The sequence below is a fragment of the Enterobacter sp. HSTU-ASh6 genome (assembly GCF_026319105.1).
Classification (GTDB): domain Bacteria; phylum Pseudomonadota; class Gammaproteobacteria; order Enterobacterales; family Enterobacteriaceae; genus Enterobacter; species Enterobacter sichuanensis.
In genome coordinates this window covers 1-115,343 of record NZ_WSPD01000003.1, presented here as the reverse complement: position 1 = coordinate 115,343, position 115,343 = coordinate 1, and the positions used below count along the sequence as shown (strand labels likewise).

Genomic DNA, 115,343 nt, shown 5'->3' with positions numbered 1-115,343 from the left:
TATATTATTTAACTAAAACCGTGAGCCTTACTTAATTAAACCAGACAGCTATTACGCTAAATTATCCTCCCTAAAAAGACATAAGCGACAATCCTTACAGTTTATGCCTCTTACAATACGCCGGGAATTTAATAAAATCCTGCCATTCCCTTATCGAAAAAATTTCAAAAAAAACTTGACCGCGCCGTTCAGAATGTAACGTGCAAGGTCTGCAGAATAAAAATAACCAAACCCGCCAGTGACAACATCGGTCCAAACGGAATAACGCTATTTTCTTTAACAGATTTATAAAAAAGGAAATACAACGCGATGCCGCTCAATGCAGCCGCCAGCAATAAAGAAGGCAATGCCTGCCAGCCGCACCACGCGCCCAGCGCGGCCAGCAGCTTAAAATCACCGTAGCCCAAACCTTCGCGGCCTGTGCTCAGGCGAAACGCCCAGTACATCAGCCACAGCGACAGGTAGCCTGCCGCCGCGCCATACAGGGCATCCGTCAGCGGCAACTGATGAAACAGTGCATGGCTTAACAGCCCCGCCCACAGCAGGGGTTGCGTCAGACAATCCGGCAGCAGCAGGTGTTTCGCGTCAATCACTGCCAGCGGCAGCAGCCCGCACCAGAGCACCCACAGTGAGGCCAATGCGGCCGCAGACGGGGCAAACGCCGCCGTCAGGGCAAAAAACAGGGCGCAGGAAAGCTCAAGCAGCAGCAGACGCAGCGGGATCGCGGTTTTACAGCAGCGGCAGCGCCCGCGCAGACAGCACCAGCTCACCACAGGGATATTTTCCCACCAGGAGAGCCTGTGGGCACACGCGGGGCAGTGGGAGGCCGGAAACAGCAGGTTCCCGGCGCCCTCCTCTTCGTTTATAAGCGGGGGAATGCGCTCGACAACTACGCCCAGAAAGCTGCCGATAATGCCACCAAGCGTACCGCTCAGCAGGCAAAGGGCGGGCATCTGGCTGCTCTGAAGCAGCATCAGCGGGTTCATGCCACTTTCGCCCAGGTGAGTTTTATCTGCGCTTTTACGTCGCTGAGATGATCGACCGGGGTGAGATCCATTTTCTCCAGACGCACCCCGGTGGTTAAATTCACCTCCCGGAGCCAGTTTTTCAGTTCATAGACGTTAACCCGATCAATATTAAATGACAGGGTCTGACCGTCCTGCTGAATATTACTCAGCGCAACGTGGATCTCTTTCGCGCTCTCTTCCACCACGCTACGTGGATTACTGGTTTTTAATATTTTGGCCTGAAGATGGTTCTTATTTATTTCGGCACGCATCCAGTTGAGAGTTTGTTTCTGTTTGGCCAGCGTACTTTCACTATTTTTAATCATACTGTCCAGCGGGGTCATTACGCCGTACCAGATAATGGCGCAGCAGAGCGCCGCGCCGCACAGTTTAAACAGATTTCGCTCGCGCGGACTGTAGCCCTGATAGCGCGCCTTTAATTGTCCAATTTTCTCTTTCATTTATATTTCCCTGTGATAATGGCGGTATACGGCGCTTCACTGGAAATCGGCTGCAGCGTAAAGTCGAAGGTGTCACTGGCCTTATTGACGAACGCCTGCAACGCAGCGGGATCCGTGGCGCTGATGTTGAGCGTGAGCTGATTCTGCGTGTCGTCATACCCGACTTCACTCAGTTCAACCGACGGGAGCGCGGCTTTGATCTGCTCCAGCGCCTCCAGTTGCAGAAAGACGCCTTTTTTCTCTTTCTTAATGTTCTGCCCGAAGTGGTACTTCAGGTTGGTGGTCTGGCGCAGCGTGGGAAAGTAGTGCTGAGCCAGCTCAACCATCTGCTGCTGGGCCAGATTTTCCTGGTGAGTCAGCATCAATGCCATGCCGATGCGAGGGCCGATCAGCAGTCCCAGGCTCAGCAGCGCCACGGCGGCGATAGCCGGTCTGGCGTAACGAAAACCGCCGTCGGCGCCTTTGACAGAAAATTCGCCGTGCAAGAGATTGGCTTTGCAGGTTTTCCACTGCGGCTGGATCAGCACCAGCGGGTGCTGCCAGGCCAGTTGCTCATCCACCTGCACGCCCGCGGGCGCATCGCCGTAGCAGACGATTTCCCCGGCGCGCTGCTGGCTCAGCAGCAGGGGCAGCAGCGCGGCGTCGGTTTCGCAGGCGCCAAACGGCGAGTAGCGCATCCAGTAGCCGTCGTCGGTGGACACCAGCGTGGTCCCGCCTTCGGCCACCGGCAGAAGGATGGCATCGGGCAGCACCTGCACCACCGTCAGTCCGGCCCCGGCACAGCGGTCCAGCCAGTAGCGCAGACGCGCCGCATCAATGGCCACCGCGTCAACGTCCCGCCCTTTTTTGCTGAGCACCGTCCAGTGGAGCGTGTCCACGTCACCTATCAGCGTCTCTTCGGCCAGCCAGGAGAACTCAACGCTCCCTTTTTTCGGCAAGGTGAAATGGCGGAAGATCATTTCGCAGGCCGGGAGTAACAGACATACCCGCGCGGCGAGCGCGTGACCGGCGAGTTCCGCCAGTGACGCCGCCCCCTGGCGTTCTCCCACCTGGTCGCTACCGGACTCGCACCACATTATGTTCCCGTCTTCATGCGTATCGGGACGAATAAAAAGCACCTGTTTCATAGAGATCGTCTTGTGTTATTCAACCATTCGGTAGCGACGTTGCCAGGTAATCACCTTCCCGGCTTCATTATCAACATGAAGCTGGCTGACGACGCGCAGCGTTAAATCATCGGTATTGCCGGTGCTGTTGACCCGGAAATAGTTACTGTTCACCGCAAGCAACGCCTGAACCTGCTTGAGGGCGTCTTTGGTCTGCGGATAATTTGTCTCAAGCGCTTTCAGGAATGCCTCCATCGACTCCCAGCCCTCTTCCGGGCGGGAGGCGATAAGCCGGATGGCTTCATCCTCAGTCAGCGAGCCGATGAACAGCGCGGCCAGTAGCGGCGCCTGTTCTTCGGTCAATGTATTCACATCCACCTTACTGGCCGTGTCCGGTAAGACGCACAGCACCTTACTGACTTTGCCGTAGGCCGCCACCGGAAAGGCGGGCAGCAGCTTTAATTCCCCCGGGGTGCGCATCATCTGATTCGCGGGCTGCCGCGCTGGCTCTACGCCAGCCCAGGCATCCGTCTCCAGCCCCTCTTTAACCGTCGTGGTATCGCCATCGAGATAGTCCATCAGTTGCTGGTAGATCTCTTCGGCATCCCCCGTGGAGATCCCGCTGTCGGCGAGCAGTTGTTCAACGATGCGCTCTTTGACCGGTTTTTCCGGCTGCGCGCCCGCCGTCTGGGTCGCCGGTGTCGGATCAGCGGCCAGCAAATTGTTCACGTTAAAACAGGTCTGGGCGTCCTCAATCTGGCTTACCACGGTGTAATGTTCGCCTTCGGTTTTCACCGGATCCGTCCATTCCCCTTTTGGCGACAGCCCTTTGCTCTCACCGCTGGCGTACGTCTGCAGCCGGTCTTCAATCGCTTTTTGCTGGCTCTGAATGGACCAGCGCAGCTGCTGCTGGCTCACCTGATAGCGGGTCTTCTGCAGATTGCGGCAGAACTGCTGGCTGATTTTGGCCGCCAGCGCTGACATCATGACCAGCAAAATTAGCACCACCAGCAGCGCGACACCGCGCTGTTTTCGAACCGATTTTCCGCTCATTTCTTCTCTCCGGACGGGGCAGGTGCCGGCTGCGGTTGCGCATCCCCAGGGGCTGCTGGCGTAGCTTCTTTTGGCGCCGCAGGCGCGTCCGGCAGATCGCCCGGGGTGGTAAAGACCCAGCGCCAGGTATCGCCATTTTCCATGGTCAGCAGCAGCTCCACGCCGTCCGGCTGATGCGCCGTGTCGGTCCACTTGTCGAGCCAGCTCGCTTTCCAGAAGCGCCAGGAGATCTCTTTCACCTCGCTGAGGATCGCCACCTCTTCCGGCTTCGCATCCGCCGGGCCGTCAATGACCGGCCAGATATCCCGCCACAGCTTTTTATCTTTGAGCCGCCAGCGCACGCGCTCCAGCTGAACCTGACCGCTCACGCCGTTCAGCGTGGTCAGCTCCAGCGCATCGTCATGCTGGACAAAAACCTCAGGCTCGTTGCGCGGGGCGCGGGCCTGAAGCTGGAAGAAATCCCGCTCCAGCAGGTTGTAAGCGCGCTGAAGCTGGTTTAAGCGGGTGGCCGCCGCGTCGGTGGCGTTCGAGGTGCGCATCGCCCCGTCAAGGATTTGCCAGGCAAGCAAGCTGATAACCGCGAAAATGGTCAGCGCAATCATGATCTCCAGCAGCGTAAAGCCCTGCTGACGCTGAATCTGCTTGCTCATTTCACTTCTCCCGGATCCGGCACCTGCAGTGTAATCACCGGCTTGTCTTCGTCGCCCTCGGCGAACACCTGCACCTCATCAGCAAAGCGTTTTTCGGTGACGTTGACCCGCTGCTTGCGCCAGGTCCAGTTGCGCCCGCCCATCATCTCCGAGCCGGTCTGCAGGGCATCCGGGAGCGGCGTGTTGCTCAGTTTCGCTTCCGCCAGCTGGTTTTCCGCCACCCAGCTCGCCTGCAGCGAGTCGCCGAGACCGTGGGTGAAGCGCACGTTCAGCGAGACGGAGTTCATCAGGGCCAGCGCGGCGGTGGAGAAGATGACCAGAGCGACCATCACTTCCAGCAGGGTCATCCCCTGTTCTTTGCGTTTAGTCATCGTTCTCTACCAAAACCGGTGATGCCCCCTGCGACACCACGCGAAAACGTTGCTTTTTGTCAAAACTCTGCAGGGAAAGCGTGAAGCGGCCGATCTCCCCGTCAGGCAAAAAGACAATCTGCGGCGTCGCGTCAGTCGTGGCCGCAAGGCGCTGCGGTGACAGTGATACGTGCATCTCTTCCGGGAACTGACCGTGGGTGACAATGCGCCCGGCGGTTAAGGGTTCCCAGTGACGCTCGCCCTCTTTTTCGGCCCAGGTGACCAGCTGATATTCCGAGGGGGTGATCACCAGCCCGACAATATTTCCGTCCATCACCGCACGGTCCGAACCATATTCAACGAGGGCTTTTAACTGCTGACCGAAAATATCCGCGCCGCTGCGCGACGGAATAGTCGACACCACCATCATGGCGCAGCTGGCAAATATCACCAGCGCCAGAATAATTTCCAGTAAGGTAAACCCGCGCTGCTTATTCATTACTTCTCTTTTTTATCTAAAGACCAGTTGGTAATATCATCCGCGGTATTCGCTTCGGCATCCGGACCGGCAGAGAACACATCCACCGCGCCATGTTCACCCGGGCTTACCAGGATATAATCATTACCCCATGGGTCTTCCGGCAGACGACGAATATAGCCATCGTCACGGTAATTTTTCGGGATCGGGGCGATTTCCGGTTTGGTCACCAGCGCCTGCAGTCCCTGCTCTGTCGTGGGATAACGGTGGTTATCCAGCTTGTACATATCCAGCGAACCTTCCAGCGCCACGATATCGCTGGTCGCTTTCTGGGCATCGGCTTTTTCTTTGTTTCCCATTAAATTTGGCACCACCATACTGGCGAGCACGCCAAGAATAACGATGACCACCATTAATTCGAGCAACGTAAACCCGGCCTGACGTTTCAGGCTATTTCTTTTTAAGGACATATTTAACCCACCATATTATTGAGCTGAAGAAGCGGTTGTAATATTGACAGCACGATAAATAAAACCACTGTCGCCATTGTCACCACCAGTGCCGGTTCAAAGACCGACAGCGTTAACGTAATTCGATGTTGTAAAGCCGATTCCTGATTTTCCGCGGCGCGATCCATTAATGAACCTAACTCCCCGCTCTCTTCGCCGGAGGCAATCATGTACAGCATGGTCGGCGGAAACAGTTTCGCCTGGTCGAGGGCGTTATACAGGGAAGCCCCCTGACGCACGGTATCCGCCGCCTGCTCCAGCACCTGCCGGGCATAGCGGTTTTCGATCCCGTCCATCGCGATATACATCCCCTCCAGCAACGGGACGCTACTGGCCTGCAGGATACTGAGCGTGCGGATATAGCGCGCGCTGTTAATGGCGCAGACCAGCTTTTTGATCGGCGAGCCGTTCACCAGCCAGCTATGCCAGCGAAAACGGTTCGCCGTTTTCTTGACCCAGACCTTAAAGCCGACCATCGCGCCAAAGAAGGCACCCGCAATGAAGATCCCGTATGCCTGCAGGAAATCACTGACGGCAATCAGGGTGCGGGTGGTAATCGGCAGTTGCTGCTTCATGTGCACAAACTGCTCGATCACCTGCGGGACCACCGCCACCAGCAGGATGCTGATCACCGCCACGGCGACCACCGTCAGGGTGATCGGATAGACCATCGCCTGCGTCAGCTTGCTTTTCATCTTCTGACACTGCTCGTTGTACTCCGCCAGCTTCTCCAGCACGTCGCCGAGGTGGCCGGTTTTTTCCCCGGCCATCACCAGCGTGCAGTAGAGCTTGTCGAACGTGCGCGGGAACTGGCTGAAGGCGTCAAAAAGGGTATGGCCTTCCACCACTTTCTCGCGGATTTCGGTCACCATCGCCGCCAGTTTTTTGTCTTCCGTCTGCTTTGAAATCGCCTTCAGGGCGCTTTCCAGCGGCAGCGAGGCATTAACCAGCGTCGACAGCTGACGGGTAAACATCGACAGCACCGGCACAGAGAGTCTGGCGCCGGTTTTGGCTTTGGCGCTGGCCGCATTTTCACGGGTTTCGGTGATGGTCAGCGGCATCAGCTTCTGTTCACGAAGCGACTGACGCACCTGCTTTGGCCCTTCCGCCTGCAGCGTGCCGCGCTGGGTTTTCCCGGCGGCATCGGTGGCGGTCCACGCGTAGAAAGCCATTATTCATCGCCTCCACGCTCGGCGGTCACGCGCATCACCTCTTCCAGCGAGGTGATGCCGCTGATGACCTTCATCAGGCCGTTTTCGCGCAGGCTGTAGGCCTGTTTGAACAGCTCGGTCTCAATGGACATTTCATCTTTGTCTTCGTGAATGGCGCGGCGCATGGCGCTGTCGACCACCAGAAATTCATGAATGCCCGCCCGCCCCTGATACCCGCTCTGACGGCAGTGTTCGCAACCCACGGCGCGATAGATGGCCTTCGGCGGTTTATCCATAAAGCTAAACAGCGCTTTTTCATTGTCGTCCAGCGGACTGGTGGTCCGGCAGTGCGGACACAGCCGCCGCACCAGACGCTGGGCAATGACGCCAAGTAGCGATGAACCAATCAAGAAGGACTCAAGGCCCATATCCCGCAGACGGGTGATCGCCCCCGCCGCACTGTTGGTGTGCAGCGTAGACATGACCAGGTGACCGGTGAGCGACGCCTGCACCGCAATTTGCGCGGTTTCGCCGTCACGAATCTCCCCGATCATCACCACGTCCGGATCCTGGCGCAAAATGGCGCGCAGGCCGCGGGCAAAGGTCATGTCCACGCGCGGGTTCACCTGCGTCTGCCCCACTCCTTCCAGCTCATACTCAATCGGATCTTCGACGGTCAGGATGTTACGTTCATGGCCGTTCAGCGCCGACAGAATGGCGTACAGGGTGGTACTTTTACCGGAGCCTGTCGGCCCGGTGACCAGGATAATGCCGTGCGGGCGAGCAATCAGCCCTTTCAGTTTTTCCAGCTCTTCATCAATCAGCCCGAGCTTGTTGATGTCCGGCTTCAGGTTGCTCTTATCAAGCAGACGCATGACCACGCGCTCGCCGTACTGCGACGGAATAGTCGAGACACGCACGTCGATCGCCTTACGGCCGATGCGCAGGGAGATACGGCCATCCTGCGGCAGTCGTTTTTCGGCGATATCGAGCTTCGACATCACCTTAATACGCGACACCAGCAGCGGCGCCAGCTTACGCGCCGGCTGCAGCACCGGGCGCAGCACGCCGTCAACGCGAAAACGGATGCTCAGCGTGCGCTCGAAGGTTTCGATATGGATATCCGAAGCGCCGTCTTTCACCGCTTCGCCAAGAATGGCGTTGATCAGGCGGATCACCGGCGAGTTTTCGTCGTTATCCAGCAGATCTTCGTTGTCCGGGATCTCCTCGGTTAACGCCATCAGATCGATGTCCGCATCCATGTCGTCCACCAGCTGCTGCGAAACGCCGCTGTTCTGCTGCCAGATTTTGGCCAGCATTTCATCAAACGCTTCGGCGCTCAGCGTCTGGGGCACAAAGGCGCGCCCCAGCACCCGGCGCATCTCCAGCAGCGCAAACGCGGGCACATCTTCACGGATATAGACCGTGTCGTTCCAGAACAGGATGCCGTTGTCTTTCGCAAAGCTGCTGATGCAAAGCTGTTTCGTCAGTTCATCCACGCATCACCTCCGCTTACTCTTTGAAGGGATTGCGGGTCGATGACGGCGCAGTCGTCCCCACCGGCGTCGAACGGCTTTGCGATGGCAGTGCCGGCAGTACCGGGTTATCACTGTTTTCAATAATCCCCAGCTTCTGCTCTTCCATACGCTGCTGCTGACGGGCGCGGATCTGATCGTATTTCTCTTTCGTCGCCGCGCTGTAGTTGTCGTCATCACGCAGCACGGTGGTGTGGATAAACACCATCAGGTTACGTTTCGACGTGTCCTGCGAGGTATAGCGGAACAGCTGTCCCACCAGCGGCAGGTCACCCAGTAGCGGCACTTTTGACACGTTCTGTTTGTTGACATTCTCCATCAACCCGCCGAGCACCACCGTCTGGCCACTGTGAACCATCACTTCGTTATTGATGGTGCGGGTGTTGAAGGTTGGCCCCAGGCTGGCGTCCGTGGTGGCGCTGGCATCGACGCTGGAGACTTCCTGTTCGATCTTCAGGTGGATCATATCCCCGTCGTTGATCTGCGGCACAATCTTCAGCTTGGTACCGACGGTTTTACGTTCAACCGAGTTAAAGACGTTGTCACCGCTGGTGGTCTGGGAGCCGGACAGTACCGGCACATCCTGACCGACGTTGAACGACGCTTCTTTGTTATCCAGCGTGACCACGCTCGGCGTGGAGAGAATGTCGTTCTTACCGGTGGTCGACAGCGCAGTCATCAGCGCACCAAAGTCGCCGTTAAAGAAGCCGGTCGCCAGGCCGGTAAAGCTGGCCGTTTTCAGCGTCTTGTTCTTAATCTGGCTGATCGGCAGACCGGTCGAGCCAAACTGCACGCCGCCGTGTGAGCTGGTCCACTGCACGCCGAGATCCAGGCCGTTGCCGTCCTGTACCTCAGCAATGATCGCTTCCACCAGCACCTGCGGACGGCGAATATCCAGCTTGTCGATCACCTTCTCCAGCGAGTTCATGACGTTTGGCTGGGCGGTGATCACCAGGGAGTTGGTCGCATCATCGGCGGTAATATTCAGATCCCCTGAAGGACTTGCGGTTTTGCTTTTCGGCGTACCCGCTTTGTCTTTCAGCTGCTCACCAATACCGGTCAGCACCGGCACCACTTTTGAGGCGTTGGCGTACTTCAGGTAAAAGACGCGGGTATTGCCCTCGTTATTCTGCTCGCGGTCGAGCTGACCGATCAGCGACCGGGTGCGCGCACGCGCATCTTCCGTCCCACTGATCACTAGGCTGTTGGTTTCGTCATCGGCCACCACTTTGGTTGCCAGCTGCGGCGCGTTCTGCCCTTTCTGCTCTTCATTGTTGAGGTTATTCAACATGTCAGAGAGCTCTTTGGCGGAGGCATAGCGCAGCGGCACGATTTCACGACGCTGCATGCCGGAACGATCCACGCGCTCCACCAGATCCACCAGGCGGTTCACCACCGAGGCTTTTCCGGTTAACAACAGCACGTTTGAAGGTTCAAAATGGACCACGTTACCGATGCCCGAAGCGTCGTTCAGCTGGCGCAGCAACGGCGCCAGCTCGCGCACCGGGACGTTTTCCATACGCACCACGCGGGTGATGATCTCATCCCCTTTGCCAGGGTTTTTGCTGTCGGCCACCGGCACACCGGCAGTACGCGCCACGCTTGAACGCACCACTTTAACCATGCCGTTATCCATCGGAATAACCGACAGACCATACAGGTCCAGCACGCTCAGGAAGAACTGATAATATTCCTCCTCCGACAGCACGTTATAGGTTCTCACCGACACGGTGCCCTGAACGGACGGGTCGACGAGTATGGTTTTATTCAGATTACGACTTACCGTATCGATAAATTCGCGGATATCGGTATTTTTAAAACTGGCGCTAAAGTTGGCTGCAAGCAGCGAACCGGAATATAACGACAATGCGGTCAGCGCTACGCACGCCCACGGAAATTTCTTCATGATGTACACTTGTTAATTGTTGAATACATTAACCCGAATATTTTCAAGGTGAGCGTGCCGTCTGACGACAACATCCGCTTCTTTCATTTTCGACCAGTTGGCGATGATATTTTTCGCCTGCGCTTCTTGCGTCATATCGACGTCATTGACTTTCAATACCACGTCGCCTTTTTCCAGTCCTGCATTATGGTAAAAAGGCGTTGCGTTCCGTGGATTAATAGTAAAGCCTTCCAGTTGGCCTTTATCGATTAACGGTTTTAACACCAGATAATCATCGAGATGCAGGCTGTCGGCGCCGGCATCTTTTTTCGATTTGGTAACCGGGGCGCTGTCAACGCCGCCCTTGAAATACGCCGGTTTATTGAGGGCCAGCGTCTGTTTCGCCCCCTCGTACTGCACAACCACATTATCTTGATTAATTTCACTTACATAGGCATCGTCAAAGCCCACCAGCGGCTCCCCTTCCCGGTAGCTCTGCTGACCGGCGGGCGTCTTGATCACGGCGAACGATAACCAGGATTCATCGCTACGAATAATGCCCTCAATCTCTGCCGACAGTGGCGCTTTTGCCGCGGCCGGCGCGTTGCTTTGACGCACTGCGGCGGTGAAAAGCCCAAAGGATTTTTCAGCGTCAGTTTTTTTTAGTGCTGGCTTATCAGCATTCGCTAACTTATTCGTAACCTTCTTATAATCTTTATAAACGACATATCCCTGCTGGCTGCAGAATATCAGCATGACAAGCATGACGCAGGGTGTCATTAAACGGGAAAGGAATGCGTTCCTCATTATTTATCTGGCCTTTTAGCAAAGCAGTCATTTGCAGCGACGTGCTGCATCACTGAGTGAGCTAATAATAATCAGCCCCCTGAAGGTGGACTATCGGCTTCGCTATTAACTTTAATGAAGAAAATGATTGACCGGAAAAAAGGGGAATGTTAGAGCCCGACAGCAGGTTATTTTTACTCTGGTGTTAAATTGACCAGGGCTGGTGCATCCCGTACTTTTCGCCCATTGCTATTAAAGAGATGAGACGGTTAGTCGCTATGTATCAGAGTCATTTTAAATTCAGTACCCCTCCGTTCAGAAATATCACCCGCAAATCGGGCGATTTTCTGGTGCCTTATCATCAGGATGTGTTCAATCTTCTGAAAGAAAAAAGCCAGCAGGCAGGGATCACCGGGCTCTTTTACCACGACAGCGAACTGCTGGGGCAGTTCAGCGAGGCGTTGAAGCGCAGCAACGCCGTCATCCCGGTTAATGCCTTTCCGAAGCTGAGCGCCAATTCTCTCCTTTATAAGCTCAACCCGTCGGTGAAAGAGAGCAAAAATAAACTGCAGGCTGTGGATGCCGTGCTGCGCCAGTGGCGCGATGCCCGTGCCACGCAGAAGGTGCTGGTCATCACCCATGCTGAGGCGATGAAGCACAACTGTTATGATCTGCTGGCCATGCTGCTCACGCGTGCCCAGGAGCTGGACGTGCGTTTGTCGGTCATCCTGATGGGCAGTGAAGACAGGGAGACGATGCTGACAGACTCCGCGCTGCAGGCGTTTGTTCTGACCCGCCACACGCTGCGTAACCTGACCTGCCGCGAGTTCCTGCGCTATGTCGACGCCCAGTGCGAAGAGCACGGCGCAGCGATCTCCCCGCTGACGCCTGCTCGCGTGAAAAAAATCCACGCCCTGACCAAAGGTAATATCAGCAAGCTGAATGCGCTGGCGCATCTCTCAATGCTGGCCGCCTGGACCGAACGCGCGCCGAACGTCGGGCCTCGCCATCTGCGTCTGGCCATCGGCGAAGTGCTCCCGGCGCCGAAACGCGGTAAAGCGCTGGCTACCGTCGGGCTGTTCGCCTCCGTCCTGTTCGCTGCCTGCGGCTGGATGATGACCTCTTCCATTACGGCAAAACTGCCGGTGGCGCTGCCGGTGCCGGCCAGCTGGAAACAGCCAGTCAAAACGCCAGACGCGCCGGTGGTTCCGGTTATCGAAAACGAGGTGGTGAATCAGCCTGATGCCATGCACCAGCTGTACGCCATGTGGGGGTATGACGCTTCAGCAGACGACGCCCTGTGTCAGAACGCGGCCAAAGTGAACCTGATGTGTAAACAGGGAACGGCCAGTCTGGATACCCTGGCCAGCGAAGGGTACCCGTGGGTCAGTGAAGTCAAAATGGGCAACCACATTAACTACGCCGTAGTGGCGCGCGCCGGAAAAACCTCTCTGGATCTGCTGATGAACAACCGGACCTGGCAGGTGAGCCGCGCCTGGTATAACCAACACGCCACGGGAAGTTACACCCTGCTTCACCGCCTGACGCCTTCCGGCAAAGATGAAATTACCGCGGCCAGCGACAGCAAAGATCTTGAGTGGCTGGATCAGCAGCTCAGCGTCGCGCTCGGTGAAAACGAAACGCACGATAAAAACTGGACGGCGGAGCTGATGAAACGCACCCGCGAATTCCAGGAGAAGATGCACCTTCGCGTCGACGGTATCCCGGGGGAAGAGACCCTGATGCAGCTGATGCGCGAAACGCATACCACCCCGAGCGTTCAGATCCAGGCATCGCAGACCACCCCGAACACGCAAGAGAAGCACGCATAATGTCTACTATCTGTCTCGCTGCCCAGCGCAGCTATACCACCGGGGAACCGGTCTGGTTTTCCTGGCGGTTACCGTCGTTCAGTAAAATGTTCAGCGTGGTCACGCTCTGGTGTCTGGGGATGTGCGCGCTGATCGTCGCCGGGCTTTATGCCCATGTGTACTGGAACTTACGCCATCCGGCGCCGGTGGTGAAAAAGGTCAGCGTCGCGAAGCCGGAAACCAGCCTCTCGGATATGCACTATATCTATGTAACGAAGCCGTTCCCGCACCCGCAGCCCAAACCGCAGTCGGTGAAAATAAAGGACGATTTACCGCCGATGGAGAATATGCCGATCAACAGCGACGAAAATGACTGGCAGCAGGCGCCTGATGGCACCTTACCGGATAGCTCCGTCACGCATGACACCTCGCGAGATACCTTACCCGGCACCGAGGTACACGAACAGGCGACGACATCTGAGGATGACGGTGCGTTAAAAGCGTTATTTATGCAGGCGTTAAAACAGCAGCAGGATGATATGGCGAAGGGAAAAATGCCGGCACCACCGGTCGATGAAACGCAAAATGCGTCTCCTTCGGTGATAAAAGGAGACGCAGGAAGAGACTAATATTTTTCCGGTAACGTGGTCAGGCTTATCAACCGCCCTTTTTCTACCACAATATATTGGCCTTTTTTCAGGTCGGAGAGAATTTTGATAATGGTACTGCGTGCCAGGTTGGTGTATTCCTGAATATAATCGTAAATATTAATATCGCGCTGCTGCTGAACAATCAGCTCGTTAATTTCAATCAGGAATTCACGCACCACGGAATACGCGCTGCGGGCAACTAAACGGTCATCACGTTTGCTGAGCATACAGATATACCATGCCAGCACTTTGGTTAACTCAGGCCACAGCCCCTGCTCGGTCATTAACCGCTGGAAATCATCTTTATGAATGGTGCGTATTACGGTGTTGGTGCGCACAACGCCGTGCATGTGTGCCGAGTTGTAAAAAATGGCGGAGAGGCCAAAAATACATTGTCCCTCCAGCGTGAATAAGCATAAATCATCAGAACTGCGGCGGAACTCAACTTCACCGCTGATGATAATATGAATATTATCCGAGTTTTGTGTGGAAATTCGTTGCCATTTTTTTAACGTTTTTTCTTCGTAACCAGAGGTTGACGCAATAATGGCTGCCATTTCATGATGAGGACGCGTTTTTTTACTGAAAATGCTTAACATTGTTATACCTGATTAAGATGTTTAAAAGGGAAAGTGATCGGCAGCGATAAATGTTGCCGTAAAGTTAATTCTGTATTCTTTTAAAATTAAAAAAACCAAACAAGTTCTGTTTTTTTAATTTGATTCATGCTGTGAATCGATGAATCCATCTTAATTGAGGCCGATTTTAAATCAATTAACTTAAAATGAATTGAGAATGTACTTAAGATTAATCTTAAGCGCATTAATAGCTAATCTTTCTTTCGGGGGCTTTCCGAAGAATTACCCCTGTCCGTATTTCTCCAGAAGCGCTTCGGCGATGGCCAGCGTTTCGACATCCGCGACACCGTTCCACAACTGCGGCCTGAAGTGCATCTGGAACACCATGATGATGCGTTTCTGCTGGGCGGGAGTGCTGTTATCGGGCACTTCGTAACCATAGCGCGCGAGCAGATCCAGCAGCGCGGCGGTGTCCACCGGCTGATAAGGCGGCCGCCCATTCATATAAAACGCCACCCGGTCTGCATCAGGCCAGGCGCCAATCCCCTGCTGCGCCAGCTCACGCCAGGGGAAAAGCGGGCCGGGATCGTCCTTGCGCTGCGGCGCAATATCCGCGTGAGCCACCACGTTCTCAGGCTTGATGTTGTAGCGGGCGATAATGTCTTTAGCAAGCGGGACCAGCGCCGCAATTTGCGCTGGTGCGAACGGCGTAAAATGCTTCACTCCGGCCGTTTTCTGCCAGCCACGGTTCTCCAGCTCTATGCCCACCGAGGTATCATTGATCCGGTTGGTGCCGCGCCAGAAGCTGATACCCGCATGCCACGCCAGTTCGCTTTCAGGCACCAGCTGCCAGATGCGCGGCTTACCGTCGGGGGCTGGCGGTGTGGCAGGGATCAAATAGTGAGAGCTGACGTTTTTATCCGTCAGCGTGGCCAGCGAGCTGTCAAAATCATCCGCGGTGTAGTGAAGAACCAGCACCTTTATGCGCGGATACGCCGCCTGGGCCTGATGGCGCGTATCCAGCTCGTAGGCACCTTTATCGACAATCCCTTTTTCCGAGACACATCCTGCCAGCAACAGCGCCAGCAGGAGTGGGGCAAACGCACGCCTCATCGCAGGGTTTTCACCGCCGTACCGCTTACGCTCACCATCAGCATGCTGCCGTCTTTGCCGACCGTTTCGTAGTCGATGTCGATCCCCACAACCGCATCCGCGCCGAGGGCTTGCGCCTGCTCGCCGAGCTCTTTAAAAGCAATTTCGCGCGCTTTGCGCAGCTCTTTTTCGTACGCGCCAGAGCGGCCACCCACGATATCGCGAATTCCGGCAAAAAAGTCACGGAAGATATTGGCACCGAGAATCGCTTCACCGGTGACCACGCCGCAATACTCGGTAATGGTCTGCCCTTCCAGGGTTGGCGTTGTTGAAAACTGCATGGTTTCTCTCCTTCTTTAGCGTTCAATGCCTTAGGGACAGCATTATCGGTTCGTTACGCTATGATTGAAAGGATAGTTAATAAATAAGGAAATCAACATGCGCTATTCAGCTTTAACACTTTTAGTGCCCTGCGCGCTGGTGCTCAGCGCCTGTACCACCACGGTCACGCCAGCCTTTAAGGATATCGGTACCCGCAGCGGCCCCTGTATCGAGGGCGGCCCGGATACCGTGGCGCAACAGTTCTATGATTATCGCATTCAGCACCGCAGCAACGATCTTACCGGTCTGCGCCCGTACCTGAGCGATGGGCTGGCAAAACTGCTCAACGACGCCACCCGCGATCCGCAGCATAACGCGCTGCTGAAGTCCGACCCGTTCTCTAGCCGCACCACGCTGCCAGACAGCGCCGAGGTGGCCAGCGCGTCCACCATTCCGAACACCGATGCGCGAAATATTCCGCTGCGCGTGAAGCTGACCCAGGGCAGCCAAACCTGGCAGGATGAAGTGCTGATGATCCGTGAAGGCCAGTGCTGGGCGGTGGACGACGTGCGCTACGTTGGCGGCAGCGTTCATGCCCCGGCCGGCACGCTTCGCCAGTCGATTGAGAATCGCTAACTTCTGCGATACCGCGCGGTAACCCCCGTAAAATGTGCGGCATTTCATGCGGAATGCCGACATTTATACTCGCCGACCTTGCCGCTCGCTATTTTGTGCTATGTTTAAGGGGAAACACGGGTTATATTTAACTTTTAACGCAGAAATATTGCATAACTATTCTGTCAACGGTACTATCTGCGGCCTCAATTGCTATAGATTGCCTGGATGAGTAAAGACTGCCCCGATGAGTATTAAACTAAACGGCATTAACTGCTTCTACGGCGCACACCAGGCGCTGTTTGACATCACGCTGAACTGCCCGGAAGGCGAAACGCTGGTTTTGCTGGGTCCTAGCGGCGCAGGCAAAAGCTCCCTTCTGCGTGTCCTTAATCTGCTTGAAATGCCCCGTTCAGGTACGCTGGCTATCGCCGGTAACCATTTTGACTTCGCCAAAACGCCCTCTGATAAGGCGATTCGCGAACTGCGTCAAAACGTCGGCATGGTCTTCCAGCAATACAATCTCTGGCCGCATCTCACCGTACTGCAAAACCTGATTGAAGCGCCATGCCGCGTGCTGGGCTTAAGCAAGGATCAGGCGATCGCGCGGGCGGAAAAGCTGCTGGAGCGTCTGCGTCTTAAACCCTACAGCGACCGCTACCCGCTGCACCTTTCCGGTGGCCAGCAGCAGCGCGTGGCGATTGCCCGTGCGCTGATGATGGAGCCTGCGGTACTGCTGTTTGATGAACCGACGGCGGCACTGGATCCGGAAATCACCGCTCAGATCGTCAGCATCATTCGCGAGCTGGCGGAAACCAACATTACGCAGGTTATCGTCACCCACGAAGTGGAAGTGGCGCGTAAAACCGCCAGCCGTGTGGTCTATATGGAAAACGGGTATATCGTTGAGCAAGGTGATGCGAGCTGCTTCGCGAACCCGCAAACCGATGCCTTCAAAAACTATTTATCTCATTGATTGTGTCAGGGGAAATATAATGAAAAAAGTATTACTTGCCGTGCTGCTTGCTGGCGTTACCCTTTCCGCTACCGCAGCCCAGACCATTCGTTTCGCCACGGAAGCGTCTTATCCTCCGTTTGAGTCTATGGATGCGAACAACAAAATTGTTGGCTTCGACGTAGACCTGGCGAATGCCCTGTGTAAAGAGATCGATGCGACCTGCACCTTCAGCAACCAGGCGTTCGACAGCCTGATCCCAAGCCTGAAGTTCCGCCGTATCGACGCCGTGATGGCCGGTATGGACATCACCCCAGAGCGTGAAAAGCAGGTGCTGTTCACCACCCCGTACTACGACAACTCCGCCCTGTTCATTGGTCAGAAAGGCAAATTCACCTCTGTCGATCAGCTGAAAGGCAAAAAAGTGGGCGTGCAGAACGGCACCACCCACCAGAAATTCATCATGGATAAGCATCCGGAAATCACCACCGTTCCGTATGACAGCTACCAGAACGCGAAGCTGGATCTGCAAAATGGCCGTATCGATGGCGTATTTGGTGACACCGCGGTCGTGACTGAATGGCTGAAAGCCAACGACAAGCTGGCGCCAGTGGGCGACAAAGTGACCGATAAGGACTACTTCGGTACCGGTCTGGGGATTGCCGTTCGTCAGGGCAACACTGAGCTGCAGCAGAAATTCAACGCTGCGCTGGAAAAAGTGAAGAAAGACGGCACCTACGAAACCATCTACAAAAAATGGTTCCAGAAGTAATTCCTGATGAATGAAATTTTTCCTTTAGCAAGCGCCGCCGGGATGACCGTCGGCCTTGCCGTTTGCGCACTGATTATCGGCCTGGTGCTGGCGATGTTCTTTGCGGTGTGGGAATCCGCGAAATGGTTCCCCGTCGCCTGGACAGGCTCCGCGCTGGTCACCGTGCTGCGTGGACTACCGGAAATTCTGGTGGTCCTGTTTATCTATTTCGGCTCCTCACAGCTGCTGCTTACGCTGTCGGACGGCTTTACCCTCAATCTCGGTTTTGCGCAGATCCCGGTGCAGATGCAGATTGAAAACTTCGACGTCAGCCCGTTCCTGTGCGGCGTAATTGCCCTCTCCCTGCTCTACTCCGCGTACGCGTCGCAAACCCTGCGCGGTGCGCTGAAGGCCGTGCCGCAGGGGCAATGGGAGTCGGGTCAGGCGTTAGGGTTGTCGAAATCCGCGATCTTCTTCCGTCTGGTGATGCCGCAGATGTGGCGTCATGCCCTGCCGGGCCTCGGCAACCAGTGGCTGGTGCTGCTGAAAGATACCGCGCTGGTAAGCCTGATAAGCGTTAACGATTTGATGCTGCAAACCAAAAGCATCGCCACCCGTACCCAGGAACCCTTTACCTGGTACATTGTGGCGGCGGCGATCTACCTGGTGATCACGTTGCTCAGCCAGTACATTCTCAAGCGGATTGACCTGCGTGCCACGCGCTTTGAACGGAGACCAGGCTGATGCTTGAATACTTTCCCGAGCTGATGAAAGGGCTGCACACCAGCCTGACGCTGACCGTGGCGTCCATCATCGTGGCGCTGATCCTGGCGCTCATTTTCACCATCATCCTGACGCTGAAAACGCCGGTGCTGGTGTGGATTGTGCGCGCTTATATCACCCTGTTTACCGGTACGCCGCTGCTGGTGCAGATATTCCTGATTTATTACGGCCCGGGCCAGTTCCCGTCGCTGCAGGAGTACCCGGTTATCTGGCACCTGCTTTCTGAGCCGTGGCTGTGTGCCCTGATAGCCCTTTCGCTGAACAGTGCGGCCTATACCACCCAACTGTTCTATGGGGCGATCCGTGCCATTCCGGAAGGACAGTGGCAGTCCTGCGGGGCGCTGGGCATGAGCAAGAAAGACACGCTGGCGATCCTGCTGCCGTACGCCTTTAAGCGCGCCCTCTCCTCTTACTCCAACGAAGTGGTGCTGGTGTTCAAGAGTACCTCTCTGGCCTACACCATCACCCTGATGGAAGTGATGGGGCATGGACAGCTGCTGTACGGACGCACCTATGATGTGATGGTGTTCGGTGCGGCGGGCGTGGTGTATCTGGTGGTGAACGGTCTACTGACGCTGATGATGCGCCTGATCGAGCGTAAAGCGCTGGCGTTTGAGCGCCGGAATTAGTCGGGTGGCGGCTTCGCCTTACCCGACCTACAGAATGCATAAAATATAAACATCAATGCGGGTAACCTTCTGGTTATCCGCTTTTTTTTATATCATAAATAATATTTAATCATTTTTATTGAATATAAATTCATTTACTGGCATTGTTTATTCATAGGACCTACAGACGGGAGTATGATAATGAAAAAGTTAGTTCTGGCCGCCTTACTGGCAACGTTCGCCGCTGGCGCATCCGCTGCGGATAAAATCAATTTTGGCGTTTCCGCCACCTATCCGCCGTTTGAATCGCTGGATGCCAGCAACCAGATCGTCGGTTTCGATATCGACCTGGCGAAAGCGCTGTGCAAACAGATGCAGGCCGACTGCACCTTTACCAACCATGCCTTCGACAGCCTGATCCCGTCGCTGAAATTTAAAAAATACGATGCGGTGATCTCCGGGATGGACATCACGCCTGAGCGCAGCAAGCAGGTGGCCTTCACCGACCCGTACTACGCCAACTCGGCGGTGGTGATTGCGAAGAAAGGGGCGTACAAGTCCTTCGACGAGCTGAAAGGCAAACGCATCGGGATGGAAAACGGCACCACCCACCAGAAGTACCTGCAGGACAAGCATCCTGAAGTGAAAACCGTGGCCTATGACAGCTACCAGAATGCGATTATCGACCTGAAAAACGGCCGTATCGATGGCGTATTCGGTGATACCGCCGTGGTGAACGAATGGCTGAAAACCAACCCGCAGCTGGGCACCGCAACGGAAAAAGTGACCGATCCGCAGTACTTCGGCACGGGCCTCGGCATCGCGGTACGTCCGGATAACAAAGCCCTGCTGGAAAAACTGAACGGCGCGCTGAAAGCGATTAAAGCCGACGGTACGTATCAGAAAATCAGCGAGCAGTGGTTCCCGCAGTAAGATTGTTTTGCCGGGTGGCGGCTACGCCTTACCCGGCCTACGGGGGGAATTCCAGGCCGGATAAGCGTAGCGTCATCCGGCAATTCTACAGCGGAACAAAGAAGCGAAAACGCGCCCCACTCACCGACTCCATCAGCCTGATCCCGCCTCCGTGCAGCTCCAGCATCCTTTTCACAATCAGCAACCCTAACCCGCCGCGATCCTCGCGTGATGCCTGGGTCGTCAACGCCGACGGCCGCTGGAAAAGATCGCCGCGCAGCGCGGCATCGACACCCGTTCCGTTGTCGGCCACTTCAACCTGAAGCTGTTGATTCTCCTGCCAGACCGCCAGACGGATCTCCCCGCCCGCTGGCGTATGCCGCATCGCGTTATCGAGCAGGTTAGTCACCACCCTCTCAATCATCGACACATCGGCGTTAATCAGCGGCAGCGGTCCCGGCACATCAATATGCAGGTTCACCTCCCGCGTGCGGGCGGTTAATTCAAACTTCTGCGCCACGTCGGAAATCAGCTCCGCCATCGCGAAACGCTCGCGCTGCGGTTTAATGCCACCGTGTTCAAGACGCGCCAGCTCAAACAGCTGCTGGGAGAGATGTCGCACCTTCTGCCCCTGACGCAGGGCGGTGGCGAGATACTGCTGGTGCTCCTGCGGCGTCAGGATCGCGGATTTGAGCGACAGGGTTTCGAGATAGCCCAGCAGCGACGTCAGCGGTGTGCGGAGATCGTGCGAGATATTGGCGATAAACTCCCGGCGCTGGCGATCGCTGTCCGCCAGCTGATCCCACTGACGGGTGATTTTACGCGCCAGCTCGATAAAACTGTTGCGCAGGAGCGCCACTTCATCTTTCGCCGCCGCGTCCGGCTGCTGCGCCGCCAGCTGCCTGATGGCGCTGATGCTGTCCTGCTCCAGCCCGGCCACTTCGCGGGTCAGGCGTTTGACCGGACGCGTGACCCAGTACCAGATCAGTAAGCCAGCCAGCAGTCCAAACAGCGCCACCCACAGCAGGGACCAGAGGACGGTACTCCAGAGCGCCTTATGCCAGGCCATTTCCGCCAGCGCGTTCGACTCCTCGCCCTGCAAAATAATATACAGATAGCCTTTAAGCTCGCCGTCCTGACGTAACGGCGTCGCGCTGAAGACTTTTTTACTCTGACTGCGCGGATCGTCGCCATAGATCGGCATGACCTCGCCGCTGAGGAAGCTCTGCACCGGCGCAAGGTCAATGGTTTGTCGCTGAATATGGCCCGGCGGCGCGGCATCGGCCAGCAGCGTGCCGTCCGGGGAGACGACGTACAGCTCAACGCTGGGGTTAAAGGTCATCAGCCGGTCAAACAGCGGTTTCAGCGCGCTGCGGTCAACCCTGCCCTGCGCGTCCAGAATCGGTTCACGCTGGACAATCTGCTGCGCCAGCCCGCCCGACAACCGCTGCACCATCGCATTACCGTACTGCATACTGCTGTAGAGCTGTACCGCGCAGGCAACGGCGGCGCAGAGCATCATCAGCAGGATAAACAGCAGCGTCAGGCGCTGGCTGAGGCTAAAGCGGCGCATCATGGTGCGCCTCCGCAAATTTGTAGCCCTTGCCCCAGACGGTGCGAATGATCTCCGGCTCGGCGGCATCCTTCTCAATCTTGATGCGCAGGCGGTTGATGTGGGTGTTCACAGTGTGCTCGTAGCCTTCGTGCTGGTAGCCCCAGACCTGCTCCAGCAGGGCCAGACGCGAAAACACCTCGCCAGGATGACGGGCAAAGAAGTAGAGCAGCTCGAATTCACGCGGGGTGAGATCCACCACCTGGCCATGAAGCAGAACGCTGCGCGCCAGCGGATCGATGGTCAGACCGTGAGCCTGAATGTGACCGTCGGTTTGCGCCTGCCCCATCGCCTGCTGGCGGCGAAACAGGGCTTTGATGCGCGCAATCAACTCCTGCACCGAAAACGGTTTTGCCAGATAGTCATCGGCGCCGGTTTCCAGCCCGGTAATGCGGTCAGTTTCGCTACTGCGGGCGCTGATAATGATGACCGGCAGGTAACGCGTCATCTGACGAATACGGCGGCAAATCTCCAGACCGTCAACGTTGGGCAGCATCAGGTCGAGGATCACCGCATCCCACGGCTGTTTTTCAAGACGCTGCAGGGCGTTGCCCCCGTCGGGCTCGTGGGTGATGGCGTAGCCTTCGTCTTCTAAATTGAGTCGCAGAAGCGCCGCGATATCGTGGTCATCTTCCACCAGCAGGATCTGCTTCATGGGTAAGCCTTCATTCATGTCTTATGACGTAAGCTTACCTGATTTCGCAGGGATGAAGAGTTCACATTTTGTTTAAGATTTTACGAGCAACGTCAGCACTTCATAATGGGCGGTATGCGGGAACATATCGAAAAGCTGAACGCGTTCAACGCGATAGCCCGGCAGTTGAGCGATGTCTTTCGCCATGGTCTGCGCGTTACAGCTGGAGTAGATGATGTACTCCGGCGCCATCTGGCTCAGGTAGTCGCACAGCGCCTTACCGATGCCACGGCGCGGCGGGTTGACCAGCACCAGCGCCGGCACGTTGCCCTGGCCGGTCGCGAACTGCGTGGAGTCCAGCGCCTGGAAGTGGATATTCGTCAAACCCAGCCCGGCGGCGGACTGTTTTGCACAGGCAATGGCTTCGGCAGAGATCTCAATCCCGGTGAGCTGCATCTCGGGCGTGGCGCAGTGCAGGCCAAAACCACCGACGCCGCAGAACAGATCCCACATATGATGGATATTCAGCGACCGTACCCAGTCGCGGGCGGTGGCGTATAACGCACTCGCTACCGTCGGGTTCGTCTGGAAGAAGCTTTGCGGGCGGATCCACAGCGGCACGCCGTTGAAGTTCTCGGCCAGTGCATGGCGCTCGGTCAAGTAGATCTCATTCTCCCCTTCCATGATCGCCATATGCACTGGCTGAATGTTAGCGGTTATGACCTTTAACTGCGGAAGCTGTTCCTGCAGCCACGGCAGCGCCGCGCGCAGCTGCTCCAGTTTGGTTTCCGAGCGCAGCACAAAACGCAGCATCATGCCGCCATCTGCCTGACTCTCCGTCAGCAGAAGGTATTTCAGCTCACCGCGCTTGCGGGCGACGTTATAAGGCGTTAACCCGGCCCGCGCGATAAACGGTTTCAGCGTGGCAAAAACAGGCGCAAAGGAGGCGGGATAGAGCGGGCAGTCGGTCAAATCTTCCGGCGTGCCGTCACGATGCAGCATCCCGAGCAGCGGTTTTTCAACGCTGCCGCTGACCACCATTTTGGCTTTATTACGAAAGCCCTGCTCCGGGCCGCTGACGGGTGCGCACCACTCCGCCACCGCGTGTGCTGCCAGCAGCTGTTGCAGGTCGGCCATTTTGGCGGTGAGTTGTTGAGAGACCGGCTGTTCTATCCACTGACAGGAGCGGCAGCGTCCGGCGTCATAGAGTGCGCACTGCATATGAAAACCTTAAGGAAAGCGAGGGCAGCGATTATACACATTATTGCAGGCGGAAGAACCGTCGGCTTGAAGCTGGCGCAAAGAGCAACAGGAGCACCAGCATATCCGGCAATTTCTGCATGACCAGCGCGTGGAAGATTTCGCGTTTGGATCCGCCGGCAATGCTGAACAGTTCCGGGTAGCCGTATCCCAGCGAAGCCGCCCACAGATAGCTCGCCGCGGTCACCTGCGTCAGCAGATAGACCCAGCGCGCCCAGTTGCGCCCTTTGACCAGCGAGAATGCGCAGTAGATCTCGATAAAGACCAGCATCAGGCTGCTCAAAAAGACCAGCGTCAGGTTCCACGTCTGCACGCTGCGGTGAATGAACTCACCGATGCCGCGCACGCCCAGGGTGTTGAGAATCATCAGCACGTCCAGGCAGCGGATCATAATAATGGCGAGCGCCGCCACCTGAACCAGAGCAGGAACGTTAGGACGCGCGTGCGTAATACGTGATTTCTTTAATAATCCCAATGTTTTACTTCCCTGAAAAACAGTGCCGCGTCATGCGCGGCACATCACTGGAAATTTTAAATCCTTCAGCCGCGTCTTGCACGCTGGATATCACGCACGCGCTGCTTTTCCGCGCGCGCCATCAAATACCAGGCGATAAATCCGACAATTCCGACCACGCCGAGGATGATCGAGGCCAGGGCGTTGATCTCCGGGTTGACCCCCATGCGTACGCTGGAGAAGACCAGCATCGGCAGCGTCGTCGCGCCAGGGCCGGAGACAAAGCTGGCGATCACCAGATCGTCGAGCGACAGGGTAAACGCCAGCAGCCAGCCAGAGATCACCGCCGGCATAATCATCGGCAGGGTGATGATGAAAAAGACCTTCAGCGGCGTCGCGCCGAGATCCATCGCCGCCTCTTCAATGGAGCGATCCAGCTCGCGCAGGCGCGAGGAGATCACCACCGCGACATACGCGGTACAGAAGGTGACGTGCGCCAGCCAGATGGTGAGCATGCCGCGATCCGCCGGCCAGCCGATGGCATGCGCCAGCGCCACGAACAGCAGCAGCAGCGCAAGACCGGTGATGACGTCCGGCATGACCAGCGGCGCGGTGATCATAAAGGCAAACCCGTTCGAACCGCGAAAACGGCCGAAGCGCACCATCACCAGCGCGGCGATGGTGCCCAGAACGGACGCCATTGTCGCCGCCAGCGCCGCAATGGTCAGGCTCAGCCCCACCGCGCTCATCATCGCATCATCGTGGAACAACTCGCTGTACCAGCGCGTCGACCAGCCGGCCCACACCGTCACCAGTTTGGAGCTGTTGAACGAGTAGATCACCAGCATCAGCATCGGTGCATACAGGAAGGTGAAGCCGATAACCAGGATCGCAATTCGCCACGGGGAGCGCACTACCGGTAAGTTGTTCATCCGTGGTCTCCCATCTGTTTCTGCTGATGCTTGTGGAACCACATGATCGGCACGATCAGCAGCAGTAACATCACGATCGCCACCGCCGACGCCACCGGCCAGTCGCGGTTATTGAAGAACTCCTGCCACAGCACGCGGCCAATCATGATGCTGTCTGGCCCGCCGAGCAGTTCCGGGATCACAAACTCCCCTACCGCCGGGATAAAGACCAGCATCGACCCGGCGATAATGCCGCCTTTGGTCAGCGGGACAATGACGCTGAAGAAGGTTTTTAACGGACGGGCACCAAGATCCAGCGAGGCTTCCACCAGCGAGTAATCAATACGCGTCAGCGCCGTATAGATCGGCAGCACCATAAACGGCAGATAGGCGTACACAATGCCAATATAAACCGCGAGGTTGGTGTGCAGGATCGTCAGCGGCTGATCGATAACGCCTAACCACATCAGGAAGTTGTTCAGCACGCCGTTGTTTTTCAGGATCCCCATCCACGCGTAAACGCGGATCAGGAACGAGGTCCACGACGGCAGGATCACCAGCAGCAGCAAAATATTCCGCGTCGACGGTTTACTGTGCGCCACGGCCCACGCCAGCGGATAGCCCATGACCAGGCAGCAGAGCGTCGAGATCGCCGCCACCTGCAGCGACTGCAGGTACGCCTCGAAATAGAGCGGGTCATCCGTCAGCTGCAGGAAGTTGCCGAGATTCAGCGTCAGCGTCAGTTGCCCGTCGGCCCAGTCCAGCAGGTTGGTGTAGGGCGGGATCGCCCGCGCCATTTCCGCCAGGCTTATCTTGAAAACAATCAGGAACGGCAGCAGAAACAGCAGGATCAGCCACACGTAAGGCATGGCGATCACCAGCTTGCGGCCGTGCTTCATCTGCATGCGCGTCAGCCAGCTGGCAACGCCGCCCGGTTTACCTGCGCGGGCTGGAGGTTCAAGTGTACTCATTGGCCGCTCCTTATACCGTCAGCACAACACAGCTGTCCGCATCCCAGCACAGGCGCACCTCGTCACCCCAGGTTGGCTGGCCTTTGCGATAGCGGTGTTCGTTCTGCAACTGGGCACTCAGCATCTGCCCGCTTTTCAGGCGCACGTGGTAGATGGAGAGGTCGCCCAGATAGGCAATGTGCACCACTTCACCTACGGCAAAGTTATAGCCATCGGCAGGCGGATCGTCGCAGAGCATGATCTTCTCCGGGCGCAGCGCGACGTAGACCGGCACGTTATCCACCACGGAGTTATCTGGATCGACCTTAAGCGGATGCTGCAGCCCCGGCGATTCGATGATCAGGCCATCTTCCTGACGCGCTTTCAGCAGCCCTTCAAAGACGTTCACCGAACCGATAAACTCAGCGCTGTAGCGGGTGGTCGGATGCTCATAAATCTCTTCCGGCTCGCCAATCTGCACGAACTTGCCGCGGTTCATGATCGCGATACGTCCGGCCATGGTCATGGCTTCTTCCTGGTCGTGGGTGACCATCACGCAGGTCACGCCCACGCGTTCGAGAATATCCACCACTTCGAGCTGCATACGGTCGCGCAGTTTTTTATCCAGCGCCCCCATCGGCTCATCAAGCAGCAGCAGTTTCGGGCGTTTTGCCAGGCTTCTGGCCAGCGCCACACGCTGACGCTGGCCGCCAGAGAGCTGGTGCGGTTTACGTTTCGCGAACTCCTGCATATGCACCAGGCTCAGCATCTCGGCCACGCGCGCGGTAATTTCAGCCTTCGGCAGCTTATCCTGCTTCAGGCCAAAGGCGATGTTCTGCTCCACCGTCATGTGCGGAAACAGCGCGTATGACTGGAACATCATGTTAATGGGGCGCTGATACGGCGGCACGCTGGAGAGATCCACGCCATCAAGCATGATCTGCCCGGCCGTGGGCTGTTCAAAACCGGCCAGCATACGCAGCAGGGTCGATTTGCCGCAGCCGGACGCCCCCAGAAGGGCAAAAATTTCGCCTTTATAGATAGTCAGGCTGACGTCGTCCACGGCATGCTGGCCATCGAAAGATTTGGTGAGGTTACGAATTTCAAGAAGCGGGGTCAGCGCTTTACGGACTTTCGCCTGCGGGCGGGGGATCGCGTCATTCACGGGGTGCTCTCCGGCATAGATCAAAACTGGTGCAAACGCACCGTCAGGGTGCGCATCGCCGGGCGGCGCTAACGCTTGCCCGGCCTACGGGTTGTATAGGCCCGGTAAGCGATAGCGCCACCGGGCAACAATACCAAACGCCGTTATTTACCGCTTTTCACCTTGGTCCACGCGCGGGTACGCACACGGTCAATTTTTGGATCCTGAACTTTCAGGGTGAAGAGCTTGGCGAACACATCCGCTGGCGGATAGATAGCCGGGTTATTACGGATTTCTTCGCTCACCAGCGGCACGGAGGCCTTGTTACCGTTTGCGTAGTAAACGTGGTCGCTGATGTGGGCGATCACGTCAGGACGCATCAGGTAGTTGAGGAACTGATAAGCTTCATCTTTGTTTTTCGCATCCGTCGGCATCGCGAAGACGTCAAAGAAGGCCAGCGCCCCCTCTTTCGGAATGAAGTAGGAGACATTCACGCCGTTTTTCGCCTCTTTCGCGCGGTTAGCCGCCTGCCATACGTCCCCTGCCCAGCCAATCGCGACGCAGATGTCACCGTTCGCCAGGTCATTGATGTACTGAGACGAGTGGAAGTAACGAATGTTTGGACGCAGCTTCAGCAGCAGATCCGTCGCCGGACCGGTGTAATCATCCGCCTTGTTGCTGTTCGGATCTTTGCCCAGGTAGTTCAGCACGGTGGCGAAGATCTCTTCCGGCGCATCAAGGAAGGAGACGCCGCAGCTTTTCAGCTTCGCAAGGTTTTCCGGCTTCAGCACCACGTCCCAGCTGTCCAGCTTGACGTCCGGGCCCAGCGCCGCTTTGACTTTATCGACGTTGTAGCCAATACCGGTGGTCGCCCACAGATACGGCATCGCGTATTTGTTCTCCGGGTCGTGTTTGGCTACCAGCTTCAGCACTTCCGGGTCGAGGTTTTTCCAGTTCGGTAATTTGCTCTTATCCAGCGGCTGGAAGACGCCGGCAGTAAGCTGACGCTCCAGGAAGCTCGCGGACGGTACCACGAGGTCGAAGCCGGTGCTGCCCGCCATCAGTTTGCCTTCCAGCACTTCGTTGGAATCGAACACGTCATAGACCACTTTAATGCCGGTCTCTTTTTCAAAATTCGCGACCGTGTCCGGCGCAATATAGTCAGACCAGTTGTAAACGTGCAGCGTTTTTTGTTCCGCAGCGAGCGTGCCGGCAGAGACGGCCATCAGAGCACCCGCAACCAGACCCGATAACCATTTTTTATTTAAGGCGATCATAGTGTTATTCCTTCTGAAAGCTCGTTAACAAACGAACTAAAACTGTGCAATCTGGATATATGCAAAAATCATGCATAGTTTGTCGCTCTGCCCGAAATAAAAAGAAACCTCTTTATCCGGCAGCCTCCGCTCGCTTTTTTAAGCATCGCAAGAATAACTGTAGCCCGTGTCCCCGGCTATAGCCCAGACGAAAAAACGCCTTTTATCAATTTTTTATGCAGGTTATGTCTACGTGATAAGCCGAAATGGCCTTTGGGGAGGTGAAAAATTCTTTAAGGAAAGGTTAAAAGCAGCAGAAAAAATGGCCTTCTGCAGCCGCTATGGCAGCGACTGCGCAAAAGTCAGACAGGTTTAGTGAAGAAAATTGGGAGATGCATCATTATTCTCTGCATCGTCTTCCGTGCTGTACAGGAGATGGTGTGCACTGGCTTCCATCATGACCATGGAAATTTGCTCTTCGCTCAAGCGCATAAACCAGGCGAACTGCTTGAACGACAGCCCGGCACCGGAGAATAAAGACTGGCAAACGACCAGTTTTGGCAGATTATCATCCTGTATGTCGAGAAATGCTTTCACCGTCAAAGAACTGGCGTTGATCGCTGACAGGTCCGAGGCCAGCGCCAGCAGCGCAGACGGCTTCACTTCAGCCAGCGCGGAGAAGAGGATCACGTCGTTAATGAGATCGATTTTGGCGTCAAAAATGCCGTCGAAATTCTGCATATGAGGCAGATGCAGCGCCTGGCAGGAGTCACATTCAAAGAACGTAATACCCGCATCATCGAGCCATTGACGTAACGTATCCAGTGTTGGAACGACCTGTAAATCCATCGCTGTGCAGCCTCTTTAATAAAAACTTCGCATAGGGTACGCAAAAAGTGCGATCAATACCATTCACCCACCCGTTTTCAGACAGTAACCTGGGGTCGCATGACGCTCGATCCATGCGATCATTTTACCCGCAATATCGACCCCTGTGGTTTTTTCCACGCCTTCCAGCCCCGGCGAGGCGTTCACCTCCATCACCAGCGGCCCGCGCGTCGCCCGCAGAAGATCGACGCCCGCGACATCCAGCCCCAGCGTTTGCGCGGCTTTCACCGCTATCTCACGCTCACGATCGCTGATCGTCGCCACCCGCGCAATGCCTCCGCGATGGAGATTGGAGCGAAAATCGCCCTCTTTCGCCTGGCGTTCGATGGCCGCCACCACCTCGTTACCCACCACGAAGCAGCGAATATCACGTCCTTTAGCTTCTTCAATATACTCCTGCACCAGGATGTGCGCATTGAGGCCCCGGAAAGCGTCAATCACGCTCTCCGCCGCCTGACGCGTCTCCGCCAGCACCACGCCAATGCCCTGGGTGCCTTCTACCAGCTTGATGACCAGCGGCGCGCCGCCCACCATGTCGATCAGATCGCTGGTGTCGTCCGGGGAGTGAGCGATACCGGTCACCGGGAGATCGATCCCCTGCCGGGCGAGCAGCTGCAGCGAGCGCAGCTTATCCCGGGCGCGGGAAATGGCGACAGATTCGTTGAGCGGGTAGCTGCCCAGCATCTCGAACTGGCGCAGCGCGGCGGTGCCGTAATAGGTGATCTGGGAGCCGATGCGGGGGATCACCGCATCAAAATGCGGCAGCTTGCGGCCTTTGTAGTGAATCGATGAGGCCGCGGGATCGATGTTCATATAGCAGGACATCGGATCGAGGATTTCAACCTGATGCCCGCGCTTTGCCGCCGCTTCTCGCAGGCGTTTACATGAATAGAGCGTTCCATCCCGGGATAATATGGCAATTTTCACCCTGCACCTCGCTAAAGACATGGAAAAAGCCTGCGTATCATATACGCAGGCAGGCACAGGATAAATGGACTATCGCGTCGCCCAGCCCTGTTTGTGCAGGTAATCAAGAATAAACGGACGATTTTCTTTAATGATAGTGCGGCGAATATGGTCGCTCCAGGTATCGCGACGGGTATTGCTCCCGCGGGTCATATAGTAGTGCGCCAGCTCCTCGTCGTATTGCTCCAGCACGTCGCGATCGAGCGGCTGGTAGTGGTTTTCATGCACCAGCATGGCAGCAGGAATACGCGGCTTCAGATCCGGGTTATCCGCCGGCCAGCCAAGGCACAGGCCAAACAGCGGCAGGACATGTTTTGGCAGCTTCAGCAGTTCGGTCACGCTTTCAATGTTGTTACGCAGCCCGCCGATATACACACCGCCTAACCCCAGCGACTCCGCCGCCGTAAAGGCGTTTTGCGCCATCAGCGCGGTATCCACTACGCCCAGCAGCAGCTGTTCTGCCAGGCCTAATTCGGCCTCAGGGCAGATCTGCAGGTGGCGGTTAAAGTCGGCACAGAACACCCAGAACTCCGCGGCCTGCGCCACGTGTTTCTGCCCGCCGGTGAGCGTAACCAGCTGCTCGCGCAGGGCCGGGTCGGTGATGCGGATAATGGAGCTGCACTGTAGGAAGCTGGAGCTGGAGGTCGCCCTTGCGCTGTTAATAATCGCTTCGCGCTGCGCTTCGGTAATTGGTTCACCGGTGAAGTGTCGAATGGAACGATGGGAAAGGAGCAGGTCAATCGTTGGTGTCATCTTGTCTCTCTTTGTCGTGCTTAAACCGTATTGCAGCCAGTATAGGCAATGATTTGCGCGGTGTAATTGGCGAAACATAGCCTTACTGTATCAAAGTGACAGGCGAAACCTTCTTTAATGACGGCAGGTTATCGGGCACTATATGTCCTATTCGCCGTCAGGCTTGTTTTTTGAGGAGAGAGAAATGTTTGCAGTAATTTTTGGTCGTCCAGGATGCCCTTACTGTGTGCGCGCAAAAGAGCTGGCTGAAAAACTGACTGAAGAGCGTGATGACTTTAACTTCCGCTATGTGGATATCCACGCAGAAGGCATCACCAAAGCCGATCTGGAAAAAACCGTGGGTAAACCGGTTGAAACCGTACCGCAGATTTTCCTCGATCAGAAACACATTGGTGGCTGCACCGACTTTGAAGCTTACGCTAAAGAGCATCTGGGTCTGTTTGCCGCCCAGTAACGCTAAGACGCCCTCACCTGGAGGGCGTTTTTATTTGTGGTGTCGCCAGTGCTTAAGCAGACTGCACACAAACAAATAGCACAGCGCCCCCAGCGCGCACCAGAATACCGCACTCAGTAACCACGCCAGCTCCTGCCAGAAACTTCTCGTCGGGACATACAGTAACCGCATCAGCAGCAAACAGAGCGGTGCGGCCAGCATGGCGCCGATCAGTGGCTTAACCACCTCCCCTTTACGGGAGAGGAAACTGGCTGCCGCTCCCGGCAGGGTAAAAAAGAGCAGCCCGAGCTCCGGGTGACCGGCAGCCCTGAACGCCCCTTTCACATTAAAAGCGAGCGCCATGCATACGACGATAAACAGCAAAAAGCAGCTGATCACCCCCGCCCAGTTCCGTGTAATGTTCAAACTATCCTCCTGACTTCATCTCTATCAAATACAGCTTCGTCCAGTGGACGCCCAGTCAGATAAAGCAATGTGGCAATCCTTGCCAAAGCCCGCACAGGGTTATGCGATAATAGGTAGCTGTCAGTAGCTAATACGATTAAACTATCGGCCAGCTAATGTTTTAGGGAATAAATTAGGAAACAGGGAGTGTTGTACGCGTTCCCTGACCCAGAAAACAGTAGCCCAAATAGTCCTTTCATTCAACAACTTACTGGTAAACAAGAAGTTAGCCTCCGTGAATATAAACGTCGCAGACTTGTTAAACGGGAATTACATCCTGTTATTATTTGTGGTACTGGCGCTGGGTCTTTGCCTGGGTAAATTGCGTCTCGGTTCAGTTCAACTGGGTAATTCCATTGGCGTTTTAGTCGTCTCCTTATTATTAGGCCAGCAGCATTTCAGCATTAACACGGACGCGCTCAACTTAGGTTTTATGCTGTTTATTTTTTGTGTTGGCGTGGAAGCGGGACCTAACTTTTTTTCAATTTTCTTCCGTGACGGCAAAAATTATCTGATGCTGGCGCTGGTGATGGTCGGCAGCGCGCTGCTGATCGCCTTAGGGCTGGGCAAACTGTTTGGCTGGGATATCGGGTTAACGGCCGGTATGCTGGCAGGCTCCATGACCTCCACCCCCGTACTGGTGGGTGCCGGTGATACCCTGCGCCATTCCGGTATGGCCGGGGAACAGCTCTCTACCGCCCTCGACCACCTGAGCCTGGGCTATGCCCTGACCTATTTGATTGGTCTGGTGAGCCTGATTGTGGGCGCACGCTATCTGCCAAAACTGCAGCATCAGGATCTGCAGACCAGCGCCCAGCAAATCGCCCGCGAGCGTGGTCTGGATACCGACTCCAAACGTAAAGTTTATCTCCCGGTGATCCGCGCCTACCGCGTCGGGCCGGAGCTGGTGGCCTGGGCGGACGGCAAAAACCTCCGCGAGCTGGGCATTTACCGCCAGACGGGCTGCTACATCGAACGTATCCGCCGCAACGGCATTCTGGCGAACCCGGACGGCGATGCGGTGCTGCAGATGGGCGACGACATCGCGCTGGTGGGTTACCCGGATGCCCACGCGCGTCTCGACCCAAGCTTCCGTAACGGCAAAGAGGTGTTCGACCGCGACCTGCTCGACATGCGCATCGTCACCGAAGAGATCGTGGTGAAAAACCATAACGCCGTGGGCCGCCGTCTGGCGCAGCTGAAGCTGACCGACCATGGCTGCTTCCTCAACCGCGTGATCCGCAGCCAGATTGAGATGCCCATCGACGACAACGTTGTCCTGAATAAAGGTGACGTGCTGCAGGTGAGCGGCGACGCCCGCCGCGTGAAAACCGTGGCCGACCGCATTGGCTTTATCTCCATTCACAGCCAGGTCACCGACCTGCTGGCCTTCTGCGCCTTCTTTATCGTTGGCCTGATGATCGGGATGATCACCTTCCAGTTCAGCAACTTTAGCTTCGGCATCGGTAACGCCGCCGGGCTGCTGTTCGCCGGGATCATGCTGGGCTTCCTGCGAGCGAACCACCCGACCTTCGGCTACATTCCGCAGGGCGCGCTGAACATGGTGAAAGAGTTCGGTCTGATGGTCTTTATGGCGGGCGTTGGCTTAAGCGCCGGCAGCGGCATTGGCCACAGCCTGGGCGCTGTCGGCTGGCAGATGTTGGTTTCCGGACTTATCGTCAGCCTGGTACCTGTGGTGATCTGCTTCCTGTTCGGTGCCTACGTGCTGCGCATGAACCGTGCCCTGCTCTTCGGGGCAATGATGGGGGCGCGTACCTGTGCGCCGGCCATGGAAATCATCAGCGATACCGCGCGCAGCAACATCCCTGCGCTGGGCTATGCGGGCACGTATGCTATCGCTAACGTACTGCTGACCCTGGCGGGTACGCTGATCATCATCATCTGGCCAGGACTCGGATAACGCTGATGTTTGCGCATAACGAAAAAATTTTTGTTACGCGCAGAACTTTTTAATCAGGGGGCAGTCATAACTAGTGCCACTGCTTTTCTTTGATGTCCCCAATTTGTGGAGCCCATCAACCCCGCCGTTTTGGTTCAAGGTTGATGGGTTTTTTGTTGCCTGAAATTCTCCTTCCTGAAATCTCGCCTTCTCTCTTGCCACCAAAACACATATGATTAAACGCATATAAAAATCACACCCGCAGGAAACCCCATGCTCCACCCACTCCACCTCTTCAAAACCCTCGCCGACGAAACGCGGCTCGCCATCGTCATGCTGCTCCGCGAAGCCGGCGAGCTGTGCGTCTGCGATCTCTGCTCCGCCACCAACGAGCCGCAACCGAAGGTCTCGCGCCATATGGCCCTGCTGCGTGAGTCCGGGCTGGTGATCGACCGTCGCGAGGGTAAGTGGGTCTATTACCGTCTCTCTCCCAACATGCCTGCATGGGCGGCAGCTGTCATCGACACCAGCTGGAACTGCCTGCGGGAAGAGACGCGCCTGAAGCTGAAAAACCGACTTCCGGGCTCGTGCTAAGCAAAACACATTCACAAAAACAGATGTAATGGAGTAAGAAATGTTTCTGGCAGGGGCTATTTTTCTGTTTACGCTGGTACTGGTCATCTGGCAGCCCAAAGGGTTGAGTATCGGCTGGAGTGCCACCCTTGGCGCCGGGCTGGCGCTGGTCAGCGGCGTGATCCACATAAGCGATATTCCGGTGGTCTGGAATATTGTCTGGAACGCCACGGCAACGTTTATTGCCGTCATCATTATCAGCCTGCTGCTGGATGAGTCCGGCTTTTTCGAGTGGGCAGCGCTGCACGTCGCCCGCTGGGGGAACGGTCGCGGAAGATTGCTGTTTACCTGGATAGTCCTGCTGGGCGCAGCCGTGGCGGCGCTGTTTGCCAATGACGGCGCGGCGCTGATCCTGACCCCAATCGTTATCGCCATGCTGCTGGCGCTGGGGTTCAGCAAGCAGGCCACGCTGGCGTTTGTCATGGCGGCAGGTTTTATCGCCGATACCGCCAGCCTGCCGCTGATTGTGTCGAACCTGGTCAACATTGTCTCGGCAGACTTCTTTTCGCTGGGGTTCAGCGAATACGCCTCGGTGATGATCCCGGTAGATATCGCCGCGATTGCCGCAACGCTGGTGATGTTGCATCTGTTCTTTCGCAAAGACATTCCCCCGGCATATGACCTGGCAAAACTCCGCGAACCCGCTCGGGCCATTCACGATCTCCCGACGTTCAGAACGGGCTGGATCGTCCTGCTGCTGCTTCTGGTCGGCTTCTTCGTGCTTGAACCGCTCGGGATTCCGGTCAGCGCCATTGCGACTGCAGGCGCGCTGATTTTGTTTGCCGTCGCAAAACGCGGACATGCGATAAACACCGGAAAAGTGCTGCGTGGCGCGCCCTGGCAGATCGTTATCTTCTCGCTGGGGATGTATCTGGTGGTGTATGGCCTGCGCAATGCCGGGCTGACAGATTCACTCACAGGCGTTCTGAATAGCCTGGCCGGACACGGATTGTGGGCCACCACGTTGGGTACCGGGTTCATCACCGCGTTTCTGTCATCCATAATGAACAACATGCCCACGGTGCTGATTGGCGCACTCTCCATTGATGGCAGCACGGCAACAGGATTAATTAAGGACGCGATGATTTACGCCAACGTGATTGGCTGCGATCTGGGGCCGAAAATCACGCCCATCGGTAGCCTCGCCACCCTGCTCTGGCTCCACGTGCTGGCGCAGAAAAACATGACGATTACCTGGGGCGACTATTTCCGGACGGGCATCATCATGACGCTGCCGGTCCTGTTTGTGACGCTCGCCGCGCTGGCGCTACGTCTCTCCTTCACACTGTAATGAGCCACTGATATGAGCCACATCACCATTTATCACAACCCCGCCTGCGGCACCTCGCGCAATACGCTGGAAATGATCCGCAACAGCGGCGCGGAGCCAGAAATTATCTTCTATCTGGATACCCCGCCGTCACGCGATGAATTGATTAAACTGATTGCCGACATGGGCATTTCAGTGCGGGATCTGCTGCGTAAAAACGTGGAGCCCTATGAACAACTCGGCCTTGCCGAAGATAAATTCAGCGACGACCAGCTTATCGATTTGATGCTGCAGCACCCAATCCTGATAAACCGTCCGATCGTGGTGACGCCGCTGGGCACGCGCCTGTGTCGCCCCTCTGAAGTCGTGCTCGACATACTGCCGGATGCGCAAAAAGGGGCGTTTACCAAAGAGGATGGCGAAGTGGTAGTGGATGAGAGCGGGAAGAAGCGCCTGAAAAAATAATCCATCTTCAGAAGGACGACAGAGCCTGATCCAGTCAGGCTCTGAGCCCATGGCGAAGACAGCCGCCCGCTAGCTCGCCACGCAGACGCGGTTGCGCCCTTCACGTTTCGCACGATATAGCGCCTGATCGGCGCGTGCCAGGGCTGACTGCATGCCATGTTCTATTTCAAGTTCATCCGGGGTCATGCACGCGAGTCCTATACTGGCGGTGAAGCGGATCGTCTGCCCGTTGAAGTCGACATTCTGGCTGGCAAGGCTCATCCGTACGCGCTCGGCGATCTCAGCGGCCGCCTCCAGAGAGGTATGCGGCATGGCCACGACAAACTCCTCCCCGCCAAAGCGCGAGGCAATGTCGCTGCCTCTCACCAGTGCCGGAAGCACGTTTCCAATGTGCTTCAACACCGCATCGCCGCCGTCATGACCCCAGGTGTCGTTAATGCGCTTAAAGAAATCCAGATCCATGCTCATCAGACACAGAGGCTGCTGATGCCGACGGGCAAGATTGCAGGCCCGCAAAGACCACTCATCAAACTGGCGACGGTTCGCCAGCCCGGTGAGCGGATCGTGCCGCGCCTCCTGCTGGAAACGCGCCCGCTGCAGGGCGTTGACGTGGATATAGTGCATAAGAAACCACTGCGTAAGGGAGATCACCAGAATCGCCAGCGCCGTCCACAGGGCCTGATAATACCAGCCGTGCAGCACATCTTTTCGGGCCAGCCCGACGGCGAGCACCCATTTGCGCTCGTTAAGGTTGAGAAATACCCCCATACGTTCAACGCCATCAATCGGAGAGGTGTATTGGTGGACCTGTGCGGTATCGCTCGCGTATTCCAGCAGCTTCGCGAGATGCGGACCGGAGGTGTTCAATTGCGTACCGCCATTCGCCCCCATGCGGGCAAGCTGCACTGCATTATCCCGGTCAAGGACCGCCATTGCCCCGCCCTGGCCTAAATCGAAGCCCTGCACTTCCATTTTGCGGAACATATCGTTCATAGAGTGACCATTGAAGAAACCCACCGCACCGCCCAGAAAGCGTCCATGGGCATCGCGCACCGCACGGAACATCACGAACCCCACCATGTTTTTATCTGTACCGTTGCTCCGCCAGTAAAACAAACTTTCGGTGACTTCATCCCGGCGAAAATCGTTAAAGAGAGGGCGCTGCCGGAAGCTGGCCTGCGCAAGCGTAGAGGCGTCCAGCGCGTGCTCGAAAGGAAATAATGCGCGGGTGCTGAGAAAATGACCGTCTTCATCAAAGACGATAATGCCATCCAGCCAGGCGCGCTTCAGCTCTCCTTTCAGGAATGACTGTGCATTTTCAGGCGTGACCGTATGGTTGAGCAGAAAGGCATTACCGATAAAGCGCATCTGGTAGCGCATCGCGTTGAGGCTGGTATCAAACTGCTGGGACTGGAGAATGGCCGTGTTGCGAAGGATACGTGCAGCGTTATCCTCCACATAGCCGCGCTGGTAGAGCAAATGCCCAATCAGCAGACCCGCCTGAACCACAATCACCAGTACCAGCAACGCTCTCTTTTTTGCCAGACTAACCTGCACGAACCATGTACTTACTTTTTCACCCAACGCCAACCTCAACCACTGAACAGTAAATAACCAACGCGGTGGATAGTCACTTGATCAGTCCGGATTGTCAATATGAAGGAAAATCGTAATACATTGAAAAATATAAACTAATTTATTTTACTTACCGGTGTAACGCCCGCAATCCTTCCCACCATCGCCCGGATCTCCTCGCGCGTTAACGGTGCCCGGTCAGTCACGTAGTGCAGCGTCATCCCTTCGATGAAGGCATCCAGCGCACGCGTAGTGACCGGGTCGAACCACTGCTCCAGCGTGGTCTGGCTCATTTTCATCCAGTCCTGCATCACCGTTTTGAGCGCCGCGCTGCGGTGCATGAAGGCGTAGAGCTGATACATCAGCGCCATGTTGTGCGGCGTCGTCACCTGCGAACTGTGGATCAGGGTGGTGATGGATTCGCACGCCATCTCCGGGCCGGTGACACCCGCGAAGAAATCCCGGTACTGCTGCGACATCTGCCGGGTAAACCACGTGAAGGCCTCCTCCAGCAGCGGCTCCATACCGTCAAAATAGTAGGTCATCGACCCCAGCGGCACGCCGGCGCAGGTGGCGATTTTACGGTGCGTGACGGCGTGAATACCGTGTTCAGCAATGGTATCGAGCGTTGCCTGCAGGATCTTCTCCCGGCGATGCGGATCGTTCGGTGGTCTGCTCATAAATTCCTCACGTGGTTTGTGTACAAATGTACACAAACTTGCTAGTGTTGTCGCTATTGATGTACTTCTGGTGCAACCCCGATGACGCAAACCTCTCCCCGTAAAGCCCTGCAGCTCCGCCTGTGGGCGCTGTTTATGTTCTTCTTTATTCCGGGCCTGCTGATGGCCTCCTGGGCCACGCGTACGCCCGCCATTCGCGATATTTTGTCCGTCTCTACCGCTGAGATGGGCATCGTGCTGTTCGGCCTGTCGATAGGTTCGATGAGCGGCATCCTCTGCTCCGCGTGGCTGGTGAAGCGCTTCGGTACGCGGGCGGTGATCCGCACGACCATGTGCTGCGGGGTGATTGGGATGATTGTGCTGAGCGCAGCGCTCTGGTTTGCCTCACCGGTGCTGTTTGCCCTGGGGCTGACGGTATTTGGCGGCAGCTTAGGCTCAGCGGAAGTGGCGATAAACGTTGAAGGGGCCGCGGTTGAGCGCGAGATGAACAAAACCGTGCTGCCCATGATGCACGGCTTCTATAGCCTCGGCACGCTGGCCGGTGCTGGCGTGGGCATGGCGCTGACGGCTGCTGGCGTAAGCGCGAATCTGCATATCCTTTTGGCGGCGCTGGTGTGCATCATTCCGATTCTGATCGGCATCCGTGCCATCCCGAACGGTAACGGCAAGAACGCCGCGGACGAACAGCACTCGGCCGAAAAGGGGCTGCCCTTCTACCGCGATTATCAACTGATGCTGATTGGCGTGGTGGTGCTGGCGATGGCATTCGCGGAAGGTTCCGCCAACGACTGGCTGCCGCTGCTGATGGTGGACGGTCACGGCTTCAGCCCGACTTCCGGTTCGCTGATTTACGCCGGGTTTACGCTGGGAATGACCGTCGGACGCTTCACCGGCGGCTGGTTTATCGACCGCTACAGCCGCGTGGCGGTGGTGCGCGCCAGCGCGCTGCTCGGCGGCCTGGGTATCGCGATGATCATCTTTGTGGATGTGGGCTGGATTGCCGGCGTCTCGGTGATCCTCTGGGGTCTGGGGGCCTCACTCGGCTTCCCGCTGACCATTTCAGCCGCCAGCGACACCGGCCCGGATGCCCCGACGCGCGTCAGCGTGGTGGCAACCACCGGCTATCTCGCCTTCCTGGTCGGGCCGCCGCTGCTCGGTTTCCTGGGTGAGCATTACGGGCTGCGCAGCGCCATGCTGGTGGTGTTAGGGTTGGTCATCATCGCGGCGCTGGTGGCGCGCGCCGTGGCCAGGCCGGAAACGAAACAAACGACACTGGAGAAGGGATATGAGCGTTAAACTGATCGCCGTCGACATGGATGGTACTTTTCTGAGCGATGCCAAAACCTATAATCGCGAACGTTTTCTGGCCCAGTACGCCCGCATGAAGGCGCAGGGTATTCGTTTTGTGGTCGCCAGCGGCAACCAGTACTACCAGCTGATCTCGTTCTTCCCGGAGATTGCGCATGAGATTGCGTTCGTCGCGGAAAATGGCGGCTGGGTCGTGAGTGAAGGTGAAGACGTCTTTAACGGTGAACTGTCGAAGGCCCATTTTGAGACCGTCGCAAACGTGCTGAACGACGTCCCGGGCATTGAGATCATCGCCTGCGGGAAGAGCAGTGCCTATACGCTAAAGTGCTATGACGAGAGCTTCAAGGCTATCGCGGCGAAGTACTATCACCGGCTCGAAATGGTCAGCAATTTTGACAATCTGAACGATATTTTCTTCAAGTTCGGGCTTAACGTCTCTGACGATGAAATTCCGCGTATTCAGGCGCTGCTGCATGAAAAGCTGAGCGACATCATGGTACCCGTCACCACCGGTCACGGCAGTATCGACCTGATTATCCCGGGCGTGCATAAAGCCAACGGTCTGCGGATCCTGCAACAGCGCTGGGGGATAGATAACAGCGAGGTGGTGGCCTTCGGGGACAGCGGCAACGACGTGGAGATGCTGCGTCAGTCGGGCTTCAGCTTTGCGATGGCGAATGCCAGACCGCATATTAAAGCGGTGGCTCGCTTTGAAGCACCGCACAATAACGAGGAAGGCGTTTTAAACGTGATTGAGAAGGTATTGAACGGGGAGGCGCCGTTTAATTGACCGCGTGCGGTTTGGTGCCCTCCCCCCTCACCCTGGCCCTCTCCCCAACGGGGGAGAGGGAATAAACAGATTAAGGTTGCAGGGCGTTTCCGACGCGTTTGTCCTTCAGGAACACCACCATCAGGCCAACCCACAGCACGCCGTTGGCGAGGTTAAACAGACTGAACAGACCGTTGCCTCCCAACGCGTAAGCATGCTTGCTCACCTCGATACCGACGGTAAAAATCAGCATCTGCAGCATTCCCATCGCCGCGGAGACCGTCCCTTTACTCATCTCGCTGGCGAACAACGTCAGGCGTACCAGCCCGGCGTTCGCCACGCCAATTCCAAAGGCATAGAGGCTGAGCCCCGCCGTCATCCACAAATAAGCGTGGGAGGACACCACGGTCGCCACCGCCGCCATAATCAGCCCCGCGGCAACCGGCCAGCCGCCCATGATAATCAGCGAGCGCACGGTGCGGCGTGACGTCAGACGCGCCAGCACCAGGTTACCGATAATCAACGCGCCAAAAATCGGCACCTGCAACAGACCGTACTCGTAGCTGCTGAGCTTTTCACCGCTGATGATAATAACCGGTGATTGCGCAATCCACGCCAACAGCGGCAGGCTGACAAACCCTGTCGCCAGCGCACCGGCCACAAAGCGGCCATTCTTCAGCACGGCTTTGTAATCCCGACCCAGCTCTTTTAGCGAGAGTTTCTCGCCAATGCGGGTCGCCGTTTCCGGCATCGCACGGTGCAGGCCAAAGAAGGCGATGGCGGCGAGAACCGCAAAGAGGACAAACATCCCTTCCCAGGGCGCAACGTGCACCCACGCAGCACCCACCAGCGGCCCGAGTAACGGGGCGATCAGCGCCACGTTCGCCATCAGCGCGGTAATTTTGATACACACCGCCTCTTCAAACGATTCCTGAATGGCGGCATACCCTACGGCACCGATAAAGCACAGGCTCACTCCCTGCAGGAAACGCAGCAGGGTAAACTGCTCAATATTTTGCGCCAGCAGCGTGGCGAGGCAGGTCACGATGAACCACACCACGCCGGTCAGCATCACCGGACGACGGCCGATACGATCCGACAGCGGGCCTAACAGCCACTGCAAAAACATGCCACCTGCCAGATAGGCGGTCATCGAGGTCGGCACCCATTCGATCCCCGCGTTGTACTGCGCCACAACGGCCAGCATACCGGGCTGGATCATATCGTTGCCGATATAGGTCGAAAATTCGTAGAGCACCAGACACAGAGGGAAAAGCAGCGCCTGACGACCCAGACGTGAACCTGAAGAAGAACGGTTTAACATGCAATCTCTTTATAATGACAAAATCGCGACGAGTGTAATGAAATGCCGCAGCCCGAGATAGTGATTTATCGAGGATAAACAGAAATAAAGCACATATCGTCTTCGTTTAAGGTTTCCTTAAGTTGACAGATTTATGATAGCCCGATGACTCGTCAACGATCCCAAATTATGTCACTCACGTCCAGCCGCTCAGAATTATCTAACTTACAGACAAATAAGACAAAACGCCTTTACCGCTTACCGACCCGCTTTTATGGTTATCAGCTTTTCGTGCTGATTGCTCTTGCCGTGGTGTTCACGTGGCTATCGCGCAATGAAGCGCTGGACAGATGGATAAGTGGTTTTTGGTATGACGCGGCGACGCAAAGCTTCCCGCTGCAGAAAGACCACCTGCTGGATCTGCTGAATCATCGCCTGGCGAAGTACATCGCCATCGCCTTAGGGGTCGTGGCGCTGTTATTCGGTGCTTACAAGCGTAACGCAAGACTGGTTACGGCGGCGCTGCTGATGGGACTCGGTGCGCTGGTGGTGGGGGCGTTGAAAAGCATCAGCCATCACAGCTGTCCGTGGGATCTGGTGGAGTATGGCGGTAAGGCCGTGTCTTATCCCCTGTTCAGCGCCGTCCCGGCAGACAGCGGTCCGGGTCGCTGTTTCCCCGGCGGTCATGCCTCCAGCGGCTTTATGGTAATGGGGCTGTTTTTTGCCTTCTGGCGCGAGCGTCCGCGCCTCGCCTGGAGCTTTGTGTTCCTCGGCGTGGTGCTGGGTCTGGCGATGGGCTTCGGCCAGGTCATGCGCGGGGCACATTTTTTCTCTCACAACCTGTGGGCCGGGTGGTGGGTCTGGTTTTCCCAGGTGGTGGTCTATGGCCTTGTTTCCACCTGGTTTGCTAAAGAGTGATGACATTATGTTAGAGAGTCTGAATTACCAGCTGTTTTATCTGATCAACGCCACGCCGGCCTCGCCAGAGTGGATGATCGATTTCGCCACCTTCCTGGCAAAAGATCTGATCAGTATCGTGCCTGCGCTGGCCGCCATCCTCTGGCTGTGGGGTCCCCGCAGTCAGGTAAAAGCGCAGCGCCAGCTGGTGATCAAAGTGGCGATGGCGCTCGGCGTAAGCGTGCTGGTGAGCTATATTCTCGGCCACGCATTTCCCCACGATCGTCCTTTCGTCGATCACGTCGGCTATACCTTCCTGCACCACGCGCCAGATGACTCGTTCCCGAGCGATCACGGTACGGTGATCTTCACCTTCGCGCTTGCTTTCCTGTTCTGGCATCGCCTGTGGTCGGGTGCAGTGCTGATGGCGGTGGCCGTGGCCATCGCCTGGTCCCGCGTTTATCTGGGCGTCCACTGGCCGCTGGATATGGTGGGCGGTTTCCTGGTGGGACTGATTGGCTGCGTCAGCGCGGCGATCCTGTGGAATCTTATCGGGGAAGCGCTCTACCGCGGGCTCTCTTCACTCTATCGGGCCGTTTTCGCCATCCCGATCCGCAAAGGCTGGATACGTGACTAACCCCGACCTGACAGGTTACACTTGAGCCCCCGCCCTGCGGGGGTTCACTTTTTTATGCCGAGGAACTATGGAAACACGACGCGATGACCGCATTGCTCAGCTGCTACAGGCGCTGAAGCGCAGTGATAAGCTGCATCTTAAGGAAGCCGCCACCCTCCTCGGCGTCTCAGAGATGACCATTCGTCGGGATCTGAACAGCGAGAGCGCGCCGGTTGTGCTGCTGGGCGGGTATATTGTGCTTGAGCCGCGTAGTGCCAGCCATTATCTGATCAGCGACCAGAAGACGCGTCTGGTTGAAGAGAAACGCAAAGCTGCACGGCTCGCGGCTTCCCTGGTACAGCCGCACCAGACGCTGTTTTTTGACTGCGGTACCACCACGCCGTGGATTATCGAAGCCATCGACAGCACAATTCCGTTCACTGCCGTGTGCTACTCCCTGAACACCTTTCTGGCGCTGCAGGAGAAGCCCGAGTGCCGGGTGATCCTTTGCGGCGGTGAGTTTCACGCCAGCAACGCGATTTTTAAGCCGCTTAACCTGCAGGACACGCTCAGCAATTTATGCCCGGATATCGCGTTTTATTCCGCCGCTGGCGTCAGTGTCCGCCAGGGCGCAACCTGCTTTAATCTGGAAGAGTTACCGGTGAAGCACTGGGCGCTGAGCGCAGCGCAGTATCACGTACTGGTGGTCGATCACAGTAAATTTGGCAAGGTGCGTTCGGCAAGAATGGGCGAACTGGCGCAATTTGATGCCATCGTCAGCGACTGCCGTCCGGATGACGAGATAGTGGCCCACGCGAAGGCGCAGCAGGTGAAGTTGATGTATTAAGTGGGGTGCGGTCTGATGCCCTCTCCCTGTGGGAGAGGGAGAAAAACGTAGGCCGGGTAAGCGCAGCGCCACCCGGCAAAAAATTAGCTGAACCAGCTACCAAACCAGCTATGGAATTTCATCATCACGAAATCCCACATCCGGCTGAAGAAGCCGCCCTCTTCTACCGCTTCCATCACAATCAGCGGACGCTGTTCAATCGACTTCCCGTTGAGCTGGAAATCAATCGTCCCGACCACCTGACCCTTTTTCAACGGAGCCGTGAGCTGTGGGTCGGTGAGAGTGTAGCTGGCCTTCAGATTTTTCAGCTGACCGCGCGGAATGGTCACTGAACCCGCTTCACCCGCGCCCAGGTTCACTTCGCTCTTGTCACCAAACCAGACGCGCTGGCTGACGAACGTGGCATCCGGTTTTATCGGCGTCACGGTTTCATAGAAGCGGAAGCCCCAGGTCAGCAGTTTTTCGGATTCGTTAAAGCGGATACGGTCAGTTTTGGTCCCCAGAACGACCGAGATCAGGCGCATATCGCCCTGGGTCGCGGAGGCCACCAGGTTGTAACCCGCCCCGGCGGTGGTGCCGGTTTTCATCCCGTCGACATTGACGTTGCTGCTCCACAGCAGGCGGTTGCGGTTCGGCTGACGGATTTTGTTGAAGGTAAACTCTTTCTCTTTATGGATGGCATATTCATCCGGCACGTCGTGGATCAGCGCTTTCCCCAGCAGCGCCATGTCGCGGGCGGTGCTGAACTGGCCCGGCGCATCGAGGCCGTGAACGGTTTTAAAGGTGGTATTGGTCAGGCCCAGCTTTTGCGCGTAACCGTTCATCAGACCGATAAACGAATCCTGACTGCCCGCAACGTAGTCCGCCAGCGCGATACAGGCGTCGTTACCGGACTGGATAATCACCCCTTTATTCAAATCCGAAACGGAAACCTGATCGCCCGGCTTCAGGAACATCACCGACGATCCGCGCAGCGCCGGGTTGCCAGTCGCCCAGGCGTCCTTCCCGATGGTGACCATATCGTCCAGCTTGATCTTGCCCGCTTTTAACGCCTGGCCGACCACATAGCTGGTCATGATTTTGGTCAGGCTTGCCGGATCGAGTTTCTCATCCGCATTGCCTTCCGCCAGCACTTTACCGCTGGCATAGTCCATCAGGATCCAGGCGCGCGCATCCACAGGCGGCGCTTCGGGCGCAGACTGTTCGGCTGCGTAGAGCGTTGGTGCAAACAGGAAAAGGAGCGCAGAGCCTGCCGCCAGGCTGCGCAGAGAAGTCATTTTTCGCGTCATAAATGCCACCCGAGTGTCCATTCAAAAATTACGTCACATCACCGTGTCGCAAGAAGCGATGAGTAATAGCGCACTAAAACCGTTAAAGAAACCCAACGAGGGTAAAGTTATTAAAGTTTATGCAATAACATTCAGATACGCTTTGATTCAGGCGATTTTTTTCTCTTCTGTTGCGTAATTGTTAGGTTTATCTCACCATGACCAAAAGCTGATTCGGATTCACATCTCATCGGGAGTAAATATGATTACGCTGTGGGGCAGAAATAATTCAACCAACGTTAAGAAAGTGCTCTGGACGCTGGAGGAGCTGGATTTACCGTTCAATCAAATCATGGCCGGGATGTCGTTTGGCGTGAATAAAGAGGCCGACTACCTGGCCATGAACCCGAATGGCCTGGTGCCGCTGCTGCGCGATGACGAAACAGACGCCACGCTGTGGGAATCTAACACCATTGTGCGTTACCTGGCTGCCCAGTACGGTCAGGGTCGTCTGTGGGTCGAAAACCCGGCCCGCCGCGCGCAAGGGGAAAAGTGGATGGACTGGGCGAACCAGACGCTTTCACCAACCCACCGGGTGATCCTGATGGGACTTATCCGCACCCCGGAGGCTGACCGCGACTATCCCGCCATTCATGCCGCGCAGGATGCCTGCGAAAATCTGTTTGCGATGATGGATGACGAACTGGCGAAGCACCCGTGGTTCTCCGGTGATGCGTTCGGTACAGGCGATATCGCCGTGGCGCCGTTCGTCTGGAACCTGACCAACATGGGTCTGAAGTGGGCGCCGCGCCCGCACCTGGAGCGCTGGCTTAAACAGCTGAGCGATCGCCCGGCGTACCGTAACGTCGTGATGATCCCGGTCACCTGATCACGTCCCGGACGGGCTGACTTTTAATAGTTGCCCGTCCGTCTCATCGGTCAGGACATACAGATATCCATCCGGCCCCACCCGCACATCACGAATACGTTGATCCCGGTCGCCCAGAATGCGTCCGTCCTCCGTCACCTTGTTACCTTTCACGCTGAGCACGATCACGTCTTTCTCCTTCAGCGCGCCGATAAACAGCTTGTTTTTCCACTGCGGGAAAACGTCGCTGTTGTAAAACGCCATGCCGCTTACCGCCGGTGAAACTTTCCAGACAAACAGAGGTTTTTCGGTCCCCTCAACGTGCTCGCCTTTGGCTTCCGGAATTTTCAACCCGCTGTAGTTGATACCGTGCGTCGCCAGCGGCCAGCCATAGTTTTTGCCTTTCTCGGGAATATTGATCTCGTCCCCGCCGCGCGGACCGTGCTCGTTCAGCCACAGCGTATCGCTCCAGGGGTTCATCGCCATTCCCTGCGGATTACGAATGCCGTAAGACCAGATTTCCGGCCGCGCGCCGGGCGTACGCACAAAGGGGTTATCTGGCGGCACGTTTCCGTCCTCCGTCAGACGCACGACTTTACCCTGTAATTTGTCCAGTTCCTGCGCCGTGGGCCGCTGGTTGTTCTCGCCGAGTCCGATAAAGAGATAGCCTTTGCCGTCGAACACCAGTCGGCCACCAAAATGGTTACCGGTAGAGAGTTTCGGCGTCTGGCGGAACACCACCTGGAAAGCCTCAATGCGCGTCAGATCGTCACTTAACCGGCCATAGCCTACTGCCGTTCCGGCTTTGCCGTCCTTTCCCGCTTCGGCGTAACTCAGCCAGATGCGGCGTGATTGTTTAAAATCCGGGGCGAGGACGACATCCAGCAATCCGCCCTGCCCGTTTGCCCAAACTTTTGGTACACCGACGATCGGATCGGAAAGCCCTTTCCCGGCCTGCCAGTGTTTAAGCTGGCCGCCCTTCAGGGTCACCAGCAGCCCGTTATTATCCGGCAGAAACGCCAGAGACCAGGGATGATCGAGTCTGTTTTGCAGCACCTCAACCCTGACCGCCTCTGGCGCAGCGAGCAGCGAAAAGGGAATAAACAACGCAGGCAGGAAAATCAGCGAGGATCGAGGCATAACGCGCTCCTTTATCGGCATATGGCATAAAGGTTAGCCACTGCGTCCGGCCGCGTTATCACTTTTACAAAAGCTTAATCAGAAGGGGGAGTTGCCTCCCCCTGGATCAGTGCTGTTCAAGCTGTTCGTGCTTGTTCAGGCACATGATGCATAGAGAGAGCGTTGTCAGGCAGTTTTCAAGCTTCTCCGCGTTTACGGCGATAAAATTCGGGCAGTCGTGGCGTCCGTTCATCAGACACACCCCTGCAATGGAGAACACCTCGGCGGCGCGGCGCAGTGCGATAAGTTCGCTTTCGCCGTAATTCGCCTTCAGGGTCGGTGCTTTTTCACGCATGAAATTGCAAAGTTCAAACAGGTTATCACGCAGATGTTCGCTTTCGCTGACTGACATATACCCTTTTGCCTTCCTCAACTGCAGGTACGCGGCCAGGTCGATTCGGGCATTGATCAGCTTGTTCAGCAGATCGCGTTTTAGTCTGTCAACGGTCATGCTCTTTCCTCCTCTGTCAGCCATTGTGCATAGTCAGGATAAGTTCATTTTTTGTACAGTTTAATGCCTGGGATCAATTTTTATTAACTGATTAACATTATTTACAATGTTACAACGTCTCCCCGGCGCATCCGCCTTGCAAAGAGTGTATAAATCCCCCGCGATACGCTGTAAAATCCCGCCCTGATAACTCCATAATTGATGAATTTTTAACCTATGAGCAATGTTACGCACCAGCCGAAAATCGGCTTCGTCTCCCTGGGCTGCCCGAAAAACCTGGTGGATTCAGAACGCATCCTGACCGAACTGCGCACCGAGGGCTATGACGTGGTGCCAAGCTACGACAACGCCGATATGGTGATCGTTAACACCTGCGGGTTTATCGACAGCGCGGTTCAGGAGTCACTGGAAGCCATCGGTGAAGCCCTGACCGAAAACGGCAAAGTGATCGTGACGGGCTGTCTGGGCGCGAAAGAAGACCAGATCCGCGAAGTGCACCCAAAGGTGCTGGAGATCACCGGCCCGCACAGCTACGAGCAGGTGCTGCAACATGTTCATCACTACGTGCCAAAACCCAAGCACAACCCGTTCCTGAGCCTCGTGCCGGAGCAGGGCGTGAAGCTGACGCCGCGCCACTACGCGTACCTGAAAATTTCCGAAGGCTGCAACCATCGCTGCACCTTCTGCATCATCCCGTCAATGCGTGGCGATCTGGTGAGCCGTCCGATTGGCGAAGTGCTGGCGGAAGCGAAACGTCTGGCCGACGCGGGCGTGAAGGAGCTGCTGGTCATCTCCCAGGATACCTCGGCTTACGGCGTGGACGTCAAACACCGCTCCGGTTTCCACAACGGCGAGCCGGTGAAAACCAGCATGGTGGGCCTGTGCGAGCAGCTGTCTAAACTCGGTATCTGGACGCGTCTGCACTACGTTTACCCGTACCCACACGTTGACGATGTGATCCCGCTGATGGCGGAAGGTAAAATTCTGCCGTATCTGGACATCCCGCTGCAGCACGCCAGCCCGCGTATTCTGAAGCTGATGAAACGTCCTGGCTCCGTTGACCGTCAGCTGGCGCGCATCAAGCAGTGGCGTGAGATCTGCCCGGATCTGACCCTGCGCTCCACCTTCATTGTCGGCTTCCCGGGTGAAACAGAAGAAGATTTCCAGATGCTGCTCGACTTCCTGAAGGAAGCCCGTCTGGACCGCGTCGGCTGCTTCAAATACAGCCCGGTAGAAGGCGCAACCGCCAACGAGCTGGCGGACCAGGTGCCGGAAGAGGTGAAAGAAGAGCGCTGGAACCGCTTCATGCAGCTGCAACAGCAGATCTCTGCTGAACGCCTGCAGGAGAAAGTGGGTCGCGAAATTCTGGTCATCATCGACGAAGTGGACGAAGAAGGTGCGATTGGCCGCAGCATGGCGGACGCCCCTGAAATCGACGGCGCGGTGTACCTCAATGGCGAAACCAACGTTAAGCCGGGCGATATTATTCGCGTGAAGGTCGAAAACGCGGACGAGTATGACCTGTGGGGTAGCCGGGTTTAATCTCCTTCCCCTCACCCTAACCCTCTCCCCACTGGGGAGAGGGCCGGGGTGAGGGGCAAGCAAAAGCCTACCCCTTAATCCTCGGATCCAGCGCGTCGCGCAGCCCGTCACCCAGCAGGTTAAACGCCAGCACGGTCAGGAATATCGCCAGACTCGGGAAGATCGCCACGTGCGGCGCAATCACCATATCCGCCCTCGCCTCGTTCAGCATCGCCCCCCACTCCGGGGTCGGCGGCTGCGCGCCTAATCCCAGAAACGACAGGCTGGCCGCCGAGATAATCGACACGCCGATACGCATGGTGAAATAGACCACGATGGACGACACCGTCCCCGGCAGAATATGGCTGAAGAGGATGGTAGCATCGCTGGCCCCCATACTGCGGGCGGATTCGATAAACGTCTGCTGTTTCAATACCAGCGTGTTGCCACGCACCAGGCGCGCAAACGCCGGAATCGAAAACACCGCCACCGCAATAATCACGTTGGCCATCCCGCTGCCCATGATCGCCACCACGGCAATCGCCAGCAGGATGCCGGGGAAGGCAAACAGCACGTCGCAGATGCGCATGATAATGCGGTCCCACCAGCCTTCATAATACCCGGCGACGAGCCCCAGCACGGTACCGATGGCCGCGCCAATCAGCACCGCGAAAACCCCGGCGGCAAGGGAGATCTGCGCTCCGACCAGCACGCGGCTAAAGATATCGCGCCCGAGGGAGTCCACGCCAAACCAGTGCATCAGGGAGGGGCCGTCGTTCAGACGGTCGTAGTCAAAATAGTTTTCCGCATCAAACGGCGCCACCCACGGCGCAACGATCGCCACCGCAATCAGCAGCAGCACAAACAGGCCCGCCGCCATCGCGACCGGCTGACGACGAAAACGCCGCCAGAATTCAGACCACGGCGTGCGGATATGTTCCGGTTTAAGCCCCGGCATAGCGTCTAAAACGGCCTGGCGTCGCCAGTTCAACAATCGCATCTTACTTATACCTGATGGCCGGGTTAATGGCAGCGTAGAGCACATCCACCACTAAGTTGATAAGGATAAACTCCAGCGAGAACAGCAGGACTTCCGCCTGAATCACCGGATAGTCGCGCATCTCAACGGAATCGACCAGCAGGCGTCCCAGCCCCGGCCAGTTAAAGACCTTTTCCACCACGATAGAGCCACCCAGCAGGAAGCCAAACTGTAGCCCCATCATCGTCACCACCGGGATCATCGCATTGCGGAACCCGTGCTTGAGAATGACCCACTTCTCGCTGACCCCTTTCGCCCGGGCGGTACGAATATAATCTTCGCTCAGCACGTCAACGAACGAGGCGCGGGTAAAGCGGGCCATCACCGCCGACACGGCAGCCCCCAGCGTCATGGAGGGCAGAATGTAATGCTGCCAGGTATCGGCCCCGACGGTCGGCAGCCAGCCTAACTCAACGGAGAAGATCTGCATCAGCAGCATCCCCAGCGCGAACGCCGGGAAGGAGATACCGGTAACCGCCAGCGCCATCCCGAGCTTGTCCGGCCAGCGGTTTCGCCAGACGGCTGCGACAATCCCGGCGCAGAGGCCAAACACCACCGCCCAGCTCATACTGGCTATCGTCAACCAGAACGTCGGCATAAAGCGGCTGGCTATCTCCTCCGACACCGGACGACGCGACACCATCGAGATGCCAAAGTCGCCCTGCAAAACGTTGCCAATATAGTGCAGGAACTGCATATACAGCGGCTGGTCGAGGCCCAGCTGCTTACGCACCAGCTCTATCACCGTCGCGTCCGCTTCGGGCCCGGCAATCAGGCGCGCCGGATCGCCCGGCAGCAGATGAACAAACAAAAACACCAGTACCGCCACGATCAGCAGCGTCGGAATAAGCCCCAGCAGGCGTTTACAAACATAATTCAGCATGAGGTTTATTTTAAATCCGCATCGTCAAAGCTAAAGCCGGTGTCCGGCATGATGTAGAACCCGGTCAACGCTTTGTTATGGGCTGACACCAGCTTCTCCACCACCAGCGGCACCCACGGTGACTCTTTCCAGATGATATCCTGCGCGTCTTTGTAGAGGCGCGCTTTCTCTTCCGGTTTGGTGGTTTTCAGCGCATCGGCAAGGTCTTTATCGACCTGCGGGTTACTGTAGAACGCGGTATTGAACAGGGTTGGCGGCCAGTTCTGCGAGGCAAACAGCGGCGACAGCGCCCAGTCAGCTTCACCGGTCGAGGCCGACCAGCCGGTGTAGAACATCCGCACGCCGCTCTCTTTCTGCCCTTTCCCCTCGACTTCAGCCGCACGCTGCCCGGCATCCATGGCAGTGACCTGCGCCTTAATCCCCACCTGCGCCAGCTGCTGCTGGGTGAATTGCAGCACTTTCTGCGCGGTACTGTGATTGTGCGACGACCACAGCGTGGTGCTAAACCCGTTCGGGAAGCCCGCCTCTTTCAGCAGCTCGCGCGCTTTAGCCGGATCGTACGGCCACGGCTGATAGCTCTGGGCATAGGCAATCGCCGGCGGCAGCACGCCGGTGGCCGGGGTGGCATAACCGGCAAAAGCGACCTTCACCAGCGCCTGGCGGTTAATGGCGTAGTTGATGGCCTCACGCACCTTCGGGTTATCAAACGGCTTCTGCGTCACGTTCATGCTGATGTAGCGCTGCATGATCGACGGGCTGGCGACCAGCTCCAGCTTGCTGTTTTTCTGCAGGATCGCGGCCTGCTCATAGGGGATCGGGAAGGCAAACTGCGCTTCACCGGTTTGCAGCATCGCCGCGCGGGTGTTGTTGTCCACTACCGGACGCCAGGTAATGGTGTCCAGCTTCGGCAGCCCCTGCTGCCAGTAGCCGCTAAATTTTTTCACCTTCACAAAGTCGGTCTGGTTCCAGGTCACCAGTTCATACGGGCCGGTACCCACCGGATGGAAACCGATCTCTTTCCCGTATTTTTTCAGCGCGGCGGGCGAGATCATCGCCGTTGCCGGATGTGCCAGGATGTTGATAAACGCGGAGAACGGCTCCTTCAGGGTGATTTTTACCGTCGCCGGGTCAACCACCTCGGTTTTGGCGATGTTTTTATAGAGGTTATAGCGCTTGAGGCTATTTTCCGGATTGCTGGCGCGGTCGAGGTTAACCTTCACCGCCTCTGCGTTGAAATCGGTACCGTCCTGGAACTTGACCCCGGTTCTGAGCCTGATGGTATACACCAGCCCGTCATCGGAGACCGTGTAGCCCTCCGCCAGCACATTTTTCAGCTTCATCTCTTTATCCAGGCCAAAGAGTCCCTGATAAAACGATTTCGCCACCGCCTGCGACAGCGTGTCGTTGGCGTCATACGGATCCAGCGTGGTGAAATTAGAGCCGACGGCAACCACCACATCTTTGGCAGCGAACGCGGGGGCAGCGGCCAGGGCTGCCGTCACGCTCGCGGCTAACAACCATTTACGCGCTACAAATGTAACCATTGTGTTCTCCTGCCTGTTGTAAGTTATAACCGCGAGAAAGCATTTGCCTGACGCGGGGGAGCGACGAAATGACCCGGACCCACTTCGCGCAGCGTGACACGTTCCACGACCTCGCCGCGTTTACGAATATTGCTCGGCATTTCATCCTGCAGCAGCACGCGCTGGCCGTGACGATGCGCCGGATCGGCGACCGGGACCGCCGCAATAAGCTTGCGGGTATACGGATGCTGCGGGTTTTCAAACACCGCTCGTCGCGGGCCGATCTCGACGATCTGCCCCATAAACATCACCGCCACGCGATGGCTGATGCGCTCAACCACCGCCATATCGTGCGAAATAAACAGAAAAGCGATGCCCATATCCCGCTGTAAATCGAGCAGCAGGTTAATGATCTGCGCCCGAATAGAGACATCCAGCGCCGAAACGGACTCATCGGCAATCACCACTTTCGGGTTCAGCGCCAGCGCGCGGGCAATGCAGATCCGCTGGCGCTGCCCGCCGGAAAACTCATGCGGGTAACGCCAGGCGTGTTCCGGCTTCAGGCCAACGCGCTCCAGCAGCCAGGCCACGCGACGCTGTGCCGCGTCGCCGTCCAGCAGGTTATGTACCCGCAGCGGCTCCATGATCGAGTACCCCACCGTGTGGCGCGGGTCGAGTGAGGCATACGGATCCTGGAAAATAAACTGAATATCCCGCCGCACCGCCTGCAGCCTGCTGTCCGGCAGGGTATCAATGCGCTCGCCGTTAAAGGTAATGCTCCCTTCCTGCGATTCCACCAGACGGAGCAACGCGCGCCCGGTGGTGGATTTACCGCAGCCGGACTCTCCCACCAGCGCCAGCGTTTCGCCCGGCCAGAGATCAAAACTGACGTTTTCCACCGCGTGCACTTCGCGCTTCACGCGATTCAACACGCCGCTGCGCAGCGGGAAACGGGTGACCAGATTACGCACCTCCAGAATGGGCTTACCCGGCACCACGGTATCCTGCTCGCGTTCTTCCTCTTCCGGCCCTGTCGCATCGAGCGAAATCAGCGGGAAGCGGCGCGGCAAATCGCGGCCGTTCATGGCGCCAAGACGCGGGACCGCCGCCAGCAACGCTTTGGTATAAGGATGAACGGGCGCGTGAAAAATCTGCTCAACCGTGCCGGTTTCTACTCCGCAGCCCTTGTGCATCACCAGCACGCGATCGGCGATATCGGCGACCACGCCCATATCGTGGGTGATGAATATCACCCCCATCTCCATCTCCTGCTGCAGCACTTTGATGAGCTGCAGGATCTGCGCCTGAATCGTCACGTCCAGCGCCGTCGTTGGCTCATCGGCGATCAGCACCGCAGGACGGCAGGAGAGCGCCATGGCAATCATCACCCGCTGGCGCATGCCGCCAGAGAGCTGATGCGGGTAGCGGCCAAGAATGGCCTGCGCTTCCGGAATGCGCACCAGCTCAAGCATCCGTCTGGCTTCACTGAGCGCCTCATCGCCGCCGAGCCCCTGATGCAGGCGGATGGACTCGGCAATTTGTTCCCCCACCGGGAACACCGGATTGAGCGAGGTCATCGGCTCCTGGAAAATCATGGCAATATCCGCCCCGCGCACGCCCTGCATCTGCGCGCTGCTCAGATCGTTTATGTCAATGACCTGACGGTTACGGCGGCGCAGGAGCATTTTCTCGCTGCTGATTTGCCCGCCCGTCTGCTCCAGCAGACGCATCAGCGCCAGCGCGGTGACCGATTTACCGGAGCCGGACTCGCCAACAATCGCCAGCGTCTCGCCGCGTTTGAGCGAGAAGGATAAATTCTGTACTGCGGGGATGAACTGCCGCTCTTCCTGAAACGCAATATTCAACTGATGGACAGCCAGCACTTCGCGGTTGTCCAGCTCGTCACTGTGCGGCACGCGTTGCCCCCTTATTCACGATAGATCCCCGTACTCGGTTCATCACCGGCATAACCCCAGGCGCGGTACATCCCTTCGCTGTTGAACGGCAGCGCCACGTTGCCCTCACGATCCACGGCAATCAGCCCGCCGACCCCGCCCAGCGCGGGCAACTTCTCCATCACCACGCGCTCGCAGGCCTCACTCAGGCTTAGCCCGCCGTAATCCATCAGCGCGGTGATGTCATAGGCCGCGAGGGCACGAATAAAGACTTCCCCGGTGCCGGTACAGGACACCGCCGCCGTGGCGTTATTGGCATAGCAGCCGGCACCGGGCAGCGGGCTGTCGCCGACGCGTCCAGGCAGCTTGTTGGTCATCCCTCCCGTTGACGTCGCCGCCGCGAGGTTTCCGGCCTTATCGAGCGCCACCGCGCCGACCGTGCCCATTTTGGTGGTTTCATCCAGCGGCGCAGCATGGTCAAGCTGCGTCATGCCCGCCGTACGCGCTTCAAGCAGCTGCTGGTAGCGCGCCTCGGTAGAAAAGAGATCGGGCGATACCGGTTCCATCCCGTGTCCGAAGGCGAACGCCTCCGCCCCGGCACCGGTCAGCAGCACATGCGGACTCTCTTCCATCACCAGACGCGCCGCCAGCACCGGATTACGCAGGCGACTGACGCCCGCCACGGCCCCCGCTTTCAGGGTGATGCCGTCCATCACGCAGGCATCCAGCTCGTGGGTTTCGTCCCGGGTAAAGACCGAGCCGATCCCGGCATTAAATAACGGACACTCCTCCAGCAGGCGTACCGCCTCGGTGACCACGTCCAGCGCGCTTTCGCCCGCTTCCAGCATTTTCTGGCCCGTTTCCACAATGGCGTACAGCGCGTCAATGTAGCGCTTTTCATCCTCGGGACTGAACTGTGCACGGGTGATAGCCCCGGCGCCGCCATGAATTGCGATTACCGCATTAACCATTCACATCACCCGTTAGCCTGATTTGCGGCTTTTTCTATAAATATCATTATCGTCAATGAAACTTCAGATGATTTTTGAATATAGAAAGACGCAACTGTGATGTAAAGCGTACACCTCCGGGTCATACTGTTAGTGGCACTTTTCTGCCATAATGGCCGCTTTCGTTGTTACTGTGCAGGAGCCCACCATGGATTTTACCGCCGGACTGATGTCGCTTGAGACGGCACTCACGCAGATGCTTGACCGAGTTTCCCCGCTGCATGACGTTGAAACGCTGCCTCTGGTGCGCTGTTTTGGTCGTATTGCCGCGCGCGATATTGTCTCCCCGCTTAACGTGCCAGGGTTCGATAATTCCGCGATGGACGGTTATGCGGTACGCCTGGCGGATCTCCGGGCCGGTCAGGCGCTGCCGGTGGCGGGTAAAGCGTTTGCCGGACAGCCATTTAACGGTGAATGGCCTGCGGGCACCTGCGTGCGCATCATGACCGGTGCGCCGGTGCCGGCAGGCTGCGACGCCGTGGTGATGCAGGAAGAGACCGGGCAAACGGATGACGGCATCCGGTTTACCGCCAGCGTCAAAGCGGGCCAGAACATTCGCCGCACCGGCGAGGATATTGCCCTTGGCGCGACGGTTTTTGCCGCCGGACAGAAGCTGACGGCGGGTGAACTGCCGGTGCTGGCCTCCCTCGGCATCGCGGAAATCGAGGTTATCCGTAAAGTGCGCGTCGCCGTATTCTCGACGGGCGACGAACTGCAGCTTCCGGGCCAGCCGCTGCAGGACGGACAGATTTACGACACCAACCGTCTGGCAGTACACCTGATGCTGGAGCAGCTGGGCTGCGAGGTGATTAACCTCGGCATTATTCCTGACGATCCGGAAAAACTGCGCGCTGCGTTTATTGAGGCGGACAACACCGCCGACGTGGTCATCAGCTCCGGCGGCGTCTCCGTGGGCGAGGCGGATTACACCAAAACCATCCTTGAAGAGCTGGGTGAAATCGCCTTCTGGAAACTGGCGATCAAACCGGGCAAACCGTTCGCCTTTGGTAAACTGCGGCACAGCTGGTTCTGCGGCCTGCCGGGTAACCCGGTCTCGGCGGCACTCACCTTCTACCAGCTGGTGATCCCGCTGCTGGCGAAGCTCTCCGGTAACCGGGCCCACCCGCTGCCGGAACGCCTGCGCGTGCGTGCCGCGACGCGCCTGAAAAAATCACCGGGCCGTCTCGATTTCCAGCGTGGGATCCTGACGCGCAACGCGGACGGTGAGCTCGAAGTGAGCACCACCGGGCACCAGGGCTCGCACATTTTCAGCTCCTTCAGCCAGGGCAACTGCTTTATAGTGCTCGAGCGCGAGCGCGGCAACGTGGAAGCGGGCGAATGGGTTGAGGTGGAGCGCTTTAACCAGTTGTTCGGGGGCTGACATGACGGTGGAGCTGAGCGACCAGGAGATGATGCGCTACAACCGCCAGATTGTGCTGCGCGGCTTTGATTTCGAGGGTCAGGAAGCGCTCAAGGCGGCCAGCGTGCTGGTCGTCGGACTTGGCGGTCTGGGCTGTGCCGCCGCCCAGTACCTCGCCGCGGCGGGTGTGGGCAGGATGACGCTGCTGGACTTTGATACCGTGTCGGTGTCTAACCTGCAGCGCCAGACGCTGCACAGCGACGCAACGGTTGGCCAGCCGAAAGTAGATTCTGCCCGCGCGGCGCTGGCCCGCATTAACCCCAACGTTCAGTTCACTCTGCTTGACGCGATGCTGGATGATGACGCGCTCTCCGCGCAAATTGCCCGGCACGATCTGGTGCTCGACTGCACCGATAACGTCGCCGTCCGTAATCAGCTAAACGCGGGCTGTTTTGCCCACAAAACCCCGCTGATCTCAGGCGCGGCGATCCGCATGGAGGGGCAAATCAGCGTCTTCACATACGCGGACGGGGAACCCTGCTACCGCTGCCTGAGCCGCCTGTTTGGCGAGAACGCGCTCACCTGCGTCGAAGCCGGCGTGATGGCGCCGCTGGTCGGTGTGATTGGGTCATTGCAGGCGATGGAAGCGATCAAAGTGCTGGCGCATTACGGTACGCCGGCGGCGGGGAAAATCGTGATGTACGACGCAATGACCTGCCAGTTCCGCGAGATGAAGCTGATGCGTAATCCGGGATGTGAGGTGTGCGGTGGTTAAAGCAAACGGCAACCTTCAGGTTGCCGTTTTAGTGTTTGCTCCCTCTCCCCGTGGGAGAGGGTTGGGGTGAGGGCATCAGGCCGCACACGTCAGATCGACGTCCGTCCAAACGCCCCCTGCCAGTCCTGCTCAAACTTCACAATCGCCGCGTCCACGGCCGGAGAGGTAATAAACTGCTGCGCCACGTCCAGCGGCAGCGTGATGGACTCGCAGCCTGCCAGCAGGCAATCCAGCGCCTGACGCGGGGTTTTAAAGCTCGCGGCCAGCACCTTTGACTGCGGGGCATGCAGGGTCAGCAGCTGCTGTAATTCCACCACCGTCTGGATCCCGTCCCCGCCCTGCGCGTCCACGCGGTTAACGTAAGGTGCGACATACTCAGCCCCCGCCAGCGCGGACAACATCCCTTGTGCAGCGCCGTATACCGCCGTGCCCAGCGTCGGGATCCCTTCTGCTTTCAGCATTTTGATGGCTGCCAGCCCTTCTGCGGTTACCGGCACTTTCACCACCAGGTCGTTAATGATGGCGCGCAGCTTACGCGCGTCCTCCACCATTCCTTCCGCGGTGGTCGCCATCACCTGGGCAAAAAGACGGCCTTTGCCGCCCAGGGCGTCGTGCAGGGCCGGCAACAGCTCCTCCAGCGGCGTTTTCCCGGCCGCAACGATGCTTGGGTTGGTGGTCACGCCTGCCAGCGGGAAGATACGCGCCAGCTTTTTCACCGCCGCAACGTCAGATGTGTCGAGATAAAGTTCCATGATGTCACCCTCAAAATTAGCCTGCACTTACCCTATCACGACAAAACCTGCTCAGGAGTTGACCTGCATCAAGATAACTTTCATTCGAAAGTAATTTAATCTTCATATGCAAGATGAGAGGCAAAAACATGATCTTCAATATTCAGCGTTACTCTACCCACGATGGCCCCGGTATTCGTACCGTGGTGTTCCTGAAAGGCTGCTCGCTGGGCTGTCGCTGGTGTCAGAACCCGGAAAGCCGCTCCCGCAGCCGGGACGTGCTGTTTGATGCACGCCTGTGTCTGGACGGCTGCGACCTGTGCCAGCAGGCGGCGCCGGGCTGCATCGAACGTGCGCTGAACGGGCTGGTCATTCATCGCGAGAAGCTTAACGACGAGACGCTCAACGCCCTCACCGACTGCTGCCCGACGCAGGCGCTGACCGTCTGCGGTGAAGAACAGCAGGTCGATGAGATCATGGCGACCGTCCTGCGCGACAAACCCTTCTACGACCGCAGCGGCGGCGGAATTACGCTTTCCGGCGGCGAGCCGTTTATGAACCCCGAACTGGCACTTGCGCTGTTCAAAGCCAGCCACGACCAGGGTATCCACACCGCGGTTGAAACCTGCCTGCACGTGCCGTGGCACTATATCGAGCCCTCTTTACCGTACGTCGATCTGTTCCTCGCCGACCTGAAGCACGTCGATGGCGAGGTATTCAAACAATGGACGGACGGCTCAGCGAAACGGATCCTGGATAACCTGAAACGCCTGGCGGCAGCCGGGAAAAAGATGACCATTCGCGTGCCGCTGATCCCGGGCTTTAACGCCGATGAAGCGTCTGTTACCGCCATCACCAATTTCGCCGCCGACGAGCTCGGCGTCAACGATATTCATTTTCTGCCGTACCACACGCTGGGCATGAACAAATACACCCTGCTCGGCCAACCCTACTCTGCCCCTGACAAACCGCTGGATAACCCTGCCCTGCTGGACTTCGCGCAGCAGTACGCCTGCCAGAAAGGGTTAACCGCGACCTTACGAGGATAAACTTATGACCACCCTGAATCTCAACACCCTCAGCGAGCGCATTAAGGCGCACAAAACGGCCCTCGTACATATCGTCAAGCCGCCGGTCTGTACCGAACGCGCGCAGCACTACACCGAAATGTATCAGCAGCACATGGACAAACCGATCCCGGTGCGTCGCGCCCTGGCGCTGGCGCATCACCTGGCCAAGCGCACCATCTGGATCAAACACGACGAACTCATCATCGGTAACCAGGCAAGCGAAGTGCGCGCCGCACCGATTTTCCCGGAATACACCGTCTCCTGGATTGAGAAAGAGATTGACGATCTGGCTTATCGCCCGGGCGCGGGCTTTGCGGTGAGCGAAGAGAACAAGCGCGTTCTGCATGCGATCTGCCCGTGGTGGCGCGGCCAGACGGTCCAGGATCGCTGCTACGGCATGTTCACCGACGAGCAGAAAGGCCTGCTGGAAACCGGCATCATCAAAGCCGAAGGCAACATGACCTCCGGCGATGCGCACCTTGCGGTTAACTTCCCGCTGCTGCTGGAGAAAGGTCTCGACGGCCTGCGCGCCAAAGTGGCCGAGCGCCGCTCGCGCATTAACCTGACGGTGCTGGAAGACCTGCACGGCGACCAGTTCCTGAAAGCGATTGATATCGTGCTGGAGGCGGTGAGCCAGCACATCAAACGCTTTGCCGACCTGGCGCGTGACATGGCCGCCAGCGAAACCCGCGAAAGCCGCCGCGACGAACTGCTGGCGATGGCGGAAAACTGCGACGTGATTGCTCACGAACCGCCAAAAACCTTCTGGCAGGCGCTGCAGCTGTGCTACTTCATTCAGCTGATCCTGCAGATTGAGTCCAACGGCCACTCCGTGTCGTTTGCCCGGATGGACCAGTATCTCTATCCGTTCTACCGCCGCGACGTGGAGCTGAACCAGGGCCTCGACCGCGAGCACGCCATTGAGCTGCTGCACAGCTGCTGGCTGAAGCTGCTGGAAGTGAACAAAATCCGTTCCGGCTCGCACTCGAAAGCCTCTGCCGGTAGCCCGCTGTACCAGAACGTCACCATCGGCGGCCAGACGCTGGTCAACGGTGAGCCGATGGACGCGGTCAACCCGCTCTCTTACGCGATTCTGGAGTCCTGCGGTCGTCTGCGCTCCACCCAGCCGAACCTGAGCGTGCGCTACCACGCGGGCATGAGCAACGACTTCCTCGACGCCTGCGTGCAGGTGATCCGCTGCGGCTTCGGGATGCCGGCATTCAATAACGATGAAATCGTGATCCCGGAATTCATCAAGCTCGGCGTTGAGCGCGATGATGCTTACGACTACGCGGCGATTGGCTGCATCGAAACCGCCGTCGGCGGCAAATGGGGCTATCGCTGCACCGGCATGAGCTTTATCAACTTCGCCCGCGTGATGCTGGCGGCGCTGGAAGGCGGCCGGGACGCCACCAGCGGGAAAGTGTTCCTGCCGCAGGAGAAAGCGCTCTCTGCCGGTAACTTCAATAACTTCGACGAGGTGATGGCGGCGTGGGATACCCAGATCCGCTACTACACCCGCAAATCCATCGAGATTGAATATGTGGTGGACACCATGCTGGAAGAGAATGTCCACGATATTCTCTGCTCCGCGCTGGTGGACGACTGTATCGAACGGGCGAAGAGCATCAAGCAGGGTGGCGCGAAGTATGACTGGGTCTCCGGCCTGCAGGTGGGTATCGCCAACCTCGGCAACAGCCTGGCGGCGGTGAAGAAGCTGGTGTTCGAGCAGAGCGTCATCGGTCAGCAGCAGCTGGCGGCCGCGCTGGCGGATGACTTCGACGGGCTGACCCATGAGCAGCTGCGCCAGCGTCTGATCAACGGTGCGCCGAAATACGGTAACGACGACGACAGCGTGGATATGCTGCTGACGCGTGCCTACCAGACCTACATTGAAGAGCTGAAGCAGTACCACAACCCGCGTTACGGCCGCGGCCCGATTGGCGGAAACTACTACGCAGGCACCTCTTCTATTTCCGCTAACGTGCCGTTTGGCGCGGCGACGATGGCCACACCGGACGGACGAAAAGCCCATACCCCGCTGGCGGAAGGCGCCAGCCCGGCATCCGGTACCGATCACCTTGGTCCAACGGCGGTCATTGGCTCCGTGGGCAAACTGCCGACCGAAGCGATTCTCGGCGGCGTGCTGCTAAACCAGAAGCTGAACCCGTCAACGCTGGAAAACGACAGCGACCGCCAGAAGCTGATGGTGCTGCTGCGCACCTTCTTCGAGGTGCATAAGGGCTGGCATATTCAGTACAACATTGTTTCCCGCGAAACGCTGCTGGAAGCGAAAAAACACCCTGACCAGTATCGTGATCTGGTGGTGCGCGTGGCGGGCTACTCGGCGTTCTTCACCGCCCTGTCGCCGGATGCGCAGGACGATATTATTGCGCGTACGGAGCATACGCTGTAACCGAGCTATCCCCTCTCCCTTGAGGGAGAGGGTTAGGGTGAGGGGGAAATACGCGCGCTGATGCCCTCACCCCGGCCCTCTCCCACGGGGAGAGGGAGAAAACACTAAAAACGGCAACCTCGGTTGCCGTTTTGCTTTTACTTTCGAATGAAATTAAATTTGTGCTCCCCGTCACCTTGTTATTAGAATGTTTCAAAACGCAGTGACCCAGGAGCGCAATGTATGACCGTTAAAGTTATCGTCACCGATATGGACGGAACTTTCCTTGATGATGCCAAGCAGTACGATCGGGACCGCTTTCAGGCACAGTTTGAGCAGCTTAAAGCCCGCAATATTGAATTCGTTGTCGCCAGCGGCAACCAGTATTACCAGCTCATCTCCTTCTTCCCGGAGCTGAAAGAGCAGATCTCCTTCGTGGCGGAAAACGGCGCGCTGGTCTTCGATCACGGCGAGCAGATTTTCCACGGCGAGCTGACGCGCCATGAGTCGCAGATCGTCACTGGCGAGTTGCTGAAAGACAAAGGCCTGAACTTTGTGGCCTGCGGTCTTGAAAGTGCGTACGTCAGCGATAAAGCGCCGGAGGCGTTCGTGGCGCTGATGTCAAAGCACTATCACCGCTTAAAGCGCGTCAGCGATTACCATGACATTGACGACGTGCTGTTTAAGTTCTCCCTGAACCTGCCGGACAGCGATATCCCGAATCTTATCGACAAACTGCACGTGTCGCTGGACGGCATCATGAAACCGGTCACCAGCGGCTTTGGTTTTGTGGATTTGATTATCCCTGGCCTGCACAAAGCCAACGGCATCAGCCGACTGCTGAAGCGCTGGGCTATCTCCCCGCAAGAATGTGTGGGAATCGGCGACAGCGGCAACGACGCGGAAATGCTGAAGCTGGTGAAATACTCGTTTGCAATGGGCAACGCGGCCGACACCATCAAAGACATCTGCCGCTACAGTACCGACGACAATAACCACCAGGGCGCGCTGAACGTGATTCAGGCCGTGCTCGACGCCCACTCCCCGTTCGACGCCTAATCCTTCCCCGCCGGAGCCTCGCTCCGGCTCTCTCCTTCTTTACCATCCTGTGGCACGCGTCAAGTTTTTAAACTTGCATTAACTTATTTTTAACTTAAAGTATCACTTGTAGATATTTTTACTTTCGAATGAAAGACGCGAGGCAGTTATGACCTTTACCAGTGAAACCTTACCGGCGGATCACAAAGCGGCAATCCGTCAGTTGAAACGTGAGTTACGCGCACAGATTGGCGACGTGCAGGCGGTGTTCGAGAAGCTCAGTGATAAAATCGCCACCCGCGTGGCGGAAATCAACGCCCTGAAAAACAAAGGTGATTCGGTCTGGCCGGTGATCCCGTTTGCGGATGTGAAAAATGGCACCATCACGCCCACGCAGCGCGACGCCATCAAACGCCGGGGCTGCGCGGTGATTAAAGGTCACTTCCCGCGCGAGCAGGCCCTGGCCTGGGATCAGTCGATGCTCGACTACCTCGATCTCAACCAGTTTGACGAGGTGTATAAAGGACCGGGCGATAACTTCTTCGGCACCCTAACGGCCTCCCGCCCGGAGATATACCCAATCTACTGGTCGCAGGCGCAAATGCAGGCGCGCCAGAGTGAAGAGATGGCGCAGGTGCAGTCGTTCCTGAACCGTTTATGGACATTCGAGAGCAACGGCAAGCAGTGGTTTGACCCGGATGTGAGCGTGATTTATCCGGATCGTATTCGCCGCCGTCCGCCGGGAACCACCTCGAAAGGGCTGGGGGCGCATACCGACTCCGGCGCGCTGGAGCGCTGGCTGCTGCCGGCCTATCAGCAGGTCTTTGCCCGCGTGTTTGACGGCAATGTCGATAAATACGACCCGTGGAACGCCGCGCACCGCACCGAAGTGGAGGAGTACACCGTGGATAACACCACCAAATGCTCCGTGTTCCGCACCTTCCAGGGCTGGACGGCGCTGTCGGACATGATCCCAGGCCAGGGGCTGCTGCACGTGGTGCCCATCCCGGAAGCCATGGCGTACATTCTGCTGCGCCCGCTGCTGGACGACGTACCGGAGGACGAGCTCTGCGGCGTCGCACCGGGGCGCGTGTTGCCGGTCTCTGAGAAGTGGCACCCGCTGCTTATCGAGGCGTTAAGCAGCATTCCGGCACTGGAGGCGGGTGATTCCGTGTGGTGGCATTGCGATGTGATCCACTCGGTTGCACCGGTTGAGAACCAGCAGGGCTGGGGCAACGTGATGTACATCCCTGCCGCGCCGATGTGCGAAAAGAACCTCGCCTATGCGAAAAAGGTCCGGGAAGCGCTGGAAACCGGCGCGTCACCGGGTGACTTCCCGCGTGAAGATTATGAAAAGACCTGGCAGGACCGTTTTACCGTGGCCGACCTGAATATCCACGGCAAGCGCGCGCTGGGCATGGTTTAACTGTCGTACAACCCTTCCCGCTCCACGGCGGTGCGTCGTTTCCCCTGACGTATCCGCCGGACTGATTCCCGTACGGTCAGAGTGCCGTTAAGCAGCAAGGTTCCCACCGGCGCGTCCGGGCGCATTAGCCGCTGCTGGAGCATATGCACCGCTTCCGTTCCCAGTTCGTCGCGCGGAACATGCACCGCCGTTAACGGCACATCCTGAATCGCTGCCAGATTAAAGCCGTCAATGCTCATCACCGAGATGTCCTGCGGCACGCGCAACCCTTGTTTTTGCAGCGCACTGATGGTGCCCGCGGCCATAAAGTCGCCACCGACCAGAAACGCCGTCGGCAAATCGTTGCCCTGCATCTGGCTCAGCCAGTCGCTGACCATCTGTTCCGTTTCGCGCGCGCTGAAACTCGGTACCACCAGCAGATCGCGTTTGTCGTTGAACGTCAGGTTGTGGGATTGCCACGCATCGCGGATGCCAGAGAGGCGCAGTTCCATGGTGTAGCGACGCAGGCAGAGCACGTTCATCACTTCGCGGTGCCCCATCTCAAAAAGATACTCCGCCGCCCGCTCGCCAATCGCCCGATGATCCGGCGCCACGGCCGGCAGGCGCATATGGCGATCGCGACAGTTAATCAGCATGCAGGGTTTACCGACATCCACCGCCAGATCGTGGATATGCGGATCGTCAATCCCGAGAAGAATGGCGGCCTGGGTGTCCGGTTCGTTCATGCGTGCCAGAAAAAGCTGGGCGTCGCTGTCGTTCTCCTCCAGTGCACAGTAGCGCAGGCGTACATCGTGGGAAGCCAGGCCTTTGCTCACGCTCTGGATCACGCGGTAGTAAAAGATGTCAGACCGCTCGTCAAACGCCCGCTGCGGGGCGAACACCACCAGGCTGTTCAGCAGCAAACGCCCCGCCGCCATCCCGTCCAGCACCCCCAGCTCGCGGGCGCATTCCAGCACCTTCGCCCGCGCTTTTTCGCTGGTATTGGCCTTCCCCGCCAGCACCCGCGAAACGGTGCTGATCGAGAGCTGGGTACGGGCGGCAATTTCGGTGATTTTTAGCCTTTTGTCCATTTTGTGATCTGGCTCCATTTGCGAAATGACAAAATTTTCATAGCGTGTCCGTCAGATCATTACTGATACGCACGCCATCATGCCAAATGATTAAGCTCAGTTATGAGAATTTTTGCACAAAATCCACTACTGCCCACTCATTTTCTCCCTTAAGGTGAACCTGTCACACAACTTCCATACTAGTTGTATAGCAACTTAAGCATTCTAAACGGATAGAAATCAAAGGCATAAAAAACTGTGTGACACCTGAACCTCCGTCCCCTTAGCGTCCGTCTTGTGGAGAGTAAAATGAGTCAGGACATCAATAACACCGTTGCGGCAAGCAAAACCCGTCGCGTCATTAAAAACCTGCGCTGGTACGTACTGGTGCTGTTCTTACTGGGCGTCACCGTTAACTACATCACCCGAAATTCGTTAGGTATTCTCGCGCCGGAGCTGAAAGAGAGCCTCGGGATCACCACCGAGCAGTACTCCTGGATCGTCGGGGCTTTCCAGATCGCCTACACCATTTTCCAGCCCCTGTGCGGCTGGCTGATTGACGTCATCGGCCTGAAGATTGGTTTTATGGTCTGCGCAGGTATTTGGGCGCTGATGTGTATTTTCCACGCGGGGGCCGGAAGCTGGCTGCATCTCGCTATTCTGCGCTTCTTTATGGGGGCCTCTGAAGCGGCCGCCACGCCGGCAAACGCCAAAACGATTGGCGAATGGTTCCCGAAATCAGAGCGTCCTGTCGCCGCCGGTTGGGCGGGTGTAGGCTTCTCCATCGGCGCGATGCTGGCCCCGCCTATCATCTACTTTGCGCATGCCTCGTTCGGCTGGCAGGGGGCGTTTATGTTCACCGGCGTGCTGGCGCTGCTGTGGGTGATCCTGTGGTGGGCGTTCTACCACAACCCGGAGCAGCACCCGAACCTGAGCAAAGACGAGCTGGCGTTTATCAAGCAGGATAACGAACCGCCTGCGGTGAAGCTGCCGTTCCTGACCGCGCTGAAAACCGTCTCGAAGAACAAACGTTTTTACGGTATCGCCATCCCGGCCTTTATGGCAGAGCCGGCCTGGGCAGTGCTGAGCTTCTGGGTGCCGCTGTATCTCGCCAAAGAGCACGGCATGGACCTGAAACAGATTGCGATGTTTGCCTGGCTGCCGTTCCTCGCCGCTGACCTTGGCAGCGTGGCGAGCGGCTACCTGACGCGTCTGTACACCCGCCTGTTCGGCTGCTCCCGCGTGAACTCGGTCGTGGCAAGCTCCGTGACCGGCGCGTTCCTGATGATCTCTCTGGCCATCGTGGCCATCACCCGCGACCCGTATATCACCATCGTGCTGATCTCCATCGGCGGCTTCGGGCACCAGATCATCTCCTGCATGCTGAGCGCCCTGGTCGTGGAGTCGTTTGATAAAGGTCAGATGGCGACCGTCAACGGCATGCGCGGCTCGGCGGCGTGGATCGCCAGCTTCCTGTTCTCGCTGTTAATCGGAGTGACCGCCGACAAAATCGGCTTTAACCCGCTCTTTATTGCCATGGGCTTCTTTGACCTGATTGGCGCTCTCTTCCTGGTAGCATTTATTGCTGAACGTCGCGCCAAGCGCGCCTGATAGTGGATGTATTGCATATGAAAACCCTGAAAAACTGGACCGTTGATAAGCAGTCGGCAAACCATCTGGAACTGCTGGTGGATAATCAGCACCGCCTGTGCCTGTATGTGCTGGAAGAGAACCTGTTCCGCGTGCTGATTAAGCGTAAAGGCGAACTGGCGCTCGATCGCACCTGGAGCATCGCGCCGGAGAAAGACGTACCGTGGGAAGGCCGCCGTCGCGACGATCTCAGCGGCTTCACCTGCCCGGCCTGGACGCTGACGCAGCAGGACGACACGTTAACCGTGGCGACCGAACGGCTGCGCGTGACCGTCCACCAGCCGCTGTGGCTGGAGTGGCGCTACCGCAATGAGGAGGGCGCGTGGCAGCCGCTGGTCAACGACCGTCCGACCAGTGCCTACCTGCTGAATGCCCACGGCGACGGGGTGGCGCACTACCTGAGCCGCCGCAAGGACGAGCGTTTTTACGGCCTGGGTGAGAAAGCGGGCGATCTGCAGCGTAACGGTAAACGCTATGAGATGCGTAACCTCGATGCGATGGGCTATAACGCCGCCAGCACCGACCCGCTGTATAAGCATATTCCGTTCACCCTCACCCGCCGCGACGACGTGAGCTACGGCCTGTTCTATGACAACCTGAGCAGCTGCTGGCTGGACCTGGGTAACGAGATCGACAACTACCACACCGCCTATCGCCGCTGGCAGGCGGAAGCGGGCGATATTGATTACTACCTCTTTACCGGCAAACGGGTGCTGGACGTCACCAAAGCCTTCGTGCGCCTGACCGGGAAAACGTTATTCGGGCCGAAATGGAGCCTGGGCTACAGCGGCTCAACCATGCACTACACCGACGCGCCGGACGCGCAGAATCAGCTGATGAACTTTATTCGCCTGTGCGAAGAGCACGCCATCCCGTGCGACTCGTTCCAGCTCTCCTCGGGCTATACCTCGATCAACGGCAAGCGCTACGTCTTTAACTGGAACCATGACAAAGTGCCGCAGCCGAAGGTGATGACCCAGGCGTTCCACGACGCAGGGCTGAAACTTGCGGCAAACATCAAGCCGTGCCTGCTGCAGGACCATCCGCGCTATAGCGAAGTGGCGGAGAGCGGCCTGTTCATTCGCGATTCAGAAACCGATGCACCCGAACGCTCCAGCTTCTGGGATGACGAAGGATCGCATCTCGACTTTACCAATCCGCAGACGGTGCAGTGGTGGCAGAACGGCGTCACCACGCAGTTGCTGGAGATGGGCATTGATTCCACCTGGAACGACAACAACGAATATGAAGTGTGGGATGGCGAAGCCCGCTGCCACGGCTTTGGCAAGGAGATCGCCATCAAGCATATTCGCCCGGTGATGCCGCTGCTGATGATGCGCGCCTCGCTGGAAGCGCAGCAGCGCTTTGCCCCGGAAAAGCGTCCGTATCTGATCTCCCGCTCCGGCTGTGCCGGGATGCAGCGCTACGTTCAGACATGGAGCGGGGATAACCGCACCAGCTGGGAGACCCTGCGCTATAACATCCGCATGGGGCTGGGGATGAGCCTGTCCGGGTTGTTTAACGTCGGCCACGACGTGGGCGGTTTTTCTGGGGACAAACCGGACGCCGAGCTGTTTGTCCGCTGGGTGCAGAACGGGGTGATGCACCCGCGCTTCACCATTCACTCGTGGAACGATGACCACACGGTGAACGAGCCGTGGATGTACCCGGGCGTGACCCCTGCCATTCGCGCGGCCATTGAACTGCGCTATCGCCTGCTGCCGTATCTCTACACCCTGCTCTGGCAGGCACACGCAGACGATGAACCGATGCTGCGCCCAACCTTCCTCGACCACGAGCAAGACGCGCAGACTTTCGAAGAGTGTGATGACTTCCTGCTGGGCCGCGATGTGCTGGTCGCAAGCGTCGTCGAAGCCGGTCAGCGTGCACGCCGTCTCTGGCTGCCGGATAACGAAACCGGCTGGTACGATTTTTATACCCATGAGTGGTATGCGGGCGGGCAGTGGATCGTCCTCGACGCGCCGCTGGAAAAACTGCCGCTGCTGGTGCGCGCCGGTGCCGGTCTGCCGCTCAGCGAACGTATTACGCATGTGTCTGCTGAAAAGGACGACGCCCGCGAGCTGAAGCTGTTCCCGGTGAAAGGTGTCGGCGCCAGCGCTGGCCTGCTGTTTGAAGACGACGGTGAAAGCTGGGGCTACCAGAACGGCAATGCGCTGTGGGTGGAATGGGAAATGGTGTGCGACGGGGCAACCATCGACCTGAAGGTTAACGCGCGCGGGGATTACCGTCCGGCGTGGAAAGCCCTGAAGGTGTCGTTACCGGCGGGGGAAAAACGCAAATTGCGCGTGAATGGGGTTGAAGGGAGCGAGTGGGTGCTCTGAACATTGCCGGGTGGCGGCTTCGCCTGACCCGGCCTACAAACTAACCCGTAGGCCCGGTAAGCGTAGCGCCACCGGGCAAGGTTTTTAGCCTTCGATACCTTTGCTGCGCAGATAATCTTCGTAGTTACCGGTGAAGTCCACCACGCGTTCTGGCGTAATTTCGATCACTCGGGTCGCCAGCGAGCTGACGAACTCGCGGTCGTGAGAGACGAAGATCAGGGTGCCCTGATACATCTCCAGCGCCATGTTCAGCGATTCGATCGATTCCATATCCAGGTGGTTGGTCGGTTCGTCCATCACCAGAATGTTGGGTTTTTCCATCATCAGCTTACCGAACAGCATGCGGCCCTTCTCGCCACCGGAGAGCACTTTAGCCGGCTTCTTGATGTCGTCCTGGCTGAACAGCAGACGCCCGAGAATGCTGCGCACCGCCTGTTCGTCGTCGCCTTCCTGCTTCCACTGACTCATCCAGTCAAAGACGGTCAGATCGTTTTCGAACTCATACTCATGATCCTGCGCGTAGTAACCGATTTGCGCGTTTTCAGACCATTTCACGGTGCCGTTGTCCGGCTGCAGTTCGCCCACAAGGGTTTTCAGCATGGTGGATTTACCCACGCCGTTCGCCCCCAGAATGGCAATCTTCTCGCCCACTTCCAGCAGCAGGTTGAAGTTTTTGAACAGCGGACCTTCATCGAAGCCTTTGGTAAGGGCTTCCACTTCCAGCGCGTTACGGAACAGTTTCTTGTCCTGCTCGAAGCGGATGAACGGGTTCTGACGGCTGGAGGCTTTAACCTCTTCCAGCTTGATTTTGTCAATCTGACGCGCGCGCGAGGTGGCCTGACGCGATTTAGAAGCGTTGGCACTGAAGCGGCTAACGAAGGACTGCAGGTCTGCAATCTGCGCTTTTTTCTTGGCGTTGTCCGCCAGCAGACGTTCACGCGCCTGGGTGGCCGCCGTCATGTATTCGTCGTAGTTGCCCGGATACACGCGCAGCTCGCCGTAGTCCAGATCCGCCATGTGCGTACAAACCATGTTCAGGAAGTGACGGTCGTGCGAGATAATGATCATCGTGCTGTCGCGATCGTTCAGCGTCTGCTCCAGCCAGCGAATGGTGTCGATGTCCAGGTTGTTCGTTGGTTCGTCGAGCAGCAGAATGTCCGGGTTTGAGAACAGCGCCTGCGCCAGCAGCACGCGCAGCTTCCAGCCTGGCGCAACTTCGCTCATCGGGCCGTAGTGTTGTTCTACCGGAATACCCACGCCCAGCAGCAGCTCGCCCGCACGGGCTTCCGCGGAGTAACCGTCCATTTCGCCGTACTGCGTTTCCAGATCGGCCACTTTATAACCGTCTTCTTCGCTCATCTCGGCCAGCGCATAGATACGATCGCGCTCCTGCTTCACTTCCCACAGCTCCGCGTGCCCCATGATCACCGTGTCGAGCACGGTGAATTCTTCAAAGGCGAACTGATCCTGACGCAGCTTACCGATACGCTCGTTAGGGTCGAGCGAAACGTTGCCCAGCGTCGGCTCCAGGTCACCGCCGAGGATCTTCATAAAGGTGGATTTACCGCTACCGTTGGCACCAATCAGGCCGTAACGGTTGCCGCCGCCAAATTTGACGGAAATGTTTTCGAACAGCGGCTTACTGCCAAACTGCATAGTGACGTTGCTGGTAACTAACACGGGGAGATTCCTGCGAAAAGTGTGATAAACACGGCATTATGCCACAATTCCGAATTGAGATCCCGTGTTGCGACGCTCCGCTAAACTTTAACAAAATCGAAAAAAATGTGATTTCGTACACATCTGAATTCCCTGTTAGCGGGAATGCACATATAATGCGCTCCCATCACAGATTCAGACTTATCAACTCACGCCTGAATGGCTTAGATACCTCGCACAACATGAACATGAAATTAACAACGCTTTTTGCGGCGGCGTTAGCCGTAGTAGGTTTTTGCAAAACCGCTTCTGCGGTGACTTATCCGCTGCCGACAGACGGTAGCCGTCTGGTGGGTCAAAACCAGGTAGTGACGGTGCCTGAGGGTAACACTCAGCCGCTGGAGTATTTTGCGGCGCAGTACCAGCTGGGCCTGTCTAACATGCTGGAAGCGAACCCGGGCGTTGACCCGTATCTGCCAAAAGCCGGGACCGTGCTTAACATTCCTCAGCAGTTGATCCTGCCGGATACCGTTCATGAAGGTATCGTCATCAACAGCGCGGAAATGCGTCTGTATTACTACCCGAAAGGCACCAACACCGTGATCGTGCTGCCAATCGGTATCGGCCAGTTGGGCAAAGACACCCCGCTGAACTGGACCACCAAAGTTGAGCGTAAGAAAGCAGGCCCAACCTGGACCCCAACGGCGAAAATGCACGCGGAATACATCGCAGCAGGCGAGCCGCTGCCAGCCGTGGTCCCGGCAGGCCCGGATAACCCGATGGGTCTGTACGCGCTGTACATTGGCCGTCTGTATGCTATTCACGGTACTAATGCCAACTTCGGTATCGGCCTGCGCGTCAGCCACGGCTGCGTACGTCTGCGTAACGACGACATTAAATTCCTGTTCGAAAATGTACCTGTCGGGACGCGTGTGCAGTTCATCAACGAACCGGTGAAAGCCACGTCTGAGCCAGACGGTAGCCGTTACATCGAAGTGCACAACCCGCTGTCCACCAGCGAAGATCAGATCAACAATAACGAAATCGTACCGATTACGCTGAACAGCGCGGTGCAGGCGGTGACCTCTCAGCCTGACGTCGAGACGACGATTGTTGACCAGGCGGTGCAGAACCGCTCCGGTATGCCGGTGCGTTTGAACTAATCGCCAAAAAGAAAAAAGCGGGCTTCGATGCCCGCTTTTTTTTACCCGTTATTGACGATCACAATCCCGCCGTGGTCGTATCGGTAGTGGCAGTGGGCATACTCCAGCGGCGTGCCATCTTCCAGATAGATCACCTGCTCCACCTCCAGCACCGGGTCGCTCTCCTCGCAGACCAGATGCTGCATGTCCAGCGCATTCGGCTTTAATGCCCGCACTACCCGGTACGACCCCATAATCTTCAGCCCCAGCGTCTCCTGGATATAGCGAAACACCGAGCTTTCAAGATGGCTTTTATTCAGGCCGGGCACCAGATTGAGCGGCATCACCGTGGCGTCCAGCGACATCGGCTCACCGTTGAGCAGACGCAGGCGAATGAAATCATAAACGGGCGTATCGGCGTTGATCATCAGCGAAGCCTGCTCTTTCTCGTTCGGAAAACGCAGTTCAAAATGCACCACCTGGCTGGTCACCGTACCCAGATGCTCCCAGGTTTTGGTCGCGCCAAAGTAGTCGCTGCCGGAGAGATCCCACTGCGACAGCTGCAGAAAATTCTTGCGGATGAACGTCCCCTGCCCCTGGCGGGTATACACCAGCCCTTCGACAATCAGCTGACGCATGGCCTGCTGAATGGTCATCCGGCTGGTATTGAACTCCGCGGCCAGCGCAAACTGGTCCGGCAGCGGTTCATTGGCGGCGTACTGCTGGCTGATGATGCGTTTCTTGATTTCCCGCGCTATGGTGATGTACTTCGCCGCCATCGTCCTTCCTTTCAGTTAGTTTCTATCCCGCTGTTTTTTAACGCCACTCTCTCGGCAATCTTGAGGAAAGGCAGGTAGAAGAATACACCAAATACGATGATTGCCAACTGCACCACCACCGCCCGCCAGTCCCCCGCCGTCGCCAGCCAGGCGCTCAGGATCGGCGGTGTCGTCCAGGGGATCATCACCACGCAGCGCGACATCAACCCCAGGGTCGTACAGAGCCAGGCAAAATAGATGCCGATGGCGGGTAACAGCACAAACGGGATCATCAGCGGCAGGTTAAAGACAATCGGCAGCCCAAAAATCACCGGCTCGTTGATATTGAACAGACCCGGCGCCAGCGACAGACGTGCCACCTGCTTCGCCGACTGTTGCCGCGAGAAAATAAAGATGGCGATCAGCAGCGAGATCGTGCTGCCGGTTCCGCCCACCATGCCAAACGTCGGCACGAAGATGTTGTTGATAATGTGCGGAATGGGCTGGCCGTTGGCGAAGGCCAGCATGTTCTCATTGGTGTTGATCAGCAGGAACGGTTCCAGCACCACGCTGTTCACCACCGACTGATGGATCCCCAGCGTAAACAGAAAGTTACCAAAGCTGTAGATGAAAATCGTCCCCGGCAGGCTGGTGTTGATGAGCCGCAGCGGCTGCTGGATAAAGGTGGTGATCAGATGAATCAGATCCGTGTGCAGCACGTTTGCCAGCAGGGCTGCCAGGATAGCAAACAGCGAGAGCGTCAGGATGGTCGGGATCAGCGCGGTAAAGGATTTGCTCACCGCCGGCGGCACGTTTTCCCCGAGCGAAATGTGCAACGCCTTCAGCCGCGAGATGGCGATAAACAGCTCCGTCGACAGCAGACCAATCAACACGCCGGCGAAAATCCCGGTCGAGCCGATATTGGCGAAGGTCAACACCTGGGTGACGTTTACCGTGGTCTCGCTGCCGACGGGCGTGATCTGTAAGCGCATCGGCATCATGATGATAAAGCTGCTGACGGCGATAACCACTGCCGAGACCGGATTGTCGAAATCTTTGTTGCGCGCCAGCGACCAGGCAATCATCGGCGCCAGCAGCAGCGCGGCGATGTTCAGCGTGCCGTTGATGATCGCCTCGCCCCACACCTTAAAGTGGGTAAGCGTGTCGCCTTCCAGGATCCACGGAAACACCACGTTGTTCACCAGCACCGCCAGTCCGGCGAGGATGAAAATCGGCATCACCGTGGCGAAGGCGTCGCGCAGGGAGCGCAGGTGTACCTGGTTTGCCAGGCGCGCCGAGAACTCAACAAATTTATCGACAAAGGACTGCATATGCGGTGTGATTTTTGTTTCAGACATAGCGGATAGTTCCCATCAATCAGTCACAAAAACGGCCCGGCAGCGTACGGCTTACATCTCGCGTCCGTTGGTATGGATTACCTGTTTTAACCACGCGTAGCTCTTTTTCGGCACGCGTTTCAGGTCTTTCAGGTCGTGGTTTTCACGGTTGACATAGACCACCCCGTAGCGCTTACGCATATCGCCCTGGGAGCTGAGAATGTCGATCAAACCCCAGCCGAGGTAGCCCATCACCTTTGCACCATCCTCAAATATCGCGGCTTTCATCGCCTCAATATGCGCCCGGTGGTAGTCGATGCGGTAGGTATCCTCGATGGGGTTGACGCCATCCCAGGACTCAATCACGCCAATGCCGTTTTCAATCGGGAACACCGGCATGCGCCAGTCGTTGGCGTAGCGGGTAATGATGGTGCGAAAACCGAGCGGGTCGATCTGCCAGTTCCACTCGGTGGCTTTCAGGTATGGGTTATTTTTCTCGCCGTGCAGCAGGTAGTAGTTGACCGGCGTGCCCTCCGGGATCGCATCGCTGTCCAGCGTTTTACTGGCGTAATAGCTGAAGGCCATAAAGTCGTTTTTGGTGCGCGCCAGTAGCGCTAAATCCTCGGCGCGGTAGAGATCGCTAAATCCTTCCTGCTCCACCACCGCCATGACCGCCGGGCTGTAGCCCTGACCGGCAAAAACACGCAGCAGGTTCTGATTGAGGAATTCGTCGTACTGCTGGGCGCAGAAGATATCGCGCGGTTTGCAGGTGGCCGGGTAGATCAGCTGGTGCGCCAGCATGCCGCCCATCAGCTGGCCCGGTTTGGTCTGGTGCAGATACTCGGTCAGCGCCATGTGCGCCACCATCGTATGGTGCTGCAGTTCGTACAGCTCGCGCAGGTTTTTTTCCCCTTTCATGTAGCCGGAAATGCGAAACGCTTCCGGCATATGGAAGATGTTCTGCTCGTTGAAGGTCAGCCAGTACTTCACCCGGTCGCCGAAGCAGTCGATCATCTTTTTACCGTAGCGGATAAAGGCGTCCATTACCCGGCGGTCATTGAAGCCGTTGTACTCCTGCGCCAGCGCCAGCGGCATATCGAAGTGGTAGAGGCAGATCATCGGCTCAATACCGCGAGCGATCAGGTCGTTGATAAAGCGGTCGTAGAAGGCGATACCCTCGTCGTTGAACGCACCGTCCCCCTGCGGGCAGACCCGACTCCAGGAGATCTGGAAGCGGTAGCAGTTCATCCCCAGATCCTGCATCAGGTCGAAATCTTCCCGGTAGCGGTGGTAGGAGTCGGTCGCCACCTTCCAGTCAGAGATGTTCTCTCCGGCTTCGCGAATATCGTACACCGACATCCCCTTTCCGCCCTCATTCCATGCCCCTTCCGTCTGCATGCTGGATACCGAGTTGCCCCATAAAAAGTTGGCTGGCAGCTGATTGTTCATGATCTCTCCCTATATGACTAGTCATTTAAATTTCATGACTAGTCATATAGACGAAGAGGTAAAAGCGATCAAAGAGGAGGAACGTTTTTTGTGAGCAAGGCGGGAAAAAAGCCCCGATAAGCGAAGCGCCTACCGGGGAAAGGAAGGTTATTGTTGTGCGAGCTGATTACGGCGATATTCACCCTGCCGCTCCAGCATCCAGCCGGGATATTCGCGCGGCAGCGCGCTGACCGCATCAAGCTGTTTAAGCTCGTCTTCGCTTAAGCGGATCCCAGTGGCGGCAATGTTGTCATCCAGCTGTTCGACCCGTTTGGCACCAATGATCACACTGGTGACGGCTTTTTGATGCAGCAGCCACGCCAGTGCGATTTGCGCGACGGAGACACCCTTGCTTTCGGCGATAGTGCGCATCACGTCCACGCAGTCGAAGGCGCGATCATTATTCACCGGCGGGAAGTCGAACTCCAGACGACGACCACCGGCTTCACTTTGCCCGTCGCGGCCATATTTTCCGCTCAGCAGGCCACCCGCCAGCGGGCTCCAGACCATCAGCCCGACGCCTTCGCTCTGCATCATCGGCACCAGCTCGCGCTCCAGATCGCGTCCGGCGATGGTGTAATACGCCTGGAGCGATGCGAAACGCGCAAGGCCGAGACGTTCAGAAATACCGAGCGCTTTGGCAATCTGCCATGCCGCCCAGTTCGAGACGCCGATGTAGCGCACGTGGCCGTGCTGCACCAGGTTATCCAGCGCGTACAGCGTCTCTTCAATCGGCGTGGCCGGGTCGAAACCGTGAAGCTGGTAGAGATCGATATGATCCAGCTGCAGACGGCGCAGGCTCTCCTTCACGCTGCTGATAATGTGGTAGCGCGAGCTGCCGCGTGAGTTCATCCCTGCCGTCCCCGTTTCGCCGAATACTTTGGTAGCCACCACTACGTTTTCGCGCGGGATTTTCAGGTTTTTCAGCGCCTGGCCGGTGATCGCCTCCGAGCGCCCTTCCGAATAGACGTCCGCGGTGTCGATAAAGTTGATCCCGGCGTCCAGCGCGCGGCCCACCAGCTGCTCGGCCTCATTTTGCTGCAGCTGGCCAATCTTGCCCCACATGCCGCCTTCACCGCCAAACGTCATGGTGCCGAGGCAGAGTTCAGAAACAAACAGACCGGTGTTGCCCAGTTTTTGATAACGCATATGTCATTCCTCGCATGTCGATTGGGTACCCGATAGTTATACCCGCCTCTCAGCCATCGCGAATGTGGCGTTCCTGTCCGTTTCTTGCCCAATCCTCTGAAAATTTATCCGCGCGGGGCATCGCCAAAGACGGTGTAGTCCGGTAATTGCACCTGCTGATACGGCTCCCAGCCGCCGCCGAGCGCCTTGTAGAGTGCCACCAGGTCAAGGGCGCTTTGCACCTGCGCCTGGGCGCGCTGCTGCTGGGCCTGCGCCAGCTGTCGCTGGGCGTCCAGCACGTCGATAAAGCTGGCGATCCCCTGTCGATAGCTGTCGCTCGCCAGGTCAAAGGCGTTTTGCAGCGCGTCGATGGTTTTCGCCAGGCCCGCTTCACGCTGCTGATCGGTACGGTAGCTCACCAGCGCATTCTCCACATCCCCGAGCGCGGTCAGCACCGTCTGGCGATAGTCCAGCACCGCCGCCCCCTGCTGCGCGCGCGCCAGTTTCACGCTGGAGACCAGCCGTCCGCCCTGGAAGATGGGAATGGAAACCTGCGGCCCAAAGCTGTAAAAGTGGCTGCTCCAGTCGGTCAGCCAGTTGGTTTCGCTGTTTCGCAGGCCAAACTGCCCGGAAAGGGTAAAGCTCGGGAACAGCTGGGCCACCGAGACGCCGATTTGCGCCGTGGCGGCATGAAGATTCGCTTCCGCTTCACGCACGTCCGGGCGGCGTCGCGCCAGCGTCGACGGAATGCCCGTTTGTACGATATCCGGCAGGGCTGGCATCGGCTGCGCGGATTGTAGTTCTGCATCCAGCGCGCCCGGCGGCTTACCAAGCAGGATCGCCAGACCGTTCATCGCCTGGCGCTCCTGCGCCTGATACTGCGGCAGCTGTGCTTCAAGATTGCCCAGCTGCGCCCGGGCGTTTTCGACATCCATCTGCGGTGACAACCCGCCGCGCTGGCGGCTTTCGGTGAGATCCAGCGTCTGTTGCGCGCTTTTAATCTGCGTGTTCAGGGTGGCGATAATGCTCTGCGCCCCGCGCAGCTGGAGCCATGCGCGGGCCACTTCCGCTTCCAGCGACACCAGCGCGTCGTTACGCTGTTCAATAGCCGCCTTCTGCTGCGCTTGCGCCGCCTCGACCTGCCTGCGCACCTTGCCCCACAGGTCGATTTCCCACTGGGCGTCGAAGCTGCCCTGATAGAGGTTGATCGGCTGCGTCAGCGGTCCTAACGCGCCCCGCAGCTCAGGATCGACATTATCCAGCTGGTTATACACGCCGTGGGATTTCAGCTCCCCTTCCAGCCCGAGCTGCTGGCGGGTTGCCTGCAGATTACCGTTCACCGACGGGTAAAACGCCCCGCCCGCCTGGTTAATCTGTTCACGCGCTCCCGCAATGCGCAGCACCGTTTGCTGCAGCGTCAGGTTTCCGGCGATGGCGCGTTCAACCAGGCTGTCGAGCTGCGGCGAGCCGAACGTTTTCCACCAGCGCGGGTTGGTCGCGGCGGAGGTGGTTTGCGATTTCACCGCGCTGTCGCCTTTATCGTTCCAGTGCGTCACGGCAGGCGGCGCGGGCGGCTGATAATCCGGCCCGACGGCGCAGCCGGCCAGCAGCATCATTATCATCAGGGGGTGTAAACGTCTGTGTATCATCAGTGTGCTCCTGCACTCCCCTCGCTCTTAACCGGCGAGAGCAACAAACAAAACGGAATCAGTAACAAGGCCACCGCGCTCAGAAGGGTGAAGACGTCGATGTAGGCCAGGAAGCGCGACTGCTCAATCATGGTCTGGTACAGGCGTCCGGTGGCTATCCCGGTGGGATCCCCCACCTGGGTGGTGAAATTCTGGATCGCCTGGGCGCTCTCGCGTATCGCCTGCTGGAACTGCTCGTTAAACGGCGAGGCGTGGTACGCCAGATGCGCGCTGTGCGCCTGCGAGCGCTCGGTAATCGCCGCCGTCGACAGCGAGATCCCAACCGAGCCCGCAACGTTACGGAACATGGTAAACAGCGCCGCCGCATCGGCGTTCAGCCGTCGCGGGATCGAAATAAAGGCAATGGTGGTCAGCGGAACAAACAGGAACCCCAGCCCCAGCGACTGAGCGCTGCGGAACAGCACCAGCGTTTCGAAGTCGATATCCGGAGTGAGCGTGCGAGACCAGAAGAACGACACCGCCAGACAGGTAAAGCCAAAGGCAATAATCCAGCGCGTCTGCACCACCGGCATCAGCTTCAGCACCAGCGGGATGGTCAACACAATCAACACCGCGCCAGGGGACAGCACCAGCCCGGACCAGGTGGCGGTATAGCCCAAATCCTGCTGCGCCAGTTGCGGGATGACCACCGAGCTGCCGTAGAGGATCATCGCCATCCCCGCCATCAGCAGGCTTGAGACGGCAAAGTTGCGGTCCTTCATGCAGTGCAAATCCACCACCGGTTTTTTGGCATACATCAGCCAGTAAATGGCGCCAATAATGCCGATCAGGGTCAACACCGCGAAGGTGCGAATAAAGTGCGAGTAGAACCAGTCCTCGTCTTCACCCCTGTCGAGCATCACCTGCAGGCAGCCGAGGCCGAGCGCGATCAGGCCGATCCCCGTCCAGTCGATGGTGAGCTTCTCTTTCGATTTACTCTCCCAGGGCGGATCTTCCAGTAGCTGGTAGATCGCCAGCACCGTAACAATCCCCACCGGGATATTGATAAAGAAGACCCAGCGCCAGGAGTAGTTATCCGTGATCCAGCCCCCCAGCGTCGGGCCGAGTACCGGGGCAACGATAATCGCGATGGAGGAGAGCCCAAACGCTTTGCCCCTGTCCTCCGGCTTGAAGTAGTCAAGCAGTACCGACTGCTGGGTAGGCTGCAGGCCGCCGCCAAAAAAGCCCTGCATCACGCGAAACAGAATGATCTGCCACAGCTCGGTGGCAATCCCGCACAGGAACGAACAGACCGTAAACATCACGATGCAGATCAGGAAGAACTGCTTACGACCAAATACCCGACTCAGAAACGCCGAGATAGGCAGCACAATGCCGTTCGCGACCAGATAGCTGGTTAACACCCAGGTGGATTCGTCGTAGCTGGAGGAGAGCGACCCCGCCACGTGGGGCAGCGCGACGTTGACGATGGTGGTGTCGAGGATCTCCATAAACACCGCCAGGGTGACGACAATCGCCACCGCCCATGGATTACTGGCGGGTTTCCAGTTGTCGTGGCTGTGATCCGTCATTCCACCGTCACCTTCGGTGCCACCGACAGCCCCAGCGGCAGCGGTTTGTTCGGATCGAGCCCCTTATCAATCACGATTTTCACCGGCACGCGCTGCACAATTTTGACAAAGTTACCGGTGGCATTTTCTGCCGGGAAGGCGGAGAAGCGTGAGCCGCTCCCCTGCTGGATACTGTCGACATGCCCCTCAAGTTCCATATCCGGCCACGCATCCACGGAGACGGTGACCTTATCACCCGGCTTCATGCGCTCAAGCTGTGACTCTTTGAAGTTCGCCACCACCCATACGTTCGGGGAAACCAGCGAGAACAGCGCCGTTCCCGCCTGTACCAGCGTACCGGGCTGCACATTGCGTTTGGTGACAAACCCGTCGAACGGGGCGCGGACTTCGGTATAGGAGAGGTTCAGGTTTGCCGTTTCCAGCTGCGCTTTAGCCTGCTCGACCTGACGCTCGCGCGCTTCAACGTTGGTTTCCTGCTGACGGATTTGCAGCTGTACCTGCTCTGCCACTTCCAGCTGCGCCTGGGCGCTGGCCAGACCCGCCTGGGCGCTCCGCAGCTGCGCATTCGCGGAATCAATACTTTGCTGGGTGGTCGCACGCGGGTCGACGCCGCGCTGGCGGCGATACTCTGCCTGCGCATTCGCCAGATCGGCCTGCGCTTTCAGCACCTGCGCTCTGGCCTCATCACGCTGGGCGGGATACTGCACTCTGGAGAGCGCCAGCTGCGCCTGGGCCTGATGCAGCTGCGCGATAGCCAGCCCAAGCTGGGCCTGAGCCTGATCGCGCTGTGCGGTGGTATCCCGCGGATCGATGACCACCAGCAGATCACCCTTTTTCACGCGCTGGTTATCGCGCACGCGCAACTCGGTGACATAGCCTGCCGTTTTGGGGGCAATCGTCACCACGTCGCCGTCGGTGAAGGCGTCGTCGGTTGTCTCTTCGTTACGGGTTAAAAACCACCAGACCAGCGCCACAACGACCATGATCACCACGACAATGCCGAGGATGATTAACGGTTTTTTGCCCGGACGCTTACGCTCATTATTGTTTTTGTCCTGCTCGTCAGCAGGCGGATTTTGATCTTCAGCCATAGGTCAGCAACAGTCCTGTCAGTGAGCGGCATCACACTATGCCGTTCACTAAAGCTAGGACGTTGCTATACGTTTGCCAGGAAAAACTGACAAATTGCGCACTATATGAGAAGGAATATTCCGAAACCGATCGTCGCGGCCCAGATCAGCATCGGAAGCGACCAGAGATGGAAGCGCCACCAGATACGGCGATCGTTCGCCATCCGCAGGGCAATCAGATTGGCAAGCGATCCAGGCAGCAGCCCAAACCCGCCAATGTTAACGGCCCAGGCCAGCAGCGTGTCCGGCGGAACGTAGTTGAGCAGCAGAATGGTGGAAGGCACGTTGCTGATAACCTGCGACAGGCCAATCGCCGTCAGCCACAGTCCCGGCTGAGACAGCGTACTGACGCTGTGCAGCACGTTTTGCAGCACCGGAAGCTGGATGAGCAGATGCACATCAATAAACATCACCATAAAGACCAGCAGCAGCGTCCAGTCCACGCTCACCAGCACGCGACGCGCCAGCACGACAAACCCCGCCGCCACGAGCAGCACGCCCGCCAGCTCATGCTTCAGCTCCAGCGCGAACAGGAAGACGATGTATAGCCCAAGGCAACTCCAGACCAGACGAGGCTGCCACTGCGGGCCGGTTGTACCGCTGTGGTATTGCAGTTTTTTATCCGGAAACGCAAACCAGCAGACCGCCAGCAGCGACGCCATCATCACCAGCGCCAGCGGCGCCATCTGCCAGGTGAATGCGGCGAACGACAGCCCGGAACGTCCCCAGAGAAGGATATTCTGTGGGTTGCCGACAGGCGTTAACAGCGAACCCGCGTTGACGGCCAGCGCTTCAAAGATGATCAGCCGGCTAACCGGGATCTCGCACAGCTTACGCAGGGTGAGCGTGAGGGGCACGATAATAAACAGCGCCACGTCGTTGGTCAGAAACGTCGACAGTACCGCGGCGGAGAAGACCATAAACAGGGACAGCCTGCGCTCGGTGGCAAAGCGGCGCACCATTTTACGTCCCAGCACGTCAAAATAGCCGCTCAGCTCGACCCCTTTGGTGAGCATCATTAAGCCGCTCAGGGTAATAATGGTGCGCCAGTCAATCGCAGCAGGCCAGGCGTGCGGCGCAAACGGCACAAAGAGGCTTAACCCTGCGCCAGTGATCAATAACAGATGAAAGAAGCGATCGCGTGCCAGGGCCTGCAGTCCAGGGATTTTCATTCAGCGGAGGGACCATATTTAAGGGTAAATTCGCGAAACTTCACCAGCGTCTCTTCGCTGACGTGGTGTTCCATACCTTCCGCATCCCGGCGGGCAATCTCCGGGCTGACGCCCAGTACCAGTAAAAAATTCTCGACAAGCTGATGGCGCTCGCGGCTCTCCTGCGCAAGTTTCTCCCCTTCCGGCGTCAGGAAAACCCCGCGCCAGGGGATCATTTCGATCAACCCCACAGAAGCCAGCCGTTTTAACATCTTCGCAACGGTTGGTTGCGACACCCCCAGCCTGGCGGCCATATCGACCTGGCGCGCTTCCCCAACCTCACGGATCAGATCGGAAATGAGTTCAACATAATCATCAATCAGTTCACGCCGGTGCGCTTCACGGACCTGGCGAAAACCTTCGACATGTTCTTCAACATTCACCAGTTGCGTCGTTTTCCTCATTGCTGGCTTACCTGCGCGACGGTTCATTGTACTTCCTCAGTGGGGTGACGCTTCCAGCGCCCGGTATCGAGAGCGCACATTGTAAACCATAGCTCTGCAAGCACAAAAAATTAACGAAATAGCCATAGCTATACAATATAGCCTGTGCTATATCTGTATGTAATGCAGTCACCCTTCACGGATCGAAGGGATCAAAAATCAGGAGGTCTTATGAACGAATTCAAGAGGTGTATGACCGTGTTTACCCACTCTCCTTTTAAAGTGCGCTTAATGCTGTTGAACATGCTGTGCGATATGTTTAACAACAAACCGCATCAGGACGACAAACCTTCCCACTAAGCGGCGTTGCGGTACGCCGCGTCATTTTCCCGTCACACTCTCGCTGTAAACTGGCTTTTAGCCGCCCTATTCCCGATCTTTTTTACGGATTTGCAATCCCCTTCGCAAAACATCTGCTTAGCAACTGTTGATATTATTTAGCGCTCGCACTATCTTCTTGCAGCCCTGCACAATTTGCGGCTCGCTGAAGCGGACCCTCATTCCCTCTCCACGCACTGTCAGGCAGGTTATGACCCTTGACGCCAGGGTGAGCACATGGCGTTTTCATCCATGATAGTGACCTATGAATTTAACCCTGATAGATACCGTTGTGACCCGCAGCCGGGCCTTAAGCCCGTGGACGGGATTTTACTTTTTGCAGTCATTACTGATTAACTTTGCACTCGGTTATCCCTTTAGTCTGCTCTACGCAGTGGCTTTTACCTGCATTCTGCACCTGCTGTGGCGAACCGCGCCACGTGTGCAAAAAGCGTTAATCGGCATGTGTTCGCTGGTTGCTGCGCTCTATTTTCCGTTTGGTCAGGCGTACGGCTCGCCAAACTTTAATACCCTGCTGGCGCTGCACTCGACCAACATGGAAGAGTCGACGGAGATCCTGACGATCTTCCCGTGGTACAGCTACGTGGTCGGGCTCTTTATCTTCGCGTTGGGCGTTATCGCCATTCGTCGTCAGTCTGACGAGAAAAAATCCTGGGGTAAGATCGAAGTACTCTGTCTGGTGTTCAGCGTTGCCGTGGCGTTTGTCGCCCCCATCCAGAATATTCCCTGGGACGGCAAGCTAAGGCTCACCAACATCGGCTATCCGGTTTTCCGCTTCGTGAAAGATGTGGTGGTGAACAATAAAGAGGTGCTCGACGAACAGGCGCGTATGGCTGAGCTTTCCAATATGAAAGACACCTGGAACGTGCTGGCGGTGAAGCCGAAATATCACACTTATGTGGTGGTGATTGGTGAAAGCGCGCGTCGCGATGCCATGGGGGCGTTTGGCGGGCACTGGAATAACACCCCGTTTGCTGATTCGGTCAAGGGGACCCTGTTTACCGATTATGTCGCGGCCAGCGGCTCGACGCAGAAATCGCTCGGCCTGACTCTTAACCGGGTGGTGGATGGCAAACCCCAGTATCAGGATAATTTCGTCACTCTGGCAAACCGCGCAGGTTTTCAGACGTGGTGGTTCTCCAATCAGGGGCAAATTGGCGAATACGATACCGCCATCGCCAGCATCGCCAAACGGGCTGATGAAGTGCAGTTCCTGAAAAACGGTGATTTTGAAGCCGATAAAAACACCAAAGACGAAGCCTTGCTTAAGATGACGGCGCAGGTCTTTGCCACCCAGCGCACGCAGCCTCAGCTGATTGTCCTGCACCTGATGGGGTCACACCCGCAGGCGTGCGATCGTACTGGCGGGAAGTACGCGGAGTTTGTGCAGTCCAAAGAGACCTCGTGCTATCTCTACACCATGACGCAAACCGACGACCTGCTCAGCAAGCTGTACGAGCAGTTACGCAATACGGGCGATAGCTTCTCCATGGTCTATTTCTCGGATCACGGGCTGGCGTTTAAAGAGCGCGGGAAAGAGGTGCAGTATCTGGCGCACGACGACAAGTTCCAGCAGAACTTCCAGGTACCGTTTATGGTGCTGTCGAGTGATGATAAAACGCACCGCATCATTAAAGCGCGTCGTTCGGCAAATGACTTCCTGCAGTTCTTCTCGCAGTGGACGGGGATTACTGCCGGACAGATAAAAAATGCTTACCCGTTTGTCTCAAACAAGAAAGCGCCCCCAGTGTACGTTACCAACTTCAAGTTACAGAAAGTTGACTACAACCATCTGGGTACGGATATTTTCGATATTAAGAGTAAGTAGCGGCCTGATGCCCTCACCCTGGCCCTCTCCCACGGGGAGAGGGAAAAAACAGTAAAAACGGCAACCCATGGTTGCCGTTTTGCTTTTACCTTGCAAAAAAAAATCCGCCACAGTGGGCGGATTTTTTATTTAATCACCGAAGTGATTAGAAGCGGTAACCTACGCCCGCGATCCAGGTGCCAACGTCAACGTTGCGGATACGGCTCTGCTCATAGGAGAAGTCCAGAGCAACGTCCTGGATTGGGTTGAACTGCAGGCCTGCGCCATAGGAGAAGCCATAGTCGCTGTTGCTTGCAGTGCGGTTCAGACCTTCGTTTTCGGTCTGCTGGAATTTACCGTAGCCAACACCAACAACACCGTAGATGCTTGCCCAGTCATTCAGACGGTAAGCTGGACCTGCGGTGATACCGTAGTATTGACCTTTGTTGTATGCGCCGTTTTCAGAACGATCTTTCTCGGTGTAGGTGAAAGAACCGATCACGCCCAGTGGGTTGTTATCCTGCTCGTAACGATACTTCAGGTTGAAACCGTTAGCTTTGTTCATCACGCCCTGCATATCGCTCTGAGCGTAACCACCAGTTACAGTAGAAGTAGCAGCTACAGCGGTACCTGCGGAAACAGCCAGTACAGCGGCCAGTGCTGAAAGACATGCAATTTTTTTCATAACCACCTCAAATGTGCTTCAAGTAAGTCCGTAAGTTTTAAATATATCAAAAAAATTTGCGAAACTCTTTGTGATTCGTGATGTCTAACGAAGCCTTTCCTGTAACAGAACGTTTCCATCGACAGTTATCTTATTCAAATCACAAAGGATTTCTGCTGCAAAACGCCAATAGTGCGCGTCAATGCCGTTACATTCATCCAGATTATTCCTAATCTGACAGGCGATAAAACCAGCAGTGCTTATCTATTTTACGGATTTTCCCTGTTTTTTTTTCAACAGTAGCTCAACCGTTGCGCCATATTTCCATTACACTGCGGCTTTTACCCTTTTTGACAAAACATGACAGGAGAAAGGATGCCAGGGTTATCCCGCAGGTCGTCGGTCTGGATGCCGGTTGCTGTAATACTGATTGCGATGTTGTCCATTCAGAGCGGCGCATCACTCGCGAAATCACTCTTCCCGCTGGTGGGCGCGCCGGGCGTGACGGCGCTGCGTATCGCATTAGGCACCCTGATCCTCGTGGTCATCTTTAAACCCTGGCGGCTGCGTGTCCAGAAAGCGCAGCGACTTCCGCTGCTTTTCTACGGGCTGGCGCTGGGGGCAATGAACTATATGTTCTATCTCTCTATCCAGACCATTCCTCTGGGCATTGCCGTCGCGCTGGAATTTACCGGCCCGCTGGCAGTGGCGCTTTTCGCGTCCCGTCGGCCTGTTGACTTTATCTGGGTGATATTAGCCGTTCTGGGATTATGGTTCCTGTTACCGCTGGGCCAGAACGTTTCAGAGATCGACCTGACGGGGGCCGCGCTGGCGCTGGGTGCAGGTGCCTGCTGGGCGGTCTATATCCTTACGGGTCAACGTGCCGGGGAAGAGCATGGGCCGGCGACCGTCGCGCTGGGGTCATTAATAGCGGCCATCATCTTTGTGCCGCTCGGCATGGCGCAGGCCACGGAGTCTATCTGGCAATGGTCAGTGATGCCGGTTGGGCTCGCTGTCGCCGTCCTCTCGACCGCGCTGCCCTATTCGCTGGAGATGATTGCCCTCACCCGCCTGCCCACGCGCATCTTTGGTACGCTGATGAGCATGGAGCCCGCGCTTGCCGCTATCTCCGGGATGATCTTCCTCGGTGAAACCCTGACCTTTACCCAGACGCTGGCACTGTGCTCCATTATTGCGGCATCTATGGGCTCGACGCTCACCATGCGTCCCGAGTCAAAAGTTCAGAAAGTAGACCTTAGCTAATGACGTATATTCTGCATGGCTTCATTGTCATGCAGAATAAATGCCAGGGAGAAAACCCTTATATTTCCTGACATGCTTTGTCACAAAGAAGACATATTCTCCTCGTACCCAAAGCGGTAAACAGAATTAAGATTGATCTGCATCAATTCAAGAATCCTCCTTATTTATCAGTGAGTTAAAAATACAACGCACTTCTTGCTATTAAACCAATAGGCACAGCCAGACCGCAGGGAAAAAATCCGGTGCTATACTTAGTTCCGTAATTACCTGGGACATAAACATCAAGAGGATATGAGATTATGAGTACCGCTAAACTGGTGAAAACGAAAGCGTCTAATCTGCTTTATACCCGTAACGATGTATCGGACAGCGACAAAAAAGCAACGATTGAGTTGCTCAATCGCCAGGTGATCCAGTTCATCGATCTTTCGCTGATCACCAAACAGGCCCACTGGAATATGCGCGGTGCAAACTTTATTGCCGTTCATGAAATGCTGGATGGCTTCCGCACAGCACTGGTGACCCACCTCGATACCATGGCCGAACGTGCTGTGCAGCTGGGCGGTGTGGCGCTGGGTACCACGCAGGTGATCAACAGCAAAACGCCACTGAAAAGCTATCCGCTGGATATCCATACCGTTCAGGAGCATCTGAAAGAGCTGGCGGACCGTTATGCCATCGTGGCAAACGATGTGCGTAAAGCCATCAGCCAGGCGAAAGATGAAGATACCGCAGACATCTTCACTGCTGCCTCCCGCGACCTGGATCAATTCTTGTGGTTTATCGAATCTAACATCGAATAATTCATACGAATTATCTATTAAGCCCTCGCCCACTGGCGAGGGTTTTGCACATCTATGGTGCACACTTTTTGCCTGAGACCGTGCAAAAGTGAAGAAATTGTAATAATCACCTCACACAACCGTTAACGAAAGATTGTTTTTTCGTCAGAATTTCCGCTAAATGTCTCCCCGTCAGTTGCACCAAACCAGACGCACCAAAACAGTGCTTCACTTTGGTGCAACAGAACGCCATTGCCACGTTTATTGTGCAATGCATGACATCATCCCCTTTACAAAACAATAGCTTGTAAAGTTGGCACGATTTTTTCATTGTGCCACGTGTTCTCGCAGGGGATCGCCCCGTGGATATAAAAGGAAATGCTATGAAGTCTGTATTAAAAGTTTCACTGGCTGCACTTACCCTGGCTTTTGCGGTGTCCTCTCAGGCTGCCGACAAACTGGTTGTGGCGACCGACACGGCGTTCGTTCCGTTTGAATTCAAACAGGGTGATAAATACGTTGGTTTTGATGTGGATCTGTGGGCCGCTGTCGCAAAAGAACTCAAGCTGGATTACACCCTGAAGCCAATGGACTTCAGCGGCATTATCCCGGCACTGCAAACCAAAAACGTAGATCTGGCGCTGGCGGGTATCACCATCACTGATGAGCGTAAAAAAGCGATCGACTTCTCTGACGGCTACTACAAAAGCGGCCTGTTGGTGATGGTCAAAGCCGATAATAACGACGTAAAAAGCGTGAAAGATCTCGACGGCAAAGTGGTTGCAGTGAAGAGTGGCACCGGTTCTGTTGATTACGCCAAAGCGAATATCAAAACCAAAGACCTGCGTCAGTTCCCGAACATCGATAACGCCTACATGGAACTCGGCACCAACCGTGCTGACGCGGTTCTGCACGACACGCCTAACATCCTGTACTTCATCAAAACGGCGGGCAACGGCAAGTTCAAAGCGGTGGGTGAGTCTCTGGAAGCACAGCAGTACGGTATCGCCTTCCCGAAAGGCAGCGACGAGCTGCGCACCAAAGTTAACGGCGCGCTGAAAATGCTGAAAGAGAACGGTACTTATAACGAAATCTACAAAAAATGGTTCGGTACCGAGCCTAAATAATAAGACGTAAAAATGACGTTCACTCGGGGGCGACCTTTCGCCCCTGATATTTTTGAAACACGGTAACAGTAACAGGAAATTATCATGCAGTTTGACTGGAGCGCCATCTGGCCTGCCATTCCACTCTTGCTTGAAGGCGCTAAAATGACCCTGTGGATTTCGGTCCTGGGTCTGGTTGGTGGGTTGATTATCGGTCTTGTCGCCGGTTTCGCCCGCACCTACGGCGGCTGGATTGCAAACCACATCGCACTGGTATTCATCGAAGTGATCCGCGGCACGCCCATTGTCGTGCAGGTCATGTTCATTTACTTCGCCCTGCCGATGGCGTTCACCGACCTGCGCATCGACCCGTTCAGCGCCGCCGTCGTCACCATTATGATCAACTCAGGTGCCTACATTGCGGAAATCACCCGCGGTGCGGTGCTGTCGATTCATAAAGGTTTCAGTGAAGCCGGTCTGGCGTTAGGTCTTTCTCGTCGCGAAACGATCCGTCACGTTATTCTGCCGCTGGCGCTGCGCCGCATGCTGCCGCCGCTCGGTAACCAGTGGATCATCAGCATTAAAGATACGTCGCTGTTCATTGTTATCGGCGTGGCTGAGCTGACCCGTCAGGGCCAGGAGATCATCGCTGGCAACTTCCGTGCGCTGGAAATCTGGAGTGCGGTAGCCGTTGTCTACCTGATCATTACTCTGGTTCTGAGCTTCGTTCTGCGTCGTCTTGAAAGAAGGATGAAAATCCTGTGATTGAATTTAAAAACGTTTCCAAGCACTTTGGCCCAACCCAGGTGCTGCACAATATCGATCTGAGCATCAAACAGGGTGAAGTGGTGGTGATTATCGGGCCGTCAGGCTCCGGTAAATCGACCCTGCTGCGCTGCATCAACAAGCTGGAAGAGATCACCAGCGGCGATCTGATCGTCGATGGTCTGAAGGTGAATGACCCGAAAGTGGATGACCGTCTGATTCGCCAGGAAGCGGGCATGGTGTTCCAGCAGTTCTACCTCTTCCCGCACCTGACGGCGCTGGAAAACGTGATGTTTGGCCCGCTGCGCGTGCGCGGCGCCAACAAAGCGGCGGCCGAAGCGCTGGCAAAAGATCTGCTGGCGAAAGTGGGTCTGGCAGAGCGTGCGCACCACTACCCTTCTGAGCTCTCCGGCGGCCAACAGCAGCGTGTGGCGATTGCCCGCGCGCTGGCGGTTAAACCGAAAATGATGCTGTTTGATGAGCCAACCTCAGCGCTTGACCCGGAACTACGTCATGAAGTGCTGAAAGTCATGCAGGATCTGGCCGAAGAAGGGATGACGATGGTTATCGTGACCCACGAAATCGGCTTTGCGGAGAAAGTGGCTTCCCGTCTGATCTTTATTGATAAAGGCCGTATCGCGGAAGACGGTAACCCGCAGGAATTAATCGCGAACCCGCCAAGCCCGCGTTTGCAGGAGTTCCTGCAGCACGTCTCCTGATCCACCGCGTTACGCTGAGCCGGGCATGCCCGGCTTTTTTACGCCAGATTGTTCTCAAAAATCCTCCTCTGCGTCCCGACTTCTATACTTATCATTTTGTTCGACATTTTCACCGGAGGACGCCGTGCCGTGGATCCTGTTGCTGTTGATAAGCCTGTTTAGTGCGCCATCGTTCGCCGTTGCGATCCCCGGCGTCACCACCGGAACGACCGCGACGAAGGCAAATACGCCGCCACCAGAGCCCGATGTCGAACAGAAAAAAGCCGCCTACAGCGCCCTTGCCGACGTCCTGGAGAACGATGCTTCCCGCCAGGAGCTCATCAGCCAGCTGCGAAAAGTCGCCGCCACACCGTCACAGGAGCCGGTTCCTGACATCATCCCTCCGCAGGTGGAGGAGCAAAAAACGGTGCTGGAAAACGTCACCGACGTCAGCCGCCACTATGGCGAAGCCCTCTCCTCACGCTTTGCCCAGCTCTATCGTAATCTGATTGGCTCACCGCATAAGCCCTTTAACCCACAAACGTTTACCGTCGCCGCCACGCAGTTCCTGATGCTGGCGGGCGCAGTATTTCTTTTTTACTGGCTGGTGCGCCTGAGCGCGTGGCCGCTGTACCGCAAAATGGGGCAATGGGGTCGCAGGAAGAATCAGCAGAGAAGCAGCTGGCTCCACCTGCCGTTGATGATCGCGTCAGCGTTTATCATCGATTTACTGTTGCTGGCGCTGACGCTGTTTTTAGGCCAGATGCTGGCCGACAGGCTGAATGCGGGTAACAAAACCATCGCCTTCCAGCAATCGCTGTTCCTCAATGCGTTTGCCCTGATTGAGTTCTTCAAGGCACTGCTGCGGTTACTGTTTTGCCCCCACGTGCCGGAACTGCGTCCTTTTTCCATACGGGATGAGAGCGCGAAATACTGGGCGCTGCGTCTGAGCGTGCTCAGCGGGTTAATTGGTTATGGTCTGCTGGTGGCCGTGCCGATCATCTCGAACCAGGTGAACGTCCAGTTTGGCGCGCTGGCAAACGTGGTGATCATGCTGTGCATTACCGTCTGGTCGCTGTACCTTATCTTTCATAATAAAAAGACCATCACCGAGAGTCTGCTGCATCTGGCCGATCGCTCCCTCTCGTTCTTTAGCCTCTTTATTCGCGCCTTCGCCCTCGTGTGGCACTGGCTGGCCAGCGCCTATTTCATTGTGCTGTGCTTCTTTTCGCTGTTCGACCCGGGTAACAGCCTGAAATTTATGATGGGTGCCACATTCAAAAGCCTGGCCATTATCGGCATCGCGGCGTTTGTGTCGGGCCTGTTATCCCGCTGGATATCAAAAACCATCACCCTCTCACCGCAGGTGCAGCGCAATTACCCGGAACTGCAAAAACGGGTGAACGGCTGGATGTCAGTCTCGCTCAAGGTCGCGCGCATCCTGACCGTCTGCGTGGCGATTATGCTGCTGCTCAACGCCTGGGGGCTGTTCGATTTCTGGAACTGGCTGCATAACGGCGCCGGGGAAAAGACCGTCGATATTTTAATTCGTATCGCGCTGATCCTGTTCTTCTCTGCCGTCGGCTGGACGCTGCTGGCAAGCCTGATAGAGAACCGTCTGGTCTCCGACATTCACGGCAGGCCGCTGCCCAGCGCGCGTGCCCGCACGTTGCTGACGCTGTTCCGCAATGCGCTGGCGGTGATTATCAGTACCATCACCATCATGATTGTGCTGTCCGAGATTGGCGTGAATATCGCCCCGCTGCTGGCCGGTGCCGGTGCGCTGGGGCTGGCTATCTCCTTCGGGTCACAGACGCTGGTGAAGGATATTATTACCGGCATCTTTATCCAGTTTGAGAACGGGATGAATACCGGCGATCTGGTGACGATTGGGCCGCTCACCGGCACGGTGGAGCGCATGTCCATCCGATCTGTCGGCGTGCGTCAGGACACCGGGGCGTACCATATTATTCCCTGGTCTTCGATCACTACCTTCGCCAACTTTGTGCGCGGGATTGGTTCCGTCGTGGCGAACTACGATGTGGATCGTCATGAGGATGCAGACAAAGCGAAGCAGGCGCTGAAAGATGCGGTAGAAGAGCTGATGCAGATGGAGGATATTCGCGGGCTGGTGATTGGCGAGCCATCATTTGCCGGCATTGTCGGGCTGACGAATACGGCATTTACCCTTCGCGTCTCCTTTACCACCCAGCCGCTGAAGCAGTGGACGGTGCGCTTTGCCCTCGACAGCATGGTGAAGAAACACTTCGATCTGGCAAATGTAAGGATGCCGGTGCAGACGTATCAGGTCTTGTCGCCGCCCGCCTCACCGCTCCCTCCGCAGGAGCCGACGCTGTAACCGAGCCGGGTGGCGGCTTCGCCTGACCCGGCCTACGACAGCGTGTTATTTGCGACGTTTGTTATCGTCCATAAACGACCAGGCGATAAAGCGGCTCTGTTTCTGGCCCTGCGCCATCTCTTTTTTCACCACTTTGACGGCACCGGCTTCGGTCAGCGCGCGGTACAGTGGCGGCAGGTTATCTCCCCGGGAAACCAGCGTTGAGAACCACTTCACCTGACGGGCAAACTGCTTGCTTTCAGCGATCATGCGCAGGATGAACGCGACTTCGCCCCCTTCACACCACAGCTCCTGCTGCTGGCCGCCAAAGTTCAGCGCAGCGTCTTCCGCCTGACCGAGATTGCGGCGCTTGCGCTCGCTGCCCGCGCGGGCGGCGGCGGCTGAATCATGGAACGGCGGATTGCACATCGTCGCGTCGTAGCTTTCATTTTTATGGATAATGCCGTTGAAAATAGAGGCGGCGTCTTTCTGACGACGCAGGCGAATAGCACGGCTTAATCCCGGGTTAGCGCTGATTATGCCCTGGGCGCTGGCGAAGGCCTCAGCACCGATTTCGCTTCCGGTGAAGCGCCAGTGATACTCATGCGCGCCGATCAGCGGATAAATCAGGTTCGCGCCGGTCCCGATATCGAGCACGGAAGCGTTCTGGGGTACCACGCCGTCACGATCGTCTGCGAGGAGATCGGCAAGATGGTGCACATAATCCGCGCGGCCTGGTACAGGCGGACAGAGAAAGCCTTCCGGAATATCCCAGTGCGCCACACCGTAAAAATGCGCCAGCAGGGCTTTGTTCAGCATTTTAACCGCCTGCGGGTCAGCAAAGTTAACCGACGGTTCACCTGCTGGGGTCTGAACAAGGTAATCCTGCAGCGGCGGGCAGCTCAGGCATAAGGCCTTCATGTCGTAGCGGCTGCGATGGCGATTTCGCGGGTGCAATCCCGGCTTTTGGGAAGTCATGGCATTCTCCTTTAAACAGCGGCGTAAGATACCCTTTGCTGGCCCAACGGTAAATCTTTCTCTTCTGCGCTTAAAAAAACGCCATAAATCAAACACCTTTATGTCTATGATCTGTCAGCGAATTGTCAATTAACATCGTTCAAAAAATAAGCAGATCATCATCAAATATTTGCGCCTAATCACACTCGTCCGGCTTCTAAACTTAAAGGGAATCACCTGTTGTTTCCCCTGAGGATGTGATTATGAAAAAATATCTGACCCTTGTCGTTGTTGCCGGTGTTCTGGCCACCGCGTCATTTTCTGCCATGGCCGTTCAGTCACTGACCCAAAGTACCGATACCAGCCAGCTCCGCCCTGCGGGCACCGTGTCGGTAAGCCGTGCCAGCAACCTTGACGATCTGCAAAATAAACTGGCTGAAAAAGCCCGCGAGGAAGGTGCGAAAGGCTTCGTGGTAAATTCCGCCGGTGGCGATAACCACATGTATGGCACAGCAACCATCTATAAATAGTCTCCCCTTCTGAGAATCACTGCATCTGGCCGACAGGTGCAGTTCTCATCCCCTGTCTTGATTGCACATTTTTTGGCCCCATATGACTCAGATACCCCCCGCGTGAGGAGAATGCCATGGCTTCCGGATGGGCGAATGACGACGCCGTTAACGAACAGATCAACAGTACAATTGAAGATGCCGTTGCCCGCGCTCGCGGCGAAATTCCGCGCGGTGAGAGCTTAACGGAATGTGAAGAATGTGGAGAGCCCATCCCGGAGGCGCGGCGTAAAGCCATTCCCGGTGTGCGGTTATGCATCTCATGTCAGCAGAATAAAGATTCGAAAAATTCACCTCATTCGGGATATAATCGCAGAGGATCGAAAGATAGCCAGTTACGTTGACTTTCCTTTACCTAAGTAAACCCCGAAAGTGCGTTCCTTTACGCTCACGATTTTTTGCCCGCCGCGTAGCAAAATGTGCCCTTCATCACGCCTCTGTAAAGCGCAGCGACAAGAAATGTAAATCTCTCTTCTGAATTTATTAATATTCAATAAGTTATTTGTCATTCAATTTTTTTGAGCAACCACGTCAATTCTCTTCGATTTTATCTGTCGGAAAAAAGCGTGATACTTATCACATCGACGGAACATCGTCCCCTTAACAGAATAACCTGCGAGAGATTAATTATGAAAACCATCAAATATGCTGTTGCTGCTGTTGCCCTGTCTGCTCTGTCTTTTGGTGCATTCGCTGCAGAACCTGTTTCTCCAGCTCAGGCGCAAAACATGAATAAAATCGGTGTGGTGAGCGCAGAAGGCGCGACCACGCTGGACGGTCTGGAAGCCAAACTGGCTGAGAAAGCGGCAGCTGCCGGTGCAAGCGGATACAGCATCACTTCCGCGAACACCAATAACAAGCTGAGCGGTACTGCGGTTATCTACAAATAATCGACTGAATGAATGCTGTCCCCTCGCCATACCCTCTGGTGAGCTGCTCCAACCCTCATTGACCCTGTTGTTTGTTACCCTTGCTTGCCCGTCCGCCACTGGACGGGCTTTTTTTTGTCTAAAACGCCTGCGCCACGCGTTTAAGCCCGGCCTCGACTGACTCCACCTCTCCGGTCGCCAGCAGACAGCAGGCCATCTGGAGTTTGATCGAATGCGGAACAGGCACATTTCCGGCCAGACACTGCTCAATCCAGTGGGCGGTGGTATGCGGATCCTTTGCCTCAGGCACTATCACGCCGGCATTCTCTTCCTGACGTTCCAGTACGGGCCGCGTGCCTGCGGGATCGATTAAGACCAGCTGCGGACAGCGCTGCGGGTTGGCGTAAACCTCCCCTTCTGTGCCGTGCATCAGCAGTGCCCTTCCGCCAATCTCTTCAAAAAATGTGCCTACACGCGTCACGTACTCCGGATGCGACACGCTGGAGAGGCGCAGGGCATCCGCTTCGCCAAAGGGGGTGGCGAGTTTCGCCAGCGTGTGGGCGCTGTTGCGCACGCCCATGCGCCAGCGCATATCCAGCTGCTTTTCCAGCGGCGGGCAGAGTGCCTTCACCGGAATATAGACTGGCTGATGGCCGTCCAGCTTCGCCTGCGCCGGGCCGGCGTGCAGCGTCGGTTCAATACCTAACATGCCAAAGATGGTCTCCGTCAGCACGCGCGTGGGATCTTCGCTGACGCCATGGACCACCACCGGAAAGCCCAGCTTGTGCAGCAGAATCGCCAGCAGAGGGGTGAGATTCGCCTGCTTGCGCGCACCGTTATAGGTGGGGATGACAATCGGCATCGGTTTTGCCACCGGGGGGGTTAAACGCAGCGTTTGCGCCTGCATCGCTTCATAGAAGCCGCGCATCTCCGCTTCCCCTTCGCCTTTAATACGGAGCGCAATCAGGATACCGCCCATCTCCAGATCGGGAACATCGCCGTTGAGCATATGGGTGTACAGGGCACGGGCCGTTTCCTGATCCAGGTCGCGGGCATGGTTTTTTCCTCGCCCTACCTCTTTGATAATTTTACGATAATCCACGACATCTCTCCTTGCGGCTCTTTGCAGATACTATAGCCCTGATAAATGCCTGGCGGGTAATCATTTTCCTCTCCCCGTCCCGCCAAAGGACGCTTCGAGGGTAAAAATGGTCTGAAGTTAAATTGAACGAAAAATAGTTCTCAGCGATAGTTCCTGCCGAATTAATCAGCCACGTGATGATTAATACCCGAAATGCCCTATTTTCATTCAGAGGATTTAAATGAAAAAATTAATTATTGCGGGGATCGCTGCCGGGATGGCATGTGCTTCCGTTTCTGCTTTTGCATCCAGTGGTGAGGGTCAAATTAATTTCACCGGTGAAGTTATTGACTCGGCATGTACGGTTGTAAACGGATTAAGCAATCCACTTACCGTATCATTAGGTAAGGTTGCGAAATCGGCATTTACCGGAAGTGGTTCGACGACGTCGACTACCCGCTTTAGTATTCAACTTAAAAATTGTCCCGATACTGTTACCAGCGCCTCGGTAACATTCGGCGGGACACCTGATGGTAACAATAAGGATATCCTTGCTGTGACGTCAGGAACCGGTACCGCGTCAGGAGTGGGTGTCCAGTTGCTGGATAAAACGCAAACCCCACTGAGTTTATATACGTCTTCCGCTGCGTATACCCTCACGTCAGGTACTACAACGAACGATCTGGAGTTTGGTGCACGCTATATCCAGACCGGAGGAACCGTTTCCGCCGGCGTGGCGAATGCTGCATCCACCTTCACCATCGTTTACAACTAATAAAACAGATATTAGCTACCCCAGTGGCTAATATCTGTTATTTCTTGATGACGGTTTCACTATGCGAAAATATCTTCTGGCCTCCTCCTTTTTATTTATTGTCTCTGTCGCCCATGCCGGTATTACTATCGGCGGTACGCGCGTGGTCTATCCAGAAAATAAAAAAGAGTCTTCCATTGGAATCACCAACCCGGACAACCTCGACTACCTTGTCCAGTCATGGGTGGAAACGGAAGATAACGCACGCGAGAAAGCCCCGTTCCTGATCACGCCGCCCCTGTTCCGCCTTGACGGAAAGCAGGAAAACGTGCTGCGTATCATCAGAATCGGGGGGAATTTACCCGCCGATCGCGAATCGCTGTTCTGGTTGAATATTAAATCCATTCCCTCTTCCGAGCGCAATGCAAACATCAACACGCTGCAGATCGCGATTAAAACCCGAATTAAATTGCTGTATCGCCCGGCGAGTATTACCGGTAATCCGGAAGATATGACCACGCAATTATCCTGGCACACGCGGGGAAATCAGCTGATTATCGAAAACCCCACGCCGTTTTATATGAATTTCCAGGAAATAAAACTCGACGGTAAAAAAGTTGACAAAGCCACCTATGCCGCACCGAAAAGTGAAACGGTTTTCACCACCCCTGGAAATATAACTGCACATACCGTGAGCTGGAAAATCATCAATGACTACGGCGGTATTAGCCAGTCATATTCTGCGCAAATTAAATAACCGCTGGATTCGCTAAACATCATTATGAGCTGGGAATATTCCACCGAACCACCCAAACAACACGGGCGCTCAATGCTGATTGCATTGGGTTGTACCCTGTTGGGTGTTTGTGTGCAAAAAGTTCTGGCCGATGATTATTTCAACCCGGCGCTGCTGGATATTGACAACCCGAGCCAGGGAAAGACTGACCTGAGTATCTTTGAGATCGGCCCTGGCCAGGCGCCGGGTAAATACCACGTCGACGTGTTCGTTAACAACAATAAAGTTGCAGCCAAAGAGATTGAATTCACGCTGAAAAAAGACGCCAGCGGAAAATCAACGCTGCAGCCGTGCCTGAGCGCGGCTCAGTTAAAAAGCTTCGGCATTAATATCGATAAATACGTGCAGGACGATAAGGCCCAATGTATTGATCTGAGCCTCATCCCCTCCGCCAGCGCAACGTTTCATGTTAATCCCCAGCAATTGCTGTTAAGCATTCCGCAGACCGCGATTACCCAGGTCCCGCGAGATTACGTCGACCCGCAGGAATACGACGAGGGAATTAACGCCCTGCTGCTGAATTACAGCTTCAGCGCCGGGAACAACCGCGGCAAAGGTGAAAACAGTACCGATCAGCACAGTGAATTTCTTAACCTGCGTCCGGGTCTTAACCTCGGGGCGTGGCGTTTACGGAACTACTCCACCTGGAGCAAAACCAGCAGTGACGGTGACGCGGAGAGTGCGTTTTCCTCCGTCTATACCTATGCCCAGCGCGATATCGTGCCGCTTGGCGGTAACGTCAAATTCGGGCAAAGCTCTTCCCCTGCGGACGTGTTTGACAGCATCTCTTTCACCGGGGCGCAGATCGCTTCGGACGACGATATGCTGCCGGACAGCATGAAAGGGTTTGCGCCGGTGATCCGCGGTACCGCGCACAGTAACGCTCAGGTGATTGTCCGCCAGAACGGTTACGTCATTTACCAGAATTATGTTGCTCCCGGCGCGTTTGAGATTAACGACCTCTACCCCACCGGCGGGAGTGGAGATTTGAACGTCACCGTGAAAGAGACGGACGGCAGCGAACAACATTTTGTCGTGCCCTACGCGTCGGTGCCGGTATTGCAGCGTGAAGGCCACTTTAAATACAGCCTTACCGCGGGGCGCTATCGCAGCTATGACAGCGACGTCGAGAAAACGCCGTTCATCCAGGGGACCGCAATCTACGGTTTGCCTTATGGCTTTACGGCCTACAGCGGCGTGCAGGCCAGCCAGTACTACGATGCGCTGGCGCTGGGGTTCGGGAAGAACATCGGCGAGCTCGGCGCGTTTTCAGTGGATGTCACCGACGCCAGATCGGAGATGCAGGACCAGGATGCCACCCACGGTCGCTCCTGGCGCATCCGCTACAGCAAAGATTTCGCCACCACTGGCACCCATTTTTCCATTGCCGGCTATCGCTATAACAGCAAGGGGTTCTACACCCTGCAGGACACCCTGGATTCCCATACCCGCAATGATGACTGGGAAACCCCGGATATCCGGCGCAGCCGTGAAGAGGCCACTGTCGACCAGTCGCTCGGCGGCACGTTTGGTTCGCTGACGTTAAGCCTGGTGAAAGAGAACTACTGGAACGCAAGCCAGGGGATGACCTCCCTGAGCCTCGGCTATAACAACGCCTGGCACGGGATCAGCTACGGTCTGAGTTACGGGCTGGATAAAAACACGCGTGGCGGCAGTGACGATAATAATGAGAAAACCAGCGAACAGACCCTCGCGTTCAACGTCTCTGTTCCCCTCGATCGCTGGCTCAGCAACACCTGGGTGAACTACAACCTGAACAGCACAAGACACGACACAACCCAAAGCGTAGGCCTGAACGGCACCGCGCTGGCGGGCAATAATCTCAGCTGGGGTGTGCAGCAGGGCCACAGCCAGAGCAGCGGCGACAGCACCAGCCTGAATGGCGATTACAAAGGCACCTATGGTGAAGTGAGCGCTGGCTATTCGCAGGACAACCAGCAGCAACAGCTCAACATCGGTCTTCAGGGCAGTGTGATTGCCCATGCTCACGGCATCACCCTCGGTCAACCAATGGGTGAGACCGCAGCGCTGGTGGAAGCGCCGGGCGCAGAAGACACGAACATCACCAACCAGACAGGCGTGAATACTGATTTCCGCGGCTACGCCATTGTGCCGTACGTCACGCCATATCGACATAACACCCTCGCGCTGAATACCGAGACCCTGCCGGGCAATGCGGATATTGACCAGGCCGCGAAAACAGTGACGCCAACGCGCGGCGCGATTGTGCGCGCGCATTATGAAACCCACGTCGGTAGCCGGGTGTTGATGACCTTAACACGCGCGGATGGTCGGCCGATTCCGTTTGGGGCAACGGCCTCGCAGGCCCATCAGGACGGTGAATTTATTGTCGGTGACGGCGGTCAGGTCTACCTGACCGGTATGCATGAGCAAGGCACGGTGAAGGTCAGCTGGGGAAAAACCGCCGACAGCCACTGTACCGCGGCGTATCACCTGCCGGCGAAAGACGACAGTGCGGTTCTTAACATCACGGCGCAATGCGTATGACTTTTCCGGGGAAAAATGAGCATGTTTAAATATGCCTTTGCGCTGCTGGTGCTCCTCACCAGCGTATGTCTCATGCCGCATGCCCAAGCGGCGACAACCTGCGACAGTGCCGATCTGCCCTATAACATTAATGTCGGCACGCTGTCCGTTCCAACAACCCTCGACACGGGCAGCGTCATTCCGGGATCCGTAAAGACGCACACCGTCAGCGGCAGCTGCACCGGAACGCTTGCAAATCATACCCTTATTGCCTGTTATTACGGGACGGGAGCTGAAGTGCCGGGCATGCCAGGCGTTTATGCCACCAATATTGACGGCATCGGCATTGAGCTCCTGAACAGCAGCGGGCAGGTCGTTCGCGGAACGGGGTATACCTGTGACTCAAGCGCTACACCGGTAGGCAGTGTCAGCAGCGACAGCGGGCAAACATTCTCTTTCACCTATACCGAACGGTTAATTAAAACCGCCTCACGCATTGGCGCGGGGACGGTTTCCAGCGCGCAGGATCCGTTTGGATTCGGGGTATATAACTCTGTCGGTATTTCTGGCGCCCGCAATACCAGCCACTATTCCACCACGATTTCGGAGAGAACGGCCACCTGCTCCATTGACCCGCTCAATCTGACGGTCACGCTAGGGGACTTCCCGGTCTCACAATTTACCCATGTGGGCAGTTATACGGCATGGAAATCATTCAATATCACCGCAACCTGTACAGAAACGGTCAATCTTACCGCGTCGGTCACCAGCGCGAATGGCTATAACAGCCAGTATCCTGATGTCCTGAACCTGACGCCTGGCAGCGGTAGCGCCACGGGTATCGGCGTGAGAATGCTGCTTGACGGCGTCGATCTTCGCTACAACTACCCTATTCCGGTGGGCGGAAGTACCGAGCCCAACGTGCCCGACGTCATCCCCTTTTCCGTTCAGTATTACCAGACCAATGCCACCGTAACGGCCGGAACAGCCAATACCGTTGCCACCATCGATCTTGAGTATCAGTAAGGATGAACCGATGAAACCGTTTTTGTACTGTCTTTGGCTGGCGACTCTCCCGGTGGCCGCAACCGACGTCACCGTCAATATCGCAGGGAATATTTACGATACCACCTGCCAGGTGGACAGCAGCAGCCAGAACATGGTGGTCGATCTGGGTCAGGCACTTTCCAGCGATTTCAAATCCGTCGGTGATACCGGAAGATGGAAAAATTTTGACCTTCTCCTGACAAATTGTCCTGCCAGCCTGATGGTCGCCACCATCACGGTCAATGGCCAGCCGGACGCAAAGCACCCCAACAAGTACGCCAACACGGGAACAGCAGGTGGCCTCGCCCTTGAACTGGCAGACCGGATAGATTTTATCACCCTCGCCCCACAAGCCAGTTTCAACACGATGATAAATGGCTCAACCCATACTGCTGATTTTCCGATGGCCGCACGCTATTACGCAACGTCGATGCCGGTAACGGCTGGCACCTTCAGTAGCGTTGTTCAGGCCACCTTTACTTACCAGTAGGACCGCGCCCCTTAGCACGGATGCTTTTCCGACGCCCGGCAGTCTGTTTTGCCGGGCGTTTTTTTATTTCCGGTACCTCCGGCTGTTCTATCGGGAACACCGGTAAGGCATTCAGCAGCCGCTGGCCGTAGTTTTTGGTGAGCAGACGTTTGTCATAGATAACGACCTCCCCCCAGCAGCCGTGGCTTCGGATGAGGCGTCCCACCTGCTGAATCAGGTTAAACGACGCTGCCGGTAAGCTTTGCACCTCAAACGGATAGCGGTTCAGGCTCTTGAGCCACTCCCCTTCGGTGATCACCACCGGGCTGTCGATCGGCGGGAAGGCGATTTTATGGATATGCACCTGCGTCAGGTAATCCCCTTTTAGATCCAGACCTTCAGCGAACGACTGCAGCCCCACCAGCACGCTGCGCTCACCGCCATCGATGCGCTTGCGGTGCGTTTCCACCAGCCGGTAGCGCGGTTGGTCGCCCTGCACCAGCAGGAGTAAACGCAGGTCGGTGACGTGCTCAAGGAACCGTTGCATGGCGCGCCCACTGGCAAACAGCACCAGCATCCCGGGGTATTTTTTGCTCTCGACCTGCTCGCGGAAGTAGGCCGCCATCTCCGCGATGTGCTGCTCTTCGTTGTCAATCAGCGGCTCGTATTTCATGCGGGGAATAACCAGCTTGCCCTGTTCGCAGTGGTTAAATGGCGAGTCCAGCGCCACAAAGCGGTCGCCCGCTTTTTCTTTCAGGCCGCTCATCTCCTGCAGACGCGAGAAACTGTTAAGGGAGCGCAGAGTTGCAGAGGTCACCACCACGTGCGGCACGCTGCGCCAGATCAGCTTTTCCAGCTGGTCGGCCACGCGGATGCCCACGCAGTGGAAAAAGAGATGCACCTGCCCGTCGCGCACTTCGCGGGTGGCCCATTTGGTAACCGGCGCGCCGGAGGCCTGCGCCATCGAGGCCAGCCGCCAGAGCTTGCTCTGCGCTTCGAACATCCCCAGCGCGCGGTTCATCTGCAGCAGAATGCGGTGCAGGCGCACGACGTCGTGGGTGCCCGTTTTCTCGCTGAGATCGTTTAAGAACAACTCTGCCAGACCGCGCAGCTTTTCCAGATGCTTCGCCAGCTGCTGGCAAATCTCCATCACCTCTTCCGGCAGCTCTCCCATGGCGAAGCGGTGCTCGGCCTCCTGGGCTGCCGGAAGATAAAGATTCAAAATGTTGTTGAGCGAGGCAATCAGGCCGTAGACCTCTTCGCAATGGTCGCTCAGACGCTCGGGCACCGCCAGCGGGGGCGTGGTTTTCGGGCGGAACTGCTCCATACAGGTCGCCACCAGCTTGCAGAAGAGATCGAGCTGCAGACGGAACCAGGGAGCGGTGATTTCGGCGCTCATCTCCAGCGCGTCCCGCGCCACGTCCGGCAAATGGTGGCCTTCATCGAGCACCAGCAGCAGGTTTTTCGGCTCCGGCAATACGGCTTCGCTCTCCAGCGCGGCCATCACCAGCGCATGGTTGGCGACCACCACTTCCGCTTCCTGAATCTCGCGGCGAGCGACAAAGAACGGGCACTCCCGGTAGTAGTGGCAGTTGCGGTTGAGGCAGCTCGCTTTATCGGTGCTGAGCCTGCGCCATAAATCGTCGCTAATGGCCTGGCTGGTGTGGTCGCGCAGGCCGTCCCACTTATAGCCGTCGAGGTCGGCTTTCAGTTTTGCACACTGCTCCTGCTCGACCTTGTTGTTCGGCGTCAGCTCGTCATCGAGAAACGCCAGCAAATCCTGCTGACCAGGCTCACTGCTGGCGAGCGCGGCCAGGTTGCGCGGGCACACGTAGCGCCCGCGCCCAAACGCCGCGGTGAAACGCAGGTCGGGGATAATTTTGCGCAGCAGCGGCAGGTCCTTGCTGAAGATCTGATCCTGCAGCGCCACGTTGGCGGTGCTGACCACCAGCGTTTTGTCCTCTTCACGGGCAATCGCGATGCCGGGAATGAGATACGACAAGGTCTTACCGACGCCGGTCGGGGCTTCAATCGCCAGATGTCGCCCGTCGTCCCCGGTGAGCGTTTTTGCCACATCAGCAATCATCTGCCGCTGCGGCGCTCGGGGGATAAAATCGGGGATCTGCTGCTGTAGCGCCTTGTACCAGGCACCAATCTGCGCTTTGAGCGCCGCGGTTAACGCCATTTTAAACCTGAAATACTGTATAAACAGCCACTATTGTGGCACTTTCTGATGGTTGCCGCAAAAGAAAAGCCCGGCTTTACAACCGGGCTTCCAGATTACTGCGGGTTCGCAGGTTTGCGCGGGCGGCGTCGGCGCTGCCCTTCCCCTGCAGGCTTGCCTTCACCACTGCGCCACGGATTTTCACCGGCGGGTTTGGCCTCGTTGTTACGACGCGGAGGTTTGCCCGATGACTTCGGCGCACCGCCTTCACCACGACGTGGCTGCTGGCCACGACCGCCGCCGCCCTGACCACGACCACCCTGACGACCATTCTGAATCGGCTCCGCTTTAATGGACGGGTCCACTTCATAGCCCGGGGTTTCGATACGCGGGATCTCTTTCTTCAGCAGGCGTTCGATATCGCGCAGCAGCTTGTGCTCATCCACGCACACCAGTGAGAGCGCTTCACCGGTTGCCGCCGCGCGGCCGGTACGGCCAATACGGTGCACGTAGTCTTCCGGCACGTTTGGCAGCTCGTAGTTCACCACGTGCGGCAGTTCTTCAATGTCGAGGCCACGGGCGGCGATGTCGGTCGCCACCAGCACGCGGATATCGCCAGACTTGAAGTCTGCCAGCGCACGGGTACGCGCGCCCTGGCTCTTGTTGCCGTGGATCGCCGCACTGCGAATGCCGTCTTTGTTCAGCTGTTCCGCCAGATGGTTCGCGCCGTGCTTGGTGCGGGTAAAGACCAGCACCTGCTGCCAGTTACCCTGGCCGATCATCTGCGAGAGCAGTTCCCGCTTACGCTTTTTATCCACAAAGTGAACGTGCTGCGTCACCTGTTCGGAGGCGGTGTTGCGGCGCGCCACTTCCACTTCCAGCGGGTTATGCAGCAGTTTTTCCGCCAGCGCCTTGATCTCGTCGGAGAAGGTCGCGGAGAAGAGCAGGTTCTGACGACGCGGCGGCAGTTTAGCCAGCACGCGGCGAATGTCATGAATAAAGCCCATATCGAGCATGCGGTCGGCTTCGTCCAGCACCAGAATTTCAACGTTATCCAGCTTCACCGCGTTCTGGTGTTCCAGGTCCAGCAGACGGCCCGGCGTGGCCACCAGCACGTCCACACCGCCGCGCAACTTCATCATCTGCGGGTTAATGCTGACACCACCGAAAACGACCAGCGAGCGAATGTTGAGATAGCGGCTATAGTCACGCACGTTCTCACCAATCTGGGCGGCCAGCTCACGGGTTGGGGTGAGGATCAGCGCGCGGACCGGACGACGGCCCTTGGCGTGCGGCTGATTTTTTACCAGCAGCTCTAACAGCGGCAGGGTAAAGCCCGCGGTTTTACCGGTCCCGGTCTGGGCGCTGGCCATCAGGTCGCGGCCCTGCAGGACGGCGGGGATCGCCTGCTGCTGGATTGGGGTTGGCTCAACGTAGCCCTGCTCTGCGATCGCGCGCAGAATTTCCGGGTTCAGGCCAAGGGAATCAAAAGACATAAAAACTCCGAACCGCCCCGACCATCACAGGTGTAGTTTTCAGGGAGATATAACAATTAGGAGGACAAAAACCACAATGTCGCGAAGGGGCGGAGTGTAGCAGCTTTTGTGACGTGGCGCATAAAATATCCCTCAGTTCCCTCGACGAGAAGGGGAATCAGGCATAGTCTTAATCAATCGATTGATTAATTTTTAATGCCGCCATGAATACAACCCCGACGACATCAAAAGGTGAACAGGCCAAAAATCAGCTTATTGCCGCCGCGCTGGCGCAGTTTGGCGAGTACGGGCTGCACGCGACTACCCGGGATATCGCGGCGCTGGCCGGACAGAACATCGCTGCCATTCCCTACTATTTTGGCTCAAAAGAGGATTTATACCTCGCCTGCGCCGACTGGATCGCCGATTTTATCGGCACGCAATTTCACCCGCACGTCGAGGAAGCCACCGCGCTGCTCAGCCAGCCTGCGCCCGATCGCGAGGCCATCCGCCAGCTGATTCTTAATGCCTGTCACAACATGATCCGCCTGCTGACGCACGACGATACGCTCAACCTGAGCAAGTTTATCTCCCGCGAGCAGCTCTCCCCCACTGCCGCCTACCAGCGGGTACACGATCGGGTGATTGCCCCGATGCATACCCACCTGACCCGGCTCATTGCCGCCTATACCGGACGGGATGCCGACGATACCGGAACAATTTTGCATACCCACGCCCTGCTGGGTGAAATCCTGGCCTTCCGTCTGGGCCGGGAGACCATCCTGTTACGCACCGGCTGGACACAATTTGATGAGGATAAAGCCGCGCAGATTAGCCAGGTCATCGCCTGTCATCTCGATCTGATCCTGCAAGGCTTAACGCAAAGGAGCCTGAAGTCATGAAAAAACCTGTCGCCATCCTTCTGGTGGTTGTTGTTTTGCTTGCTGCGGGAGTCGGTGGCTGGCTGTGGTATCAGAGCCATCAGGACCGGGGCCTGACGCTGTACGGTAATGTTGATATTCGCACGGTGAATATGAGTTTCCGGGTCGGCGGACGTCTCGCCTCGCTGAACGTTGACGAAGGCGATGCCATTAAGGCGGGCCAGACGCTGGGTATGCTCGACAAAGCGCCTTTTGAAAATGCGCTGCTGCAGGCCAAAGCCGGCGTGTCCGTTGCCCAGGCGCAGTATGATCTGATGCTGGCCGGCTACCGCGATGAAGAGATTGCCCAGGCCGCGGCGGCCGTCAAACAGGCGCAGGCGGCCTATGACTACGCGCAGAACTTCTATGCCCGCCAGCAGGGGCTATGGAAAAGCCGTACGATTTCCGCTAACGATCTGGAAAATGCCCGGTCATCACGCGATCAGGCCCAGGCGACGCTGAAATCCGCCCAGGACAAGCTGAGCCAGTACCGCACCGGTAACCGTCCGCAGGACATTGCTCAGGCCAAAGCCAGCCTTGAACAGGCGCAGGCGCAGCTGGCCCAGGCGGAACTGGATTTGCACGACACCACGCTGGTGGCACCGTCAGACGGCACGCTGATGACCCGCGCCGTGGAGCCGGGCAGTATGCTCAGCGCGGGCAGCACCGTCTTAACCCTCTCCCTGACCCGCCCGGTCTGGGTACGCGCTTACATCGACGAGCCGAATCTCGGCCAGATGCAGCCGGGCCGCGAGCTGCTGCTCTATACGGATGGCCGCCCGGACAAGCCGTATCACGGCAAAGTGGGCTTTGTCTCCCCTACCGCCGAATTCACACCGAAAACCGTTGAAACCCCAGACCTGCGCACCGACCTGGTCTATCGCCTGCGCATCATCGTAACCGATGCGGACGACGCGCTGCGTCAGGGCATGCCTGTTACCGTAAAAGTGAACAACGGGGAACGACATGAATGACGCGGTTATTCAGCTCAACAATCTGGTTAAACGCTTTAAGGGAATGGATAAACCCGCGGTTGCCCCGCTGAACTGCACCATCCAGAAAGGCTATGTCACCGGGCTGGTGGGCCCGGACGGCGCAGGCAAAACCACCCTGATGCGGATGCTGGCCGGTCTGCTGAAGCCGGATGAAGGCTCGGCCAGCGTGCTGGGTCTTGACCCGATTAAGGACGACGGTGCGCTGCACGCCATGCTTGGCTATATGCCGCAGAAGTTTGGCCTGTATGAAGATCTGACGGTGATGGAAAACCTGAACCTGTATGCCGATCTGCGCAGCGTTACCGGCGAAACGCGGCAGAAAACCTTCGCCCGCCTGCTGGCGTTTACCTCCCTCGGTCCGTTCACGGACCGCCTGGCGGGCAAGCTCTCCGGCGGGATGAAGCAGAAGCTGGGCCTGGCCTGCACGCTGGTGGGCGAGCCGAAGGTCCTGCTGCTGGATGAGCCCGGCGTGGGCGTTGACCCGATTTCGCGCCGCGAGCTGTGGCAGATGGTGCACGAGCTGGCAGGCGACGGGATGCTGATCCTCTGGAGTACCTCCTACCTCGACGAAGCCGAACAGTGCCGGGACGTGCTGCTGATGAACGAAGGCGAACTGCTCTACCAGGGCGAGCCGACGACGCTGACGCAGAGCATGGCCGGGCGCAGTTTCCTGCTGCACAGTCCGCAGGAATCCAACCGCAAGCTGCTGCAGCGGGTACTGAAACTGCCGCAGATCAGCGACGGGATGATTCAGGGCCGCTCGGTGCGGGTGATCCTCAAAAAAGAGGCCACCGTTGACGATATTCGCCGTGCGCAGAGCATGCCTGAGCTCGAGATGGAAGAAACCGCGCCGCGTTTTGAAGATGCGTTTATCGACCTGCTGGGGGGTGCTGGCACATCGGAGTCCCCCCTCGGCGCAATCCTGCACACGGTGGAAGGGACACCCGGGGAAACGGTGATTGAAGCCAAATCCCTGACCAAAAAGTTTGGTGATTTCGCCGCCACCGACAACGTCAACTTCGCGGTGAAGCGCGGGGAAATTTTTGGCCTGCTGGGGCCGAACGGCGCGGGGAAGTCCACCACCTTTAAGATGATGTGTGGTCTGCTGGTCCCGACGTCTGGTAAAGCGCTGGTGCTGGATATGGATCTCAAGGTCAGCTCCGGAAAAGCGCGCCAGCACCTGGGCTATATGGCGCAGAAGTTCTCCCTGTATGGCAACCTGACCGTAGAGCAAAACCTGCGCTTTTTCTCCGGGGTCTATGGCCTGCGTGGGCGGGCGCAGAATGAGAAAATTCGCCGCATGAGCGAGGCCTTCGGGTTGACCAGCATCGCCTCCCACGCCACCGACGAACTGCCGCTCGGCTTTAAGCAGCGGCTGGCGCTGGCCTGTTCGCTGATGCACGAGCCCGATATTCTGTTTCTGGATGAACCAACCTCCGGCGTTGATCCCCTCACCCGCCGCGAGTTCTGGCTGCATATCAACAGCATGGTGGAAAAAGGGGTGACCGTTATGGTCACCACCCACTTTATGGACGAGGCGGAGTATTGCGACCGCATCGGGCTGGTGTATCGCGGCAAGCTGATTGCCCACGGCACCCCCGACGACCTGAAAGCGCAGGCCGCCGACGATGAGGTTCCGGACCCGACCATGGAGCAGGCGTTTATCACCCTCATCCACGACTGGGATAAGGAGAATGCCCATGCGCAGTAATGCCATTTCCTGGCGCAGGGTGCGCGCGCTGTGTATTAAAGAGACGCGGCAGATCGTGCGTGACCCGAGTAGCTGGCTGATTGCGGTGGTGATCCCCCTGCTGCTGCTGTTTATCTTTGGCTACGGTATTAATCTGGACTCCAGCAAGCTGCGGGTTGGGATATTGCTGGAACAGCAGAGCGAAGAGGCGCTGGACTTTACCCACGCCATGACCGGCTCGCCCTATATTGATGCCACCATCAGCGATAACCGGCAGGAATTAATCCAGAAAATGCAGGCCGGGAAAATTCGCGGTCTGATCGTTATTCCTGTGGATTTTGCCGCCAACATGGCGCGTGCGAATACCGATGCGCCGATCCAGGTCATTACCGACGGCAGCGAGCCGAATACCGCGAACTTCGTTCAGGGCTATGCGGAAGGTATCTGGCAGCTGTGGCAAATGCAGCGCGCCGAGGATCGTGGCGAGACGTTTGAACCGCTGATCGACGTCGAGACGCGCTACTGGTTTAACCCTGCCGCCATCAGCCAGCATTTTATTATTCCGGGCGCGGTGACCATTATCATGACGGTCATTGGCGCGATACTGACCTCGCTGGTGATCGCCCGCGAGTGGGAGCGCGGCACCATGGAGGCGCTGCTTTCAACCGAAGTGACACGCGTCGAGCTGCTGCTGTGTAAGCTTATCCCCTACTACTTTCTCGGCATGCTGGCGATGCTGCTCTGCATGCTGGTGTCCGTCTTTATCCTCGGCGTGCCGTATCGTGGCTCGCTGGTGGTACTGTTCTTTATCACCAGCCTGTTTTTACTCAGCACGCTGGGCATGGGGCTGCTCATCTCCACCATTACCCGCAACCAGTTTAACGCCGCGCAGGTGGCCCTCAACGCCGCCTTTTTACCGTCGATTATGCTGTCCGGGTTTATCTTCCAGATAGACAGTATGCCTGCCGTGATCCGCGCCGTGACCTATGTTATTCCGGCGCGCTACTTTGTGAGCACCCTGCAAAGCCTGTTCCTGGCGGGGAATATTCCGGTGGTGCTGATTATCAACACGCTGTTTTTAATGGCCTCAGCGTTGATGTTTATCGGTTTGACGTGGATGAAAACCAAACGGCGACTGGATTAAGGAGCGAACATGTTTCACCGTTTATGGACGTTAATACGCAAAGAGCTGCAATCCCTGCTGCGCGAGCCGCAAACCCGCGCCATTCTGGTGTTGCCGGTGCTGATCCAGGTTTTACTGTTTCCGTTTGCCGCCACCCTTGAGGTGACCAACGCCACCATCGCCATCTACAACGAAGACAACGGCAAACATGCCGTCGAGCTGACCCAGCGCTTTGCCCGTGCGAAAGCCTTTACCCATGTCCTGCTGCTGAAAAGCCCGCAGGAGATTAAGCCCACTATCGACACCCAAAAAGCGCTGCTGCTGGTGCGTTTCCCGGCGGATTTTTCCCGCAACCTGGACACCTTCCAGACCGCGCCGATACAGCTGATCCTCGACGGGCGTAACTCCAACAGCGCCCAGATCGCGGCCAACTATCTGCAGCAGATAGTGAAGGATTACCAGCAGGAGCTCATGGCGGGAAAACCGAAACCCAACAACAGTGAACTGGTGGTGCGTAACTGGTACAACCCGAACCTGGACTACAAATGGTTTGTGGTGCCGTCGCTGATCGCCATGATCACCACCATCGGGGTGATGATTGTGACCTCTCTCTCCGTCGCCCGCGAGCGCGAACAGGGCACGCTGGATCAGCTGCTGGTTTCCCCGCTCGCCACCTGGCAAATCTTTGTCGGCAAAGCGGTGCCGGCGCTGATTGTCGCCACTTTCCAGGCCACCATCGTGCTGGGTGTGGGTATCTGGGCCTACCAGATCCCGTTCGCCGGCTCGCTGGCGCTGTTTTACTTCACCATGGTGATTTACGGGCTGTCGCTGGTAGGGTTTGGACTGCTGATTTCCGCGCTCTGCTCGACGCAGCAGCAGGCGTTTATCGGGGTGTTCGTCTTTATGATGCCCGCGATCCTGCTCTCGGGGTATGTCTCGCCCGTTGAGAATATGCCGGTGTGGCTACAGGATCTGACGTGGATAAACCCGATTCGTCACTTTACGGATATCACCAAGCAAATCTATCTGAAGGATGCGAGTCTGGATATTGTCTGGGGAAGTTTGTGGCCGCTACTGGTCATCGCGGCCACGACGGGCTCAGTGGCGTATGCGATGTTTAGACGCAACATCGCGTAGCTTTTTCTCTTTGGTCAGCAACGAGACCACCGCAGGCCCGGCAAGAATAGCCAGACCGGCCAGGGCCAGCAGCAGGTTGTTTTGCAGCACGCGAGACAATAGCCAAAGCACAATCATCGCTGCACCAAAATACCAGGTGGTGGTGAGCTCTTCGAGCACGTCACCCACCTCGCGCCAGCGCGCTTCATGGTGGCGCTGTAAAAACAGCATCGACAGTACGGTGACGCCATAAAGGACGCATAGTCCCAGGCCAACACGCACCAGCGTGCCGCTCATCCAGCCCATCACCAGTACGGCCACGACCAGTAAATGCAACATTATCTGCCAGCAACTCAGGCCAGTTGCGACACGAACACGTTGTTGCCACTTCATGGCTTCTCTCCTGAAGGATTTTTCTCTGCTTAATCAGACTACCGCACTTTACGGAAAATTCCGTAACGCCGCATCTTTTTGTGACGACGACTACACTTTATTTTCATCGGGATAGTCACTCAGGAAGGAGCTTATGACGAAAAAAATGCAGCATTTCTCGCTTAAAGTGCTGACGATAAACATTCATAAAGGCTTCACAGCATTTAACCGCCGCTTCATTTTACCGGAGCTGCGCGACGCGGTGCGCACCGTCAGCGCGGATATTGTCTGCCTGCAGGAAGTGATGGGCGCCCACGAAGTGCATCCGCTCCACTTTGAAAACTGGCCCGACACGCCGCACTACGAATTTCTGGCCGACACCATGTGGAGTGATTACGCTTATGGCCGCAATGCGGTCTATCCTGAAGGGCATCACGGCAACGCGGTGCTGTCGCGTTATCCCATAGAACATTACGAAAACCGCGACGTTTCCGTCGGGGAGAGTGAAAAACGCGGGCTGCTTTACTGCCGCATTACACCGCCCAATCTTGATCTGCCGATCCATGTCGGCTGCGTTCACCTGGGACTTCGCGAAGCCCATCGTCAGGCGCAGCTGAAAATGCTGGCCGAATGGGCCAACGCGCTGCCTGACGGTGAACCTGTTGTCGTGGCAGGCGATTTCAACGACTGGCGACAGCGGGCAAACCATCCGTTGAAAGTGGATGCCGGACTGGAGGAGATTTTCACCCGGGCGAACGGCAGGCCTGCGCGCACGTTTCCGGTACGGTTTCCGCTGCTGCGCCTTGATCGCATTTACGTGAAAAATGCCCACGCCAGCAGCCCTACCGCGCTGGCGCTCCTCAACTGGCGGCATCTTTCCGACCATGCCCCGCTCAGCGCGGAGATCCACTTATGAAATGTTCCTGGCAGGAAGGCAACCGGATCACGCTGCTGGTCAACGGAGACGAGTATTACCCGGCCGTGTTTAAGGCCATTGATAACGCTCAGCAGAAGGTGATCCTCGAAACCTTTATCTGGTTCGAAGATAACGTTGGCAAGCAGTTGCACAGCGTGCTGCTGCGCGCCGCCCGGCGCGGCGTCAAAATTGAGGTGCTGCTGGATGGCTATGGCTCGCCGGACCTCAGCGACGCGTTCGTTAATGAACTGACCGCCGCGGGCGTGGTGTTCCGCTACTACGATCCCGGCCCTCGCCTGTTCGGCATGCGGACCAACCTTTTCCGCCGGATGCACCGCAAAATTGTGGTGGTGGATGAGACGGTAGCGTTTGTTGGCGGCATTAACTACTCCGCGGAACATATGTCCGACTATGGCCCGGAAGCGAAGCAGGACTACGCAATCCGCATTGAAGGCCCGGTGGTACAGGACATTTTACTGTTTGAGCTGGAAAACCTGCCGGGGAAAGAGGCCGTTCGCCGCTGGTGGCGACGCCATCATCGCCCGGAAGAGAACCGCAAACCCGGCGAAGCGCAGGCGCTTTTCGTCTGGCGGGATAACGGTGAGCACCGGGACGATATTGAACGTCACTATCTTAAGATGCTGGCCAACGCGAAGCGCGAAGTGATCATCGCCAACGCCTACTTTTTCCCGGGCTATCGCCTGCTGCATGCCATGCGCAATGCGGCCCGACGCGGGGTGCGGGTGAAGCTGATTGTGCAGGGCGAGCCGGATATGCCCATCGTCAAAGTTGGGGCGCGGCTGCTGTATAACTATCTGGTGAAAGGCGGCGTACAGATCTACGAATATCGCCGTCGGCCGCTGCACGGCAAAGTCGCGCTGATGGACGACCACTGGGCAACCGTCGGTTCCAGTAACCTTGACCCCCTTAGCCTGTCGCTCAATCTGGAAGCCAACCTGATCATTCACGATCGCCAGTTTAACCAGACCCTGCGGGATAACCTGCAGGCACTGATCGTCAACGACTGCGTGCGGGTGGATGAATCCATGGTCCCCAAACGTACCTGGTGGAACCTGGGCATCAGCGTGGTGGTGTTCCACTTCCTGCGCCATTTCCCGGCGATGGTCGGCTGGCTGCCGGCGCATACGCCGAAACTGGCGCAGGTGGACCCGCCGGTACAACCGGAAATGGAAACCCAGGACCGTATTGAAGCGGAAGACGGAGGCAAACCCTGATGTCGAAATCACATCCGCGCTGGCGGCTGGCAAAAAAGATCCTGACCTGGCTGTTTTTCATCGCCGTCGCGGTTCTGCTGGTGGTCTACGCACAGAAAGTTGACTGGGAAGAGGTGTGGAAAGTTATCCGCAACTATAACCGGATGGTGCTGCTGGGGGCGCTTGGGCTGGTTATCGTGAGCTATCTGATGTATGGCTGCTATGACCTGCTGGGTCGGGCTTACTGCGGCCACAAGCTGGCCAAACGTCAGGTCATGCTGGTGTCGTTTATCTGCTACGCCTTTAACCTGACGCTGAGCACCTGGGTCGGGGGGATTGGCATGCGCTATCGCCTGTACTCGCGCCTGGGGCTGCCAGGCGGGACGATTACGCGCATTTTTTCCCTGAGCATCACCACCAACTGGCTGGGCTATATTCTGCTTGGCGGGGTGATATTTACTGTCGGCGTAGTACAGCTGCCCGCGCACTGGTATATCGACGAAACCACCCTGCGCATACTGGGCATCGTGCTGCTGTTGATTATCGCCGTTTATCTCTGGGCCTGCGCGTTTGCGAAACGCCGTCATATGACGATCAAAGGGCAAAAACTGGTATTGCCCTCGTGGAAGTTCGCGGTGCTGCAGATGACCGTGTCCAGCGCTAACTGGATGGCGATGGGGGCGATTATCTGGCTGTTGATGGGTGAAGACGTGAATTACTTCTTCGTGCTGGGCGTGCTGCTGGTGAGCAGTATTGCCGGGGTGATCGTGCATATTCCGGCGGGGATCGGCGTGCTGGAGGCGGTCTTCATCGCTCTGCTGGCCGGAGAACATGTCTCTCAGGGCACCATCATTGCGGCCCTGCTCGCCTACCGCATGCTCTATTACTTCCTGCCGCTGGCGCTGGCAACGGTCTGTTATCTGGTGCTGGAGAGTCGGGCGAAGAAGTTACGGGCGAAGAATGAGAGGATGTTGGCGAAGTGAACGCCCCTCACCCTAACCCTCTCCCCAAAGGGGAGAGGGAACCGATCGAGCCCCTCTCCCCTTTGGGGATGTACGGTCCGGGGACATAGTGAACGCTTGTTCGGGGACATGGTAGACACTTACAACTAAGGCATAAGAACCCGTTTATGGAGTCGCTTATGCCCTGGGATGCGAGAGATACCATGTCATTACGTACCGAGTTTGTTTTGTTCGCCTCGCAGGACGGGGCGAATATCCGTTCCCTCTGCCGTCGCTTCGGCATTTCACCTGCCACCGGCTACAAGTGGCTTCGTCGCTGGGCGGAGGAAGGGGCCTCCGGCCTTCAGGACCGCCCGCGCATACCGCACCATTCCCCGAACCGCTCATCTGACGACATCACTGCCCTGCTGCGCATGGCGCATGACCGTCATCAGCGCTGGGGAGCCCGCAAGATTAAGCGCTGGCTGGAAGACCAGGGGCACACCATGCCCGCCTTCAGCACCGTTCATACCCTGATGGCCCGTCACGGCCTGCTGCCGGGCACTTCACCGGGCATTCC

The 115,343-nt window shown here is 57.0% G+C and carries 109 protein-coding genes and 1 pseudogene; 54 read left to right on the top strand and 56 right to left on the bottom strand.

Annotated elements, in window-relative coordinates:
- Positions 1-188: 188 nt before the first annotated feature.
- Genes GM298_RS04615 through gspC form a run of 12 tightly spaced genes read right to left on the bottom strand, consistent with a single transcriptional unit; the run spans position 189 to position 10,950 of the window.
- Entirely contained in the window at positions 189-986 is a 798-nt protein-coding gene (locus GM298_RS04615; RefSeq protein ID WP_025756050.1) for a prepilin peptidase, read from the bottom strand.
- Positions 983-1,468, bottom strand: coding sequence for a type II secretion system protein M (locus GM298_RS04610; RefSeq protein WP_025756051.1), 486 nt, complete (start codon positions 1,466-1,468; stop codon positions 983-985). Before GM298_RS04610 ends, GM298_RS04615 begins: the two co-directional genes overlap by 4 nt.
- Positions 1,465-2,595 (bottom strand): type II secretion system protein GspL, encoded by a 1,131-nt coding sequence (gene gspL / locus GM298_RS04605; RefSeq protein WP_025756052.1) that lies wholly within the window; start codon positions 2,593-2,595, stop codon positions 1,465-1,467. The genes GM298_RS04610 and gspL overlap by 4 nt, the downstream gene beginning before the upstream one ends.
- A gap of 15 nt (positions 2,596-2,610) precedes the next feature.
- Positions 2,611-3,627, bottom strand: a complete 1,017-nt coding sequence (gene gspK / locus GM298_RS04600; RefSeq protein WP_262783586.1) for a type II secretion system minor pseudopilin GspK — start codon at positions 3,625-3,627, stop codon at positions 2,611-2,613.
- Positions 3,624-4,277: a type II secretion system minor pseudopilin GspJ gene (gspJ, locus tag GM298_RS04595; protein WP_045284527.1), complete on the bottom strand. Its 654-nt coding sequence runs from the start codon at positions 4,275-4,277 to the stop codon at positions 3,624-3,626. Before gspJ ends, gspK begins: the two co-directional genes overlap by 4 nt.
- Positions 4,274-4,648, bottom strand: coding sequence for a type II secretion system minor pseudopilin GspI (gspI, locus tag GM298_RS04590; protein WP_262783587.1), 375 nt, complete (start codon positions 4,646-4,648; stop codon positions 4,274-4,276). Before gspI ends, gspJ begins: the two co-directional genes overlap by 4 nt.
- Positions 4,641-5,126 carry a type II secretion system minor pseudopilin GspH gene (gene gspH / locus GM298_RS04585; RefSeq protein WP_025756056.1) on the bottom strand — a complete coding sequence of 162 codons (486 nt, stop codon included), beginning with the start codon at positions 5,124-5,126 and terminating at the stop codon, positions 4,641-4,643. The genes gspI and gspH overlap by 8 nt, the downstream gene beginning before the upstream one ends.
- On the bottom strand, positions 5,126-5,575 hold the full coding sequence (gspG, locus tag GM298_RS04580) for a type II secretion system major pseudopilin GspG (protein ID WP_059310662.1): 450 nt from the start codon (positions 5,573-5,575) through the stop codon (positions 5,126-5,128). The genes gspH and gspG overlap by 1 nt, the downstream gene beginning before the upstream one ends.
- Before the next feature lie 2 nt (positions 5,576-5,577).
- Entirely contained in the window at positions 5,578-6,786 is a 1,209-nt protein-coding gene (gene gspF / locus GM298_RS04575; protein ID WP_266153680.1) for a type II secretion system inner membrane protein GspF, read from the bottom strand.
- On the bottom strand, positions 6,786-8,264 hold the full coding sequence (gene gspE / locus GM298_RS04570; RefSeq protein WP_266153679.1) for a type II secretion system ATPase GspE: 1,479 nt from the start codon (positions 8,262-8,264) through the stop codon (positions 6,786-6,788). Before gspE ends, gspF begins: the two co-directional genes overlap by 1 nt.
- 13 nt (positions 8,265-8,277) lie before the next feature.
- Positions 8,278-10,206, bottom strand: coding sequence for a type II secretion system secretin GspD (gspD, locus tag GM298_RS04565; RefSeq protein ID WP_059385915.1), 1,929 nt, complete (start codon positions 10,204-10,206; stop codon positions 8,278-8,280).
- A gap of 12 nt (positions 10,207-10,218) precedes the next feature.
- On the bottom strand, positions 10,219-10,950 hold the full coding sequence (gspC, locus tag GM298_RS04560) for a type II secretion system protein GspC (protein ID WP_025756061.1): 732 nt from the start codon (positions 10,948-10,950) through the stop codon (positions 10,219-10,221).
- A 299-nt stretch (positions 10,951-11,249) separates the two neighbouring features.
- Here gspC and GM298_RS04555 point away from each other — a divergent pair, with 299 nt between their 5' ends.
- Entirely contained in the window at positions 11,250-12,803 is a 1,554-nt protein-coding gene (locus GM298_RS04555) for an ExeA family protein (protein WP_266153678.1), read from the top strand.
- Entirely contained in the window at positions 12,803-13,411 is a 609-nt protein-coding gene (locus GM298_RS04550; protein ID WP_262747266.1) for a hypothetical protein, read from the top strand. The genes GM298_RS04555 and GM298_RS04550 overlap by 1 nt, the downstream gene beginning before the upstream one ends.
- Here GM298_RS04550 and GM298_RS04545 read toward each other — a convergent pair.
- The 3 genes from GM298_RS04545 to GM298_RS04535 all read right to left on the bottom strand — a co-directional run bounded on the left by GM298_RS04545 (position 13,408) and on the right by GM298_RS04535 (position 15,443).
- Positions 13,408-14,031 (bottom strand): helix-turn-helix domain-containing protein, encoded by a 624-nt coding sequence (locus GM298_RS04545; protein WP_025756064.1) that lies wholly within the window; start codon positions 14,029-14,031, stop codon positions 13,408-13,410. The genes GM298_RS04550 and GM298_RS04545 overlap by 4 nt on opposite strands.
- A 261-nt stretch (positions 14,032-14,292) precedes the next feature.
- Positions 14,293-15,123, bottom strand: a complete 831-nt coding sequence (locus GM298_RS04540) for an N-acetylmuramoyl-L-alanine amidase (protein ID WP_045284534.1) — start codon at positions 15,121-15,123, stop codon at positions 14,293-14,295.
- Positions 15,120-15,443 (bottom strand): heavy metal-binding domain-containing protein, encoded by a 324-nt coding sequence (locus GM298_RS04535; RefSeq protein ID WP_025756066.1) that lies wholly within the window; start codon positions 15,441-15,443, stop codon positions 15,120-15,122. Before GM298_RS04535 ends, GM298_RS04540 begins: the two co-directional genes overlap by 4 nt.
- A gap of 97 nt (positions 15,444-15,540) precedes the next feature.
- Between GM298_RS04535 and GM298_RS04530 the strand changes: the two genes are divergently transcribed.
- The 6 genes from GM298_RS04530 (at position 15,541) to artJ (ending at position 20,068) form a co-directional block, all read left to right on the top strand.
- Positions 15,541-16,059, top strand: coding sequence for a lipoprotein (locus tag GM298_RS04530; RefSeq protein ID WP_023326990.1), 519 nt, complete (start codon positions 15,541-15,543; stop codon positions 16,057-16,059).
- Between the two features lie 226 nt (positions 16,060-16,285).
- A complete protein-coding gene (gene artP, locus GM298_RS04525) occupies positions 16,286-17,014 on the top strand; it encodes an arginine ABC transporter ATP-binding protein ArtP (protein ID WP_008500030.1) in 729 nt (242 codons plus the stop codon).
- A 19-nt stretch (positions 17,015-17,033) separates the two neighbouring features.
- Complete coding sequence (gene artI, locus GM298_RS04520) at positions 17,034-17,765, top strand: arginine ABC transporter substrate-binding protein ArtI (RefSeq protein ID WP_025756068.1); 732 nt, start codon at positions 17,034-17,036, stop codon at positions 17,763-17,765.
- Positions 17,766-17,771: 6 nt separating this feature from the next.
- The gene (gene artQ, locus GM298_RS04515) at positions 17,772-18,488 is read left to right on the top strand and encodes an arginine ABC transporter permease ArtQ (protein ID WP_025756069.1); all 717 of its coding nucleotides are present in this window, start codon (positions 17,772-17,774) and stop codon (positions 18,486-18,488) included.
- Positions 18,488-19,156 (top strand): arginine ABC transporter permease ArtM, encoded by a 669-nt coding sequence (artM, locus tag GM298_RS04510; RefSeq protein ID WP_025756070.1) that lies wholly within the window; start codon positions 18,488-18,490, stop codon positions 19,154-19,156. The genes artQ and artM overlap by 1 nt, the downstream gene beginning before the upstream one ends.
- A gap of 180 nt (positions 19,157-19,336) precedes the next feature.
- Entirely contained in the window at positions 19,337-20,068 is a 732-nt protein-coding gene (artJ, locus tag GM298_RS04505; protein WP_015571008.1) for an arginine ABC transporter substrate-binding protein ArtJ, read from the top strand.
- 85 nt (positions 20,069-20,153) lie between these two features.
- Here the strand turns inward: artJ and GM298_RS04500 are convergent, their stop codons facing one another.
- The 11 genes from GM298_RS04500 to nfsA all read right to left on the bottom strand — a co-directional run bounded on the left by GM298_RS04500 (position 20,154) and on the right by nfsA (position 30,875).
- Positions 20,154-21,623, bottom strand: coding sequence for a sensor histidine kinase (locus GM298_RS04500; protein WP_262783591.1), 1,470 nt, complete (start codon positions 21,621-21,623; stop codon positions 20,154-20,156).
- Complete coding sequence (locus GM298_RS04495) at positions 21,607-22,314, bottom strand: response regulator transcription factor (protein ID WP_025756073.1); 708 nt, start codon at positions 22,312-22,314, stop codon at positions 21,607-21,609. Before GM298_RS04495 ends, GM298_RS04500 begins: the two co-directional genes overlap by 17 nt.
- A 72-nt stretch (positions 22,315-22,386) precedes the next feature.
- Positions 22,387-23,514 carry a 23S rRNA (uracil(747)-C(5))-methyltransferase RlmC gene (gene rlmC, locus GM298_RS04490; RefSeq protein WP_262783592.1) on the bottom strand — a complete coding sequence of 376 codons (1,128 nt, stop codon included), beginning with the start codon at positions 23,512-23,514 and terminating at the stop codon, positions 22,387-22,389.
- Positions 23,515-23,554: 40 nt separating this feature from the next.
- Positions 23,555-24,028 (bottom strand): YbjO family protein, encoded by a 474-nt coding sequence (locus tag GM298_RS04485; RefSeq protein WP_025756075.1) that lies wholly within the window; start codon positions 24,026-24,028, stop codon positions 23,555-23,557.
- Between the two features lie 65 nt (positions 24,029-24,093).
- Positions 24,094-24,939 (bottom strand): putrescine ABC transporter permease PotI, encoded by an 846-nt coding sequence (potI, locus tag GM298_RS04480; protein WP_023310934.1) that lies wholly within the window; start codon positions 24,937-24,939, stop codon positions 24,094-24,096.
- The gene (gene potH / locus GM298_RS04475) at positions 24,936-25,889 is read right to left on the bottom strand and encodes a putrescine ABC transporter permease PotH (RefSeq protein WP_045284538.1); all 954 of its coding nucleotides are present in this window, start codon (positions 25,887-25,889) and stop codon (positions 24,936-24,938) included. Before potH ends, potI begins: the two co-directional genes overlap by 4 nt.
- Before the next feature lie 10 nt (positions 25,890-25,899).
- Positions 25,900-27,033, bottom strand: a complete 1,134-nt coding sequence (gene potG / locus GM298_RS04470; RefSeq protein WP_025756077.1) for a putrescine ABC transporter ATP-binding subunit PotG — start codon at positions 27,031-27,033, stop codon at positions 25,900-25,902.
- A gap of 143 nt (positions 27,034-27,176) precedes the next feature.
- Positions 27,177-28,289 carry a spermidine/putrescine ABC transporter substrate-binding protein PotF gene (gene potF / locus GM298_RS04465; protein ID WP_025756078.1) on the bottom strand — a complete coding sequence of 371 codons (1,113 nt, stop codon included), beginning with the start codon at positions 28,287-28,289 and terminating at the stop codon, positions 27,177-27,179.
- Positions 28,290-28,640: 351 nt separating this feature from the next.
- A complete protein-coding gene (locus GM298_RS04460) occupies positions 28,641-29,117 on the bottom strand; it encodes a YbjN domain-containing protein (RefSeq protein WP_025756079.1) in 477 nt (158 codons plus the stop codon).
- Between the two features lie 63 nt (positions 29,118-29,180).
- Positions 29,181-30,083, bottom strand: a complete 903-nt coding sequence (gene rimK, locus GM298_RS04455; RefSeq protein ID WP_025756080.1) for a 30S ribosomal protein S6--L-glutamate ligase — start codon at positions 30,081-30,083, stop codon at positions 29,181-29,183.
- A 69-nt stretch (positions 30,084-30,152) separates the two neighbouring features.
- On the bottom strand, positions 30,153-30,875 hold the full coding sequence (nfsA, locus tag GM298_RS04450; protein WP_095449403.1) for a nitroreductase NfsA: 723 nt from the start codon (positions 30,873-30,875) through the stop codon (positions 30,153-30,155).
- Positions 30,876-31,059: 184 nt separating this feature from the next.
- Here nfsA and GM298_RS04445 point away from each other — a divergent pair, with 184 nt between their 5' ends.
- Positions 31,060-31,329, top strand: coding sequence for a GrxA family glutaredoxin (locus tag GM298_RS04445; RefSeq protein WP_006809455.1), 270 nt, complete (start codon positions 31,060-31,062; stop codon positions 31,327-31,329).
- 30 nt (positions 31,330-31,359) lie between these two features.
- Here the strand turns inward: GM298_RS04445 and GM298_RS04440 are convergent, their stop codons facing one another.
- Positions 31,360-31,734 carry an inner membrane protein YbjM gene (locus GM298_RS04440; protein ID WP_045284541.1) on the bottom strand — a complete coding sequence of 125 codons (375 nt, stop codon included), beginning with the start codon at positions 31,732-31,734 and terminating at the stop codon, positions 31,360-31,362.
- Positions 31,735-32,008: 274 nt separating this feature from the next.
- On the opposite strand from GM298_RS04440, the gene GM298_RS04435 reads away from it, so the two are divergent.
- The 4 genes from GM298_RS04435 (at position 32,009) to arsC (ending at position 36,041) form a co-directional block, all read left to right on the top strand.
- Positions 32,009-33,694 (top strand): aspartate:alanine antiporter, encoded by a 1,686-nt coding sequence (locus tag GM298_RS04435; protein WP_008503440.1) that lies wholly within the window; start codon positions 32,009-32,011, stop codon positions 33,692-33,694.
- A 252-nt stretch (positions 33,695-33,946) separates the two neighbouring features.
- Positions 33,947-34,267 (top strand): metalloregulator ArsR/SmtB family transcription factor, encoded by a 321-nt coding sequence (locus GM298_RS04430; RefSeq protein ID WP_025756084.1) that lies wholly within the window; start codon positions 33,947-33,949, stop codon positions 34,265-34,267.
- Positions 34,268-34,307: 40 nt separating this feature from the next.
- The gene (locus GM298_RS04425; RefSeq protein WP_266153675.1) at positions 34,308-35,597 is read left to right on the top strand and encodes an arsenic transporter; all 1,290 of its coding nucleotides are present in this window, start codon (positions 34,308-34,310) and stop codon (positions 35,595-35,597) included.
- Between the two features lie 12 nt (positions 35,598-35,609).
- The gene (gene arsC / locus GM298_RS04420) at positions 35,610-36,041 is read left to right on the top strand and encodes a glutaredoxin-dependent arsenate reductase (RefSeq protein ID WP_262783596.1); all 432 of its coding nucleotides are present in this window, start codon (positions 35,610-35,612) and stop codon (positions 36,039-36,041) included.
- 69 nt (positions 36,042-36,110) lie between these two features.
- On the opposite strand, the gene GM298_RS04415 is transcribed toward arsC, so the two are convergent.
- Positions 36,111-37,625, bottom strand: coding sequence for a GGDEF domain-containing protein (locus GM298_RS04415; RefSeq protein WP_266153674.1), 1,515 nt, complete (start codon positions 37,623-37,625; stop codon positions 36,111-36,113).
- Between the two features lie 107 nt (positions 37,626-37,732).
- Complete coding sequence (locus tag GM298_RS04410) at positions 37,733-38,296, bottom strand: TetR/AcrR family transcriptional regulator (protein WP_045284546.1); 564 nt, start codon at positions 38,294-38,296, stop codon at positions 37,733-37,735.
- Positions 38,297-38,377: 81 nt separating this feature from the next.
- Here GM298_RS04410 and GM298_RS04405 point away from each other — a divergent pair, with 81 nt between their 5' ends.
- Both GM298_RS04405 and GM298_RS04400 read left to right on the top strand, forming a co-directional pair.
- Positions 38,378-39,592 (top strand): MFS transporter, encoded by a 1,215-nt coding sequence (locus GM298_RS04405; RefSeq protein WP_025756088.1) that lies wholly within the window; start codon positions 38,378-38,380, stop codon positions 39,590-39,592.
- Positions 39,582-40,394: a Cof-type HAD-IIB family hydrolase gene (locus tag GM298_RS04400; RefSeq protein ID WP_047958109.1), complete on the top strand. Its 813-nt coding sequence runs from the start codon at positions 39,582-39,584 to the stop codon at positions 40,392-40,394. The genes GM298_RS04405 and GM298_RS04400 overlap by 11 nt, the downstream gene beginning before the upstream one ends.
- A 70-nt stretch (positions 40,395-40,464) precedes the next feature.
- Here the strand turns inward: GM298_RS04400 and GM298_RS04395 are convergent, their stop codons facing one another.
- A complete protein-coding gene (locus GM298_RS04395; RefSeq protein WP_128338709.1) occupies positions 40,465-41,697 on the bottom strand; it encodes an MFS transporter in 1,233 nt (410 codons plus the stop codon).
- 168 nt (positions 41,698-41,865) lie between these two features.
- Here GM298_RS04395 and GM298_RS04390 point away from each other — a divergent pair, with 168 nt between their 5' ends.
- The 3 genes from GM298_RS04390 (at position 41,866) to deoR (ending at position 44,036) form a co-directional block, all read left to right on the top strand.
- Entirely contained in the window at positions 41,866-42,594 is a 729-nt protein-coding gene (locus GM298_RS04390) for a phosphatase PAP2 family protein (RefSeq protein WP_266153673.1), read from the top strand.
- A gap of 7 nt (positions 42,595-42,601) precedes the next feature.
- A complete protein-coding gene (gene ybjG, locus GM298_RS04385; RefSeq protein WP_059386110.1) occupies positions 42,602-43,210 on the top strand; it encodes an undecaprenyl-diphosphate phosphatase in 609 nt (202 codons plus the stop codon).
- A 67-nt stretch (positions 43,211-43,277) separates the two neighbouring features.
- Positions 43,278-44,036: a DNA-binding transcriptional repressor DeoR gene (deoR, locus tag GM298_RS04380; RefSeq protein ID WP_025756093.1), complete on the top strand. Its 759-nt coding sequence runs from the start codon at positions 43,278-43,280 to the stop codon at positions 44,034-44,036.
- Positions 44,037-44,119: 83 nt separating this feature from the next.
- On the opposite strand, the gene dacC is transcribed toward deoR, so the two are convergent.
- On the bottom strand, positions 44,120-45,325 hold the full coding sequence (gene dacC / locus GM298_RS04375; protein WP_032672410.1) for a serine-type D-Ala-D-Ala carboxypeptidase: 1,206 nt from the start codon (positions 45,323-45,325) through the stop codon (positions 44,120-44,122).
- A gap of 241 nt (positions 45,326-45,566) precedes the next feature.
- Here dacC and GM298_RS04370 point away from each other — a divergent pair, with 241 nt between their 5' ends.
- Entirely contained in the window at positions 45,567-46,193 is a 627-nt protein-coding gene (locus GM298_RS04370) for a glutathione S-transferase family protein (protein WP_266153672.1), read from the top strand.
- Here GM298_RS04370 and GM298_RS04365 read toward each other — a convergent pair whose 3' ends face one another.
- Both GM298_RS04365 and bssR read right to left on the bottom strand, forming a co-directional pair.
- Positions 46,194-47,312: a PQQ-dependent sugar dehydrogenase gene (locus GM298_RS04365; protein ID WP_128338711.1), complete on the bottom strand. Its 1,119-nt coding sequence runs from the start codon at positions 47,310-47,312 to the stop codon at positions 46,194-46,196. It abuts the gene before it with no gap.
- Between the two features lie 106 nt (positions 47,313-47,418).
- On the bottom strand, positions 47,419-47,802 hold the full coding sequence (gene bssR, locus GM298_RS04360) for a biofilm formation regulator BssR (RefSeq protein ID WP_266153671.1): 384 nt from the start codon (positions 47,800-47,802) through the stop codon (positions 47,419-47,421).
- 216 nt (positions 47,803-48,018) lie between these two features.
- Between bssR and rimO the strand changes: the two genes are divergently transcribed.
- Positions 48,019-49,344, top strand: coding sequence for a 30S ribosomal protein S12 methylthiotransferase RimO (gene rimO, locus GM298_RS04355; protein ID WP_047958103.1), 1,326 nt, complete (start codon positions 48,019-48,021; stop codon positions 49,342-49,344).
- Positions 49,345-49,411: 67 nt separating this feature from the next.
- Here the strand turns inward: rimO and gsiD are convergent, their stop codons facing one another.
- The 5 genes and pseudogenes from gsiD to iaaA form a co-directional block, all read right to left on the bottom strand.
- Complete coding sequence (gsiD, locus tag GM298_RS04350; RefSeq protein WP_025756099.1) at positions 49,412-50,323, bottom strand: glutathione ABC transporter permease GsiD; 912 nt, start codon at positions 50,321-50,323, stop codon at positions 49,412-49,414.
- 1 nt (position 50,324) lies between these two features.
- Positions 50,325-51,245 carry a glutathione ABC transporter permease GsiC gene (gene gsiC, locus GM298_RS04345; protein ID WP_025756100.1) on the bottom strand — a complete coding sequence of 307 codons (921 nt, stop codon included), beginning with the start codon at positions 51,243-51,245 and terminating at the stop codon, positions 50,325-50,327.
- Positions 51,246-51,250: 5 nt separating this feature from the next.
- Positions 51,251-52,789 (bottom strand): glutathione ABC transporter substrate-binding protein GsiB, encoded by a 1,539-nt coding sequence (gsiB, locus tag GM298_RS04340; RefSeq protein ID WP_025756101.1) that lies wholly within the window; start codon positions 52,787-52,789, stop codon positions 51,251-51,253.
- A gap of 23 nt (positions 52,790-52,812) precedes the next feature.
- Entirely contained in the window at positions 52,813-54,684 is a 1,872-nt protein-coding gene (gene gsiA / locus GM298_RS04335; protein ID WP_095449393.1) for a glutathione ABC transporter ATP-binding protein GsiA, read from the bottom strand.
- Positions 54,671-55,634 (bottom strand): annotated as a pseudogene (gene iaaA, locus GM298_RS04330) (beta-aspartyl-peptidase). The gene gsiA and the pseudogene iaaA overlap by 14 nt, the downstream one beginning before the upstream one ends.
- Positions 55,635-55,821: 187 nt before the next feature.
- Here iaaA and moeA point away from each other — a divergent pair.
- Together moeA and moeB are read left to right on the top strand one after the other, a co-directional pair.
- Positions 55,822-57,054 (top strand): molybdopterin molybdotransferase MoeA, encoded by a 1,233-nt coding sequence (moeA, locus tag GM298_RS04325; protein ID WP_266153669.1) that lies wholly within the window; start codon positions 55,822-55,824, stop codon positions 57,052-57,054.
- A gap of 1 nt (position 57,055) precedes the next feature.
- Positions 57,056-57,808, top strand: coding sequence for a molybdopterin-synthase adenylyltransferase MoeB (moeB, locus tag GM298_RS04320; protein WP_126800408.1), 753 nt, complete (start codon positions 57,056-57,058; stop codon positions 57,806-57,808).
- An 89-nt stretch (positions 57,809-57,897) separates the two neighbouring features.
- Here the strand turns inward: moeB and fsa are convergent, their stop codons facing one another.
- Positions 57,898-58,560, bottom strand: coding sequence for a fructose-6-phosphate aldolase (gene fsa, locus GM298_RS04315; RefSeq protein ID WP_023303353.1), 663 nt, complete (start codon positions 58,558-58,560; stop codon positions 57,898-57,900).
- A gap of 128 nt (positions 58,561-58,688) precedes the next feature.
- On the opposite strand from fsa, the gene GM298_RS04310 reads away from it, so the two are divergent.
- From GM298_RS04310 to GM298_RS04295, 4 genes are all read left to right on the top strand, one after another.
- Complete coding sequence (locus GM298_RS04310; protein WP_266153666.1) at positions 58,689-59,588, top strand: glycyl-radical enzyme activating protein; 900 nt, start codon at positions 58,689-58,691, stop codon at positions 59,586-59,588.
- 4 nt (positions 59,589-59,592) lie between these two features.
- Positions 59,593-62,025 carry a formate C-acetyltransferase/glycerol dehydratase family glycyl radical enzyme gene (locus GM298_RS04305; protein ID WP_266153665.1) on the top strand — a complete coding sequence of 811 codons (2,433 nt, stop codon included), beginning with the start codon at positions 59,593-59,595 and terminating at the stop codon, positions 62,023-62,025.
- A gap of 222 nt (positions 62,026-62,247) precedes the next feature.
- Positions 62,248-63,063 (top strand): Cof-type HAD-IIB family hydrolase, encoded by an 816-nt coding sequence (locus GM298_RS04300; RefSeq protein ID WP_025757290.1) that lies wholly within the window; start codon positions 62,248-62,250, stop codon positions 63,061-63,063.
- Positions 63,064-63,211: 148 nt separating this feature from the next.
- Complete coding sequence (locus tag GM298_RS04295) at positions 63,212-64,468, top strand: DUF1479 domain-containing protein (protein WP_266153664.1); 1,257 nt, start codon at positions 63,212-63,214, stop codon at positions 64,466-64,468.
- On the opposite strand, the gene GM298_RS04290 is transcribed toward GM298_RS04295, so the two are convergent.
- A complete protein-coding gene (locus GM298_RS04290; protein ID WP_225288090.1) occupies positions 64,465-65,538 on the bottom strand; it encodes a LacI family DNA-binding transcriptional regulator in 1,074 nt (357 codons plus the stop codon). The two genes, GM298_RS04295 and GM298_RS04290, sit on opposite strands and share 4 nt — an antisense overlap.
- 288 nt (positions 65,539-65,826) lie before the next feature.
- Here GM298_RS04290 and GM298_RS04285 point away from each other — a divergent pair, with 288 nt between their 5' ends.
- Positions 65,827-67,128 carry an MFS transporter gene (locus tag GM298_RS04285; protein WP_025757287.1) on the top strand — a complete coding sequence of 434 codons (1,302 nt, stop codon included), beginning with the start codon at positions 65,827-65,829 and terminating at the stop codon, positions 67,126-67,128.
- 17 nt (positions 67,129-67,145) lie between these two features.
- Positions 67,146-69,509 carry a glycoside hydrolase family 31 protein gene (locus tag GM298_RS04280; protein ID WP_266153662.1) on the top strand — a complete coding sequence of 788 codons (2,364 nt, stop codon included), beginning with the start codon at positions 67,146-67,148 and terminating at the stop codon, positions 69,507-69,509.
- 84 nt (positions 69,510-69,593) lie between these two features.
- Here GM298_RS04280 and GM298_RS04275 read toward each other — a convergent pair whose 3' ends face one another.
- Positions 69,594-71,189, bottom strand: a complete 1,596-nt coding sequence (locus GM298_RS04275; protein WP_025757285.1) for an ABC-F family ATPase — start codon at positions 71,187-71,189, stop codon at positions 69,594-69,596.
- A gap of 221 nt (positions 71,190-71,410) precedes the next feature.
- Between GM298_RS04275 and ldtB the strand changes: the two genes are divergently transcribed.
- On the top strand, positions 71,411-72,331 hold the full coding sequence (gene ldtB, locus GM298_RS04270) for a L,D-transpeptidase (protein ID WP_025757284.1): 921 nt from the start codon (positions 71,411-71,413) through the stop codon (positions 72,329-72,331).
- Between the two features lie 41 nt (positions 72,332-72,372).
- On the opposite strand, the gene GM298_RS04265 is transcribed toward ldtB, so the two are convergent.
- The 9 genes from GM298_RS04265 to mntR all read right to left on the bottom strand — a co-directional run bounded on the left by GM298_RS04265 (position 72,373) and on the right by mntR (position 83,013).
- Complete coding sequence (locus GM298_RS04265; RefSeq protein ID WP_045285471.1) at positions 72,373-73,089, bottom strand: GntR family transcriptional regulator; 717 nt, start codon at positions 73,087-73,089, stop codon at positions 72,373-72,375.
- A gap of 11 nt (positions 73,090-73,100) precedes the next feature.
- Positions 73,101-74,426: a PTS sugar transporter subunit IIC gene (locus tag GM298_RS04260; protein WP_126801467.1), complete on the bottom strand. Its 1,326-nt coding sequence runs from the start codon at positions 74,424-74,426 to the stop codon at positions 73,101-73,103.
- A gap of 51 nt (positions 74,427-74,477) precedes the next feature.
- On the bottom strand, positions 74,478-75,854 hold the full coding sequence (locus GM298_RS04255) for a glycoside hydrolase family 1 protein (RefSeq protein WP_262784635.1): 1,377 nt from the start codon (positions 75,852-75,854) through the stop codon (positions 74,478-74,480).
- A 147-nt stretch (positions 75,855-76,001) separates the two neighbouring features.
- Positions 76,002-77,042 (bottom strand): aldo/keto reductase, encoded by a 1,041-nt coding sequence (locus tag GM298_RS04250; RefSeq protein WP_266153660.1) that lies wholly within the window; start codon positions 77,040-77,042, stop codon positions 76,002-76,004.
- A 104-nt stretch (positions 77,043-77,146) separates the two neighbouring features.
- Positions 77,147-78,670 (bottom strand): efflux transporter outer membrane subunit, encoded by a 1,524-nt coding sequence (locus GM298_RS04245; RefSeq protein ID WP_266153659.1) that lies wholly within the window; start codon positions 78,668-78,670, stop codon positions 77,147-77,149.
- Entirely contained in the window at positions 78,670-80,241 is a 1,572-nt protein-coding gene (locus tag GM298_RS04240) for a DHA2 family efflux MFS transporter permease subunit (protein WP_045285466.1), read from the bottom strand. The genes GM298_RS04245 and GM298_RS04240 overlap by 1 nt, the downstream gene beginning before the upstream one ends.
- On the bottom strand, positions 80,238-81,332 hold the full coding sequence (locus GM298_RS04235) for an HlyD family secretion protein (RefSeq protein WP_025757278.1): 1,095 nt from the start codon (positions 81,330-81,332) through the stop codon (positions 80,238-80,240). Before GM298_RS04235 ends, GM298_RS04240 begins: the two co-directional genes overlap by 4 nt.
- Before the next feature lie 101 nt (positions 81,333-81,433).
- Positions 81,434-82,543 (bottom strand): anion transporter, encoded by a 1,110-nt coding sequence (locus GM298_RS04230; RefSeq protein ID WP_045285465.1) that lies wholly within the window; start codon positions 82,541-82,543, stop codon positions 81,434-81,436.
- Positions 82,540-83,013 (bottom strand): manganese-binding transcriptional regulator MntR, encoded by a 474-nt coding sequence (gene mntR, locus GM298_RS04225; RefSeq protein WP_025757276.1) that lies wholly within the window; start codon positions 83,011-83,013, stop codon positions 82,540-82,542. The genes GM298_RS04230 and mntR overlap by 4 nt, the downstream gene beginning before the upstream one ends.
- A gap of 183 nt (positions 83,014-83,196) precedes the next feature.
- On the opposite strand from mntR, the gene mntS reads away from it, so the two are divergent.
- Positions 83,197-83,325: a manganase accumulation protein MntS gene (mntS, locus tag GM298_RS04220; protein WP_014831181.1), complete on the top strand. Its 129-nt coding sequence runs from the start codon at positions 83,197-83,199 to the stop codon at positions 83,323-83,325.
- 283 nt (positions 83,326-83,608) lie between these two features.
- On the top strand, positions 83,609-85,192 hold the full coding sequence (locus tag GM298_RS04215) for a phosphoethanolamine transferase (protein WP_266153657.1): 1,584 nt from the start codon (positions 83,609-83,611) through the stop codon (positions 85,190-85,192).
- A gap of 145 nt (positions 85,193-85,337) precedes the next feature.
- On the opposite strand, the gene ompX is transcribed toward GM298_RS04215, so the two are convergent.
- Complete coding sequence (gene ompX, locus GM298_RS04210) at positions 85,338-85,856, bottom strand: outer membrane protein OmpX (protein ID WP_025757274.1); 519 nt, start codon at positions 85,854-85,856, stop codon at positions 85,338-85,340.
- A 354-nt stretch (positions 85,857-86,210) separates the two neighbouring features.
- On the opposite strand from ompX, the gene rhtA reads away from it, so the two are divergent.
- From rhtA to ybiO, 6 genes are all read left to right on the top strand, one after another.
- Complete coding sequence (rhtA, locus tag GM298_RS04205; RefSeq protein WP_025757273.1) at positions 86,211-87,098, top strand: threonine/homoserine exporter RhtA; 888 nt, start codon at positions 86,211-86,213, stop codon at positions 87,096-87,098.
- A 299-nt stretch (positions 87,099-87,397) separates the two neighbouring features.
- Positions 87,398-87,901 (top strand): DNA starvation/stationary phase protection protein Dps, encoded by a 504-nt coding sequence (gene dps / locus GM298_RS04200; RefSeq protein WP_025757272.1) that lies wholly within the window; start codon positions 87,398-87,400, stop codon positions 87,899-87,901.
- Positions 87,902-88,263: 362 nt separating this feature from the next.
- Entirely contained in the window at positions 88,264-89,007 is a 744-nt protein-coding gene (gene glnH / locus GM298_RS04195) for a glutamine ABC transporter substrate-binding protein GlnH (protein ID WP_266153655.1), read from the top strand.
- An 84-nt stretch (positions 89,008-89,091) separates the two neighbouring features.
- On the top strand, positions 89,092-89,751 hold the full coding sequence (gene glnP, locus GM298_RS04190; RefSeq protein ID WP_003858462.1) for a glutamine ABC transporter permease GlnP: 660 nt from the start codon (positions 89,092-89,094) through the stop codon (positions 89,749-89,751).
- Complete coding sequence (gene glnQ, locus GM298_RS04185; RefSeq protein WP_025757270.1) at positions 89,748-90,470, top strand: glutamine ABC transporter ATP-binding protein GlnQ; 723 nt, start codon at positions 89,748-89,750, stop codon at positions 90,468-90,470. Before glnP ends, glnQ begins: the two co-directional genes overlap by 4 nt.
- 124 nt (positions 90,471-90,594) lie before the next feature.
- The gene (ybiO, locus tag GM298_RS04180) at positions 90,595-92,808 is read left to right on the top strand and encodes a mechanosensitive channel protein (protein WP_095440878.1); all 2,214 of its coding nucleotides are present in this window, start codon (positions 90,595-90,597) and stop codon (positions 92,806-92,808) included.
- 45 nt (positions 92,809-92,853) lie between these two features.
- On the opposite strand, the gene rlmF is transcribed toward ybiO, so the two are convergent.
- The gene (rlmF, locus tag GM298_RS04175; RefSeq protein ID WP_266153653.1) at positions 92,854-93,765 is read right to left on the bottom strand and encodes a 23S rRNA (adenine(1618)-N(6))-methyltransferase RlmF; all 912 of its coding nucleotides are present in this window, start codon (positions 93,763-93,765) and stop codon (positions 92,854-92,856) included.
- Between the two features lie 242 nt (positions 93,766-94,007).
- On the opposite strand from rlmF, the gene mcbA reads away from it, so the two are divergent.
- From mcbA to ybiJ, 3 genes are all read left to right on the top strand, one after another.
- Positions 94,008-94,274 carry a DUF1471 family periplasmic protein McbA gene (gene mcbA, locus GM298_RS04170; RefSeq protein ID WP_025757267.1) on the top strand — a complete coding sequence of 89 codons (267 nt, stop codon included), beginning with the start codon at positions 94,008-94,010 and terminating at the stop codon, positions 94,272-94,274.
- 116 nt (positions 94,275-94,390) lie between these two features.
- The gene (locus GM298_RS04165) at positions 94,391-94,657 is read left to right on the top strand and encodes a DksA/TraR family C4-type zinc finger protein (RefSeq protein WP_025757266.1); all 267 of its coding nucleotides are present in this window, start codon (positions 94,391-94,393) and stop codon (positions 94,655-94,657) included.
- Positions 94,658-94,942: 285 nt separating this feature from the next.
- A complete protein-coding gene (gene ybiJ / locus GM298_RS04160; protein WP_025757265.1) occupies positions 94,943-95,203 on the top strand; it encodes a DUF1471 family protein YbiJ in 261 nt (86 codons plus the stop codon).
- Positions 95,204-95,321: 118 nt separating this feature from the next.
- On the opposite strand, the gene ybiB is transcribed toward ybiJ, so the two are convergent.
- Positions 95,322-96,284 carry a DNA-binding protein YbiB gene (gene ybiB / locus GM298_RS04155; protein ID WP_266153652.1) on the bottom strand — a complete coding sequence of 321 codons (963 nt, stop codon included), beginning with the start codon at positions 96,282-96,284 and terminating at the stop codon, positions 95,322-95,324.
- 220 nt (positions 96,285-96,504) lie between these two features.
- On the opposite strand from ybiB, the gene GM298_RS04150 reads away from it, so the two are divergent.
- The 5 genes from GM298_RS04150 to GM298_RS04130 all read left to right on the top strand — a co-directional run bounded on the left by GM298_RS04150 (position 96,505) and on the right by GM298_RS04130 (position 101,858).
- Entirely contained in the window at positions 96,505-97,038 is a 534-nt protein-coding gene (locus GM298_RS04150; RefSeq protein WP_025757263.1) for a fimbrial protein, read from the top strand.
- Between the two features lie 61 nt (positions 97,039-97,099).
- Positions 97,100-97,774 carry a molecular chaperone gene (locus GM298_RS04145; protein WP_266153651.1) on the top strand — a complete coding sequence of 225 codons (675 nt, stop codon included), beginning with the start codon at positions 97,100-97,102 and terminating at the stop codon, positions 97,772-97,774.
- 72 nt (positions 97,775-97,846) lie between these two features.
- Complete coding sequence (locus tag GM298_RS04140; protein WP_266153650.1) at positions 97,847-100,342, top strand: fimbria/pilus outer membrane usher protein; 2,496 nt, start codon at positions 97,847-97,849, stop codon at positions 100,340-100,342.
- 15 nt (positions 100,343-100,357) lie between these two features.
- Positions 100,358-101,347 carry a fimbrial protein gene (locus GM298_RS04135; protein WP_266153649.1) on the top strand — a complete coding sequence of 330 codons (990 nt, stop codon included), beginning with the start codon at positions 100,358-100,360 and terminating at the stop codon, positions 101,345-101,347.
- Positions 101,348-101,357: 10 nt separating this feature from the next.
- Positions 101,358-101,858: a fimbrial protein gene (locus GM298_RS04130; RefSeq protein ID WP_025757260.1), complete on the top strand. Its 501-nt coding sequence runs from the start codon at positions 101,358-101,360 to the stop codon at positions 101,856-101,858.
- Here the strand turns inward: GM298_RS04130 and dinG are convergent.
- The gene (gene dinG / locus GM298_RS04125) at positions 101,845-104,022 is read right to left on the bottom strand and encodes an ATP-dependent DNA helicase DinG (protein ID WP_266153648.1); all 2,178 of its coding nucleotides are present in this window, start codon (positions 104,020-104,022) and stop codon (positions 101,845-101,847) included. The genes GM298_RS04130 and dinG overlap by 14 nt on opposite strands.
- Positions 104,023-104,117: 95 nt before the next feature.
- The gene (gene rhlE, locus GM298_RS04120) at positions 104,118-105,497 is read right to left on the bottom strand and encodes an ATP-dependent RNA helicase RhlE (RefSeq protein ID WP_025757258.1); all 1,380 of its coding nucleotides are present in this window, start codon (positions 105,495-105,497) and stop codon (positions 104,118-104,120) included.
- A 203-nt stretch (positions 105,498-105,700) separates the two neighbouring features.
- On the opposite strand from rhlE, the gene cecR reads away from it, so the two are divergent.
- From cecR to GM298_RS04095, 5 genes are read left to right on the top strand one after another with little or no spacing between them, the layout of a single operon-like run.
- Complete coding sequence (gene cecR, locus GM298_RS04115) at positions 105,701-106,378, top strand: transcriptional regulator CecR (protein ID WP_025757257.1); 678 nt, start codon at positions 105,701-105,703, stop codon at positions 106,376-106,378.
- A complete protein-coding gene (hlyD, locus tag GM298_RS04110) occupies positions 106,375-107,370 on the top strand; it encodes a secretion protein HlyD (protein WP_025757256.1) in 996 nt (331 codons plus the stop codon). Before cecR ends, hlyD begins: the two co-directional genes overlap by 4 nt.
- Positions 107,363-109,102, top strand: a complete 1,740-nt coding sequence (locus GM298_RS04105; RefSeq protein WP_266153647.1) for an ATP-binding cassette domain-containing protein — start codon at positions 107,363-107,365, stop codon at positions 109,100-109,102. Before hlyD ends, GM298_RS04105 begins: the two co-directional genes overlap by 8 nt.
- Entirely contained in the window at positions 109,092-110,225 is a 1,134-nt protein-coding gene (locus GM298_RS04100; RefSeq protein ID WP_266153646.1) for an ABC transporter permease, read from the top strand. Before GM298_RS04105 ends, GM298_RS04100 begins: the two co-directional genes overlap by 11 nt.
- A 9-nt stretch (positions 110,226-110,234) precedes the next feature.
- Positions 110,235-111,341: an ABC transporter permease gene (locus GM298_RS04095; protein ID WP_025757253.1), complete on the top strand. Its 1,107-nt coding sequence runs from the start codon at positions 110,235-110,237 to the stop codon at positions 111,339-111,341.
- On the opposite strand, the gene GM298_RS04090 is transcribed toward GM298_RS04095, so the two are convergent.
- Complete coding sequence (locus tag GM298_RS04090; RefSeq protein WP_266153645.1) at positions 111,303-111,713, bottom strand: YbhQ family protein; 411 nt, start codon at positions 111,711-111,713, stop codon at positions 111,303-111,305. The genes GM298_RS04095 and GM298_RS04090 overlap by 39 nt on opposite strands.
- A 133-nt stretch (positions 111,714-111,846) precedes the next feature.
- Here GM298_RS04090 and GM298_RS04085 point away from each other — a divergent pair, with 133 nt between their 5' ends.
- From GM298_RS04085 to GM298_RS04070, 4 genes are all read left to right on the top strand, one after another.
- The gene (locus tag GM298_RS04085; RefSeq protein WP_025757252.1) at positions 111,847-112,608 is read left to right on the top strand and encodes an endonuclease/exonuclease/phosphatase family protein; all 762 of its coding nucleotides are present in this window, start codon (positions 111,847-111,849) and stop codon (positions 112,606-112,608) included.
- Positions 112,605-113,843 carry a cardiolipin synthase ClsB gene (gene clsB, locus GM298_RS04080; protein WP_025757251.1) on the top strand — a complete coding sequence of 413 codons (1,239 nt, stop codon included), beginning with the start codon at positions 112,605-112,607 and terminating at the stop codon, positions 113,841-113,843. The genes GM298_RS04085 and clsB overlap by 4 nt, the downstream gene beginning before the upstream one ends.
- Positions 113,843-114,805 carry a lysylphosphatidylglycerol synthase transmembrane domain-containing protein gene (locus GM298_RS04075; RefSeq protein ID WP_045285449.1) on the top strand — a complete coding sequence of 321 codons (963 nt, stop codon included), beginning with the start codon at positions 113,843-113,845 and terminating at the stop codon, positions 114,803-114,805. The genes clsB and GM298_RS04075 overlap by 1 nt, the downstream gene beginning before the upstream one ends.
- Before the next feature lie 146 nt (positions 114,806-114,951).
- Positions 114,952-115,343, top strand: a 392-nt coding sequence (locus GM298_RS04070; protein ID WP_222697957.1) for a helix-turn-helix domain-containing protein, incomplete at its 3' end; no start/stop codon positions are given.

Coding starts and splice junctions, on each gene's coding strand:
- GM298_RS04615 (WP_025756050.1), bottom strand. CDS start 986: ATGAACCCGCTGATGCTGCTTCAGAGCAGCCAGATGCCCGCCCTTTGC.
- GM298_RS04610 (WP_025756051.1), bottom strand. CDS start 1,468: ATGAAAGAGAAAATTGGACAATTAAAGGCGCGCTATCAGGGCTACAGT.
- gspL (WP_025756052.1), bottom strand. CDS start 2,595: ATGAAACAGGTGCTTTTTATTCGTCCCGATACGCATGAAGACGGGAAC.
- gspK (WP_262783586.1), bottom strand. CDS start 3,627: ATGAGCGGAAAATCGGTTCGAAAACAGCGCGGTGTCGCGCTGCTGGTG.
- gspJ (WP_045284527.1), bottom strand. CDS start 4,277: ATGAGCAAGCAGATTCAGCGTCAGCAGGGCTTTACGCTGCTGGAGATC.
- gspI (WP_262783587.1), bottom strand. CDS start 4,648: ATGACTAAACGCAAAGAACAGGGGATGACCCTGCTGGAAGTGATGGTC.
- gspH (WP_025756056.1), bottom strand. CDS start 5,126: ATGAATAAGCAGCGCGGGTTTACCTTACTGGAAATTATTCTGGCGCTG.
- gspG (WP_059310662.1), bottom strand. CDS start 5,575: ATGTCCTTAAAAAGAAATAGCCTGAAACGTCAGGCCGGGTTTACGTTG.
- gspF (WP_266153680.1), bottom strand. CDS start 6,786: ATGGCTTTCTACGCGTGGACCGCCACCGATGCCGCCGGGAAAACCCAG.
- gspD (WP_059385915.1), bottom strand. CDS start 10,206: ATGAAGAAATTTCCGTGGGCGTGCGTAGCGCTGACCGCATTGTCGTTA.
- gspC (WP_025756061.1), bottom strand. CDS start 10,950: ATGCTTGTCATGCTGATATTCTGCAGCCAGCAGGGATATGTCGTTTAT.
- GM298_RS04555 (WP_266153678.1), top strand. CDS start 11,250: ATGTATCAGAGTCATTTTAAATTCAGTACCCCTCCGTTCAGAAATATC.
- GM298_RS04550 (WP_262747266.1), top strand. CDS start 12,803: ATGTCTACTATCTGTCTCGCTGCCCAGCGCAGCTATACCACCGGGGAA.
- GM298_RS04545 (WP_025756064.1), bottom strand. CDS start 14,031: ATGTTAAGCATTTTCAGTAAAAAAACGCGTCCTCATCATGAAATGGCA.
- GM298_RS04540 (WP_045284534.1), bottom strand. CDS start 15,123: ATGAGGCGTGCGTTTGCCCCACTCCTGCTGGCGCTGTTGCTGGCAGGA.
- GM298_RS04535 (WP_025756066.1), bottom strand. CDS start 15,443: ATGCAGTTTTCAACAACGCCAACCCTGGAAGGGCAGACCATTACCGAG.
- GM298_RS04530 (WP_023326990.1), top strand. CDS start 15,541: ATGCGCTATTCAGCTTTAACACTTTTAGTGCCCTGCGCGCTGGTGCTC.
- artP (WP_008500030.1), top strand. CDS start 16,286: ATGAGTATTAAACTAAACGGCATTAACTGCTTCTACGGCGCACACCAG.
- artI (WP_025756068.1), top strand. CDS start 17,034: ATGAAAAAAGTATTACTTGCCGTGCTGCTTGCTGGCGTTACCCTTTCC.
- artQ (WP_025756069.1), top strand. CDS start 17,772: ATGAATGAAATTTTTCCTTTAGCAAGCGCCGCCGGGATGACCGTCGGC.
- artM (WP_025756070.1), top strand. CDS start 18,488: ATGCTTGAATACTTTCCCGAGCTGATGAAAGGGCTGCACACCAGCCTG.
- artJ (WP_015571008.1), top strand. CDS start 19,337: ATGAAAAAGTTAGTTCTGGCCGCCTTACTGGCAACGTTCGCCGCTGGC.
- GM298_RS04500 (WP_262783591.1), bottom strand. CDS start 21,623: ATGATGCGCCGCTTTAGCCTCAGCCAGCGCCTGACGCTGCTGTTTATC.
- GM298_RS04495 (WP_025756073.1), bottom strand. CDS start 22,314: ATGAAGCAGATCCTGCTGGTGGAAGATGACCACGATATCGCGGCGCTT.
- rlmC (WP_262783592.1), bottom strand. CDS start 23,514: ATGCAGTGCGCACTCTATGACGCCGGACGCTGCCGCTCCTGTCAGTGG.
- potI (WP_023310934.1), bottom strand. CDS start 24,939: ATGAACAACTTACCGGTAGTGCGCTCCCCGTGGCGAATTGCGATCCTG.
- potH (WP_045284538.1), bottom strand. CDS start 25,889: ATGAGTACACTTGAACCTCCAGCCCGCGCAGGTAAACCGGGCGGCGTT.
- potF (WP_025756078.1), bottom strand. CDS start 28,289: ATGATCGCCTTAAATAAAAAATGGTTATCGGGTCTGGTTGCGGGTGCT.
- GM298_RS04460 (WP_025756079.1), bottom strand. CDS start 29,117: ATGGATTTACAGGTCGTTCCAACACTGGATACGTTACGTCAATGGCTC.
- nfsA (WP_095449403.1), bottom strand. CDS start 30,875: ATGACACCAACGATTGACCTGCTCCTTTCCCATCGTTCCATTCGACAC.
- GM298_RS04445 (WP_006809455.1), top strand. CDS start 31,060: ATGTTTGCAGTAATTTTTGGTCGTCCAGGATGCCCTTACTGTGTGCGC.
- GM298_RS04430 (WP_025756084.1), top strand. CDS start 33,947: ATGCTCCACCCACTCCACCTCTTCAAAACCCTCGCCGACGAAACGCGG.
- GM298_RS04425 (WP_266153675.1), top strand. CDS start 34,308: ATGTTTCTGGCAGGGGCTATTTTTCTGTTTACGCTGGTACTGGTCATC.
- arsC (WP_262783596.1), top strand. CDS start 35,610: ATGAGCCACATCACCATTTATCACAACCCCGCCTGCGGCACCTCGCGC.
- GM298_RS04410 (WP_045284546.1), bottom strand. CDS start 38,296: ATGAGCAGACCACCGAACGATCCGCATCGCCGGGAGAAGATCCTGCAG.
- GM298_RS04405 (WP_025756088.1), top strand. CDS start 38,378: ATGACGCAAACCTCTCCCCGTAAAGCCCTGCAGCTCCGCCTGTGGGCG.
- GM298_RS04400 (WP_047958109.1), top strand. CDS start 39,582: ATGAGCGTTAAACTGATCGCCGTCGACATGGATGGTACTTTTCTGAGC.
- GM298_RS04395 (WP_128338709.1), bottom strand. CDS start 41,697: ATGTTAAACCGTTCTTCTTCAGGTTCACGTCTGGGTCGTCAGGCGCTG.
- GM298_RS04390 (WP_266153673.1), top strand. CDS start 41,866: ATGTCACTCACGTCCAGCCGCTCAGAATTATCTAACTTACAGACAAAT.
- ybjG (WP_059386110.1), top strand. CDS start 42,602: ATGTTAGAGAGTCTGAATTACCAGCTGTTTTATCTGATCAACGCCACG.
- deoR (WP_025756093.1), top strand. CDS start 43,278: ATGGAAACACGACGCGATGACCGCATTGCTCAGCTGCTACAGGCGCTG.
- dacC (WP_032672410.1), bottom strand. CDS start 45,325: ATGACGCGAAAAATGACTTCTCTGCGCAGCCTGGCGGCAGGCTCTGCG.
- GM298_RS04370 (WP_266153672.1), top strand. CDS start 45,567: ATGATTACGCTGTGGGGCAGAAATAATTCAACCAACGTTAAGAAAGTG.
- GM298_RS04365 (WP_128338711.1), bottom strand. CDS start 47,312: ATGCCTCGATCCTCGCTGATTTTCCTGCCTGCGTTGTTTATTCCCTTT.
- bssR (WP_266153671.1), bottom strand. CDS start 47,802: ATGACCGTTGACAGACTAAAACGCGATCTGCTGAACAAGCTGATCAAT.
- rimO (WP_047958103.1), top strand. CDS start 48,019: ATGAGCAATGTTACGCACCAGCCGAAAATCGGCTTCGTCTCCCTGGGC.
- gsiD (WP_025756099.1), bottom strand. CDS start 50,323: ATGCGATTGTTGAACTGGCGACGCCAGGCCGTTTTAGACGCTATGCCG.
- gsiC (WP_025756100.1), bottom strand. CDS start 51,245: ATGCTGAATTATGTTTGTAAACGCCTGCTGGGGCTTATTCCGACGCTG.
- gsiB (WP_025756101.1), bottom strand. CDS start 52,789: ATGGTTACATTTGTAGCGCGTAAATGGTTGTTAGCCGCGAGCGTGACG.
- moeA (WP_266153669.1), top strand. CDS start 55,822: ATGGATTTTACCGCCGGACTGATGTCGCTTGAGACGGCACTCACGCAG.
- moeB (WP_126800408.1), top strand. CDS start 57,056: ATGACGGTGGAGCTGAGCGACCAGGAGATGATGCGCTACAACCGCCAG.
- fsa (WP_023303353.1), bottom strand. CDS start 58,560: ATGGAACTTTATCTCGACACATCTGACGTTGCGGCGGTGAAAAAGCTG.
- GM298_RS04310 (WP_266153666.1), top strand. CDS start 58,689: ATGATCTTCAATATTCAGCGTTACTCTACCCACGATGGCCCCGGTATT.
- GM298_RS04305 (WP_266153665.1), top strand. CDS start 59,593: ATGACCACCCTGAATCTCAACACCCTCAGCGAGCGCATTAAGGCGCAC.
- GM298_RS04300 (WP_025757290.1), top strand. CDS start 62,248: ATGACCGTTAAAGTTATCGTCACCGATATGGACGGAACTTTCCTTGAT.
- GM298_RS04295 (WP_266153664.1), top strand. CDS start 63,212: ATGACCTTTACCAGTGAAACCTTACCGGCGGATCACAAAGCGGCAATC.
- GM298_RS04290 (WP_225288090.1), bottom strand. CDS start 65,538: ATGGACAAAAGGCTAAAAATCACCGAAATTGCCGCCCGTACCCAGCTC.
- GM298_RS04285 (WP_025757287.1), top strand. CDS start 65,827: ATGAGTCAGGACATCAATAACACCGTTGCGGCAAGCAAAACCCGTCGC.
- GM298_RS04280 (WP_266153662.1), top strand. CDS start 67,146: ATGAAAACCCTGAAAAACTGGACCGTTGATAAGCAGTCGGCAAACCAT.
- ldtB (WP_025757284.1), top strand. CDS start 71,411: ATGAACATGAAATTAACAACGCTTTTTGCGGCGGCGTTAGCCGTAGTA.
- GM298_RS04265 (WP_045285471.1), bottom strand. CDS start 73,089: ATGGCGGCGAAGTACATCACCATAGCGCGGGAAATCAAGAAACGCATC.
- GM298_RS04260 (WP_126801467.1), bottom strand. CDS start 74,426: ATGTCTGAAACAAAAATCACACCGCATATGCAGTCCTTTGTCGATAAA.
- GM298_RS04255 (WP_262784635.1), bottom strand. CDS start 75,854: ATGAACAATCAGCTGCCAGCCAACTTTTTATGGGGCAACTCGGTATCC.
- GM298_RS04250 (WP_266153660.1), bottom strand. CDS start 77,042: ATGCGTTATCAAAAACTGGGCAACACCGGTCTGTTTGTTTCTGAACTC.
- GM298_RS04245 (WP_266153659.1), bottom strand. CDS start 78,670: ATGATACACAGACGTTTACACCCCCTGATGATAATGATGCTGCTGGCC.
- GM298_RS04240 (WP_045285466.1), bottom strand. CDS start 80,241: ATGACGGATCACAGCCACGACAACTGGAAACCCGCCAGTAATCCATGG.
- GM298_RS04235 (WP_025757278.1), bottom strand. CDS start 81,332: ATGGCTGAAGATCAAAATCCGCCTGCTGACGAGCAGGACAAAAACAAT.
- GM298_RS04230 (WP_045285465.1), bottom strand. CDS start 82,543: ATGAAAATCCCTGGACTGCAGGCCCTGGCACGCGATCGCTTCTTTCAT.
- mntR (WP_025757276.1), bottom strand. CDS start 83,013: ATGAACCGTCGCGCAGGTAAGCCAGCAATGAGGAAAACGACGCAACTG.
- mntS (WP_014831181.1), top strand. CDS start 83,197: ATGAACGAATTCAAGAGGTGTATGACCGTGTTTACCCACTCTCCTTTT.
- GM298_RS04215 (WP_266153657.1), top strand. CDS start 83,609: ATGAATTTAACCCTGATAGATACCGTTGTGACCCGCAGCCGGGCCTTA.
- ompX (WP_025757274.1), bottom strand. CDS start 85,856: ATGAAAAAAATTGCATGTCTTTCAGCACTGGCCGCTGTACTGGCTGTT.
- rhtA (WP_025757273.1), top strand. CDS start 86,211: ATGCCAGGGTTATCCCGCAGGTCGTCGGTCTGGATGCCGGTTGCTGTA.
- dps (WP_025757272.1), top strand. CDS start 87,398: ATGAGTACCGCTAAACTGGTGAAAACGAAAGCGTCTAATCTGCTTTAT.
- glnH (WP_266153655.1), top strand. CDS start 88,264: ATGAAGTCTGTATTAAAAGTTTCACTGGCTGCACTTACCCTGGCTTTT.
- glnP (WP_003858462.1), top strand. CDS start 89,092: ATGCAGTTTGACTGGAGCGCCATCTGGCCTGCCATTCCACTCTTGCTT.
- rlmF (WP_266153653.1), bottom strand. CDS start 93,765: ATGACTTCCCAAAAGCCGGGATTGCACCCGCGAAATCGCCATCGCAGC.
- mcbA (WP_025757267.1), top strand. CDS start 94,008: ATGAAAAAATATCTGACCCTTGTCGTTGTTGCCGGTGTTCTGGCCACC.
- GM298_RS04165 (WP_025757266.1), top strand. CDS start 94,391: ATGGCTTCCGGATGGGCGAATGACGACGCCGTTAACGAACAGATCAAC.
- ybiJ (WP_025757265.1), top strand. CDS start 94,943: ATGAAAACCATCAAATATGCTGTTGCTGCTGTTGCCCTGTCTGCTCTG.
- GM298_RS04150 (WP_025757263.1), top strand. CDS start 96,505: ATGAAAAAATTAATTATTGCGGGGATCGCTGCCGGGATGGCATGTGCT.
- GM298_RS04145 (WP_266153651.1), top strand. CDS start 97,100: ATGCGAAAATATCTTCTGGCCTCCTCCTTTTTATTTATTGTCTCTGTC.
- GM298_RS04140 (WP_266153650.1), top strand. CDS start 97,847: ATGCTGATTGCATTGGGTTGTACCCTGTTGGGTGTTTGTGTGCAAAAA.
- GM298_RS04135 (WP_266153649.1), top strand. CDS start 100,358: ATGAGCATGTTTAAATATGCCTTTGCGCTGCTGGTGCTCCTCACCAGC.
- GM298_RS04130 (WP_025757260.1), top strand. CDS start 101,358: ATGAAACCGTTTTTGTACTGTCTTTGGCTGGCGACTCTCCCGGTGGCC.
- dinG (WP_266153648.1), bottom strand. CDS start 104,022: ATGGCGTTAACCGCGGCGCTCAAAGCGCAGATTGGTGCCTGGTACAAG.
- rhlE (WP_025757258.1), bottom strand. CDS start 105,497: ATGTCTTTTGATTCCCTTGGCCTGAACCCGGAAATTCTGCGCGCGATC.
- cecR (WP_025757257.1), top strand. CDS start 105,701: ATGAATACAACCCCGACGACATCAAAAGGTGAACAGGCCAAAAATCAG.
- hlyD (WP_025757256.1), top strand. CDS start 106,375: ATGAAAAAACCTGTCGCCATCCTTCTGGTGGTTGTTGTTTTGCTTGCT.
- GM298_RS04105 (WP_266153647.1), top strand. CDS start 107,363: ATGAATGACGCGGTTATTCAGCTCAACAATCTGGTTAAACGCTTTAAG.
- GM298_RS04100 (WP_266153646.1), top strand. CDS start 109,092: ATGCGCAGTAATGCCATTTCCTGGCGCAGGGTGCGCGCGCTGTGTATT.
- GM298_RS04095 (WP_025757253.1), top strand. CDS start 110,235: ATGTTTCACCGTTTATGGACGTTAATACGCAAAGAGCTGCAATCCCTG.
- GM298_RS04090 (WP_266153645.1), bottom strand. CDS start 111,713: ATGAAGTGGCAACAACGTGTTCGTGTCGCAACTGGCCTGAGTTGCTGG.
- GM298_RS04085 (WP_025757252.1), top strand. CDS start 111,847: ATGACGAAAAAAATGCAGCATTTCTCGCTTAAAGTGCTGACGATAAAC.
- clsB (WP_025757251.1), top strand. CDS start 112,605: ATGAAATGTTCCTGGCAGGAAGGCAACCGGATCACGCTGCTGGTCAAC.
- GM298_RS04075 (WP_045285449.1), top strand. CDS start 113,843: ATGTCGAAATCACATCCGCGCTGGCGGCTGGCAAAAAAGATCCTGACC.